The following is a 109,959-nucleotide window of genomic DNA, read 5'->3' on the forward strand; positions in this document are numbered from 1 at the left end:
GGGCGGGGGTGCGGGCCGTTGCGGCGAAGTTCGGCGAGCCATTCCGGGGGATTGGCCTGGAGTTCGGCGAATTCGTCACGGGTAATGGACGAATCCTGGAACTCTTGGGGTGTAGCGGGCAGGTAGATGCCGAGTTTCTTGGCAACTGTTGCCGGCTTCATGGACTGGGAGTTCGAGGACGTCATGCTTCAAGGGTATCTGGCCGGTACTGTGAGTGTGTGCCAGACGCTGAAGAATCCGCCGAAACAACCGGGCCCCTTGCCGGCCTCCGCTTCGCCTATGTTGCGGGTGTGACCCCTGGGAAATGGATCCGGCGGTGGGAAGAGCGCATGCCCAACTTTCCGTTGCACTCGTTCATGTCCGACGACGACGCCCAGGTTTCGGTGTTGCATGACGGTTCCGCCGACCTGAGCTTCGTTCGGTTGCCCCTGGACCGGGAGGGCCTGAACGTCATCCCCCTGTATGAAGAGCAGCCAGTGGTGGTTGCTCCCAAGGGGCACGAGATCTCCGTGTTCGAAGAGGTGGCCCTCGATGATCTTTCCGAGGAGAACTTCCTCGACATCGAGGAAATGGGCGGGCCGGACATGGCCCTCCAAGTTGTCGCGTCCGGTGCTGGGTTGGCGATCCTGCCGATGTCAGTTGCGCGGCACTTGAACGCCAAAGACACTGTCATGCGCCGCCTGACCGGCGCTCCCGGGACGCAGATCGGCCTGGCTTGGCTGGTTGGAACCGACAGCCCCGTGATCGAGGAGTTCATTGGAATTGTGCGTGGGCGGACCGCGCAGAGTTCACGCCAACCCTCGGCCCAGCAGGAGAAGCCCAAGAAGGAACCCAAGCCCGACCGCCGCGGGGGAGGCCCCAGGAAGCCTGCGGTCGCGCAACGTTACGCCCCGAATCCTGACAAGGGCCGGGGTAAAGGTTCCCGCAAGAAGGGCAAACGCTAGCTACGCGCCGTGGATAGCGGTTTGTTGCTGCTCTGAACGGTTGAGGTAGGCCAGAAGAAGGTCGCCGGCCCGTTCGAGCTCACCCGCCTCCAGCGCTGAACAGATGCGCTCGTTTTCCGTGAGCCAGTCGCTGTAGAAGTGCGCATTCAAGGTGGCCTTGTGGAAGTACAGGCGCATCTCGGCCAAAATCTGGGCCATGATCGTGTTCAACCGGTTGCTCTCGGCGAGGGCAACGATCGCGCCGTGAAAGTGCTGGTTGGCGCTGCCCAGTCCTTCGTTGTCGTTGGCCTCTGCGGCCCGCTTCCCCTCCTCGACGGCGGCCCTGACGGCGGCTATGCGCTCGGGAGAACCACCCGCACGGATGGAACTGACCTCGATTGCGCGGCGAACCGTGTAAACGTCGTGGATGTCGCCTGCTTCAAGGGTGGCAACAAAGACACCCTTATTGGGCTGGCGGAGGAGTAGCCGTTCACCGGCCAGCTCAGCGAAGGCTTCGCGGACCGTGTTCCGCGAGACGCCCAGGTCCTCAGCGATGGTTGCTTCAGTCAGCTTGGAACCAGGAACCAGGAAACCCTCGGCCAGTTGGTAGCGCAGTTCTTCGGCGACTCTCTCGGCAACGGATGGGACTCTCATCCGGACCCGGGCCCGAGCGCTATTGAGGCCAGCGGGTTCGTCTATTTCCTGATCTGCACTGGCCATGACACCAAAAATACACGATTGCCAAAAACTAGGATCGCTGGATCGTTGAACAATCCAGCAGATTAAGGCATCCTAGATGTAACGCACATCACGAGGCAGGGATCACATCATGGCAATCATCGATATGAACAGCGACGTCGGAGAGTCTTTCGGGCGCTGGACACTGGGTGACGACGCAGCCATGTTCGAGTCGGTCTCCAGTGCCAACGTCGCTTGTGGATTCCATGCTGGGGACCCCAGTGTCATCCGCAGCACCTGCGAAAAGGCGGCGAAGGCCGGCGTCGTTATTGGCGCCCATGTTGGCTACCGCGACCTCGCTGGATTCGGTCGCCGTTTCATGGACATCGACCCCAGGGAACTGGCAGATGACGTGGTGTACCAGATCGGTGCCCTGCAGGCTCTGGCGGCCACCGCCGGTGCGCGCGTCCAGTACGTGAAGCCCCATGGTGGTCTCTACAACGCGATCGTGAAGCACACGGCGCAGGCCCGTGCTGTCGTCGAAGCTGTGAAGTCGGTGGACCCCAACCTCCCGATTCTCGGCCTCCCGGGCTCCGAAGTACTGCGTCTCGCTGAAGAAGCAGGTCTTCGAGGCGTTGCCGAGGCTTTTGCGGACCGCGCCTACAACCCGGATGGAACGCTGGTTTCCCGCTCACAGGCGGGCGCCGTTCTCCATGATCCGGCCCAAGTGGCTGAGCACGTCCTGCGTATGGCCACCGAACAATCCGTCAGAACCACTGATGGTTCCATCCTGAAAATCCGCGCAGAGAGCATTTGCGTGCATGGTGACTCACCGGGGGCCGTTGCAATGGCCTCCGCAGTGAAGTCCGCTTTGGGCGAGGCCGGCGTCACCGTCGGCTCGTTCCTCTAACCCGTTCCATTCAGGCCCAGCACCACATCCCTCACCCCCGGAGGAAACCATGACCAGCACCAACAAGGCAGCCAAGGCCGTGACAAGGAAGCCACCGGCCGGCGCCATCAAGGCGTACGTCGCCAGCCTCACCGGCACCTCGCTTGAGTACTACGACTTCGCCATCTACTCGGTGGCTTCGGCCCTCGTGTTCCCCAAGATCTTCTTCCCCGGCAATGACGAATTTGTGGCGTTGCTGCTCTCCTTCTCGGCCTTCGCAGTTGGCTACTTGGCCCGACCAATCGGCGGGGTCATCTTCGGTCGATTGGGCGACAAGATCGGCCGCAAGTACGTCCTGGTCTTCACGCTCGTCCTGATCGGCGTCGCCACTGTCCTCATCGGTGCATTGCCTGACTACTCGGTGATCGGCGTCGCGGCTCCCACCATCCTTGTGTTGCTGCGCCTGGCCCAGGGCATCGGCGTTGGCGGCGAGTGGGGCGGTGCCGTGCTGCTTTCCAGCGAATTCGGCGATCCCAACAAGCGCGGTTTCTGGTCCTCCGCAGCACAGATCGGCCCGCCCGCCGGTAACCTCATGGCCAACGGTGTCCTCGCCATCCTTGCCGCCTCGCTCAGCGATGAAGCCTTCCTTTCCTGGGGCTGGCGCGTAGCCTTCCTGGCTTCCGCCTTCTTGGTGGTCTTCGGCCTGATCATCCGCCTCAAGCTTGAAGAAACCCCGGTCTTCAAGGCCATCCAGGCCCACGGCGATCGTCCCAAGGCTCCCATCAAGGAAGTCTTCACCACGCAGCCCAAGGCACTGGTCGCCGCAGCGCTGTCCCGGGTTTGCCCGGACATCCTTTACGCGCTGTTCACGGTGTTCGTCGCCGTTTACGCCACCAAGGAACTGGGCATGACAACGGGCAACGTCTTGTCCGCCATCCTGATCGGCTCCGCCTTCCAGCTCTTCCTGATCCCGTTGGCCGGTGCGTTGACGGACCGTTTCAACCGTCGCTGGGTCTACGGAATCGCTGCAGCTGCTACCGCCGCCTATATCCCGCTCTTCTTCCTGATGATCCAGGGCAAGTCCGTAGCCATGCTGACCGTAGGTACCGTCATCGGCCTGGCCCTGCACGCCTTCATGTACGGACCCCAGGCGGCCTTCATCACCGAACAGTTCCCGGCACGGCTCCGGTACGCCGGAAGCTCACTGGCCTACACCTTGGCCGGTGTCATCGGTGGGGCCGTTGCACCCATCATCTTCACCGCTCTCTACGGCGCGGCAGGTGGCGGCTGGTACCTGATTGCTGTGTACATCCTCGTCGCTTCTGTCGTGACGATCGTGGGCATGCTCCTTGGCCGCGACCCCAAGCCGGAAGAAGACGTCCGTTTGATGCAGGGGACGCACGCTCAGCCGGCGGCGTAGCGAAAAATGGAAACCGTGATGCACACAGCCACCGCAAAAAGGGTTCGCTCTGTCAGGCCCGTCGGCACCCGTGCCGTGCTGGCTGAACTGGACGGGCTGCAGGACGTCTTGGCCCTGCAGGACATGCTCAACAAGTCACCGCTGCCGGGACAAGTAGACGTTCTTGCCGCCGCCGAAACTGTCATGGTCGTGGGAGAGTCCGCAGCGGCCACCCGCGCCATCGGCGCCCGGTTGCTCGAGCTGGAACTCACCGCTTCGGAAGCCACCGACTCCGGGCTGGTGGTCATCGAGACCGTATACGACGGCGACGACCTCGCCGATGTCGCGGAGCTCACCGGCCTGAGCGTGGACGGCGTCATAGCCGCCCACACCAGCCAGATCTGGACCGTTGCCTTCGCGGGCTTCGCCCCCGGGTTCGGCTACATGGTGGGCGAGAACGAGGCCCTCACGGTTCCGCGCCGCCCCTCCCCGCGGACAGCTGTTCCCGCTGGGTCTGTTGCCCTCGGCGGCCAGTACTCGGCTGTCTATCCCCGCAGTTCACCGGGCGGTTGGCAGCTGATTGGCCGGACCGGGGCACGGATGTGGGACCTTGACCGTGCCCAGCCTGCTTTGGTTCGACCCGGTGACCGTGTGCAGTACAAGGCCGTCCGCGAGGTTGTGACGGCCAGCCCCTCCTCGGCAGGGAATGCCTCAGCCGGAGACTCCTCGGCCGGCGACTCCGACAAGGAGCGCCACACCGAGTCCGGTCTTCGGATCCTGAACCCTGGGGCGCAAAGCCTCATCCAGGACCTCGGCCGCCGGGGCTACGGTCCGCTGGGGGTGTCTGCTGCCGGGGCTTTGGACCGGGCATCGCTGCGCCGCGCCAATCGGCTGGTGGGGAATGCTTCGTCGGCTGCAGCCATTGAGAGCGTCAACGGCGGACTCACGGTGGAAGCAATCGGCGACCAAGTGATTGCCGTGGCGGGTGCACCGACGACGCTGACCATCGAGTCGCCGTCGTGGATTGATTCTGAAGGATCCGACGACGGCTACGTCCAGTCCGGCGCTCAGCGGACCGTCCCCATGGCCGCGCCCTTCGCGCTGCTCGACGGCGAAGTGCTCACCGTCGGGGCTCCCCAGTCGGGTTTCCGAAACTATGTGGCGATCCGTGGCGGCGTTGATGCCCCTGAGGTTCTGGGCAGCCAGTCCGCTGACACGATGTCCGGGATTGGTCCCGCGCCTCTGGCAATTGGCCAGGAGCTCCCGGCCGGTCAAGCCACCGCATCCACAGCAGTGGAAAGCCCGGAGCTCCAACCGGATTTCCCCGGCCTCCCCGGCCAGGGCGTCACGGTACTCGACGTCGTTCCCGGACCACGTGCCGACTGGTTCGACCAGGAAGCCCTTGATTCCCTCTGCGGCCAGGAGTGGCTGGTCACGCCGCAGTCCAACCGTGTGGGCATGCGCCTGGACGGAACCCCGTTGCGGCGCACCCGCGAGGGCGAACTCCCCAGCGAGGGCACCATGGCCGGCGCCCTTCAGATTCCACCCGCGGGGCTGCCCGTCCTGTTCCTGGCGGACCACCCCATCACAGGCGGCTATCCGGTGATTGGCGTGGTGCGCGACGAACACCTTGACCTCGCTGCCCAGGTCCCCATCGGTGGACGGATCCGGTTCCGCCTCGTTCCGGATGCGCCGGACTTCACCACGACGTTTACCAAGAACCCAGAGAATTGAGTATTTGATGCGCAAGGTCCTGATCGCGAACCGCGGCGAAATCGCAGTCCGCGTCGCCCGAGCCTGCGACGACGCCGGCATCCAGTCAGTCGCCGTTTATGCAGACATCGACGCCGATGCCATGCACGTTGGCGCTGCCGACGAAGCCTACAGCCTGGGCGGCAACTCGCCGGCTGATACCTACCTGAATATTGGGAAACTCCTCAACGTTGCCGAGGAGTCCGGCGCTGACGCCGTGCATCCCGGATACGGATTCCTGTCCGAGAACGCTGACTTTGCGCAAGCAGTGCTCGACGCCGGACTTGAGTGGATCGGCCCCTCACCGGAGTCGATTCGCCAGCTGGGCAACAAGATCACGGCCCGCGATATCGCCGTCCGCGCCGGCGCACCTTTGGTGGCCGGCAGCGACGGCCCGGTTTCGTCCGCGGCAGAGGCCCGGGCTTTCGCCGAAGAACACGGACTCCCACTTGCGATCAAGGCGGCCTTCGGCGGCGGTGGCCGCGGCCTGAAAGTGGTTCGTGAGCTCGCCGAAGTAGAGGAAGCCTTCGACTCCGCAGTGCGTGAAGCAGTGGCTGCGTTCGGTCGCGGCGAGTGCTTCGTGGAGCAGTACCTCGACCGGCCCCGGCATGTGGAGGCGCAGGTCATCGCGGACATCCACGGCAACGTGGTGGTGGTGGGAACCCGCGACTGCTCCCTGCAGCGCCGCCACCAAAAGCTCGTGGAAGAAGCTCCGGCGCCTTTCTTGAGCGACGAACAGCGGAAGCAAATCTACGAGGGCTCCAAGGCCATTGTCCGCGAAGCAGGCTACTACGGTGCCGGGACAGTGGAATTCCTCGTCTCAGCCGACGGTGCCGTGGCCTTCCTGGAGGTTAACACCCGGCTTCAGGTGGAGCACCCCATCACGGAGGAAACCGCGGGGATTGACCTTGTCCAGGAGCAATTCCGCATTGCTGCCGGTCTGCCGCTGAGCATCAAGGAGGACCCCGTTGCCCGTGGACACTCCTTCGAGTTCCGCATCAACGCAGAGGATGTCGGCCGCGGATTCCTTCCCTCGCCGGGCACCGTTGGGTTGTTCGAAGCACCGACGGGACCAGGCATCCGACTGGATACCGGTGTCCGGTCCGGTTCCTTCGTGGCGCCCCAGTTCGACTCCCTGCTGGCCAAGTTGATCGTGAGCGGAGCTGATCGCCAGCAGGCACTCCGCCGTGCACGCCGGGCCCTCGCTGAAATCAACATCACCGGACTCGCCACTGTTCTGCCGTTCCACCGAGCGGTTCTGGAATCCGACGACTTCACGTCCATTGCCGAAATGCGGGTCCACACCCGGTGGATCGAAACCGACTTTGCGGACCAGATCCCGGTGGATCCCGAATACAACGTGGTGGCCCCCGGAGGTGAGCGCAGAACCATCACCATCGATGTGGACGGAAAACGCCTCGCCGTGGGACTTCCCGCCGACCTGCTGGACGGCTGGGCCCGATCAGGGCAAGGCCTCCCGGCGGCTTCAGACGTGACGGGCCTGCCGGGCTCCGGCGCCGAAGACTCCCCAGCCGAATCCGCGCTCGTCTCCAGCATGGCCGGCACGGTGGTCAAGTGGCTCGTTGAACCTGGCGCTGACGTAGCGGCCGGCGATCCCTTGGTGGTCCTCGAAGCCATGAAAATGGAAACCCAAGTTCCCGCCCACCGGGCAGGCACGCTCTCCGAAGTCCTGTCCGCACCGGGCGGAGTGGTCACCGCCGGCGCCGTACTGGCTCACATCCAGTAGCTCCGCTAGGCGTGTGCTGCCGCTGAAATGCCCAGCACGCTGTCCAGCAAGCCGTTGCGGAACTTGCCTGTGGGGTCGTTCGCCTGGACCAAGGCGCGGAAGTCTTTGAACCGCGGGTAGAGCGCGGCGAAGTCGTACTGCCCGGGCGTGAAGAGTTTGCCCCAGTGCGGGCGTGCCCCGAACGGACGCAGAGCTTCCTCAAGCTCCGGGAGCACTGCTTCCACGTCGGACTGAAGGGGCTTCCAGGTGAAGTGCAGCGCCACGCTTTGCTGCTGGTAGAACGGGCTGAGCCAGAACTCGTCAGCAGCAATGGTGCGGATTTCCGAGATGAACAAGAGCGGCGCCAGCTTGCCTGCAAGCGCGCGGACTGCCTGCAAGGCAGCGGGCGCCTGGTCCAGCGGCAGAAGGAACTCGCTCTGCAGCTCCTCTCCGTTGCTCGGTGTGAATTCGTGGCGGAAGTGCGGCAGGCGGTCCAGCCATTTTCCAGCGATATCCAGCTGCTCGGTGCAGTTTTCAGCCGACATGTCCGGCAGCGGGTGCATGGCCGCGGTGGCTGCAGTTGCTCCGAAGAGGTCCGGCAGGGGAGCCTCGGAGTCGAGTGCTTTGAGCCAGACCTGCGGGATGGTGGTTCCGGTGTAATTCGTGAAGAAGCTGACGCTGTAGGCGCTGGATGCGATGGCTTGGAAGTTTGCCAAGACACGCTCCCACGACAACCCGGTGAGCACACGTTGGCGGACTTCGTAGCTCGGACGGACCGCCAGCTCAAGTCCCGTGACAATGCCAAGGGCTCCCACGCCCACCACACTGGCGAGGAATTCGTCGTCGTCCGCTGTCAGTGTCACCAGCTCGCCGGAGGCGCGCACCAGGTCAACACCCACGACGGCGGCAGCGAGGGAGGGATTGTTGACGCCACTGCCGTGCGTGCCGGTTTGGATGGCACCGGCGACTGAGATGTGGGGGAGCGAAGCAAGATTGTGGATGGCGTAGCCCTGCTCCTCGAGCGCGCGTCCGAGGGCGCCGTAGCTGATGCCGCCGCCGACTTTGACCGTGCTCTTTGCCGTGTCCAAGAGAATTTCCTGGGGGAGCGCGTCGAGGAGGATGTGGGTCCCGTCCGTGTCGGCGACTGTGTTGAAGGAGTGCCTGGAGCCGAGGGCCTTGATCTTGGTTGCGTTCGCCACGAGCTCCTGCAGTTCGGCCACCGAAGCGGGGCGGTGGACTTCCGCGGAGGAGTATTCGAGGTTTCCTGCCCAGTTCTTCATTGAATGATCTTCCCATCTGGCGTTTACGGACTCCCATAAATTGTTAACGTTCACAACTATTTGCGTCAAGGAGTGTCCAACCCTTGCCGATAGAGTTCAAGGAAACCCGCTGTCTACCAGGAGCTGCACGTGAGCCAGGGATCCAAGCCCACCATCCGCGACGTTGCGAAAGCGGCTGACGTATCGCTGACCACGGTGTCCTACGTGCTTTCCGGCCGTCACGGAGGGACCACACGGATCAGCCAGCCCACGCAGGACCGCGTGTTGGCGGCCGTGAAGGAGCTCGGCTATGTGCCCAACCAGGCGGCCAGGGGCATGCGTCGGGGCAAGACGGACGTGGTGGCCGTGGCTATCGGAAACCTTGACTGGCCCTGGGACCGTGCCCTCGCCACGGCGGCGGCCCGGATCCTCCCGGAGCACGGGTACCAGCCGGTGATCCTGCTGGGCGACGATTGGCGAAAGTTCATGATGTCCGGGGGTGCCGATGGCGTCATCATCGGCTATTTCCCCGAGGCCAAGGCAGACGACGAAACCGTCACTGAGCTGGCTCGCCGCGGCGTCGCGCAAGTGGTGATCTCCGGAACCATGAAGCCCGCGGGGTTTGATGTCCTGGCTCCCGAGTCCGATGAAGGGCTCGCGGAGTGCATGGAATTCCTCACCGCATCCCACCGCAGAATCGCGTGCATCCGCAGGGCAGACCCGGCGGGCCGGCCCAAGAGCCGTTTTGCCGCTTATGCTGCCGGGTTGGAGAAGGCGGGCACACCTCTGGATGAATCCTTGGTCAGGACGTCGCAGCACCACCCTGCCACCGCTTACCAGTCGGCGTTGGAGTTGCTCCAGCTGCCGGACCGACCCACGGCCATCTTCTGCACGGACGACATGGAAGCGCTGCAGGCCATCCGTGCCGCGTATCGCCTGGGCCTGCGGGTCCCTGAGGATATCCAGATTGTTGGCGTAGGAAACTCCACCGAGGGCCAGGAGTATGACCCGGCGCTTACTACCGTTGGGCCGGACCCGATTTTTGAACTGGTGGTCCGGATGCTGCTTGATCGCTTGGCGGGAACAACGCCGGCCGAGGGCATCCGGGTTGCCTCGCCGTGGAAGTTGCACCACCGAGGCACCACGCAGCCCTAGGAGCTAGTCCTTCAGTGGGCGGCGCGCCAGCCAGGCAGCCACAATTGCGCCCGAGATGTTGTGCCACAGCGAGAACACGGCCGACGGCAGTGCGGCCAGGGGGCTGAAGTGCGCTGTGGCCAGAGTGGCGGCCAGGCCGGAGTTCTGCATTCCAACTTCAAACGCGAGGGCTCGGCGTGCCTTGTCGTCCAGCCGGCCGAGCTTGCCCGCCAAATAGCCCAAGCCCAGACCAAAACCGTTGTGGAGAACGACGGCCAGGAAGACGATCGCGCCTGCAGCCACGATCTTGCTGGCACTTCCCGCGACGACGATGGCTACGATCAGCGAAATCACGACGGCGGACGCCCACGGAAGTGCGGGAAGAACCTTTGCGACGAGCTTCGACAGGAAGAGGCGGGCCAACAGACCTGCGATTACCGGCAGCAGCACGGTCTTCACGATGTCCATCACCATGGCGCCGGCATCGATGTGCAGGAATGAGCCGGCCAGGAAGAGTGTCAGGGCGGGGGTCACGATGGGCGCGATCAGCGTGGAAACCGAGGCGACGGCCACGGACAGGGCGACATCGCCCTTGGCCAGGAACGCCATGACGTTCGAGGCTGTGCCGGAAGGTGCGCAACCCACCAGGATCAGTCCGACGGCCAGTTCCGGCGGCAACTGCAGGAGGACAGCGATGAGCCATCCGGCGCCGGGCATGATGACGTAGTGCGCCACGATGCCAAGGGCAACGGCCCAAGGGCGGCGCGCCACCGAGGCAAAGTCCGGCGGGGTGAGCGTGAGGCCCATGCAGAACATGATGACGCCCAGCAGGTAGGGAACCGCGACGCCCATGGGTTTGAACAGATCCGGAATCAGGAATCCGAGGACCCCTGCAACAACCACCAGGAGCGGGAACACTGTGACGGCGATGCGCGCAATCTTGGCTTCAGCGGCAAGGGCGGCGTTCACGGGCGCAGCGGGTTGTTCTGTTTTCGACGGGGTATTGGTTGCCTCAAGCATTCATCCATGCTCACACTCGGCGCCCAAACCGAACGACTTCTTTACATCCATGCAGGGGAATATGTCAGACAACCGCAGTTGGGAGGGGTGGTGTCAGGAGTTGAGTTTTCCGGCCAGCCGCTCGCGCATACGGATGCTGGCCTCGTTGAGCCCGATAAACTCCACCTCGCGCCCGTGGTTCCGGTACTTTTCGGTCACGGAGTCCAGCACGGCAACAGTCGATGCATCCCAGATATGTGATCCGTGAAGATCGATGATCACGCGATCTATTCCTTCTGAGGAATCCTTTGAATAGTCGAACTGCGTGTACAGATCATTGGACGAAGCAAAGAAGAGTTCGCCGTCCACGGTGTATGTCGCAACAACTTCGCCGTTGAGTTCGAGTTCCGTCCGCTCCACCGTTGCGAAGTGGGCCACCCGCCGCGCGAACAGCACCATGGCGGTCAGGACGCCGACGCCGACACCCACCGCGAGGTTGTGCGTCGCCACTACAGCGGCAACCGTAATCAGCATGACGGCGGTCTCCGACTTGGGCAGCCGCTTGAGCGTGGACAAACGAATCGAGTGCCAGTCGAAGGTGATCAGCGAAACGAAAATCATCACGGCAACCAACGCCGCCATGGGAATCATGCCCACGACGTCGCCGAGGACCACTACCAGCACCAGCAGGAACACACCGGCCAGGAACGTCGAGAGCCGGCTCCTGGCGCCAGATCCCTTGACGTTGATCATGGTCTGACCAATCACCGCGCAACCACCCAGGCCACCAAGGAATCCTGTGACAATGTTGGCGGCACCCTGCCCCCAGGAGACGCGGGTCTTGTTGGATCGGGTGTCCGTGATGTCGTCCACCAGCTTGGCAGTCATCAGGGATTCCAGCAGGCCCACCAACGCCATGGACAGTGCGAAGGGCGCAATGATCTGGAAAGTTTCCAGGTTCAGGGGAACGTTGGGCAGGAAGAAACCCGGCAGGCTGTCCGGGAGTTCACCCTTGTCGCTGACAGTGGGCACGTCGATGCCACCAAGGACAGTCACCAACGTGATGGCAACAATAGCCACCAGAGGAGCCGGGATCGCTGTGGTCAGGCGGGGCAGCCCGAACACAATGACCAGGCCAACAACGACAATCGGGTAGACCATCCACGGCACGTTGAAGAGCTCGGGCATCTGGGACATGAACACCAGGATGGCCAGCGCATTCACAAAGCCGATCATCACGGACCGCGGGATGAAACGCATCAGTTTGGTGACGCCCAGCACCGCCAGGATGATCTGGAAAACACCTGCCAGGATGATCGTCGCGATCAGGTAGTCGAGCCCGTGCTCCTTCATCACCGGGGCAATTACCAAGGCAACAGCACCGGTGGCTGCGGAAATCATGGCAGGCCGGCCACCCACCAAAGCCGTCACAACGCCCATGGTGAAGGAAGCGAACAGACCGATGCGGGGATCAACCCCAGCAATCACCGAGAACGCGATGGCCTCGGGGATCAAAGCCAACGCCACCACGAGTCCCGCGAGGGATTCCGTCAGCAGGCGGCGGGGCGAACGGAAGGTCGCCCGCAGTGACATGAGTTGCTCGGGAGTCATGGGTCCTTAGAGTGCAGTTGTCCTAGAGCGCAGTCTGGCGGTAGCGCTCAATCTGCTTAAGGCGCCGCAGGAGGCTGTCGCGCCGCGGGTGCGGAACGACGTCGGGCGCCTCAGCGGTGAGATCAAGGTGTTCGGTTCCGTACTGCCACAGCAGGAGGTCATCCAGGAGGCGGTCCGGGCCGGGGGAGTAGCGGTGGTCCAGGGCCTTGCGGACCTCGGTGATCCGGTTGGCGCTGAGCAGTCCGGCAAGCTCCACGGTCTTGGTGAGTCCGTGGGCGGCGAGCAGCTCGGCAGCCCATCCCCAGTCATCATCAACTTTACGGTCAACGTGCGGCAGCAGCGTACGCCAGACGTCACGGACCCGGTTGGGCGTCAGGGGCATGCCGCCATCGCCCTCAAGATCCCAGTAACCGCGAACTTCCTCGTACCGCTCGTGAAGATCGGCGAAGGCACTCTCCACTGTCTCCAACATGGCAGCCGTTGCAGTGAACTGGCGGTCAAAGTGGGGTGTCCACGCACGCGGATCTTCGGCCTTGAACCGGATGTCGTGCTCGATCTCGCTCCAAGCGTGGGCAAAAACGGTGCGGATCTGGCATTCGAAGAAGTAGCTGCCGTTGGCGGGCATGTCTGGGTTGAAGGCCTGCTGGTATTCCTTGACTGCCTCGTTCTGGATGGTGCGCAGAATGAGGTGCCGGCTGGAGTATCCGTAGGTTCCTGACTCGATGGAGCCGATGTCCTTCTCGCGGTCACCGCGGCAATCGAAGAGCTGCCGCTGCCGCTTGATGATGTTGGCTACTGCAGCATTCTCGGCCGGAAGCTTGGTGATGACACGGATGCCCACCATGTCATTCAACGTGCGGAAGGGATCCGGAAACTTCAACAACCGGGGCCCGCCCGGCTCCAGGGGATCATCGGTGCGGGAAATTTTTTCCCGGAAGGACTCCACTGTTTTGGTCCGCCCGGTGACAAACAAGGGAGTGACCTCGGCGTCATTCAGCATGTCCCTCAAGGTGAGCAGGACATCACGTGTGACCCGCTTCAGGGCAGGGCGGACACGCTCATAGAGCGCCACGTTTGCTTCTACTGCGTCGCGCTGATCCTGGTCCAGGCTGTCCCAATTGCTTGCCATGCCCCCAGCTTACGGGGCGGGTCCGACACTGAACCGAGCCACTCGCCGTCGGGGTGCCTCTAGCCAAACTAGTGAATCGTCACGATAGGCTCAGTACAAAGGAGGGCGCAATGTTGCGGCACAAGTACAGCTACGGCGAACACCCCAGCCAGTGGGGCGAACTCTTCATACCTGAACCGTCCAACGGAAACCATCGCGGCGCGTCTGCGCTGGCCGGTGGAATCGCTGTTGTGATCCATGGCGGTTACTGGCGGTCACAGTACGGCGCGGAGCTTGGCGAGCCTCTTGCTCGGGACCTCGCAGCGCACGGCATCACCGCCTGGAACCTCGAGTACCGGCGGGCCGGCAACGGCGGTGGTTGGCCCCATACTTTCGAGGACATCCTGGCCGGCATCGACCACCTGTCCACCATTGCCGGCGATCACGATCTCCAGCTCGGCAAAGTAGTAGCCTTGGGCCACTCGGCCGGCGGCCATTTGGCTGTCTGGGCTGCGGGACGGCAGCGGCTCTCGGACATCGGAACGCCCGACGCCGACCGCCAGCTCCAGCGCAGCCCGGAAGACAACGCCGTGCACCTGACCGGCGTCGTCAGCCAGTCCGGCCTCCTGAACCTCGCGGCCGCGGAGAAGTTGAACCTCAGCAACGGAGCCGTCTGCAACCTCATGGGCGGGGATTCCCATAGATTCCCCAAGCGGCATAAGTATGCAGACCCTATGAGTTCGCTGCCGCTGGATGTTCCCGTATATGCCGTCCACGCCACGGATGATGAGGACGTCCCATCCAGCCAGTCCGAGGCATACGTCGCTGCAGCCACGGCGGCCGGAAGCGCCGCCCAGTTACTGCGTGTCCCCGGTGACCATTTCGACCTGATCGACCCCAAGGCCGTCGCCTACAAGAAGTGCCGCGAACTGGTCCAGCGACTGCTCTCGTAATCTCTGGTTCGCGTGGGCTTGCCTCTGGCAGAGTTGTCCCATGCTGACAGTCATTGGTGAGGCCCTGGTTGATGTGGTTCAACGCTCCTCCGGAATCGAGGCGCACGTTGGGGGCAGCCCGCTCAACGTAGCCGTCGGTCTGGCGCGCCTGGACCACCCGGTGCAGTTCATCGGGCGCTATGGCCGGGACGCCTACGGCGACTCCGTGGCGGCGCACCTCCGCTCAAGCTCCGTGATGGTGCCGCTTCCGCCGGACGAGAAGCCCACCAGCGTGGCCACCGCGCAAATCGACGACGACGGTGCCGCCACCTACGTTTTTGACCTCGCCTGGGAATTGCCCGGACTCGCCGCAAGGTTGCCGCTGATGCTGCAGGGCGCCACCTTGCTGCACACAGGTTCCATAGCCACCGCACTGGAGCCGGGCGCCGCAGAGGTGCTTGCCGCCGTCGAACATGCCCACCCGGGCAGCACCATCAGCTTCGATCCCAACTGCCGTCCGAGCATCATTACCGACGTTGACTACGCACGGACGCAAGCCGAACGCTTCGTGGCGCTGTCCGACGTCGTCAAGGCCTCCGACGAGGACCTTGAGTGGCTGTATCCCGGTGTTGATCCGGTGGAATCCGCGCGCCGTTGGCTGACGTTGGGCGGCGCCGGAGGCCCGGCCCTGGTGGTGGTGACGCGTGGTTCACGTGGTCCGTGGGGCATCACCAGGGCAGGCGAGACCCAGATTCCGGCACCATCCGTGAATTTGGTGGACACCGTGGGCGCAGGGGATTCGTTCATGGCGGGGCTGTTGTCCGCCATTGTGGACCATGGTCTGGATGGCGCTCAGAACCGTGACGCCTTGAGGGCCATGCCGGCTGAGACCTTGGCAGCCATCATGGATCACGCAACACGTGCGGCTGCCGTGACGGTGTCACGGGCCGGCGCGAATCCGCCCACGAGGGCCGAGCTCAATCACGGCGTGGAATAACCGCCGCGTGGCATAAACCCCGGCGCGTAGCGCAGGTGTCTAACCGGCCCCGTGACCGGCGGCCACTTCCTCGCCGGCCTTCACCGGTCCTGGCGGGGTGCCCTCCCCGAACGGACTTCCGCCCAGGGATTCCCGTCCGTGGGGACTCAGCCAGCCGGACAGATCTGGTCCCGCAGGAACGATCTGCGTGGGATTGATGTCCTCGTGCACTATGTAGTAGTGCTGTTTGATTTGCACGAAGTCGGTGGTGTCTCCGAAGCCCGGCGTCTGGAACAAGTCCCGGGCGTAGCCCCAAAGCGCCGGTATTTCGCTGAGCTTGTTGCGGTTGCACTTGAAGTGTCCGTGATAGACGGCGTCGAAGCGTGCCAGAGTGGTGAAGAGCCGGACGTCGGCTTCGGTGATGGAATCGCCCACGAGGTACCGTTGGCCGGTCAACCGTTCCTCCAGCCAGTCCAACGCGTTCCACAGACGGGCATAGGCGGAATCGTAGGCTTCCTGGGACCCGGCGAAGCCGCACCTGTAGACGCCGTTGTTGACCTCGGTGAAGACTCTCTTGTTGACGGTGTCGATTTCCTCGCGCAGGTGCTCCGGATACAGCTGCGGCGCGCCCGGACGATGGAACTCCGTCCACTCCGTGGAGAAGTCCAGGGTGATCTGGGGGAAGTTGTTGGTCACCACTTGCCCGCTGGGGACGTCCACCAGAGCCGGAACTGTGATGCCGCGGGGGTAGTCCGGGAAGCGTCGGAAGAATGCCTCCTGCAGGCGTTCGATGCCGAGTACCGGGTCCTTGCCGTCCGGATCCAGATCGAAGGTCCAGGACCGGGCGTCGTGCGTGGGGCCGGGCTGGCCAAGGCTGATGACGTCCTCAAGTCCCAGCAGCCTGCGCACAATGACGGCGCGGTTGGCCCACGGACAAGCCCGCGCAGCAATCAACCGGTAGCGTCCCGGCTCCACGGGCCAGCCGGGCTCGCCGTCCGCTCCGGGAGTGCCGTCCCGGGTGATGCGGTCCTCGATGTAATTCGTGTCCCGGGTGAACTCACTGCCAGTGACATAGGCCCCGCGGGTGCTGTGTTCGTCGACTTCTCTGGTCTTCTCACTCATGACTTCAGCCTAAGCCGGGTTCCCTGAACCCCGCGACCTTGTGGGCCGTTGTGCCCACGTAGACTGGCATGATGCGGCTCGTAGCAAGCGATATTGACGGCACCATCCTCGGTCACGACGGCAAAATCAGTGACCGGACCATCAAGGCATTCCAGGCATGCCGCGACGCAGGGGTGGAACTCGTCTTCGTCACGGGTCGCCCGCCGCGCTGGTTGTACCCGCTGCAGGAGCAGTTGGGACACAGCGGAATCGTCATCTGTTCCAACGGCGCCGTGGTGTGGGACCTCGAAACCGAGAAAGCACTGTCCTCAAGTGCCTTGGACGCGGGATCTGTGTTCGAGGCCCGCCGTATCATCAAGTCGCTCCGGCCCGATGCCCTCTTCGCCGTTGAGACCCTCACGGGTTTCCAGCTTGAGCCGGGCTTCATCGAGAACGAAACCAGCGAGCTTCTAGCCGAATTCACCCCGCAACCGCTGGCTGAGACGCTCACGGCGGATGACGCCGTCGTGAAGTTCCTGGCGATCACCCGCAAAGGTACGCCGGACGAATTCCTGGCCGAAGTTCAGCCGGCCGTCGCGCACTTGGTGAGCACCACGCACTCGGCACCCCGGACGGCGATGCTGGAAATGTCCGTCCCCGGAATCAACAAGGCCGTCACGCTGGCCAAGTACGCCGAGTCCTTGGGTATCGAAGCCGCTGATGTAGTGGCGTTCGGGGACATGCCCAATGACATCGAGATGCTTCGCTGGGCCGGCCACGGTTACGCGATGGCCAGTGGTCACCCGGAAGCCATCCTGGCGGCCGGCCAGCAGGCGCCGCACTTCGACGACGACGGCGTGGCCCAGATCCTCGAGGCGAAGTTGACGGAGCAGCGGGTCTAGTTTGGTCCTGCGCTGGTGATGTCCGATTCCTGCCAGACATCCACCGCAATCGCTGGTGGAATGAACCCATGAATACGGAACAGAACCGAACAGCAGCCCATTTCAGGTCTCTCCACACCAGCCAAAAGCCCTTGGCACTCAGCAACGCCTGGGACGTCGCCAGCGCCGTCATTACGGAGGCAGCGGGCGCGCCCGCTGTAGCTACCACCAGCGCCGGAGTTGCTTGGTCCTTGGGTATGCCCGACGGCGACCGACTGGACAGGGAGCGTGCTGTGGCCGTTATCGCCAGCATCGTTAGGGCGGTCAACGTGCCCGTGACGGCTGACATAGAGGGCGGCTATTCGGAAACGCTGGAAGGAATCGCCGGGACGGTCGCCGATATTCTTGCGGCCGGCGCCGTGGGGATCAACCTGGAAGATGGCTCGCGGGATCCGGACGAATTCTGCGCAAGGATCTCAGCCGCACGGGATGCCGCACAGCACGCGGGCAAGGACTTGTTCATCAATGCACGCACCGACGTGTTCCTTGCCGGGGGCGGCACCGTCCAGCAGCAAATTGCCGAGGCCCTGGCCAGAGCCGAAAAGTATGTGGAAGCAGGCGCCGACGGCATCTTTGTTCCGGGAGCATCGGATGCAGATACGATTGCCGCGTTGACCGCTGGGATCTCTGTCCCCGTCAACGTGATGGTGGGGGCAGGCTCGCTGAGTGTCACCGAACTCGGAAGGCTTGGCGTCTCCAGGGTCAGCCTCGGATCCAGCGTCGCCCAAGCCGCCTATGCCGTAGCCCAGCGCGCCGCGGCAGAGCTCAACACCGCTGGCACCTATACCGCCGTGAACGAAGCCATCGACTACGGCTCCCTGAACGGGCTGTTCGCCGGCTCCAACTAGTTCCCGGGCTGGTGGGAGGCGTGCGGCTTCACGGGTGCCTTACGCCCTCGCCGGCCAGCAGCGCGCGGTAGCCCTCTTCGAACGTCGGATAGGTGAGATCAAAACCGGTCGCCCTGAGCCGTGCGTTGCTGCAGCGCTTGTCGCCCGGGCCGGCGTCGGAGGCGTCGCCGGGTGCCGCCGTCGTGGGTTCCGGGCCTTCCATCTCAGAGGCGAGGAACCGCATGACGTCGCCCATCTCCGCCGCGTAGTCATCAACACCGACGTACACCCTGTCCGGGTCCTGGCTCATGGTGGTGAGGTGGACAATCATGGCCGCGGCGTCGTCCCTGTGGACGCGGTTGGTGTGCCGTGGCTGCGCCGGAATGACGGCCTTGCCGCTACGGACTTGATCGATCAATCGCGTGCGACCAGGCCCGTAAATGCCGCCTAGTCTGAGCGAGATGGGCTGGGTGTTGGTCCCGAGTGTCCGGGCGAACAGCAGCTCTTCGGCCTCCACCAGGACTTTGCCGCTGAACCGCGTGGGCTCCGTGGGGGTCGACTCGTCCACCACAGCCCCGCCGGAGTCTTTGTACACCGCCGTGGAGGAGACGAACAGAACGCGCCGCGGTTGAATGGACTGCCGCTCCAACGCGTCCAGGACGCTCCTGACTCCGCTCACGTATGCAGCGCGGTAGGCCTCTTCAGTGGAGGAGTCGGCCGCAACGGCCACCACCACGATCTCCACGTCCGACGGCAGGTCCGGCAGCTCAGTGGAGAGGTCCGCGTACAGGCCGCGGATTTCGGCAGGCAACTTCTCGGGGGACCGGCGCAAGCCCAACACGTCATGGCCCGCAGCGGCGAAGCGGAGTCCGGCTTCGGTCCCAAGGTCGCCGCATCCGGCAATCAACACAGTCATGCCCTTTAGTTTGCCAGTCCCGCGGTGTCACCCAGTTCCCAGCTTCCATACAACCGGCGTTCAACTTGGCTCCGTAGGCTTCCAGCCAAGGACCCGTTCGCACGGTCAAAATCGTCTCGTTGAATGTGTAGGGGGAATCATGGCCAAGCGTCGGATCAACAACGTCAATACTGCGCCGTTGCGGCGGATCGAACCGGACCATCACTGGCGGTCGCTGCGCCAGGGCGATCGGGTCAGCGTCACCCTGACGCCGGGCTACGAATCGTCCGGGGTGGTGGACGCAGTCACCGGCGATGCCACCGCGGTGTGGGTAGAGCTCGACGACGGTCGCGGCCGGACGCTGGTGCACGTCAGCGACGGCGTGGCGATCGTTCCACAAAGGACGACGGCGGCAGTCCCGCAGGAGTCCTAGGCGCACCTTGGCGATGGGCTACGCTACGGGTGTGACGCTGCCCTATTTCCTCCGCAAGGATGGTTCAGTGGGCCCTCTGGCCTTCGCCCACCGGGGATTCTCCTTGGACGGCCTGGAGAATTCCATGGCAGCGTTCAGGGCTGCGGTGGAGCTGGGTACAGTGCACCTCGAGACGGACGTCCACACCACATCGGACGGGGTGCTGCTGGTTTTCCATGACTCGTCCTTGGACAGGGTGACTGATTCCGTGGGGAAAGTGTCCGAGCTGACGGCGGCGGAAGTTGCTCCGGCGAGGATCGGTGGCGTGGAACCGGTGCCAACTTTTGACGAGCTGGTCACGTCGTTGCCCGGAGCCCGGCTCAACCTGGACGTCAAAGACTGGAACTCCGTGGACTCGATGGCTGCGGCCATTGAGAAGCACCGCATCCACGACCGCGTTTTGGTCACCAGCTTCTCGGATAAGCGACGCCGCGCAGTCCTTGCCAAGCTGTCACGGCGGGTGGCATCCTCGGCAGGCAGCTCCCTGACAGCGCTTTTCGTCCTTCTAGGCCCCGTGCTGCCGGCCCCTTTGGCGCGCAAGCTGCTCTCCGGCGTCGACGTCTTCCAGGTTCCTGTCCGCTATGGGCGGTTGCCGGTGGTGACGCCGGGATTCATTCGTCGCGCGCATCGGCTTGGCAGGCAGGTGCATGTGTGGACCATCAACGATCCCTTGGAGATGGAGCGTCTGCTGGATCTGGGCGTTGACGGATTGGTCTCGGACCGCCTGGATCTGCTGAAGGAAGTCCTGGTGCGCAGGGGCGAGTGGGTTTAACCCCCGCAGCACAGCCCCGCGAGATGACACTTAATGACAATCCCAGGCCCTCACATTGTCATTAAATGGCACCTCGGCGGGGTTAGTCCTGGGTTTCGATCGCCGCCGGCCGGATTTGGCTTGCGCGGATTCTCGCCAGGTCGAATTTGTTGCTGCGGTCGAAGGTGAAGATGCCGTTTTTCTCCTGGAAGACGTCCGTCAGTTGGGTGTAGCAGTACCCGAACATGTCCGGGTTCTCCAGCAGCACGGAGCAGAGTCCGTCGAACCGGGTGTAGAACTCTTCCTCTGAACCGACCCGCTGGCCGTAGCCCCATGATGTGGCGACGTCGCTTCCCTCCACAGCCTGGCGGGCCTCCACCTCGTTCCACCAGATTCCGCCGAATTCCGAGACGAAGTAGGGCTGGCCGGCGTACGGCACCGAGTATTCCTCGCCGTCGCCCTTGCGGTTGATGTAGGGCTTCCCCTCTGCCAGGCCCTGCTGCTCGATGCGGAAGCGGTCCGGGTCCTGCTCATAGGAGTGGGAATCGTAGATGTCCGTATCGCGGATCCGGTGCGCGTAACCGGAGGCGTCGATGACCGGACGTGTCGGATCAGCCAGTTTGGTGGCCTGGAACATGGCCTCTGTGACGTCATCCAGAACTGTGAGGCGATCGTGGAGAACCTGGTGCGTCTCATTAAGGGGGCACCAGCCGATGATGGACGGGTGGTTGTAGTCCCTTTTCAAGACTTCCAGCCACTGGGCAACGAAACTCGCCGTGGGCTGCTGGTTGTGTCCTATGGTGCCGCCGCCCGAGACGCCCCAGTCGCCGAACTCGCCCCACACCAGGTACCCGAGCCGGTCGGCGTGGTAGAGGAAACGCTCCTCAAAGACCTTTTGGTGCAGGCGGGCGCCGTTAAATCCTGCGGCCATGGAAAGTTCGATGTCCTTGATCAGCGCTTCCTCGTCCGGTGACGTCATGAGGGAATCGGGCCAATAGCCCTGGTCCAGGACCAGCCGCTGGAATACGGGCTTGCCATTGAGACGGACCACCTTTCCGTCCAGGGCAATTGAGCGGATGGCCGCGTAGCTGCTGACTTCATCGACGACGGCTCCGGAAGCGTCGCGGACGCTCACTACGAGGTCATAAAGGAACGGATCCTCGATGGACCAGGGGCGCAGGGATCCGGCGGGAATTTCGAATCGAAGGGAGGGAGTGAGGTCCAGATCAGCTTTGGCCGAAGCCTCAATCCTCAGGCCCGATTTGTCAGTCAGCACCGCAGCAACCACATGCCCGCTCCGGTTCTGGCTGACGGGTACCTCCAGAGTGATGCTGGAGTCCGCGAGATTTGGGGTCATCCGGAGGCGTTTGATGTGCACCTCGGGCACGGCTTCCATCCACACGGTCTGCCAGATGCCAGTGGTTCGCGTGTACTGGCAGTGGGTGTTGTTGTACCACGTTGCCTGCTTGCCGCGGGCCTGCATTTCGTGCCGTGAATCCCTGGCGCGCACAACGATCACCGCGTCCGAACCGGGCTCCGTGACACCCCCGAGATCTGCGGTGAAGGGTGTGAAGCCGCCTCGATGCCGGGCAACTTCAACCCCGTTGACCCATACGGTGGCGTCATGGTCCACGGCGCCGAAGTGCAGCAGCACATTCTGTCCGGCCCATTCCTGCGGGATGGTCACGGTTCGCCGATACCAAACGGCTTCCATGAAGTCCACGTGTTCAATCCCCGAAAGCGCAGATTCCGGTGCGAACGGAACCAGGATCTCGCTGTTGAGCTCGCGGGTGGTGAGCCCGCGCTCCAAACCGGAGTCACCGGCGTCGATCTCAAAACCCCAGGGTCCGTTGAGGTTCATCCACTTCTTGCGAACCAGTTGCGGGCGGGGGTGCTCGGGCTTGGGCATGGCGGAGGTCACATTTTGGGTCACACTCAAAAACCTAACGCGAGATGGGGTTGAGTACCACCGGCCGCCGCGCGAGGATGGGTGACGTGACCCGATTCCGTTTAGCCATCCTGGACGATTACCAGCAGGTCTCCGGCGATTACGCCCCGTGGGACTCATTGCTCGACGACGGCGTGAAAGTGAGCGTCTTCAGCGCACCTTTCGTGTCGGAAGAGCAGGCCGTGGCCGCCTTGGCGCCGTTCGACATCATTGTGGCGATGCGCGAACGCACTCGCTTCCCCCAGGACGTTTTGGAATCCCTGCCCAATCTGAAGCTGCTGGTGACCACTGGAATGGCGAACGCAGCCATTGACTTGGAAGCGGCTGCAGAGCGGGGCATCGTGGTGTGTGGGACAGGTGGCTCACCGGCCGCCGCGCCCGAGCTGACGTGGGCCTTGCTCATGGCCTTTGCCCGGAATCTGACCGTGGAGGAGACCTCCTTGCGCGCTGGCGACTGGCAGACCGGCGTCGGGTTTGAACTCGAAGGCAAGACGCTGGGAATCGTTGGCCTGGGCAAGATCGGCAAGCGAATGGCAGGCTACGCCAAAGCGTTTGGGATGGACGTCCTGGCTTGGAGCCAGAACCTCACGGCCGAGGCTGCGCAGGATGCCGGTGCCCGGAAAGTCAGCAAAGAAGAGTTGTTCAGGGAGTCCGACATCGTGACGCTGCATCTCCGCTTGTCTGAGCGGACAGAGGGGATCGTCGGTCCAAAGGAGTTGCGTCTACTGGGACCGGAAGGCGTGCTGATCAATACCGCGCGGGGACCGCTGGTGGATGAAGCTGCACTGATCCAGGCGCTGGAGGAGGGGTGGATCCGGGGTGCTGCGCTGGATGTGTTCGACGAAGAACCCCTTCCGTCCGGGCATGCGCTGCTGCACTCTTCGCGGACCGTGCTCTCACCGCATGTCGGCTACGTGACCCACGAGAGTTACCGGCAGTTCTATGGCGGGGCTTTCGAGGACGTCAAGGGGTGGCTGGATGGGGCTCCTGTCCGGGTGATCACGGGCTAATCAGCCGCTACGTTACGCTCGGGCAAGCGCTTTCCGAGCGAAGCTGGCAAGATGGAGCCATGCGTATCCTCATCGCCCCGGACAAGTTCAAGGGATCACTGACCGCCGCCGAAGCCGCGTCAGCCATGGCCGAAGGCGCCCTCCGTGTCTACCCCGATGCCGTCACCACCCAGTTCCCGGTGGCCGATGGCGGCGAAGGCACACTGGATGCCGCGATCGCCGCTGGGTACGAGGAACGGAACAACGCCGTCGTTGGCCCGATCCTCAAGCCTGTCGGAGCCTCCTGGGCGATTCGCAAAGATGCTTTTGGTGGAGCCAGCGCGGTCATCGAAACCGCGATGGCTTCCGGCCTGGCGCACATGGAGCCGACACCTGAGAATTCGCTGCGCGCCCACAGCTACGGCTGCGGCCAGCTGATCGCCGCCGCCCTCGACGCCGGAGCCACCGAGATCGTGCTTGGCCTGGGCGGCTCGGCAATGTCCGACGCCGGCAGTGGCGCCTTGCGTGCCCTGGGGCTCAAGCCCCTTGATGCGGCCGGGAACGTAGTGCCGCTCGGCGGAGGTTCCTTGGCCGACGTCGTCGCCGTCGACGTCTCCGAGCTGGATCCGCGGCTGTCCGCCGTGAAGTTCCGCATCGCCGTCGACGTCCAAAACCCGCTCTATGGGCCGGAGGGTGCCGCCCATGTTTTCGGTCCGCAGAAGGGCGCGGATGAGGACGCTGTTGAAAGGCTCGACGCCGGTCTCCGCAACTGGGCGTCGCTCCTTCGGGAAGCTACGGGCCGCGACGTGAACGTTCCGGGAGCTGGAGCGGCGGGCGGGTTCCCGGCGTCGTTCCTGGCTTTCACCGATGCTGCGCTGGAAGGCGGCTTCGCGCTGGTCGCCGGTCTCACAGGCCTCGCGCAGCATCTGGGCGAGGCCGACCTGGTGATCACCGGCGAAGGTTCCATGGACGAGCAGTCGCTCACAGGCAAGGCGCCGATCGCGCTGGCTGATGCCGCGAGCATGCACGGAATTCCCGTTATCGCCGTCGCAGGGCGAATTACGGTAACGCCAGAAGACCTCGCGAAGCACGGCATTGTGGCCGCGGCCCAGTTGCTGGACGTAGCGCAGCGCAAAGATGGCGTTCCTGACGTCGCCGACGCCGTGGCCAATGCCGCCAAATACCTCGCGTGGGCTACCAGCCAGGTGCTCGAGGGAGCCTGATTACTGCCGGTAGCCCTCGACTTCGCTGACGGGCCGCGGTTCGGCGTCGTCGGGGTTCCCGCCTGCATCCTTCTTGGCGCGGCGTTGGCGCAGCAAGTCCCAGCATTGGTCCAGTTGCGCCTCCAGTTGGGCGAGGCGGGCGGCGTCGTTTTCCGACCCTTCGGAGTCGCGCAAGCGATGCTCCTCTTCGACCAGCGACTGGATGCGTTCCAAGAGATCTTGGTTGTCCACGGGTGTCTCCTTTGGTGAGGATTGCGGTTATTTCGAAAGTAGTCCTGTAGGTGCGGTGCGTCTACCAATGGCCAACGGCATACTTGGGACATGAAATTCACAACCACCATCGTTGGCGATGGCAACAAGGCCGGCATCGAAGTTCCCGACGAGATCGTTGAAGGGTTTGGAGCCGGCAAACGGCCCCCTGTGGTGGTGACCATCAACGGGCAGAGCTACCGCAGCAGCATCGCGGTGATGGGCGGGAAGTACATGGTGGGCGTCAGCTCGGCCAACCGGGAGCTCACGGGCGCTTCGGCTGGAGACACAGTTGAGGTTGGCCTTGCAGTGGACACCCAGCCGCGCGTGATCGAGGTGCCCGAGGATTTGGCCGCCGCGCTGGATGCCGAACCTGAGGCAAAGGCCTTCTACGGGACCCTGAATTACAGCAGCCAGCGACGCTATGTTGAGCCGATCGGTGATGCCAAGACCGAGGAAACCCGTGTGCGGCGGATCGCCAAGGTGGTGGCGGACCTGAAGGCGGGGAAGAAGTAGCCTCCTGCCGGAAGCCCTACTCCGGTTTTTCCGTCAGCACGCTTCGACAAGCCAGCTGCAGAGCCAACCGCGCTTCCGGGTCCTCCAGGTTGATGGCAATGAGTGATTGTATTCGCTTGATGCGGTCGCTCACGGTGTTGCGGTGGACGTTGAGGATAGCTGCCGTCTCGGTCAACGAGGATTCGCAGTCCAGGAAAGTGGTGAGTGTCTGCAGGAGCTCGGGGCCGGCTTTGAGAAGCGGGGCAAGGAGTTCCCGTGCTGCTGGGCGGAAGGTGTCCGTTCTAGTCCAAATCAGCAGTAGCTGGGCCATATCCAGCCTGTCCACGTGCACAAAGTATCCGGAGTTTTCCCTGGCACCCGCGATGCGGGCGGCGTCGTTGGCTTCCTCCAGCGAGCTGACGATCCCTTCGGGTTGCGCTTGCAGGCGTCCCACTCCGAATTGGGTGGCTACCGTAGCTGCGAGCTCCCGTTGAGCCCGACGAAGCGCACTGCTGACGCGGCTGACTTCCGCCGGCCCGGGCTTGGAGGGGAAGCTTAGCCAGCCGGACCAGCCGTCTGACTGTTCAACCGTTGAAGCCTCGATCTTCTCGCGCATCAGGGCCCGGTCCAGGTCCGGTTTCCGCGCCACAAGATCCACGGATTCGCGCGTGATGACGCGGAACGCAATGTGGAATCCGTCCAAGGTCCATCCCAGTTCCAGCGCCCGCGCCCTGAAGGACGGGGTGACATCTCCAGCGTTGTCGATGAGCTGACCCAGCAGGGCGATGCGGTGCCGCGCGTCGCGCTCCCGCTCCAGCCGTTGCCGGGACAGGAGCTCGGATACCGCTATGGCCGCGACTTCCAAGGCTGCGCGGATCGCGGACCGCTCTTGATCCAACGTGGGGCCGGGGACAACCCGGAGCCGCGGACTGTTCTCTTGTTCCCGATGGACCGGCGCAAGGATTTCCGTCGCTGCGCTTTGTGGGCCATCCGTCTCCGGTACAGACCCAGGGCCTAAAGGGTCAGCGGAGATCAGTTTCCCGGACGGATCCACGAGCGTCACTTCATGCCCGATCGCGGCTCCCAGCCGCTGGAGCAGATGGGCGAGGGTGCCGTAGGGCGTTCGGCACTCGGCCGCCACGCGGGAGATCAGCTGCCCCTGAAGATGCGCGGCGCCGGACATCAACTCTTGCGCCGCAACGCCGAATTGCCAGGTGTTATGGACGGCCAGTACCAGCAGCCCCAAGCGTTCGGCGAGCCTTCTCACGTTGGGCGGCAACGCGCCGTCGTCGTTCTGTAGTTTTACCGCAAGGGCCACGACGCCGGCCGCTGAAGACAGCGCCAACAGCGCCTCCACGTCCCACGATACGCGCGACGGCAACGGCTCGAGGGGGATCAAAATGCAGTTGTGGAGAGTGAGGGGGTCGCCGTCGAGGGTCCGTTGTTCGCGGACCTGGCGATTGACCTCGGCGAGGGATCCGGACAAGGCAACCAGCGACGAAACCGTTGCGCTGCGCGGCTCCCCGACACTCTCCATCACGCCCGCCGTTGAGTGGTTCGTGACAGACCACAGCGGGATCGGGGGAATCATTCTGCTGCTCCGGTTCTCCTCGACGGCTATGCTCCCAATGATGCCACCGCCGCGCCGCCAACAGACGTTGGAGGCGCGGCAGCAAGGCCATGTTCGACGGCGGTCAGGCGCGGTAGCGCTCGATCGACTCGGTGTGCTCTTCCGGCGTTCCGTCCCACCTGTGGGAAGGGACGCCGTACCCGAAGTACCCCGGTCCGGCCAGTTCGAGGCCCTCCGTGGTGTGCCAGCGGGGATCACTGGGCGCGGTCAGGATGCAGACGCGTTGCCCGTATCGCAGGTTTTCGGTGGTGACCGGTTCTGCGGATTCTGCGTCCACCACAATGATCAGGTCCGGGGTAGTGGTCACCACGGTTCCGTCCTTGGTGGCCAGCAAATGTTCGTTCTGGAAGTGCAGTGAAAGAACGGAGCCAGTGTCGGCGGCCATGCCCTCGATCAAGGCCTGGCCCTTGGCGAAGCCCCCCGTTGTCTGGCGCTGCAAGTCGGCAACTTTTCCGAGGTGGATCACCCGGCCCCCGAGAGTTTCCGCCAACACGTCGCAGGGGTTCAGGTTGTTGTGCTGTGCCTCTGCAACGGCATCGCCGATGGTGATGGCGAACGACATGGAGCCGGCTACGAAGCTCTCGCGGGCTTGGGCGCCGGTCATGGCATAGGTGCTGTTGAAGGCGTTGCACCCCATTTCGATGGAGGCCTGGCGGGCAAAGCGCTCGGCCCAGAACGAGTCAATGGCTTCGATGACAAGAGTGTTGCCTTTTTCGTCAGCCAGGGCCATGGGAGTGGCATGGATTCCGTACAGCGGCGCCATTCCCATTTGTATTTCCGGGAACGCCCGTCCGATCAGGTCGCCGTCGATCAGCGGAATCCCCAACTGCGCGGCCGCTACGATCGGCAGCATCGAGTTGGATCCCCCGATCTCCAGGCAGGCGGTGTGGGTCGCGGTCCTGTTCAAGGACGCCGCCAACTTCTGGATGGTCAGGTGCAGGTTCTCCACGGTGTCGAGCTTCTCAACGGACACCGTGGGGGCGCCGATCGCCGCAATGGGAACGATGAAGGCATCATCGGGAAGGTCTTCGAGTGAGACGAGTTCAACGGGACCAAACTCGTGGATGGCCTGTTTCGCGAGGAGGGCTCCGATATAGGGATCGCCGCCTCCGCCTGTTCCCAGGATGGCCGCCCCGCGCGCCAGGGAATCGATGTCCTCCACGGTGATCTTCTTGAGCTTGCGGCCCTGCGTCACTTCAAGGGTCATGTCACTTTCCTAACGTGAGGTTGCCGGCTGCTTTGACCCGGACGCGCATGGCGTTTCCCGGCAGGTAAGGAATGGGTATGGCTTCCTGCTCAACAATCGTCACAGTGTCCGGGTTGGCGCCGGCGGCTACGGCGCGGTCAACGGCTTCCTGCCGGGCGGATTCCATGGCGCGCTTTTGATCGCCGTCCGCGATGGAGGACACGCGGTCCACCTCGCCACTGATCTGGGCGATTGCGGCCCCGTACGCGTTGGCGACGTCGAAATTCCCGGGGCGGTGGATGGTGCCCAGACCATCCAGTTTGTCTGCCAGCAGGATGGATCCACCCCCGACGGCGACAACCGGCAAGGCTGCCGACGAGGTCCGGATCCGGTCCGCGATATCGGCGATGGTGCGGTCGATCTGTTCCAGGGCTGACCTGACCACAGTGTCACTGATATGGCTCACCAAAGATGCGTCTCCGACGTCGGCCCTTCCGCTGCGGACGGCGATGTCAGTTGCCGTCAGGACGGAACCGCCAAAGACAAGCGACTCGTCGGTGAGGCGGTAGCCTACCGAGTCCGGGCCCACGGTTCCTTGGTCGGTCCTGACCCGGGAACCTCCTCCCAGTCCTGCCGATAGCACGTCCGGCATGCGGAAGTTGGTGCGGAGCCCGGCCAGCCGAACGTGGGTGCTGGACTCGCGGGGGAACCCGTTCACCAGGACGCCGACGTCTGTAGTGGTGCCGCCGATGTCCACAATCAGGCAGTCGGCGAACCCGGACAGTGCCGCTGCTCCGCGCATGGAGTTGGTGGGTCCTGAGGCGAAGGTGGCAACCGGGTAACGACGGGTGTACTCGATGTCCATGAGCGTGCCGTCGTTCTGGCTGACGTAGAGCGGAGCCGTGATGCCCTGCTCCAGCACGGCTTTTGCGAGGCCATCAACAATCCGGTTGGCCATCTCGGCGAGGGAAGCGTTGACGATAGTGGCGTTTTCGCGCTCCAGGAGGCCCACCCGGCCGATTTCGTGCGAGAGGGAGACGGGGAATTCCGGGCCGAGCTCTTCGTGCAGGATGGCCAGGGTGCGCTGCTCGAATTCATCGTTGACGGGCGAGAAGACGCTGGAGACCGCCACGGAACGGATGCCGTGGGCTGCGATGTCGGCAGCGTGGCGCCTTATTTCGTCGGGGTCGAAGGGGCTGATGGCACGGCCGTCGAACTCGTGACCGCCGGGGGCCATATACGCTCGGCCACTGACGGCGTTGATGAGAGTATCGGGCCAGTCAGTGAATGGTGGCAGGGAAGCGGTGGCCGGAAGACCCAGCCGGATCGCAGCTGTGGGGCAGAGGTCCCGCGCTTCAATAAGGGCGTTGATGAAGTGCGTGGTTCCGATCATCACGCCTCGGATGTGGTCCGGGCTGAAGCCATTCAGTTCCTTCAGCGCGGTGAGCACCTGCGTGATGCCGCTGGTGACGTCCTTGGTGGTGGGGACTTTAGTAGAGGCGAGCACCTGCGTGCCGTCCAGCAGTACAGCGTCCGTGTTGGTGCCGCCGACGTCAATGCCGATTCTCAGGCTGCTCATGGTGCGGTTACCGGTTCTTCCTTTGTGGTGTTTGGGGTGCTTGGTTGGTTGTCGCCGTAGGACCGCAGGAGATTCAGCTTGCCGGCGACGATGTAGAGGATGAAGGCGGCGGCCAGCGAGGTGAAGGCCGGAAGCCCGAAGGTGACGAAGTAGCCCAGCGTTGCGGAGATCGCCCAGATGACGAACGTGGCGGGGATCCAGTTGGGTGACTCAGCTGGTGGGAGCCCGGAGTCGCGGCTTGCTTCCAGGAGTGGCCGCCACTTCTTGACTACGAAGTATTCGGCCATGATGATGCCGGCTACAGGTGGGAACACGACGCCCAGGACCATGAGGATGTCGATGAACTTGTCCAGGATGCCTGCGGCTGCCAGCACCGTTCCGACGACGCCCAGCAGCAACGTCACGTGTCCCCGGTTCAGGCGTTTGTTCATGGCGCTGTTGAAGAAGGACACGACGCCGAGGCCGGCACTGTAGAGATTCCAGTCATTGATCTTGGATGTTCCCAGGACGATGATCAGGATGCCCACCCAGCCCACGGAGGAGAAGATGATTTGGGTGACGTCTGCCGTTTTCACGGCGTGGGCCAGCAGGACGCCGATCATGCCGATGCTGTAGTTGCCGAGCGTCATCCCGACGACGGTCTGCTTGACGACGTCGCTGGCGCTCCTGTTGTAGCGGGTCATGTCGGGCGTAATGACTGCCCCGAGAACAGCGCTTCCAGCAACGATGGTGGTGGCGGTGACGAAATCCAGTTGCGGCCCGGGAGGGGCATCGTTCATGAGCTGGCTGATGGAGTGATTGCTGAGCTCGGCCCAGGCTGCCCAGGCGATCAGGATCATGAACAGCGGCACAGTGATGTTGGCCAACCACTGCATTGATTCAAAGCCGCGGACCACAATCAGTGTGACCACCAGGCCAAAGACCAGCGACCAAGCCCAGGTGGGAATCTCGGGGACAATCTGGTTCAGCCCCGCGCCGGAAATCCCTGACTGGATACCGAACCATCCGATTAGGCTGATGCAGATGGCCAGTCCGAGAACCGAAGCACCCCCGCGGCCAAAGCCCGTCCAGCGGGCAAGCATGGATGTTGTGAGGCCTTGGCGCATGCCGGCGATGCCGACGAAGATCATGAGGGCTTCGACGATTAATGCGCCCACCGTGAACGCCCAGAAGGCATCCCAGAAGGTCATTCCAAAGCCAAACGTTGCCCCGAGAAGAAACTGGCTCAGGTCAGAAGTCTGACCGAAGCGTTGGACCGCGATGCCGAACCAGTGCTTCCGCTTCGTTGCGGGAACCCTGGTGATGGGGTAGTCATCGTGCCCTGTGTCGGAGGTGGACATGACATGCATTCCTTTCGAGTGATTCACTTCACAGTATCTGCGCGTCGTGCCAAGGTCATTGGGCAATGTGCAGTGCCCGATGCGGTCAACTGTGCACATCGCATGAGGGCAGTCTCTTGTTTCACGGCTGGACTACGATGAGTCGATGCCCTTCCACTATGGGCTGCGCTGCCGACCCCTTGGAGGACTCAATGCAGGGTTGCGGAACGCGAACGCACGACGTGCCGGTGTCTTCACAGTGACGGATGGCAGCGGGGAACAGTCATCGGGCTGGGTCAACGTTCCTCATGCACGGATCTACTGGGAATCGACGGGTAATCCCCATGGCGTGCCCGTCCTCTACCTCCATGGTGGGCCGGGCGGCTCGCTGGGGTTGGGAGGCTACCGAAAGCGGCACGACCCCAGCCGCTTCAGGACCATAGGCCTGGATCAACGCGGGTGCGGGAAGAGCACGCCTACTGCTCAAGATGACCTCGCACATCTATCGGTCAACACCACGCGGACCTTGATTGAAGACATTGAGGCGGTCCGCACTGAGTTAGGGATTGAGCGGTGGATCGTCACTGGAGTTTCATGGGGCAGCACTCTTGCGATCGCCTATGCACTGCAGCACCCAAGCCGAGTATTGGGCATTGCTCTCGTGGCCGTAACCACCAGCAGTCGCGCCGAGATCCAGTGGATCACGGAGGACGTTGGCCGCGTCTTCCCGGAGGAATGGAGTCGGTTCCAGCGCGACTCCAGTGAAATGTCAGGAGAGCGCCTTGTGGAGGCCTACGCCCGGCGGTTGGCTGGGGATGACCGGGAGGACGCGCGCCGGGCCGCCCTGGCTTGGGACCGGTGGGAATCCACGCACATATCCTTGGACCCCAACTGGACCCCGGGGCAGATGTTCGACGACGATCGGCAGCGGATGACTTTCGCCCTGTTAGTGGCGCACTATTGGGCCAACGACGGTTTCCTCACGCAGGAGAACGAGATCATCCCCCGCATCCATCAGCTCGACGGAATTCCCGGCTATCTGATTCATGGCAGGCGGGACATCAGCGGCCCCGTTGCTACTGCGTGGCAACTGCACCAGCGATGGCGGACGAGTCAGCTGCTGGTCATCGAGGATGAGGGCCACGGAGGCCCAGCCAGTATGGCGGCGCTCACGCAGGCCGTGGAAGAAATCGCAGCCAGGTTCGTGTGATGATCAGGAATGGCTTGACGAATTGATGTGAGGGGGACTGACCGTGGTCTACGACCGGGAACGTGAGCGGCGCGACGATGCTGTGTATGCGGAACATAAGGAAGCTGCTGCACGGGGCGAGAAGCGTGTCCTTCGCCGGACCAGCACGGGTGAGCTGCACAGCTATCCCGCAGCCGAGATCGGGTTTACGCCGGGACGGGGGCAGGCGCAGGTCAGTACGTGGTGGGGCATGGCAGTGTTGGCTGCTTTTGGGGCGGTGGGGTTCCTTGCCACGGTGGTGCTGTTCATCATGCCTGCTTTCCAAGGAGGCGGGCCCTCATGGGGTGCCCTGTGGCCCATGGGCATTGCGGGCTTCCTGGCTTGGTACGGGTTCAGCCTGTCCAGGGACGAATATCGGGCGAGGCAATTACGCAAAGAACGGGGATCCCCGAAGCCTGGCACGGGAAACGTCGACGTGAATCTGCTGGAGCTGGGTAGCCGTCAGTAGCCCGGTTCGAGGATGCTAACGAAGGACCCTTACCCTCGGCGTGGACGTGCGCTATCTCGGGCACCGGCTTCCTTGGCAGGAAGTGACCGGCAGCCACTGACGTTTTGCCAGAACGTTTGCCCGATAATCAACAGCTGCCTCCTGTGGCCGAACCTGCTGGGAGGCGGCTGTTGGCATGTGGCCGCCGCCTTAGGCGAGTGCCGTCGTCGTGCGTATTAGTCTTTACGGAGGCTGTACGTGCTGATCACGTTGCCCTTGCTGGTGGCGTACTGGTCCTCCAACACGAGCCGGTGGAGTGGGTCGCCGTCCTCAAAGAGCCGCCGCCCGCTGCCGGCCACCACAGGATGCGTCATGAGGGTCAGTTCGTCCAGAATGCCCGCGAAAAACAGCTGGCGGACCAGGGAGATGCTGCCGCAGACGGCAATCTCGCCGCCGTCACGCGACTTCAGCTCGGTGACGAACTTCTCCACATCGCCCTCGATCAGGTGCGAGTTCTCCCATTCAAGAGGCTCTGTGAGGGTGCGCGATGCCACGAACTTTTCCACGGGATTGATGAAGGCGGCAAAGTCCTCGTCCCGCGGGGCGTTGGGCCAATATCCGGCCCATTCCTGGTAACTGACCCGCCCCAGGACGACGGTGTCCACGGAATTGATCATCTTTGTGAGTCCCGTGCCCAGCTCGTCGTCGAAGCTGTCGAACTGGAACTTGAACGGATCCTGAACTACGCCGTCTACGGAGTGGAACAGGCCAGCGGTGACTTTGCGCAATTGTTTCTCCTGGTAGGCGGTGGCTATGACGACGATGTTAGGCGGCGCGGCTGGTGGTTTGGAGGCCTCGGGACGGAAGGGCGGTCACATTGTTGTGGTCCGGGCTGAGGCGCACGGGCACTTCGTGGAGTTCGGCGTAGACCTGCAGTTGTTTCAGCGCATCCTCATCAATGGTCGCTTGGGACAGGTCCATCTCAATTCCGAGACCGCCGCCAAGACCCTTGGTGCGTTGGACCACGGGATAGAGACCCTGAAGGCTCAGAGCGGTCACGCGACCGATTGCTGCGATCTGAATTTGTTCGCCGTCCACGTCGACGCGAACAACAACTGAGAGCTTCTCGCTGGCCAATTCACTGCCTTTCATCCTTGCTGCCACGCTGCAGCGCCCCCAGCGTATGTGCGATGTGTGACCTGCGCAACATTACGACGGCGATGACTGGCATGGCAGCTGCGGCTGAAGAGTACTCGAAGGCGTCTGAGGGAGTGTCCAAAGGCCTCACAACATGCCCATGAGTGGACTCTCCTTCGTGGTGGGCTCAGTTCCGACAGCCCGCCACGCCCCGGCCATCAAATTGGGGTGCTCCCTCTTGAGCACGTCCTTGATCTTTTCGTCGGCCTGCTATGCCCAGGATTGATCCCGGTTGATGCATGCGCCTTCTATCTGAATTGAGCTAACCCGGTTCTTCATGCCCATTGAAGCCAAGTTGACGCGTTCTCCACCGTAGGTAGCCCATGCCTCACCAGTGCAGTTGGGTCCGTCATAGATGTTGGCTCCGCTTGGGGTGTTGTTGATGAGTGATGCCGCGTTGTTGTTGACTTGGACTCCCCAGCCGTTCGCGCCAGCTGGGCCGTCGGTGAAGAGCTCGTTGCCCAGGCCGGCATCACTGTATGCGAAGTCAGCCCGTGCCCCTTCAAAGTTGCTGTTGAAGTACAGGCACACACGGTTTACCGGGCAGGCTTTGCCCGTACCCGAGGCATTAGCCGCAGGCGCTCCCGCTAGCAGTGACGTTGCAGCGAGTCCCAGCAGAGCGCCGGCGCTTGCGATCTTTGAGGCGAGTTTCATGGTTCTTACTCCTTTATCGGGGGTGTAGGTGGCCGTCCGGTTTCACCGAAGCGTGTTTGCGTATCCTCGCGCACGGCTGAGGTGTTCGCGATGGGGTGAACTACCCACAGCCCGACGCATCGCCATCATGGGCACTCCTGCCCATTTTGTCCCCTGGTTTGCACTGATAGTTTGCCCATATTCATTCAGGCCTATATGGGGAGAGACCATGAAGCATCAGAAGACCATTGCCCGTGTTGTTGCAGCGATCGCACTTGCCGCCGGAGGCCTCGCGGTTGCGGCGCCCGCACAGGCTGCGGGTTACACCTACCTGTACCCGACGGACTTCAGTACACAGTCCTCATGCAACACGAAGCGCCTCACGATGAACTCTTCCTGGACCCGTGCGAGTCAGTGCTTCATCATGACCGACACCGGGAAAGTCGTGTGGAAGTTCTCCGTCACTGTGCGTGGATAGTCCCGCTGCCAATAGGTGAGGTCAGCGAAACGCCAAGTGCCGCCGTCGTACTTCTTGTGAAAGTACGACGGCGGCACTTGCCGTATGTGGGTCGGTGACCGCTAGGCGGTCTGGCCGGCGTGCTGGCCCTCGGAGATCTCCTCGACCACCTTGGCGTTGAAGGCGGGGAGGTCGTCCGGGGTGCGGCTGGTGACCAGGCCTTGGTCGCACACCACTTCCTCGTCGGTCCAGTTGGCGCCCGCATTCCTCAGGTCCGTCTGGAGGGTGTGGTAGGAGGTGACGTTGCGGCCCTTGATAACGCCGGCATCGATGAGGATCCACGGTCCGTGGCAGATTGAAGCCACCGGCTTGTGCTGCTCAAAGAACGCCCGCGTGAAGTTCTGTGCGTCTTTGTCTACACGGAGATGGTCTGCGTTCACGACGCCGCCGGGAAGGACAAGGGCGTCGAAGTCGGAGGCGTCCGCGTCGGCCACGGCGAGGTCGACGTTGAAGGTGTCACCCTTCTCCACACCATTGAAGCCTTGGAGCTTTTCCTTGGACAGAGCCACAAGGGTTGGCTCGCCACCCGCGTCCTTGACCGCCTGCCATGGGCTGGTGAGTTCCACCTGCTCCACGCCGTCCGTCAACAGGAATGCGACCTTCTTGCCTGCGATGTTGTGTTCTGACATTGTTCCTCCTCCATTGCGCGGCGGAGTGCTTTTGAGCGTGGTCCGCCGCTGTGAGAGTTGTTTGTCTGACCTGTTCAAGCCTAGGGAAAGTGCTTTTAGTAAGCAAGCTGACTATCAGGGAAAACCGTAACTGCAGTTGCCCAACTATCGAATATCGATAGAATCAGGTTGTTGTTCGATAAAGGAGTTCTCGATGGGAAAGCTGACGATCCTCGCCTTGCGGGTTGTGATTGCCCTGGTGCTGGCGGGTTCATTGTTCGTGCAGGTGCGGATGGTGCCACTGCTTTCAACCGACCTGATGGAGGCAGGCGCCCCGGATGGGCCGCGGATTGCGCTGCTGGCCATCGTGGTCTTGGGAATTCTGTGTGTCCAGGTGGTTGCGGTCTGCGTGTGGCGTTTGCTGACCATGGTCCGCCGCGGGACGGTGTTCTCCCACCGGGCTTTCCGATTTGTGGACGTCATCTTCGGAGCCATCGCTTTTGCGGCGGTACTGATGTTTGCCATCGCAGTGATCCTGGCGCCCGGCGAGACAGCCCCTGGCATCGTTTTGCTGATTTGTGGTGCTGCGTTGATGATCGGGGGAGTGGCGCTGGTTGTGCTGGTCATGCGAACCCTGCTCGCCCAGGCCGTGGCGCGGGACGTCGAAGCCGCTGGTCTGAGGGCCGAGCTGGACGAGGTCATCTGATGCCGATCATCGTGGACATCGACGTTATGCTGGCCAAGCGCAAAATGCCCGTCGGAGTGCTCGCCGAGAAGGTCGGCATCACCCCGGCGAACCTGGCCGTACTCAAGAACGGGCGTGCGAAAGCCGTCAGGTTTACTACGCTCGAAGCCCTGTGCGAGGTGTTGGAGTGCCAACCAGGGGATCTGCTGCGATGGCAATCCGAGGATCGCTCCTAGACGGAATCGCGTATCACGATCGACGTTGGCATCCTGGTGACTCGTTCCGCCGGCTTGCCCTCGATCAGGTGAACGAGGGTCTCGGCCATTTTCTTGCCGAGTTCAACGATCGGGTGATGCACGGTGGTGAGGGCGGGCGTGACAGACGTAGCGAAGGAATCGTCGTCAAAACCGACGACGGCGATGTCTTCCGGAATGCGCAGACCCCGCCCTTGGATGGCGGTGTAGGCGCCGGCGGCCATCTGGTCGTTCGCTGCGAAAACGGCGTCAATGGGCACGCCGCGATCCAGCAAACGGTGCATTGCTTTGGCGCCGGAAGCCAAGGTGAAGTCGCCCTCCTCCACCAAACTTTCCCCAAGACCCGCCTCCCGCATGGCAGTCCTCCACCCAGCCAAGCGGTCGAGGCCCGGTGGCATGTCTTGAGGCCCCGCAACGGTGGCTACGTTTGTCCGGCCGCTCCCGGTCAATAACATGGTGACTTCGTAGGCCGCCTGCTCATTGGCGACATCCACGTAATAGCTCTCTTTGCCGCCCACCAAGGGGCGTCCGGCGAACACCATCGGTAGGGACCCCGAAAGGTGCGTCCACGAGTTGTCGCCACTGTGGTGCGACACCACCAGGACTCCGTCAACGTTGCCTCCGAGCAGGAAGCTGCGGGTTTTCTCCGGCTTGGATTCCGAGGAGATCACCATATTCAGCGTGTACTCGGTATCGGTGAGATACAGGGCAATGCCCTGCACTACCGAGGCGAAGAAGGGATCGGCGAAGACCTTGGACGTCGACTCCGGAACGATCAGCGTGACCGCATTTGCCCGGCGTTTGGCGAGCGAACGGGCTGCGCGGTTGGGCGTGTAGTCCAGTGCGAGGATGGCTTTCCGCACGGACTGCGCCATTTCAGGGTCAACGCTCGGGCTGTCGTTGACCACGCGGGACACGGTGGCCCGCGACACCCCGGCCAAGGCAGCCACCATCTCTAGGGTGGGTACCGGCCGGGGGCCGCTGGTGTCCTGCGTCATCGTTATCTCCGGAACGTAAAGAAAAGTATGCCTCTGAAGGCTACTTTAGGCGTTCACAGTGGCGTCGGCTGATGCCTTGGCCGAGGCGATGACCCGCGAATATGCCAGTCCGCTGTCCTTCACGGTCCGCTCATAGGTGTCGTAATCCACGCGAACCACCCCAAAGCGCTTGCCGTAACCCCAAGACCATTCAAAGTTGTCCAGGAGTGACCACACAAAGTAGCCGCGCACATCGGCGCCTTGGTCGAGTGCCTCGCCGACGGCGGTGATGTGGTCGAGGACAAACTGGGTTCGCTCGGCGTCGTGGACTGCGCCGTCTGGACTGACGACGTCGTCGTAGGCAGCGCCGTTTTCCGTGATGTACAGCGGCGGCAGCGTGGGGTATTCCTCGCCAAGGCGCACCAGGAGCTTCCGCAGTCCGTCGGGGTTGACCTCCCAGTTCATTGCTGTTCGCGGCAGGCCTCGGCTCGGGAACGCGATGTCCTCCGAACCGATCCAGCACGACGACGTCGGGCGGGTTGCGCCGCCCGAGTGGCCGTCGCCGTGTTCCGCGGTGGGGTGACCGCTGATGAGGTCATCGTGATAGTGGTTGACGCCCAGGAAATCGATGGGAGCACCGATGACTTCGAGGTCGCCGGGCTTGATGACGTCCCGGATGCCGAACTGCTCAAGGTCGCTGAGCGTGTCCTCGGGGTAAGCGCCGCGGAGGATCGGATCCAGGAAGATCCTGTTCTGCAGCGAATCGAACCGGCGCGCGGCATCGAGGTCCACGGGATCGGAAGGATCCCGCGGGATGGAGTTGCTGAGGTTGAGCGTGATCCCCAACTGCTGGGCGCCGCGGCTCCGCAGCTCGTTGACCACCAGGCCGTGGGCGAGGTGCTGGTGGTGGATCGCCGCGACGGCTGCTTCCGGCTCCTGACGGCCGGGAGCGTGCACGCCCGCCGCATAGCCAAGGAGCGAGGAGCAGAACGGTTCGTTGAACGTGGTCCAGTGCTGAACACGGTCACCGAGGGCCGAATAGACGTCGTTCGCGTAGTCGACGAAGCGGTAGGCGGTGTCGCGGTTTGCCCAGCCGCCCTTCTCCTCCAGCGCCTGCGGCAGGTCCCAATGGTAAAGGGTCAACCAAGGGAGGATGTCGGCGTCGAGCAGTTCATCGACCAAGCGGGAGTAGAAGTCCAGGCCTTCGGCGTTCGCTGTACGGCCGCCCGGCCGGACGCGTGACCAGCTGGTGGAGAAGCGGTAGGAATCGAGGCCCAGCTCCTTCATGATCCTGACGTCCTGGGGCATGCGATGGTAGTGCTGCACCGCGTCCTTCAGCGTCTCACCGTTGGCGATGGCACCCGGAACGCGGGCGAACGCGTCCCACACGGAGTCTTCCTTGCCGCCCTCGTGGCTGGCGCCTTCCACCTGGGCTGCGGCGGTAGCCGAGCCCCACAGGAAGCCCTCGGGCCACACCCTGTTAAAGGGGGTGATCGCTGGGTGGGTTGTTGCTTCGAATGGCATTAGCCCTTCACTGCTCCTTGCATGATTCCGGAAATAAGTTGACGGCCCGCCAGGACGAAAAGTGCCAGCAGCGGAAGTGTTGCCATGACGGCGCCGGCCAGGACGATCGAGTAGTCCACGTACCGGGCCGACTGCAGTTGGCTGAGCGCCGTCTGCAAAGTGGGGTTGCCGGCGTCGAGCACCAGCAGGGGCCACAGGAAATCAGTCCATGCCGTCATGAACGTGAAGAGGCCCAGGATTGCCATGGCCGGGCGCGCGGCCGGCAGTGCCACATGCCAGAACGTGGAGATCATGGACGCGCCATCCATGCGTGCGGACTCGATGAGCTCGTCCGGGATCACGTCCACCAAATACTGCCGCATGAAGAAGACACCGAACGCTGTTACCAGCGTAGGGATCACGACGGCGCCGATCTCACCCGTCCAGCCGAGCGTTCGCATCAGCATGAACAGCGGGATGATGCCGAGCTGCGTGGGGATGGCCATGGTGGCAATCACCGCGACCATCAGCCAGTTGCGGCCGCGGAAGCGCAGCTTGGCGAACGCGTATCCGGCCAGGGTGGAGAAGCCCACCACCGAAATGGTGATGATGCCGGAGATCAGGACGCTGTTGCCGAGTGCCAGCCAGAACGGGACGGTGTTGAAAACCTCCCCGACGTTGGTCCAGAAGTTGCCGCCCGGGAACAGCGGCGGCCAGGTTTCGCCGAGAGCTTCGTTGGAGCGGCTGCCGATGATCACGGACCACCACAGCGGGTAGGCGGAGGCCAGGAAGAAGGCGAGCAGCAACCCATAAGTGAGGAAACCGGGTCGCCGGCCGTTGCCGAAAAGTGCTTTTCGAGTGGCCAGGGATCGGGAGGCTCGCTGAGGGGCCGGTGCTGGTGGCCGGTTTTGCGTGAGGGTCATTTCCCGCTCCTCGGGGTTGAGTCTGGTGCCGCGCCCGGTGCCGCTGCCGCCTGGGCGGTGAGGCCGGCGTCGTCCGCTTTTGTGGTCGCAGCGGAAGAACGCTGACGACGGCGGCGGCTGGCTGCGCCGCGATCGTCGCCGTTGGTGGCGATGCGGCGTGAGATCAGCCAGTTCACGATGCCGAAGAGCAGGATGATCAGGAACAGGAGCCAGGCGATGGTGGAGGCCTTGCCGAAGTTCTGCCGCTGGAAGGCCATCTCCCACAGGTACAGCACGGTGGTCTGGAACTGTCGTGCCGTTCCGCCGGCTGCTACGGGATCGAAGAGGCGGGGCTCGGTGAAGATCTGCAGCCCGCCGATGGTCGCAGTGACAATGACGAACACCATGGTGGGCCGGATGCTCGGCAGTGTGATGCTGAAGAAGCGGCGGACGGAACCGGCGCCGTCGATTGCTGCGGACTCGTAGATATCGCGGGGCACCGACTGCATGGCGGCCAGGAGGATCAGCGCGTTGTAGCCGGTCCAGCGCCAGTTCACCATGGTGGCGATGGCGATGTGGCTGGGAAGGGTGTCGTTCTTCCACATCACCGGGTCGATCCCGAAGCTCGACAGGATGTTGTTGATGAGCCCGTACTGCTCGCCGAACATGTTGGTGAAGATCATGGCGACAGCCACGGGAGTGACAACGTAGGGGAGCAGGATGCTCATGCGCCAGAACGTCTTGGCGCGGAGGTTCTGATCCAGGACCGCGGCGATGATGGTGGCCATGATCAGCTGGGGGATGGTGGAGATCAGGAAGATGCTGACGGTGTTGAACAGGGAGTTCCAGAAGAACCTGTCCTGAAGAACCTCAGCGAAGTTCTGGAATCCAACAAACTCGCCCTGGCCTTTGAGCAGGTGCCAGTCGAAGAGGGAGACGAAGAAGGTGTAGCCCAGGGGAAAGAGGCCCACCAGGGCGAACAGGATGAAGAACGGGGCGATGTAAAAGTACGGGGACGCCTTCATGTCGAAGACGTTGAGGCGTTGGCGGAACGTCGGTTTCGGTTTGGTGGCGGCCGTTCTGCCGGCCGCCGGGCGGTTCAAGGTGGTGGTCATGGTCGGGTCTCAGACTCTGTGAGGGGGCCTCCGGTTTCCCGGAGGCCCCACGGCCGGGTGCTGCTAGTTGTTGACCACGAGGTCGTTGAGGAGCTTGACGGCTTCATTCCAGGCTTCATCTGCGGTGCCCTTGCCCGAGTCGAGCATCTTGAGGGCCGGGCCGAACACATTCTCCTGGATCACGGAGTCATCCGGACCCTTGAACTGGGCGATGACACCCTCAGCGCGGGACTCAAAGATGGCGCCGTAGGGAGCGTTGTTGAACAGTTCGTTCGGCTTTGCTGCTTCCACGATCTTTGCCTGTGCTTCAAGGGTGCTCGGGAAATTGTTCGCTGCAGCGGACTGCTTGATCTGCTGCTCAGGTGCGGTCAGCCATGCTGCCAGCTTGGCTGCTTCAGCGGGGTGCTTGGAGCTCTTGGGAACCGAAAGGAATGCGCCGCCCCAGTTGGAAGCACCGCCGGGGAAGACATCGGCTACGTCCCAACCGCTGGCTGCCCCGCCGCCTGCTGACTCGAGCTGGCCCTTGATGGTGCCGAGCATCCATGCCGGGCAAACGTGCGTGGCGAAGGAGCCGTCGACGAATGCCTTGCCGTTACCCCAGTCGAACTGGGTCTGGTTGGAGGACAGGCCATCGGCAGTGCCGGCCGCGAGCATGTCGAACTTTGCCCGCATGTCCTTATTGCCCTCGACGTTGAGCTTGCCGTCCTTGGTGTAGTAACCCTCGTCCATCTGGTTGACCATGGAGTTCCAGACGAAGCCGGACTGGTCATACCAGGCCTTGCCCGTAGCCTCTTTGTACTGGCGGCCCAGCTTGAAGTACGTGTCCCAGCTTGCGTCCTTGCCGCCGAACAATTCCGCGACCTTCTCACGGTCGCTCGGCAGGCCTGCTGCTTCAAAGAGCTTGCCGTTGTAGCACAGGGCCTGCGGTCCGATGTCCGTTCCGTAACCGATCACGCGGCCGTTGGGGTCGGTACCCTGCTTGAACTTCCAGTCCACCCAGTTGCCCTTGATGTCGTCGGCGCCGTGCTCCTTGAGGTCCACGAACTGGTCCGAAACCTCCATGATGGAGCCGAGCCAGCCTTCCTCGATTGCCGTGACATCGCTGAGTCCGGAGCCGGCGGCCAGCTTGGTGAACGCATCGGTCCTGGCGTTGGAACCACGGTCGATGTTGGTGGCCTCGATGGTGACGCCGGGGTTCTGCTTCTCGTATTCGGCATACAGGTTGTCGTATCCGAAGGTACCGAACGTTGTCACGGTCAGTGTGACGGGGTTGTCGCCGCTCGCCGCTTTGTCGCCTCCGCCGCTGCAGCCTGCCGCCACGAGGGCAAGAGAGGCTACGCCCGCCAGGGCAGTGAATTTCCTTAGTCGCGAAAACTCCACGATCACTCCTTTGTGTGTTCGAGAGACCGTACGCCTGTGGCGAGAGAGCGCTCTCTGGGATGTGGGACCAATGTATGTGCTGCAAGTCACGTACGTCAAGAGAGCGCTCTCTCACGGTGGCTCTGTGTCTTCGTAAGTCGGCCCGCCGAGGGGTTAGCTCTCAAGTTGCCGAGGGGTTGGCTCTCGGGGGTATGGAGGGCTCTTTCTGCCGAGAGCTCGCCCCTCGATGGGCGCTCTCCACCAACTATCCCGAAGGGTCGCATTGGTGCCGGCAAAGGTGATGGTGTTGCCAGAAACGATTTCTGACAGGCGCGTCCAGCGCGCCCGGCGATAGCAGCAAATCGCGTATAATAAGAAGCGATTCGGGAGGCCTGATGCAACTGCAAAACCCCTTGAGGGCGATATGTCCGACGCTTGAGGCGGATGTCCTTATGGCACTGGCGGACGGGCGTCCAAGTACACCCGGGCATTTGGTTCGGGACCGTGGCATCCATGCCTCGGTGTCTGGCACTCGGCGATGCTTGGAGCGACTTCAAGACAGCGGCATTGTCATGGGCGTACAGGTCGGCAACCGAACCGAGTACACCCTGAATTCGTCTCACATGCTCGCCGGCGTCATCGCTGAAGCCTCCCAGGGCAGGGAACGCTTCACGCGTTTCGTATCCCGCGCAATATTGAGATGGCCTGAACGCCCCCTGCAGGTAACTCTTTTTGGTTCTGCCGCACGCGGGGACATGCGCAACGACTCTGATATCGACTTGCTGTTCATCGTTCATGACGGCACCGGCGATGAACTCTATGAGCAGATCGGGGATCTGGCCCTAGACGTCTACCGTCTCACCGGCAATGACGTTCGCCCGATGATCTACGAAGCGTCCGAAGTTCGGAAGGCGCCCATATTCGACTCGATTATGAGAGAAGGCGTTCACCTTCAAGGTGATCGCCATTGGTTGTCGCGCCACCTCCGTGCTTCGAGGTCGCGGGTCTGACTCGGGCAAGGCCGGCCACATGCGGTCCCAGTCAGTTGCCACCGGTGTTAGCGTTCGAGGGTGCATTCTGTTGACTATGGGGCGGGGACCCCAATCCTGATCATTCACGGATTCTGCGTTGATCATCGCCTTTTGTTGGGGCTCGACCCCGTATTCGATGCTCACGGTCAGTGGCGGCGGGTCTACGTGGACTTGCCGGGCATGGGCCAATCCGCGGCAGGACCCGAGATCGATAGCGCGGATGCCGTGGCCAAAGCAGTTGTCTCCTTTGCCCGAAAGACCTTCGGTGCAGAAAGGTTCGCGATCCTCGGAAACTCCTTCGGTGGCATGATCGCCCGTCACCTGGTGGCCGAATTCGGGGAACAGGTACTGGGCCTGGCGCTCCTTTGCCCAGTGGTCGTTGCGGATCACGGTTCCCGGACCCTTCCTGCCAAGACAGTGCTCCAAACAGACCCGACCTTGTTGGCGGCCTTGGAACCCGCGGATGCGGCCGACTATGAGGCCATGGCCGTGGTCCAATCCCCCGAGAATTGGTTTCGTTTCCGAGATGCGGCCCTGCCTGGGTTAAGAGTCTTCGATCAAGCAGCGGTCCAGCGGATTTCGAGCAGCTACGCACTCCGTGCCGAGCCGGAAGATCGCTTGGCCAACTTTCGGGGACCCACGCTGATTCTCGCTGGGCGCCAGGACCATGTAGTGGGGTTTGAGGATCAGACCGAGCTCGCGCGCAGCTACGCACAATCCACCACCGCCGTTCTTGATCGAGCCGGTCACAACGCGCACCTGGATCAACCGGAGCTAACGGCTGCCCTCGTCGGGGACTGGCTTGGCCAGGTGGAAAGGTCCATGGGACGCGAGGCCGCGGACTGACGCGTTTTGCCTGAACCACGACGGCGGTCCTCGCCTTAGTCTGAGGCGAGGGTTATCCGGAACGCGTGACATTCCTGCCGGTGCCACCCCCCTACTTCCCCTTCTTCCCGCCCCGCTTAGCCGCAGCGTTCATCGCCGACTTCACCGCAGGCGGCAGCCCCGCCGTCTCGGTTTCCGGCTCAGCGACGGTCCCGCGCCAGCGAGCCAGCCCCTTCATGCCGTGGTAGATCACCAAGGCAGCAGCGGAGCCCAGAGCGATGCCGGTGAACTTCAGTTCGCCAATCGTCCACGTGTAGTCAGCGATGCCGATAATCAGAGCCACGGCAGCTGTGGTCAGGTTGATCGGGTTGGAGAAGTTGACCTTGTTCTGCACCCAGATCTTCACGCCGAGCACGCCGATCATGCCGTAGAGCATCGTTGCAGCGCCGCCCAGGACACCTGCCGGGACGGTCGCGATCAGTTCGCCGAATTTGGGGGAGAAGCTCAGCAGGATGGCGAAGATACCGGCCACCCAGTAGGCCGCCGTCGAGTAGACCTTGGTGGCTGCCATAACGCCGATGTTTTCCGCATACGTCGTGGTACCGGAACCGCCACCGAACCCGGCAAGTACGGTCGCGGCGCCGTCGGCCATCAGCGCGCGGCCGGAGACGCCGTCGAGGTTCTGGCCGGTCATCGCGGCCACAGACTTCACGTGCCCCACGTTCTCAGCCACGAGCACCAGCACTACCGGCACGAACAGCCCCACCACACCGATGTGGAACTCGGGGGTCTGGAACAGGGGGAGGCCAATCCACGCGGCGGCGTCCATCTTTTCGTAGGAAACCTCGCCGCGCATCATCGCAACGAGGTACCCCACGACAACGCCCACCAGGATGCTCAGTCGCCCCAGAATTCCCCGGAATAGAACGGAAACCAGGATGATCGTGACAAGCGTGATGAGGGCGGTAACCGGCGCGAGGTCGAAGTTCGCCTTTGCGGCCGGCGCCAGGTTGAGACCAATCAGCGCCACAATGGCACCGGTGACGATCGGCGGCATCAGCCGGTTGATCCATTCGGCGCCAAACTTCTGGACCACCGCACCAATAAGCGCCAGTACGACGCCGGCCAGCACCACGCCGCCCAAGGCGCCACTGACGCCGTACTGCTGCTGGGACGCCATGATCGGGGCGATGAACGCGAAGCTCGAACCAAGGTAGCTGGGCACGCGGCCCTTGGTGATCACCAGAAACAGCAGGGTGCCGATGCCGGAGAAGAGCAGGGTGGTGGCCGGCGGCATGCCCGTGATGATGGGCACCAGGAACGTCGCTCCGAACATGGCCACCACGTGCTGCATGCCGATGCCGATGGTCAGGGGCCAAGCCAGCCGCTCGTCGGGCGCCACCACGTGGCCGGGGCGAATGGACTTGCCGTTGCCGTGGAGCTTCCATTTGATGCCGAGCATGCTCATGGCGGGCCTTCCTCAGAAGAGTGTTGGGATTCGGTGCAACATTACCGCCATTGCGGGGCCCGCTCTACGCGCCTCGCGCGCCGAATGAAGCGCAAAGCGGGCCTCACAACGCAAGGAAACGACACGCGGAGTCACGCTGTGTGCCCAACGTCACGGGCCGTCACGGGAAGAGGACAACGGAAGTTGAAGTTGCAACCATGGAAAGCAGAAGTGCCCGGCCGGTTCAGGGCCAGGGCCCAGCGAAAGGTTTACGAATGACGATCGCCCACGAAGAAGCAGTCATTGACGCCGCAGCAGTCGACGCCATTTTTGCCGAAGCCCGTACCGCCAACAGCTTTGCCGGTGAGGTCACCGACGAGCAGGCCCGCGCCATCTACGAGCTGACCAAGTTCGGCCCCACCGCCTTCAACTCCCAGCCACTCCGCGTGACCTACGTCCGCTCGGACGAGGCCCGCGCCAAGCTGGTGGACACCCTTTCCAACGGCAACAAGGCCAAGACCGCCTCCGCCCCGCTGGTCGCCATCCTCTCCTACGACACCGACTGGCAGGGGCAGTGGGACAAGTTCCTGCCCGCCTACGGCGCGCCCAAGGCAATGTACGACGCCGATCCCGCTTTCGCCGCTGCTACGGGCAATAACAACGCTCACTTGCAGGCCGGGTATTTCATCCTGGCCGTACGCTCACTCGGTTTCGCCGCGGGCCCGATGACCGGTGCCGACTTCTCCGCCATCGACGCCGAGTTCTTCCCGGCCGGCGACCAGAAGAGCTTCCTGGTGGTCAACATCGGCCAGCCCGGCCCGGAAGCCTGGGGCGAAGCCAAGCCGAAGTTCGCTTACGACGACGTTGTTCGCACCGTCTAAGTTTCTAGGCAGCAAAAACGCCCGCTCACAGGAATGTGGGCGGGCGTTTTGCGTTGCGCGGGCCCTGACCGGGCCGATCCCATAGATCGCTCGCTCACATCCCTCGGGCTTGAGCCCAACGCTCGCTCAGGTCCCTCGGGCTTGGGCCCGACGCTCGATCAGGTCCCTCGGGCTTGGGCCCGACGCTCGATCAGGTCCCTCGGGTTTGGGGCCCGACGCTCTCGCAGATCTCTCGGGTTTTGAGCCCGACGCTCTGTCACTCCCGCTCGGGTCGATTGCCCCGATCACGATGATCTGCCGCTCGGATGACCCAGCGGACGAGTAGGGTCGCCGCCACGATCACCACGGCGGCCACCACCAGCAGTATGAATAAAACCATTACGTGCCAGGCCTCGAGCCTCATCGTTCCCCCCGGGTTGCATGTCCTTCCCACGACTCTAGGGCAGGTGAGAGATGGTTGGCTGGAAGCCCGCGGGAGGTGAGAGATGGTTGGCTGGAAGGCCGTGGGAGGTGAGAGATGGTTGGAGTTAGGCGATAACCCCGTCCACCAGCGCCTTGGCCTCTTCCTGCACCTGCTTCAAGTGGTCCGCGCCCTTGAAGGACTCGGCGTAGATCTTGTAGACGTCCTCGGTGCCGGAGGGGCGGGCCGCGAACCAGGCATTCTCCGTGACAACTTTCAGGCCGCCGATCGATGCGCCGTTGCCCGGAGCCTCGGTGAGCTTGGCCGTGATCTCTTCGCCGGCAAGGGACGTCGCGGTGACGTCGGCGGCGGAGAGCTTGCCCAGTTTGGACTTCTGCTCACGCGTGGCGGCGGCGTCGATGCGGGCGTAAACGGGCGCGCCGAACTGGTCCGTCAGGCCCTTGTACAGCTGCGAAGGGGAGGACCCCGTGACGGCGGTGATCTCCGAGGCCAGGAGGGCCAGCAGGATGCCGTCCTTGTCCGTGGTCCACACGCTGCCGTCGAGCTTGTTGAAGGAAGCGCCGGCCGATTCCTCGCCACCGAATGCGCCTTCGCCGGACAGCAGCCCGGGCACGAACCACTTGAAGCCCACGGGAACCTCAACCAGCTTCCGGCCGAGCCCGCCCGCAACGCGGTCAATGATCGAGGAGGACACCAGGGTCTTGCCAACAACGGACTCCGGGTTCCATCCGCCGCGGTTCCGGTACAGGTAATCGATGGCGACAGCCAGATAGTGGTTCGGGTTCATCAAACCACCGTCCGGTGTCACGATGCCGTGGCGATCGGCGTCGGCGTCGTTACCGGTTGCCACGCCGTAGGCGGCGGTGCCGTCGGCGCCAGCGGCCATGCGCTGAATGAGGGACGCCATGGCCGACGGCGACGAGCAATCCATGCGGATTTTCTCGTCCCAGTCGAGGGTCATAAACGCCCACTGCGGATCGACGGTGGGGTTTACAACGGTGAGGTTGAGTTGGTGACGCTCGCCGATTTCGCCCCAGTAATCCACGGAGGCGCCGCCCATGGGGTCGGCTCCGATCCGGACACCTGCGTTGCGGATGGCGTCGAGGTTGAGCACCGAGGGAAGATCGTCAACGTAGCTGCTGAGGAAGTCGAACTTGCCGGTGGTGTCAGCGCTCAGGGCATCGTTCAACGGGATGCGCTTGACGCCGCGGAGACCGTTCTCGAGGAGCTGATTGGCGCGGTCGGCGATCCATCCGGTGGCATCAGTGTCGGCCGGGCCGCCGTGCGGAGGGTTGTACTTGAAGCCACCGTCGCCGGGAGGGTTGTGGCTGGGGGTGACCACGATGCCGTCGGCCTGGGGGGCGCCCGGCGCGGCTTCGCGGTTGTACTTCAGGATCGCGTGGCTCAAGGCCGGCGTGGGAGTGTAGCCGTGGCGGGCGTCCACCAGGACGGTCACGCCGTTGGCGGCCAGCACTTCCAAGGCGGAATTCTGCGCCGGCTCGCTGAGGGCATGGGTGTCGCGTCCAATGAACAGCGGGCCGGTGATGCCCTGGCGTCCACGGTATTCGACGATTGCTTGCGTGATCGCGAGGATGTGAGGTTCGTTGAACGATGCCTTCAAGCTGGATCCGCGGTGTCCCGACGTTCCAAACGCCACGCGCTGCGCGGGATCACCCAAGTCCGGAGCTACGTCGAAATACGCGTCCAGCAGGGCTGTGATGTCAACAAGGTCCTGGGGAAGGGCAACTGTGCCCGCTCGGCTAGCCATGGGGTCCAGCATGCCAGACCTTGGCGTCAGCTGACACGAAATGTCCGGGATCCGGCCCCTGTGACGCCGAAAGGCGGTGTTACGGCAGGACAAAAACCGCCAAGCCAGCAAAGATTCATTCCCCGTTCAGACCGCACCCGGGTGCACCCGTTCCCGCTTGGCGCACCTCTCGTAGCCCGGGGGCGCACCCTTTCGCGCGGTTCGCTCCAGAGGTTACGGGTGCGATCGGGGGTAACGGTAGCGATGCCCCACCCGTAAACCCCGGGAACCCGCTTTCGTTCGCGGTGCAGCTCTTTCCGCCGGGTGCATCCGTTCCCGCCTGGCGCGCCACTCGTAGCCCGGGGGCGCACCCTTTCGCGCGGTTCGCTCCAGAGGTTACGGGTGCGATCGGGGGTAACGGTAGCGATGCCCCACCCTTACCCCCGCCGGAGCGCTTCAAAACCAGTGCTAGACGGCCGTGTAACCACCATCGACCAGGACGTAGGAGCCCGTCATGAAGCTGGCCTTGTCGGAAAGGAGGAACGTGGTCACGTTCGCGATTTCATCGGCCGTACCCAAACGACCCAGCGGGTGCTTGGCCTCGAGACCGCTAATGACTTCCTTCGGGGCAGCGGCCAGCAAGGGAGTGTCGATGTAGCCCGGGCCGATGGCGTTGACGCGGAGACCCTGCGCGCCGTATTCGGCAGCAGCGTTCTTGGTCAGGCCCACCACGGCGTGCTTGGCAGCGGTGTAGGCGGCGTTGCCGGGAGCTGCGACGGCACCATGGATCGAAGCCATGTTCACAATGGCGCCTTCGGAAGCGCCCGCGGCGAGGATGGCCGGGATCTGATAGCGCAGGCCGTACAGGACGCCGCTCAAGTTGATGGCGATGACCTTGTCCCAGTCCTCGATGTCGACGTCGCCCACAGGAGCGCTGGCGCCGCCGATGCCGGCGTTGTTCACGGCGTAGTTGAGGGCGCCGTACGTTTCCACGGCGAAGTCGACGGCCTTCTTGCTGTCTTCAGCCACCGCAGTGTTGGCCTGGAACGGAACCGCAGTGCCGCCGTCGGCCGTGATTTGGTTGGCCACGCGGGTGGCGGCGTCGAGGTTGACGTCAGTAATTACTACCTTGACGCCGTTCTTGGCGAGGTCCTTGCTGATGGCTTCCCCAAGCCCTGAGCCGCCGCCGGTGACGAGCGCGGTCTTGCCTTCGAAGTTACCCATGATTCCTCCTTCGCGGGACGGATCCCGCCGATTTCTTTGGTGAGCGCTGCTTAAGTCGCTATTCCTATAAACCGAGTTTGACTCGAAAATATTCCATGCTTATGCATGAATCTTTCGGGATGGGTTGTTGTGCCCATGCCATCAGTGCGCGTTACCTTATGCGGCGCGCCGGACGGCGGTAGTGTTGGGAGCAAAGACCACTTTCAGGGGGATTCCATGTCAGATCAGCCATCCAAGGGCAACGAGGACAAGCCGGCGGGCTACGAACCGCCGCAGTACGTCCCGCCCGCACAGTTCAGCGCGCCCGAGTCGAGCGCACCCGGCCAGAGCGCACCGCACGAGGGCGCACCGCACGAGGGCGCACCGCACCAGGGCGCCGCAGACCAGGGCGCATCAAGCGAGGGCGCCAACGCCACGCAGCCCCTCCCGCCCTATGGGCAGAGCGCACACGGGCAGGACTCTCACGCGCAGGACGCGTACACGCAAAATGCCCAGGGCCAGAACGATTTCTACGCCCAGCCGCAGCCGCCTGCCAGCGCTTACACGCCGGGTGACTACAGCCAGCAGCCGCCGTCGCCGTACGGCCAGCCGCCCAGCCCGTACCAGCAGCAGCAGACATTCGGTCAGCAGCCCTATGGCCAGCAGCCTTACGGCCAGCCGCAGTCACCGTACGGCCAGCCTGCGTACTACGCCATGCAGGCCGAGCCCAAGGGTCTGAGTATTGCCAGCATGTGCTGCGGCATCGCCATTTTTGTTGGCTTCGGATTCTTCATCCTTCCGCAGATCGCCGCCGTGATCCTGGGCCACCTCGGCCTCAAGCGCGAGCCTGCAGGCAAGGGCATGGCAATCGCCGGCCTGGTGATGGGTTACATCGGCATCGCGCTGACGGTGATCTTCGGCATCATCTTCTTCGCTGCGATCGGCGCCTCCAGCAGCGGCCGCTACAACTACTAAACAAACGCGTACGACGGCGGCCCTTGCGTCAGGTGGGAATCCCACCGAACGCAAGGGCCGCCGTCGTCGTTTAACGTCAGTCCGTTACTGCTGTTACCGCACGCCGCCCATCAGCTTTTTGATCGCGGGCGATGCTGCAGCCAAACCGACAGCCAGGACCACTGCCACGCTGCCGATGCCCAGGAAGTACGGCAGTTCGTCCTCCGGGTTGTAGAGGCCGGCGAGGATGCCCGCCAGCGTGGTGCCGAGCGAGACGGACAGGAAGAACAGCGCCACCATCTGGGTATGGAAGGCCTGCGGGGCGAGCTTGGTGCTCACGGACAGGCCGATGGGGGAGAGGAACAGTTCCGCCAGGGTGAACATGAACAGGATGCCCACCAGTGCCAGCAACGGGGTCTTGCCTTCGCCGGCCAGCGGGATGAACGCAAGGAACGCCAGGCCCATGATGAACAGGCCGGCGGAGAACTTCAGCGGCGAACTCGGCTGCTTGGAACCCAGCTTGGTCCACAGGGCAGCCATGACGCCGGCGAAGATGATGATGAACACCGGGTTGATGGACTGGACCCAGGCCGCCGGCATTTCCCAACCGAACAGGTTGCGGTCCAGCTTCTCCTGCGAGTATACAGCGATGAACGTGAACTGCTGCTGGAAGAGCGCCCAGAATCCGGCCGATGCAATGAACAGGGGGATGAAGGCGATCACGCGCTTGCGCTCCACGGCGGTGACCAGCGGGCTGCGGAAGATCAGGAACAGGTAGACCACCGCGGCACCGATTGCGGCGTAGGCCATGCTCCGGGCCAGGTTGTTGGCGTTGACGATCCCGGTGCCGAGCAACACGCCAATGACGATCAGGATGCCCAGGAAGATCAGGCCGTACTTAGTGCGGTCCTTCGCCGGGAGGGGGTTGGGAACACGGTGTGCTTCCTCAGGGAGCCTCTTGCGGCCCAGCGAGTAGACCACCAGGCCGATCGCCATGCCCACGGCCGCGGCGCCGAAGCCGACGTGGAAGCCGTAGCTCGTCTGAAGCCAGCCGGTGACCAACGGGCCGATGAGCCCACCGATATTGATGCCCATGTAGAAGATGGAGAAGCCGGCGTCACGGCGCTCGTCCTTTTCGCCGTAGAGGCTGCCGACCAGCGCAGTAGCGTTGGCTTTCAGGCCACCGGAGCCGATGCCCACCAGCACCAGGCCGGCGATCAAGCCGGGGATGCCCGGCAGGAGGGCCAGTGCGATGTGGCCGGCCATGATCATGATGGCTGAGCCGAAAAGGACTTTTTCGGAGCCGAAGAGACGGTCGGCGAGCCATGCGCCGAGGATCGTCGACAGGTAAACGCCACCACCGTACGCGCCCACCAAACCAGCGGCAAGGCCCTGGTCAATGGAGAGTCCGCCCTGCTCGGCGGTGAAGTACATGTAGTAAAGCAGGATTCCCTGCATGCCGTAGAAGGAGAATCGCTCCCACATTTCCACGGAGAAGAGGCTGGCCAACATCTTTGGGTGGCCGAAGAATGACGTATCGCCCGCTGGCTTTGCGGACTCAGCCGTGGTTTGAGGTGTGCTCATTTTCTCAATGCTGGCACTGACTGCGGGCATTGTCACATCGATATATGCCCGGGGCAACCACTTTCCATATGTTAGACGCGCGACTCAGGCGGGCGTAAGAGGACCTCTGCGGCCTTAGTGGCTCTCAAGGACGGCCGCGAGCTGGAGGAGCACCAGTTCAGATCCCGGCCGGCCAATCAGCTGGATCCCCATGGGCAGTCCGCCCTGCGTCGTGTGCACCGGAACGCTGATCGCCGGGAGCCCGCACACATTCACCATGGAGGACCACGGCGCGTACTCGCATTGCCGTTTGTAATCCTCGTCTGCGTCACCGGCCCACTCGCTCGGCCAGAGTTCGCCACTGTGGCCGCCACCGGTAAACCAACCGATCGGCCGCGGTGTCTGCGCCAGCGACGGCATGAGCATCAGGTCCCAGTCCGAGTACTGCGTGATGGTGTCGTGCTCGAACTGACGCAGGAAACTCAAGGCCTCGTTGACCTTTAACGCGCTCCGCTGTTGTGCCCGACGCCGGAACGTCCGGGTCAGCGGGGTCAGCAACGCCTCACGCTGGGGTGCTATCCGGGCACTCCCGACGCCGGCGGTCCAGGCCGTGGTGAAGGCTTCGGGATAGCGGTTGTCGTAGCGGATTTCGGCTTCGGCAACGCTGTGGCCTGCCTTTTCCAGCAGCCTGATCCCCAGCGAGAGGGCGTCCATCGCTTCCTGCTCGATCTGGAACGGGTAGATGCCGGCCCACGGGCTATCCAGGGTCACGCCGATTCTCAGGGGCTCCGGCGCCCGCCCCACGTTGGCGAGGTATCCGCCGTCGGGCGCTTGATCCCGGGGGACCAGCGCGTCCATCAGCAGCGCTGCATCCCCAGCGGTTTTTGCCAGCGGTCCGGCCACCACCAACTTGGCGGCGTCTCCCGCGCTCGCACCCGATGGCACTACACCCCGCCCCGGCTTCAACCCAACCAGGCCGCACGCGCCGGCCGGGATACGGATGGACCCGCCGCCATCGGTCCCCGGAGCGAACGGAACCAGGCCCGCGGCCACCGCGGCAGCGCTGCCACCCGACGAGCCGCCAGAGCTTCGAGCCAGGGAATGTGGATTGCGCGACGGCGGTGCGATGCGGTTTTCGCTGTAAGCCGTCAGTCCGAACTCTGGAACCTGCGTCTTGCCCAGTGAGATGACTCCATGGGCCTTCAGGGTTGCTGCGAGGGCACCATCTTCCGGTGCGGGCTTGTGCTCAAGGGCCGCGCAGCCGTGGGTGGTGGGAACGCCGGCAACATCGGTGAGGTCCTTAAAAGCGGTCGGCATGCCATGAAGCAGGGGGAGCTCTTCCGGACGACCCTCCCGGACAAGCCTGGAGTGCAGGTGATCCGCGGCAGCGGCGTCCCTCAGGGCTTGTTCGGTGGTGATAGTGACAAAGGCGCCCAGGTTCTTGTTCCGGGACTCGATTGCCGAGGCGAAATGCGAGGTGGCTTCACGGGCAGAGACTTCGCCCGACGCCAGGGCATCACGCAGCTCAACAGCCGTCATTCGCGATATGTCATGCACGTAAGGATCAGCCAAGGAAACGCGACTCCAACCGTTCCTCCACAGCAACAGCATCCACGCTCTCGCCCGCTCCGGCGGTCACCCGGAAGGCAGCCTTGTTCTTCACCTCGGACACCACTTCCACAAGTTCCGTGCCCCGGTAAACCAGCCCGACGCCGTCGTCCGTGCAGTGCGTCTCGCCCAGAGTTCCGTTGGCCACCAGCTGGTGAATGGCAGGCGCGCGGCGCAGCTCTGAGTCATAGTGGACCCCGTTGCCGTAGGGGAGGAAGCCCAAGGCGTTGGTGACGGGTTTGAGTTCCGGCCCAAAGGAATCGGTCACGCCGCCTTGGTACCAACAGATGGAGCCGGCGGAAACCCCGGCCAGGACCACACCGCTTTCCCACGCTTTCCGCAAAATTCCGTCCAGGCCGTGCGCGCGCCAGACGGCCAGCAGGTTCACCACCGACCCGCCATTGACCCACACCACGTCCTGCTCCAGGAGATGGGCCTCCGGGTCCTCGATGTTGGGCATGGTGAAAAGGTTGAGGTGGCTGAAATCGAACCCTGCGATGCGGGCGGCCTGGTCCATTTCCGCGGCCCACCATCGCTGGTCGCCGGACGCAGTACCGATATGTGTGACGCGCGGCGCCCGGCCCGTGACGCCGGACAGCTCCACGGCGTAATGCATCAGGTGGTTGAACTCGAGCCTCGTCCGGTCACCGGGCTTATAGCCGCCGGATGTCGCCAGAATGGTGGGGTGCCCAGCGGCCATGGGGTACTCCTAACGCGCGAGTGTTGGGGGAGTGCTTGGGTCCCAGTCTTAGCGTCCCGGCGTCGGGAAGCAAGCGCGGACCGCCTGGGAAGTTACGGTGCCACGCGGCGGGGACTAGGCTGGATCCTGGACTTAATCGATGGGAAGGGACCGCCATGAGCGACTTCGATACCGTGCCTGTGGGCGACATTCCGGCAGACGCCAGCATTCTGGACGTCCGCGAAGACTACGAGTGGGTGGCCGGTCATGCCGAAGGTGCGCGCCACATCCCCATGGACCAGCTTCCGGCACGCCTGGATGAGCTTGATCCGGACGACGACCTCTTTGTCATCTGCCGCACCGGTGGTCGTTCTTTCCGCGCCGTGCAGTGGCTCGTAGGGCAGGGCTACTCGGCCGTCAACGTAGCCGGCGGCATGGATATGTGGTTCGAAGCCGGCAATCCCATGGTGTCGGACAACGGACTGAAGCCGGTCGTTCTCTAGCCTGCGTATATAACCAGCAAGGAATATCTCTTGACGTCACCAGTTACCTACACGTTCCTCGGCCCTGAGGGCACCTTCACCGAGGCTGCCCTCCTGCAGGTGCCGGGTGCTGCTGACGCCACACGGATTCCCTGCACCAACGTCAACACAGCCCTGGATCGGGTCCGTGCCGGCGAGGCTGACGCAGCCATGGTCCCCATCGAGAACTCGGTGGAAGGCGGGGTCACTGCCACCTTGGACGCGATCGCCACAGGCCAGGAGCTCCGGATCATCCGTGAGGCCCTGGTACCCATCACCTTCGTGCTCGTGGCGAGGCCCGGCGTCGAACTTTCCGACATCAAGCGGATCTCGACGCACGGCCACGCCTGGGCGCAGTGCCGCCTATGGGTGGATGAACACCTTCCGAACGTGGATTACGTTCCGGGGTCCTCGACGGCGGCCTCCGCCATGGGTCTGCTGGAGGATGATGCGCCGTATGAAGCCGCCATATGCGCCCCGTTGGTCGCCGCGGAACAACCCGGCCTGAATGTTCTGGCGGAGGACATCGGCGACAACCCCGAGGCGGTCACGCGGTTCATCCTGGTGAGCCGGCCCGGTGTTCTTCCGGACCGAACCGGAGCTGACAAGACCACCGTTGTTGTCCCGCTGCCCGAGGACCACCCCGGGGCGCTCATGGAGATCCTGGACCAGTTCGCCTCCCGCGGAGTGAACCTCAGCCGCATCGAATCCCGGCCCACCGGACAGTACCTGGGCCACTACTTCTTCAGCATCGACGCCGACGGCCACGCCACGGATTCACGGGTAGCAGACGCCCTTGCAGGCCTTCACCGCATCAGCCCGGCCACGCGGTTCCTGGGCTCCTACGCCCGCGCTGACAAACAGCCGGCCGTGGTGGCCCCGCATACTTCAGACGCCGCCTTTGCCTCGGCGCACGCGTGGGTTGATTCGATCCTCAAGGGCTCGTAGGCCCTGTCTGCAGCCTGAAATGCATGCCCTTTCGCAGTCATGCTTCTGTGCGTATGCTTGCCTGATCCATAAACGATGGATGAATGCCAAACGAAGGGAGCGGTCATGACTGTCCACAGCGATGACAAAGACGGCCAGGGCATGATCGTCAATCCCAAGCCCTCAAGTGAAAACAAAGATGACTGGGACGGCGACGACGCTGATCGTGCGGATCGCCTGCGCTTCGAAGAGGAGCAGGCCATGATCAAGGAGCAGTCCGAGGCCCGGGCCGCAGCCAAGGCAGCGGCTGAAGAAGCCGGGAAGAGCGCAGCACAACCCGAAAAGGGCGCTGTTTAAGCGTTTTTGGCTTTTGGCACGCGCACCAGCAGGGATCCTGGCGCCACCTGGACGGTGACCGTAGTAGCTTCACCCGAGGGGTCGCCGTCGAGCTGTGTTGCCATGGGTTCCTGGCTGCGGATGACCACCTTGCCGGATCGGTAGAAGCTCATCATCGGCAGGTTTGCGTTGTGCTTGAAGAGGACCTTGGTGTACATGGCGAGCCAGCCGAAAGCGCTGCGCGGACTCATGACCACAATGTCCAGCATGCCGTCGTCCACCATGGCCTGGGGGATGAAATCGATGCCGCCGGGGATCAAACCACAGTTGGCGAACAGCACGCTGCGGATCTTCCGGGCCTGCTCGGGCTGGTCATCCATGGTGATGGTGACGCGTTTGCGGCGGCCAGGCAGGTGCCGGACGCCGGCTTCGGTGTAGGCCAGCCAGCCAACGCTTTTCTTGAGGTTGTCCCTGGTGTCGCCAACAACCTCAGCATCCAGGCCCATGCCGGCGATGACCAGGAAGGTGTGTTCGGCGGACTCTCCGGTGATGTCGTTCTCCACGCCCATGGTGGCGGTATCGATGTAGCGCTGATGGCCGAACAGCGCGATCTGGATGCAGTCCGCAAGGTCCGTGACATCCAAATCCACGTTGCGCGCCAGCAGGTTTCCGGTGCCCAGGGGGATGAGGCCCATGGCAACGTTCTTGTGCGCCAGTGACTCAGCCACCACGCGCACTGTACCGTCGCCGCCGCACGCCAGAACGACGTCGGCCCCGTAGGCCAGGGCCTCCCGGGACTGACTGTAGCCGGGATCATCCACGGTGGTTTCGTAGAATTTGGGGGCGTCCCATCCCGCGAGGTCGCAGGCGTCGATGATGGCCTGCCGGGCCACATCCGCGTTGTTCTTGACGGGGTTGAGGATGACGGCCACACGCTGGTCCCCGGCGCCGGGCTTGTGCGTATCCTCCCGAACAGCGCTTCTGGTGTGCCGGGCTTTCAATCGGCGCACACCCCACCAACTGGAGACGGCAAAGGCCACGCCCCCAGCGAGAATCACGTACAGGATCCAGTCGCTCATGGTGCTCCAACACTATCCTCTGGGCAGGTCCCTCCTTGCCGCGCGTCCGGGCCGGGCGCCCTTTACCCGCTGCGGACCGGAAATCCGCGGCGGATTCGATACTCTTGTCAGGTGATCGACGTAAAAGACCTCAGCGAAAATCCGGACAAGTTCCGTGCCAGCCAGCGCGCCCGTGGCGCCGACGAGTCCGTTGTGGACGCGATCATCTCCGCTGACTCCGATCGCCGTGCCGCGCTGATCCGCCACGAGACGCTCCGCGCCGAGCAAAACGCTTTCGGCAAGAAGGTGGCGCAGGCCAAGGGCGAGGAAAAGCAGGCGCTGCTGGCCGAGGTCAAGGAACTGGCCAACTCGGTCAAAGCCGCAGCCGCTGAAGCCTCAGCCGCGCAGGCAAAGCAGGAAGAACTGCTCCGGGTGATCCCCAACCTCGTGGTGGACGGTGTCCCCGAGGGTGGCGAGGATGACTACGTTGTGGTCAAGACCGTTGGTACTCCGCGCGAATTCACGGACTTCGAGCCGAAAGACCACCTGGAAATCGGTGAACTGATTGGCGCGATCGACATGGAACGCGGCGCCAAGGTTTCCGGCTCGCGTTTCTACTTCCTCCGCGACGTGGGCGCCCGGCTGGAAATGGCTTTGCTGCAGATGGCCATGGAGCAGGCCATCGACGCCGGCTTCGTCCCCATGATCACCCCCACTTTGGTGCGCCCGGAAACCATGCAGGGCACCGGTTTTGATGTCAAGCACGACGCCGAGATTTACCGTCTCGCTGAAGACGACCTTTACCTTGTGGGAACCTCTGAGGTGGCCCTCGCCGGCTACCACGCAGACGAGATCCTGGACCTCTCCGCAGGCCCCATCCGCTTCGCGGGCCAGAGCTCGTGCTACCGCCGCGAGGCCGGTTCGCACGGCAAGGACACCCGCGGCATCATCCGCGTGCACCAGTTCAACAAGGTGGAGATGTTCATCTACACCACGGTTGAAGAAGCAGCTGCCGAACACGAGCGTCTGCTCGCGTGGGAAGAGGAAATGCTGGCCAAGTGCGAGCTCCCCTACCGCGTGATCGACACCGCCGCCGGCGACCTCGGCATGTCCGCTGCCCGCAAGTTCGACTGTGAAGCGTGGGTTCCCACCCAAAACGCCTACCGCGAGCTCACCTCGACGTCCAACTGCACCACGTTCCAGGCGCGCCGCCTCAACATCCGCGAACGCGTGATCAATGACGAAGGTGTTGCCAAGGGAACCCGTGCCGTTGCCACGCTGAACGGCACCTTGGCCACCACGCGCTGGATCGTTGCCATCCTGGAGCACCACCAGAACCCGGACGGTTCCGTCAACGTTCCCAAGGCGCTGCAGAAGTACCTTGGCGGGCTTGAGGTTCTGCCGGTTCTCTAGTTCTTTGGCGGCTAATCAGCTTTGTGCGAAGACCTTTCAATATGTGTGGCTGCAGGTATGCGGGTACAGGATGTTTCTGTCGGGGCTCCTATCGAGTTTGGAGAAGCCCGGTGCGCTGCAGCCATGACTCGACCGCAGCGCCAGCGTCTCGGACCTCTTCGCCTTTGACCGCAAGGCCTTCGCCAATGGTTGCCCCGGGGCAGGATTGCCCGTAATCACTAATGGTGTTGCCAAGCCCGCTCATGGCATGGGTGGTAACCGGGTACACGGTCTTGCCGGCGAATTCGTAGTCTTCGGTGAAGGTGGTCATGATCATTGGCGCTCTGACGTTCCATATGCCGCTGGCCAGGATCACCGTGTCGTATTGCTCTATGGAGGGCAGCGGGTTGCTGATCGCCGGACGTGCGTCCTCGTCCTGTTCGCGGACGTTTCGGGCGACGGTGGCGTCATAGCTGTCCGGGTAGGGTTCAGCGGCTTCGATGCGATGCACCTGGCACGGGATCAGTGTGCTGATCATTCCGGCGAGTACCTCGGTGTTGCCGACTTCCAGGTTGGTTCGGTCGCCGTAGTAGTAGTTTTCACCTGCCCGCGAGAAATAGGCGAGCAATACCCGTTGACCGCTCTGGTCAGGTCCTGCGGTGTTTGGTGAGGGCGTGGTGTCTGTTGAGGGCACGGTGGGTGTTCCTTGGGGCGTGCAGGCTGTTGATGTTGCGGCCAGCAGGGCGCCGGTCAGACCGGCGGCCGCCCCGCGAAGGGCGGACCGCCTGCTGACGTTCAAAGGGTTGATGGCCACGAGGATAGCCGCCGCTTTAGTTGTACCGGCGGCCGCCGAGCCAGCTGACCATGGCGGGGTCGCGGTGGTCGAAGAAGAGACTGGCGCCGGTATCCAGGGTGGTGATCGTGGTCATTTGCTCTTCGGTGAGGGTGAAGCCGAAGACGTCCAGGTTCTGGGCCATCCGCTCGGGCCGGACCGACTTGGGAATGACGACGACGTCGCGCTGAATGAGCCAGCGGAGCACCACCTGGGCGACGGACTTGCCATGGGCGTCAGCAATGGTGCTGAGGACCGGATCGGTGAAGAGGTTGTTCTTGCCCTCGGCGAACGGTCCCCAGGATTCAATCTGGACGCCGCGTTCGCGCATCAGTTCCTGATCCGCCGCACGCTGATGGAAGGGATGCGTTTCGATCTGGTTGACCGCCGGGACGATTTCGTTGTGGTCAATGAGGTCAACCAGACGGTCCGGGTGGAAGTTTGAGACGCCGATGGCCCGGGCAAGCCCTTCTTTGTTCAGGTCCTGCATGGCTCGCCATTCGCTGTAGTAGTCCCCGAGCGGCTGGTGGATCAGGTAGAGGTCAAGGTAGTCCAGTCCGAGGCGGTTGAGGGAATTCTGGAATGAGCGTTTGGTGTCGTCGTAGACGCTGCCCGTGGGTGCGTGCTGGATCCAGAGTTTTGTGGTGATGAACAGATCGTTCCGGTTGATCCCGCTGGCTTTGATGGCTGCACCGACGGCGTTTTCGTTGACGTAAGAGGCCGCTGTGTCCAGGTGTCGGTAGCCGGTGGCCAGTGCTGCCTCGACGGCGGCTTGGGTTTCTTCTTCGGGGATTTGGAACACACCGAAGCCGAGGATGGGCATTTCGATGCCGTTGTTGAGGGTGACGTTTTTCATGGGTTCGTCCTAACGGTCGTTTTGTTGAGGTTTAGGCGTGGGTGGCGGTGTGGGCGGCCTGGTAGTCGTGCTCGCTGACCGGTTCGAGCCACGTCGCGGTGTGTCCGTTGTCGTGTTCGACCAGGGCCAGGTGGCACATCAAGCTCTCCTGTGTGGCGCCGTGCCAGTGTTCTTCCCCTGGCGGGGTGTAGACGGCGTCTCCGGCGCGCATGAGGATGACGTTCCCGTCGCGGGTGGCTACCAGTCCCATCCCGTCGGTGCAGTGCAGTGTCTGGCCCAGGGGGTGGGAGTGCCAGTGGGTGCGTGCGGCGGGGCTGAAGCGGACCATGGCAGAGTTCAGCCGGGAGGGATCTTCACCGGACTGCAGCGCGTTCAGATACACGTCCCCGGTGAATTTTTCGGTGGGCCCCTTGGAGGTAGGACCCGGAATTGCGAGACGCATTGAAGTTCCTTTCGAGAGACTGGGTTGGATCAGTTCCTGGCTGATTGCGAACGACGCTGTAGCGCCAGAGATACGACGACAAGGATGACGAGCACTGCCGCAGTCGCACCGAGACTGGCGCGTAGCCCTGACATGAACTCGCCACTGGCCAGGACAGCACCGAAGATGGCCACACCCAGGGACCCGCCGACCTGACGGGCGGTGTTGACCACCCCGCTGGCTGTGCCGGCCCGTTCGGCGGTGACGTTGTCCATGACCTGGGCAATGATCGGCGGGACAGTTAACGAACCACCAAGGCCGACCGGGATCATGAAAGCTGCGACGAGCAGGACCGGTGCATCCCCAGGAAGCAGACACAAGCCGGCGAGTCCGACGGCCATGATCAGCTGGCCCGCGGCGATCATCGCCACGTGCCCGTATCTGGCCATCAGACGTGCCACCCACGGGTTCAGGACGGCAACAAGAGCCGTCATCGGCAGGAACAACAAACCGGTTGCCAGAGCAGAGGATCCGCGTTCCTGCTGGAAATAGAGGCTTTGGACGAACACGATGCCGTAGAAAGCAGCCATCGTCACCACAGCGATGATCAGCGCGGTGGACACTGCCCGGGACCGGAACAGATCCAACGGGATCATCGGGTGCCGGCCTTTTGATTGGGTGATGATGAACGCCGCGATCGAGATCGCACTGATGCCGAACAGTGTCAGGATGGCAGGGCTGCCATATCCTGCCTCAGCGCCTTCGATGATGCCGTACGTCAGTGCCGCCAGTCCGGTGACTGCGGTGACCTGACCGGCCCAGTCGAAAGGCGCGGGACGGCGGGCCGAAGGAGCCACTCGGGAAAGGGCCATCATTGCTGCGGCACCGACGGGCAGGTTGACGAAGAAAATCAACCGCCAGTCGAGTTGCGTCAGCAGCCCGCCCAGGACCGGGCCGGCAGCGGCGGCCACAGAGCCGCCCAGTCCCCAATACACAATTGCCCGACCCCGGGCGGCCGGGTCGTGATAGGCCTCCAGGATCAGGGCCAAGGAAGCAGGAGTGATCATCGCCGCTCCAATGCCCTGCAGGATCCGCGCAGCGATAAGGGCCGGCAGCGTCGGGCTCAACGCGCATGCAGCAGAGGCCACGATGAAGACCAGCATGCCCAGCCCATAGGCTTGTCGGGCACCGGCGCGGTCAGAGAGCGTGCCGGCGAACAGCTGGAGGGCAGAAAACATCAACGTGTACCCGGTCACCACCCACTGCAGCCCGGATAGGCCACCGCCGAGGTCACTCCGGATATCCGGGAGGGCGACGTTGACGATCTGAGCGTCCAAGGCGACCACGAAGAATCCCAGCATGGCCACGATCAGGGACGCCCTGGGTCGGACAACAACAGCTGGGCGGCTGATGGTAGGCACAGACATGGCGTCCTTTCGAAACACAGAAACGATCTTCTTCAAGAAAACCAGCCCCTTTACGGGCGCGGGAGTGCCTGTTGTGCGGTGTACTGGCAGTTCCTGTTAGGCCATTCCTGTATCGCCGTAGCCTAGAAGGCATGGACAACACCAAGGACGTCCGCGACTTCCTCATGAGCCGGCGGGCACGCATCACCCCGACCCAGGCAGGGCTGCCCGCCTACGGCGGAGCCAGGAGAGTGAGCGGCCTCAAACGTGAAGAAGTAGCCATGCTCACGGGCGTGAGCACCGAGTACTACGCCCGGCTCGAACGAGGAAACCTGCGAGGCGTGTCCGAGTCCGTTCTCGACTCGTTGGCCCGTGCCCTGCAGCTGGATGAAGCCGAACGCGCGCACCTGTATGACCTCGCCAAAGCGGCCGGGCCCACCCCGGCATCCGCCGCGCGGCGTGCCCGTGCAGACGTGCGGCCCAGCATCGAAAGAGTCTTGGCGGGGATGACCGGGACACCCGCCTACGTCCGGAACGCCCGCATGGACGTCGTGGCCGCCAACAGCCTGTGTTTCGCTCTCTACACCGACATCCTCAGCCCCGAAAAGCTTCCGCTGAACCTTGCCCGGTTCATGTTCCTGGATCCCCGGTCCAAGGACTTTTTCGTCGATTGGGATACCCTCGCCGATGACTTTGCCGCGGCGATGCGCACAGAATCCGGACAGAACCCCCGGGACCGCGCCCTGAACAGCCTCATCGGTGACCTCGCCGCTGGCAGCACCGAATTCTCCACACGGTGGGCACGGCATAACGTGCGCTTCCACCGCAGCGCCCGCAAAACAATGCGCAACCAACTCGTCGGCGACATCGAACTCACCGGCGACGCCCTGGAACTGCCCGGCGAGGGACTCACCCTGATCGCGTACTCAGCCGAACCCGGAAGCCACGCCCAAGATCAACTCGACTTCCTCGCCAGCTGGAGCGCCAACAACAAAAGCCCCCTTCAACCCGCACCACTCAACCCGCCGACTGCCTAGTTTGCAGCGACCTGCTGACGCGGCCGGCAATGCAAGCTTCATGGCAGGCAAACTCGGAACTGGCGTTGTCACTGCCAGGGCGGGAATCTATGCGGGCTTGTGCGCAATCACGATCAGTTCGCCCTGTCCGCTTCCCACGTCCTCGCCTGCCCAGCCGCCGTAGAGGTGGTTCACAGTGAAGCCCGCCGAGTTTAGATCGTGGCGGAGCTGATCTTCCGTGCGGAAGGCCAGGACGGAGGTCTCCGTTTCCTCGGTGCTCCCGTTACAGAGTCGGTGCTCGGTCAGGGCAACGAGCCCACCGGTTTCTGCGGCGCATTCGATCCAGGCTTCCACCATGGAGCCGTCGGGAAGAGTGTGTACGCGCCGCGTCTTGGCCGGAGTCCAGTGTTCCCACGCCCTGGCTGCAGGGTCGCGGGAATCAAAGACAAGCATGCCTCCGGGGACCAATGCGCGGTGGATGTCGGCAAGCGTTCGGGACCAGCCGCCGTCGTCGTTAATCGCCTGGGCCACGTGCGCTGTCATGATTGCCACATCAAAAGTGGCTTCTTGGGGGATCGCCGCCGACGTACCGTCAATCCACGTGACGGCTTCTGCCCCGCGCTTCCTTTGGGCGGCCGCAAGGGAGTCAGGGTTTGGGTCGATGCCAACAACGGAGTGGCCTGCCGCAGCAACCGCCAGAGTCATTCGGCCGGTGCCGCAACCAAGGTCCAACACCCGGCTGTTCGGCCGCTCACTAACGAAGGCCAGAAAGAAGTCGTCATCCTCGGCCCATTGATTCCCGGCGTCGTAGAGGGCTGATAGCTGAGCTCCGGTCATTCCTGAAGGCATCCGACTACCCTAGCCCGCGCCCCTCAAACTCGCTGCTGTTCGGGACGTTCGGCGTTGTGCGGCGGGGATTTCGAACAAGGGCGGAAAGGGCACGAAAAAGGAAGGGAATGATCCCTTCCATACTCAATTTATAACGCACCCCGGGGCTTGCGGCAAGGCCCCCCACGTGCCGAACAATTGATCCACGAACCCCATCACCCAGAGGAAAGGGAGTCGTGCCATGCCCGAAATCAGCCCAGCAAGAACCAGTGCTTTCGTATTGTCTGAGCACCTTGCGCGCAAGGCCGATCCGAAGCTGATCAGCACCGACGAGCAGCAGTTCGAAGCCATCGCCACCAGCCTGACGGAACAAATCGCGGAGTTGTCAGCACGGCTTGATGCCACGCGAAAGCAGCCCGGCGGCCGGGGCCAGGCGGCCTTGGACCGGGACCAGGAAATCCACCGAATCACTGCGCGACTGAGGGCTCTGAGGCGCTTCGGTCTGGACCTTTGCTTGGGCAGGATGGTCACCGCGGAAAGCGCGGAGCCCCTTTATGTTGGCAGGCTGGGCTTGACCGACAGCAACGGACGCCGGCTCCTGGTCGATTGGCGCTCGCCGGCCGCCGAGCCCTTCTTCGGGGCAACACACGCAACCCCGATGGGCTTGGTAAGCCGCCGCCGCTACCGTTGGACGAGGGGGCGAATCAGCGATTATTGGGACGAAGTATTCACTGCTGACGGCTTGGAAAGCAATGTTGCCCTGGATGACCAATCCGCCTTCATCGCCAGTTTGGGCAGCAGCCGCTCGCTTCGGATGCGGGACGTGCTGGGGACCATCCAAGCTGACCAGGACCAGATCATCCGCGCCGGCTCCCGCGGTGCCTTGGTCGTTGACGGCGGCCCCGGCACCGGTAAGACCGTGGTCGCCTTGCACCGCACGGCATACCTGCTCTACTCGGATCCCCGCCTGAGTCATCGCGGTAACCATCGAAGGAGCGATGTCCTGTTCATCGGCCCGCACCAGCCCTACCTCACCTATGTCGCCGATGTCCTTCCGAGCTTGGGTGAAGAAGGGGTGCAGACGTGCACACTGGGGGACCTGGTCCCGGAAGGTGCCACGGCCGTCGTCGAAAGTGATCCCGAAGTTGCCCGGATGAAGTCGTCCGTGGAGATGGTGAAAGCGATTGAGTCCGCGGTGAAGTTCTACGAGGCACCGCCGGCTGAAGGCAGGAGGTTGAGACGCCCTACGCCGACGTCTGGGTCAGCAGCGAGGACTGGGCCGAGGCGTTTGATGCCGCGGAACCCGGCACCCCGCACAACGAGGCCCGCGATGAGGTGTGGGAGGCACTGCTCACCATCCTCGTGGACAAGCTGGACCAGCATGACATTCCCGAAAGCTTGCTTCGCCGAGCGCTTAGCCGTAACGCGGAGCTAAGGGCAGCATTCACCAAGGCGTGGCCCCTCTTGGATTACTCGGCGTTGGTGGAGGACTTGTGGCGGGTGCCGGCTTATCTGAAGTTGTGTGCGCCATGGCTGCAGCCCGATGAAAGGGCGAGGCTGCGGCGTCAAGACCCGGAAGCATGGACGACGGCGGATCTGCCGCTTTTGGACGCAGCCCGCCAACGCTTGGGCGACCCTGAGGCCTCACGACGCAGAAGGGCCCGGAACGCAGCACTGGCCGTTGAGCGGGAGCTCATGGGCCAGGTGGTGGATGATCTGATAGCCGCTGACGACTCCGAAAACCTGGAGATGTTCATGCTGCGCGGTGACGACATGCGGGACAAGCTCGTGGAGGGGGGGCGCCTTGGAGTCAGCCGATCCCGATGTTCTTGCGGGACCGTTCGCGCACATCGTGGTGGATGAAGCCCAGGAGCTGACTGACGCAGAGTGGAGGATGTTGTTGCTGCGATGCCCCTCGCGGAGTTTCACGGTGGTGGGGGACCGGGCCCAAGCCAGGCACGGGTTCACGGAATCATGGGAAGAACGTCTGGAACGTGTTGGCCTGGGCGCCGTCAACGTGGCCAGTCTCAGCATCAACTACCGCACACCGGAGGAGGTCATGGCCGAAGCTGAGCCGGTTATCCGCCAGGCACTCCCGGATGCCAACGTGCCTACTTCGGTCCGCAGCGCCGGCCTTCCAGTGCGCCACGGAACAGTGCGGGAACTACAGCCGGTCCTGGACTCCTGGCTTGCTGAAAACCCGGAGGGAACGGCCTGCGTCGTGGGCCTGCCGGACGCCATGACCACGGCTGCGGCCAACCGTGTCCGCGTCAGCCGGCTCACTCCTGAGCTGGCAAAGGGCCTGGAGTTCGACCTCGTGGTCCTCATCGATCCGGAGGGCTTCGGCCAGGGTATTGAAGGCGCCGTAGACCGCTACGTGGCCATGACGAGGGCCACCCGGCAACTCGTGATCCTCGAGAGTCCCAAGTGATCGGCCATCAACGGCCAGCACCTAACCGGGCCACTGATCAGGCGCCACAGAATGACTATTCACACTCCGTTAATCCACAGCTGTGGCGCCGGTCCTAGTTCAGTGTCGGGGGTGTCTGCTCTACTGTAAGCATGACTATTTTGACTGATACTCCAGTTGCTGGCATCGATGACCAGCCAAATAACACCAACAAGTACATGGTCGCATTGGACGTGGACGGCACACTCGTGGACCACGATGGCCACATGTCGGAGGGAGTTCGCTCCGCCGCCCAGGCTGTGGTCGCAAGCGGCCACGACGTCATGATCGCTACGGGTCGCTCGCTCAACGCGACGCTTCCCATCATCCAGAAGATCGGCCTCGAGCGAGGCTACGCGGTCTGCTGCAATGGCGGCGTGACACTTCGACTGGATCCCTCGCTGGACAAGGGTTACGAGATCATCCACAAGGCAACTTTCGATCCCGCTCCGGCTCTGAAGGCCCTGCGGGAACGGCTGCCCAACGCCAAATACGCGCTGGAGGACGAGGACGGAAACTTCCTCTCTACCGAGCGCTTCCAGGACGCCAGTTTCGGTGTTGAGTCCATCGGCGTCGACTTCCAGACCATGCTGGATGCCACGGCAGTCCGCGTAGTGGTCTTCAGCAGCGAGAACACTTCGGACGAGTTCAATGAGGCCATCAGGCACATCGGACTTTCCGGCGTGACGTACTCGGTGGGATGGACTGCCTGGCTGGACATCGCTGCCGAGGGCGTCACCAAGGCCAGCGCCTTGGAGGTTCTGCGCCACAAGCTCGGAACGGACCAGGCCAACACGGTTGCCGTGGGCGATGGCCGCAACGACATCGAAATGCTCACGTGGGCCGGCCGCGGCGTTGCCATGGGCCAGGCGCCCGACGAGGTAATCGCCGTCGCGGATGAGGTCACCGCTTCAGTGCTCGACGACGGCGCGGCGCAGGTTTTGCGCGGCCTCCTGTAACTGCGCACTAACGGTCGGCGGGATGCCTAGACTGGGGCTGTGTTCTACGAAGAGTGCCCCGCGCCGCCCGGACTGCAGCCGTTCGTTACCCAGTTGTGGTTTGTCCGTGCCCAGCCGCAAGCCCGTTACGAGAAGATCCTCCCCGGACCTTCGGCGCACCTGATTCTGAATCTGTCTGACCCATACCGGTTGATCACCCCGCCTGAGGGTGGAACAGCCGCGACCCTGTCGGAAGCCGGTGGAACCGAAGTTTCCACGGGCTTCTACGCGGGACTGCAACGCAGTTATGTCATCAGTGAAAACCCGAATCAGCTCTTCAACGTTGGTGCCCGCCTGACTCCCTATGGCCTGGCAGCGTTCACCAACCGGCCGCCGTCGGAATTCCAGAACCGGGTGGTGGACGCTGAAAGCATTTTTCCGGGCTTTTCGGAACTCCGCACCCAGCTGATCAGTGCAAGGCCTGAACAGGCCTTCACTGCCCTGGCAACTTTCCTGGAAGCTCAGCTCAGGCCGGGGTACACGGTCGACCCCCGGACAAGGCAAGCTGTGGAAACTCTGGCCAAGGGCGATGTTGAAATCGGCGTGTTGGCTGCGGAATTGGGAATCAGCGCGTCCACACTGGAGCGCATCATGATGCGGGACTGTGGAACCACAGCCAAGGCGTATTCGGACGTCTGCCGGTTCAACAGGCTCGTCAACCAGGCGGCGGCCCTGCCCATGGGCTCAATCCCGGGCCGGGAACTCCTTCACCTGGCCGACTACTACGACCAGCCCCATCTGATCCGTTCCTTCCGGCGCTTCAGTGGTTTCACGCCCACTGAGTACCTTCAGGTGGTGCAGAGCTACGGCGCGGAGTACGCCACGTTTGTCCCGCTGGAGGAAGTCGTCGGGTAGCCTGCGGGGTTTTTACAAGACCGCGGGCTTGACCGGGCGTACTGTCCATTCAGGAAGTCACCTTGGAGAGGACACTGATGGACGTTCAGATCAATTGGCTCGCTGTGCTGCTGGCCGCGTTGGCCACGTTCGTCGTGGGTGGGCTCTGGTATTCGCTGCTGTTCGCCAAACCGTGGCAGAAAGCAGCGGGCGTCAGTGATGAGCAGCTCAAATCCGGAACGGCCCGCGTCTTTGTGGGCTCGTTCCTTCTGGCCGTGGTGATGGCCGTTTTCCTGGCAGCGTTCATCGGCCGGGGTGGGTTCGCGTTCGGAACCTTTGCCGGGCTGGCCGCAGGCTTGGGATGGGTAGCAACAGCGCTGGGCGTGAATTACCTGTTCGAGCGCCGAAGCCTGACACTTTTCGCCATCAACGGCAGCTACAACGTGGTGACTTTCACGGCCATGGGCGCCATCATCGGCGCGATGCAGGGCTGAACGCCCCCGGTGTCGGACCTCCGGTACCGGAAGAGACCTACTTGAACACTGTATGGACCGGCCCTCCGCCGGCCGACTCCACAATGGCCTGGGCAACCACCCGCAGCTTGACGTTCCGGTTGCTTGAGGCTTTTTTGATGAGCTCGATTGCCTCCTCCTGGGTGCAGCGGTTTTGGGCGATGATGATGCCGGTGGCGATGTCGATCACGGTCCGCGACTCCATGGCGGCGCGCAGGTTGGCGGCGGTTTGGCTGTGCTGGGCAATCAAAACAGCCAGTTGGAGACCTTTTGAGGCCTGCTCAACGTAGTCGTTGGCGCGCTGTACGGCCGCTTGGTCGAAGGCATTGGGGCGGTCGGAATACAGGTTGAGGCCTGCCCGGGAAGTGTCGTCCGGAAGCGGGAAGGGTACCGCCAGCACGGAGCGAAGCCCATGGCCGGTGATGGCCTCGTTGTAGTCGGGCCAGGTGTTGTCTTTTTCGAAGTCAAGGACGTGGACCTGGGCGCCTTCGCGGCAGGCGTGGAGGCAAGGCCCGTCGGCAAACGCGTATTGGACCTCGTCCAGTTGCCTTGCTCGTTCGCTGCTGCTGGCTACGGTGCCGGCTGTCCGGTGACGCATGAGGGTGATGCCGCAGTAGACCTCGTGGTCAGGATTGCTGAACATACTGGCCGAGTGCCGGGCCAACTCCTCAAGGAACGCCTCGACGTCAGGCGTGCTCAGCAGCAAGTCCTGGACATCGGCCAGCACGGTTGTCTCGGCGACTTGTGGGTCTTCCATGTGGATCTCCGATCCGTGGATTTGGCTACCTTTCGAGACTAACTCCCGGTACCCGTTGAAAGCTAATAGTAAGTGTGCTTCTCTTTTTAAGGAGTCTTGCCGTGGGCTCACATTCAGCCGGTCAGAGGATTGAAGCCCCATGGGACAGACCCAACAACTTGGCCTCCGCAACATGACGTCCGCAGGTAAACCTGAGGGGAGCATTCGGCAGAGCTTCCAGGACAGCCTGGTCCTGGACCACCTCAATCTGGCCAAGTCCATCGCCGCAAGATACTCAGCGCACACCCACGACCTCGACGACGTCAGGCAAGTGGCGTATATGGGCCTCATCAAAGCCGCACGCGGTTACGACGAGTCCAAGGGCGTCAGTTTCCCTGCCTACGCCGCACCCACCATCGCCGGGGAGGTCAAACGATATCTCCGCGACCATTGCTGGGTTGTCCGTCCGCCGCGGACCATCCAGGACGTCCGGCGCCAGGTGCTGGCGCGGACGGAGGAATTGACCCAAACCCTGCAGCGGACGCCCTCCCCGGAGGAAGTAGCCGAGGATCTGAGTCTGGAGCCATGCCAGGTACGCGAGGCGCTGATGGCCGGAACCAGCAAGCGCCCGGATTCCCTGGACGCCCCGGCATCCGATGGTCGGGACGGCCTTCAAGGCACCCTGTCAGCTTTCGGCTGTCCCACTGACCGGCTCGAGGACGTGCTGGCCCTGCGCAACGCCATCCGGGGACTGAGCCCGGAGGACCGACACCTCCTGTACCGGCGCTATTACCGCGAGGAGACGCAGTCCACCATCGCCGAGGCCCTGGGCATGTCGCAAATGCAGGTATCGCGCAAGCTGTCCAAAATCCTGGTGTCACTCCAAACGCAGTTGTTGGACGAAGAAGCCCATCTTCAGGACGGGACGGCTCCCTGAGAAGGGAGCGGCAAAGACCCAGCTAGCAGCCCAACCGCTCCACTGCGTCCATAACGTCCCGGACGCTGACGGCCAGAAGGGCCGGATCCGGATCGGCAGCGAACACGTCACCGCGGCGGAGTTCGACGGCGGTGAGCACCACGTGCGGTCCCGGCGGCGGACCCCACTCTTCGACGGGCGCCGGTCCGAACAGCACCACCGACGGACGTCCGTAGGCGGATGCCAGATGTGCCGCGCCGGTGTCGGCCGAGACCACCAGCCGGGCATCGGCGATGGTTGCCGCGAATTCGGCGAGTCCCTGCCGCCCGGCCAGCAGGCCGTCGTCGAGGGTTGCTCCTTTGAGCTTCGCCAAAGCGGCAGTCTCCTCCGCCCGGGCGCGCTCGGAGGTGCCTCCCGTGAGGACAACCTCATGCCCCGCCGCAGCGAGCTGGACGGCGACGTCCGCGAACCGCTCAACGGGCCACAACCTGCTGCCATAAGCCGCGCCCACGTGGATCACGGTGGCACCCGGCCGCGGCGACCGAACAGCTGGACGGTTCAACCGGTAGTCCAGCGGATCGGCGTCGATGCCGTGCCAGTTCAGCAGCCGGGTCCAGCGCTCGCGTTCGGGGATCCCGGTGATCCACTCAGGGCCGTCAGCGTCAGCGGAAGCATGCGCAACCACCCTGTTGGCCTGCAACTCCTCGATCCGACGCCGGCTCTCAGGGCCATTTCCGTGCAGGTTGACCGCAATGTCCACGGTTGCCCGGGGGACGGTCAAAGGATCATCCAGCCCAGGAGTGGGCAGGTGATGGATGCCACCCACCAGCTCCAGGGCGCCGGCAATCCATGCCGGCGCCGCGTACAGGATCCGGTGTTCGGGAAAGGCCCTGTGCAGGCCACGGAGCGCCGGAACTGCGACCAGGAGATCGCCGAGCTTTAGCGCGCGCAGGGCAAGCAACAGGGGTTGATCGGTGTGTTCAGCTGTGGTCATGGTGGCCTCCCGCTAGGAGTCTAGCGGCACCGAACTTCTCACCGTTTCACTGTTTAGCGTTCGGAGAACTGGGGAACGTTGCGGGTATGGGAGGAACCGGAACGTTGAAGGCGGTCCTGTTTGACCGCGATGGAACACTGGTTGTTGACGTGCCCTACAACGGCGATCCGCAGCTGGTGCGGCCCATGGACGGTGCCTTGTCTGCCCTCGAAAAAGTTCGCCGGGCTGGACTGGCCACCGGTGTGGTGACCAACCAGTCGGGCGTGGCGCGTGGGCTGCTGACGCTGGAGCAAATGCACTCCGTCAACCAACGGGTGGAGCAGATGCTGGGTCCGTTCGACGTGTGGGAAGTGTGCCCGCACGGACCGGAGGACGGCTGCGTTTGCCGCAAACCTGAGCCTGGAATGATCTTGGGAGCGTGCAGCACTTTGGGTATCACTCCGGGGCAGGTTGCCTTCATTGGGGACATTGGTGCCGACATGGAGGCCGCTGCTGCCGCCGGTGCCAGGGCCGTGTTGGTACCAACGGACATCACCCGGCGTGAGGAGATCGAGGCTGCCGCCGTCGTGGCCCAGGACCTGGGCCATGCCGTGGAGCTCCTGCTCTCCGGGGCCCTGGACGAACAGGATGCCCCTGTATGAGCCGCGTTCTGGTAGCCCGCTTGGACAGCATGGGAGACGTCCTCCTGTCAGGACCAGCCTTGCGCGCCGTGGCCAATGGGAGCCGGTCCGACGGCAGCCGTCCCAATGATGTGGTGCTGCTCTGCGGCCCCGAGGGATCCAGCGCGGCGGAGATGCTTCCCGGAGTGACCCAAGTGCACACGTGGGCCTGCCCGTGGATAGTGAACCCGGCGCCCCCTGTCACCGAAGAGATGACCCGCGGACTGATCGACTTTGTCCGCAGTTCCCGGATTCAGGAAGCGGTGATCCTCACCTCTTTCCATCAGTCTCCTCTTCCGCTGGCGATGCTCCTTCGCCTGGCCGGCGTCGAAAAGATCACAGGTGCTTCCACGGACTACGCAGGCTCCCTGCTGGATGTCCGGCTCAAGCCGGGGGAAGACTTTCCGGAGGACCAGCCGGAAGTGGTCCGGGCGCTCACCATCGCGGGGGCCGGCGGCTACGAGCTGCCCAACGGCGACGACGGAAAGCTGCGCATCACCACCGGCCCGGATCCGGAAGGGGTAGCCGAGCAACTGGCCGATGAAGGACCGTACATTGTGGTCCACCCCGGATCCGCTGCCCCGGCAAGGGCCTGGCCCGCGTTGCACCACGCAGCAACCGTGGAACTCCTGGAGGCGTATGGCCACCGGGTGGTGGTCACGGGCGGCCCGGGCGAAACCTCACTGACAGCAACAGTGGCCGGCCCCTCTGCCCGGAACCTCGGCGGCGGAACGAACCTCCGAACGCTTGCAGCGGTACTGGCGGGGGCCGCCGTCGTGGTCACCGGCAATACCGGCCCCGCCCATCTGGCGGCAGCGGTGGGAACGCCCGTGGTGTGCCTGTTCGCCCCGGTGGTTCCGGCCATCCGATGGGCGCCCTACGGCGTTCCGCTGGAACTGCTGGGAGACCAGGAGGCGCACTGCAAGAACTCCCGGGCCCGCCTCTGCCCGGTTCCCGGCCATCCCTGTCTGAGCTCGGTAACCCCGGAGCAGGTTGTCGAAGCTGTTGAAAGGCTCCTGGGGGGCGTGTCCTCCCTGTCCACCCGACGAAAGGTTTGGAAGCCATGAGGATCCTGGTGTGGCATGTCCACGGCGGATGGACGGAGGCATTCGTCCGTGGCCAGCATGAGTACTTGTTGCCGGCATCGTCCGACGGCGGCGCGTGGGGTTTGGGGCGCGGCGGCCGTCAGTGGCCTGCCGCCGCGCAGGAAGTGGACCTGGAGACGTTGGACCCTGACGCCGTTGACGCAGTTGTCCTGCAGAGGCCCGAGGAGATCGCGGCAGTGGCCCGTTCCCTGGGCCGCCGCCCGGGCATTGACCTGCCCGCCGTCTACCTGGAGCACAACACCCCCAAGGGCGACGTCCCGTTTACGTTGCACCCGTTGGCGGACCAGAGCACCATCCCGGTGGTCCATGTGACCCATTTCAACCAGCTCTTCTGGGACACGGGGACGGCAACCACCACCGTGATCGAGCACGGCATCCCCGACCCCGGGCACCTGTACACCGGCGAACAGGAAGAGATGGGGGTGGTTGTCAACGAACCCGTCCGGCGTGGCCGCGTCACGGGAACCGATCTTCTGCCCGGGTTCGCCGGGGTGGGGCCGCTGCGGGTCTTCGGTATGGGCACGGAAGCGCTGCCCGGAGCACTGAATCTCAAGGGCTACGGGCTGAGCGAGGTCCGGCTGCATATCGCCGGCGACGTGCAGGCGCCCCAACTCCACCAAGAGCTGGCCCGCTGCCGCCTCTACCTCCACCCACTCCGCTGGACCTCGCTGGGCTTGGCATTGCTGGAAGCCATGCACCTTGGCATGCCCGTCCTGGCTCTGGCCACCACTGAGGCGAGCCGCGCCATTCCGCACGGGGCAGGCTTGGTCTCCAACGACGTCGACGAGCTCCAAAAGTTCGCCAGGCGGCTACTGGACGACCCCGACGACGCCTACGCCATGGGCATGAGGGCCCGCGAGGCCGCGCTGCAACGCTATGGGCTGAACAAGTTCCTTCGGGCCTGGGACGAACTCCTGGCCGAACTCCCCCAGGGCATGCGCCGGGGAGCCCATCCGCAATCCGGACCGGCTTTCACCCGCCAGGACCACAAGGCCAGCCAAGACACAAACGGCAGCCATGACATAGAGAGGACGCACCCATGAAAATCTCCATGGTCTCCGAACACGCCAGTCCGCTGGCCGTCTTGGGAGGCGTTGACGCCGGAGGACAGAACGTCCACGTGGCGGCACTTTCATCAGCCCTGGCAGATCGCGGCCATCAGGTCACGGTGTACACGCGGCGGGACGACCCCCAACTCCCCGCAAAGGTGCAGGTTGGGCCGGGACTCACCGTGGTTCACGTTGACGCCGGCCCGCCCAGGCACATCCCCAAGGACGAACTCCTGCCCTACATGGGGGAGCTGGCCGACGGGATCTGCGCCGACTGGGGAGACCAGATCCCCGACGTCGTCCACGCCCACTTCTGGATGTCCGGACTCGCTGCAGTCCAAGCGTCACGACGGACTGGGGCAGCCGATCCCGTTCCCGTGGTGCAGACCTTCCATGCCCTTGGCTCGGTGAAACGCCGCCACCAAGGCGCTGCCGACACCAGTCCGCCCGGCAGGGAATGGCTGGAACCCTGGGTTGGGCGCGCTGCGGACTGGGTCATCGCCACGTGCCCGGACGAGGTCTTTGAGCTCAAGGCCCTGGGCATCAGCCAATCCAAAATTTCCATTGCCCCCTGTGGCGTGGACTTCACGCTGTTCCCGGGAACGTCCGACGCCGAATCCAGGTCCCGCACGCATCGGATCCTGAGCGTGGGACGCCTTGTGCAACGCAAGGGCGTGGACCTGATCATCCAGGCCCTGCCCCTTCTGGCGGAGGCGGGCTTCAACGACGTCGAACTCTTGATTGTCGGCGGTTCCGGTGACGCGCTGACCCTCGAGGAAGACCCGGAGGCCCAACGGCTCCACTCCCTGACGAAAGAGCTGGGCGTCGAGGACAAGGTGACCATGCGGGGCCAAGTTCCCCGCGACGCCATGCCCGGCATCTTCCGGAGTGYGGACGCCGTAGTCTGTGCACCCTGGTACGAGCCGTTCGGCATTGTGCCCCTTGAAGCCATGGCGTGCGGCGTCCCGGTGGTGGCGGCAGCCGTGGGCGGCCTGCGGGAAACGGTGGTGGACCAAAAAACCGGGCTGCACGTCCCGCCACGTGATCCCGAAGCCCTGGCCGGGGCGCTCGGAAAGCTGTTGGGCGATCCGGACTTGCGGGCGGACATGGGTCGCGCCGGAGCACTCCGGGCACGCTCCCGCTACTCGTGGGAACGGATCGCAGCGGACACCGAGAAAGCCTACCGATCCGTCCTGGCTGCCGGGCTGTCGCGGCAAGCCGACGAAGGGTTGGAACCACTGGAAGGAACGGCACAGTGAACATCAAAGTCCCTGACACGTTGCCGAGCCGTTGGGCCCCGGACACCAGTAATTCCACCCACCACGCCGAGGTCACCAAACACCTGGACAACGTCCTGCCCGCGCTGGAGTCGCTGCGCTCGCAGTCGGGGCTATTAGCCGAGTGGGGAACGGAGCTGGCCAAGCGGCTGCTGGCCGGGCAACGCCTGCTGGCGGCCGGCAACGGCGGTTCGGCGGCTGAGGCGCAGCACCTGACGGCCGAGCTCGTGGGCAGGTTCGATGACGAACGCGCCCCCTTCTCCGCCATCTCCCTCCACGCCGAGTCCTCAGCTGTCACGGCGCTCTCCAACGACTACGGCTATGAGGAAGTCTTCGCCCGCCAGGTCAGGGCCCATGGCCGTTCGGGCGATGTCCTCCTCCTGCTCTCCACCAGCGGACGCAGCCCCAACCTGCTCAAAGCCGTCCGTTCAGCCAAGGAACGCGGCATCACCACGTGGGCACTCACCGGCGCCGGGCCCAACCCGCTGGCCGACTCCTGCGATCAAGCCATCACCGTTGACGCCCTCTCTGCAAATGCGCAGGAAGGCCATCTCATCGCCATCCATGCCGTGTGCCGGGCCTTTGATGCCGAGGTCGCCAAGCGGGCAGGCTCGGGCCCATACTCCTTCGGAGCGCGGCAGCCATGAGGATCACAGTGGTAGGCGACGTCCTCCTGGACGTCGACATCAACGGGACCGCCACCCGGCTCAGCCCCGACGCGCCGGTGCCCGTGGTGGACGTCGCCGACGTCCGGCGTCGTGCTGGTGGCGCTGGACTGGTGGCTACCGTGCTCGCGCAGGACGGCCACAGCGTTTCGCTGGTCACCGCCCTGTCCAACGACGACGGCGCCAGCCACCTCAGGCGCGCACTGTCCGGTGTCTCGGTGCTCGCCGGCGTCCCGCTCGCCCCAACGCCCACCAAGACGCGGGTGAGGATCGGTGCTCATCCCATGGTCAGGTTCGACCAAGGGTGCGCCCAGGCCCCTGTTCCCGCCAGCACGGGGGAGATGCTTGCAGCCATCGCGTCGGCAGAGGCCATTGTGGTGGCCGACTACGGCCGGGGAATCACCGCCAACACGGAGATCCGTGCAGCGCTCGCCCTGGCCGTACGTCGCGTCCCCGTGGTGTGGGACCCGCATCCTGCCGGTTCCGAGCCGGTGGCGGGGGTCGCCGTCGTGACGCCGAACCTTGCCGAGGCCATGGCGGCGGCGAAAACCGCCGGGATCGAATCGCCCACAGGTGCCGAAGAAGCAGGCCGGTACCTCCTCGAAAAGTGGGGAAGTGGTGCGGTTCTGGTGACCACAGGCGAAGCCGGGGCGCTCTTGCTGTCAGCTGGTGCGGCGCTGGGTATCCCCGCCCCCAGAACCAATGTCAGTGACCCCTGCGGAGCCGGCGACCGACTGGCCGGCAGCCTTGCCGTGCACTTGGGGCTTGGGTTGGACCTCGAGCAGGCCGCCGCGCGGGCAGTGGAGGATGCGTCCGCATTCCTGGCAGCGGGCGGAGCGGCATCGCTGACGGTGGTGACCGAAGCGGCGGCATCGGATGAAGCGCCTGAGGTGAGTCCCGTCGTCGAACCCGGTCCCGTCGTCGAACTGAAGGGCCTGGAACTGGTGGGCGCCGGCGACCTTGACCCGGACGGCGTCCAACTGGCTCGGGCCGTGCGGTCCAGGGGCGGCACGGTGGTGGCAACCGGCGGCTGCTTCGACCTTCTCCATGCCGGCCACGCCCGCACCTTGGCTGCCGCGCGCAGCATGGGTGATTGCCTGATCGTGTGCCTGAATTCCGATGAATCGGTCAGGCGGATCAAGGGCGCGCACCGGCCAATCGTCAGCGCGGAGGACCGCGCGGAGTTGTTGCTGGCTCTCGAATGCGTTGACGCCGTGATGGTCTTCGACGAGGACACCCCCGAGGCCTGCCTCACGGAAATACGGCCCGATATCTGGGTCAAGGGAGGCGACTACACCCCCGAAGAATTGCCGGAAGCCCGCTTGGTGGCAGGTTGGGGAGGGCGCTGCGTCACTGTGCCCTTCCATCCGGCACGCTCCACCAGCGGCCTGGCTGCAGCACTGGCCAAAGTCAGCTGACAACGTCACCCAAGCCAACCGAGCACGATCAACCAAGCACGATCAACCGAGAGGAACCGCATGAACACGCAAACACCTGGTCGCGTCATCGTCACTGGAGGCGGCTCCGGCCTTGGCGCTGCGATCGTGGAGGCCATCCGCGACGCCGGGGGCACGCCCTTCGTCTTCGACCGCGATGTCAGCAACGTGACCGGGGCCAAAGCACTGGAAGTAGATGTCTCCAACCGTGAAGCAGTGGAAGCTGCCGTCAAGGAGGCTGCCGAAACTATGGGCGGCCTGGACGGAGTGGTCACTGCCGCCGGCATTGATCGCTGCGGCAAGTTGGGGGACGTCCCGGCGGAAGAATGGGAAAAGGTCATTGGAGTGAACCTCCTGGGCACGGTTTCCGTGGTCCGTGCGGCGTTGCCGTACCTGAAGGGATCCCGCGGACGGGCCGTCACCATCGCCTCCACGCTGGGACTTCGGGCGCTGCCGGATGCCACGGCGTACTGCGCCTCGAAGTTCGGTGTCATTGGCTTCAGCCGTGCCTTGGCCGCCGAAACCGGGGGAGTCATCGGCGTCACCACCATAATCCCCGGTGGCATGAAGACCCACTTCTTTGACGACCGCGACGAACAATACAAGCCGCAGGACGACTCCAAGCTCAACGATCCCGCCAACGTGGCGCAAGCAGTGGTGTTCGCCCTCTCCCAGCCGTTCGGCAGCGAGGTCCGCGAACTCCTTATCTGCCCCGCAGAAGAAGGCTCGTGGCCGTAAGGTCCAGCACGTCCTGAACAACGTCGGCCACGGCGATGCCCCTGATGAGGGTGTCGTCGTGGCCGCAGTACGGCGCGGTCCATCCCACCTGGGTGATGTCAGCTCCGCATGTGGGGCACTCCGTAGCCCACGACATCCGGACGCGGTGCAGACTCCTGCCACGAGGCCCCGCATTGAGCACGTTTCCCACCCAGAAGATCCCCACCGTGGGTGTCCCCAACGCCTGTGCCAAGTGCCGGGGACCGCTGTCGCTGGCGAGCATCACCGTTGCCTCCCACAGCAGCGCAGCCAAATCTCCAATGTCCAGCTCGCCGGCCACGGACCGGACGGCGTTCCTGCCACCCCCAGGAAGTTGGCGAACCGCCGCGTCCGCTACTTCCTGCGCCAACGCCTTCTCGGTGTGGTCGCCCACGATCAGCACCTGGGCGCCTTCCCGCGCCAATCCCGCCGCGGCTTCAGCAAAATACGACGCCGGCCATCGCCTCCGGGGATCGGTGGCACCCGGGTGGACCACTACCAGCGATGTTCGCTGCGGATCCCGCAATCCCGCCATGTTCTGCCGATGCTCAGGCCTGGGGCACAAGGGAGGGGAGAAGATGCCCGGAGCTCCGGCGAGACCCGCAACCTCCAGCCAGCGGTCCGGTTCATTCTGGTAGTAGACGTAATCAAGGTTCCGCTCCAACGGCTCCGCGTCCTTGGTGCGTGTGCCCACGGTGTGCCGCGCACCTAGACGAAGCAGGAACGGGTTGGAAAATCGTCCGCCACCGTGCATTTGAAACGCAACATCGAATTTCCTGGACCGCATCGCGTCGAAGAACGCCTCCTGCGCCGCGAGGTCCTCAGCATCGTCCTCAAAGCGCTCGCCGTTGCGGGGACCGTCGTGGACGCCGCGTGCCACGGGCAGCATCTCGACGGCGTCAACCGGACCTTCCGCCGCAGCCACCACTGCCGCGTGGATCGGCGTGCCCAGAAGCGTGATGGTGGCGTCGGGGTACGCGTTCTTCACGGCGTGAAGGGCCGGGTAGAGGTACATCAGGTCGCCCAGGCCACCGCCCCTGAGGACCGCAATCCGCTTGACGTCGCTGAACTTCTCCAGGACTGGACCCACCCCGGGGCTTGGAATCGTCAGCGGTTTCTCCATGGATGATTCCTTTCGCGGGCAAGACGGCGGGCTGGTTCTCCGGGCACTTCGATTCCGAGCAGAAACTCCCGGGCGGAATCTCCCTGGTCCGGCGTGTGAAGCCCGCGGCTCGGGGTACCTGAGGGGAACAGGAAACTGTAAGCCCCAATCGGAAGGTACCCCATGGCACGCCTATCCAATCAAGAGGGTCGGCCCAATCAAGACGGCAAGGTAAATCAAAAGGGCCTGGCGAATCAAGAGGGCCTGGCTGACTGGTTGCCAGGCCGTTTGGCTGAGTCCCGTCCTGTTGTAACGGTCATCGGCGACTCGATCCTCGACGGCTGGTGGGATGGCACCATTGAGCGGTTCTGCCGTGAAGCCCCGGCGCCTGTGGTTCAGGTCCAACGCCGTGACTTCGCTCCCGGAGGTGCGGCAAATACTGCGATGAACCTCGCCGCGATGGGGGCGAACGTTCGTTTCGTGTCAATCGTGGGAGAGGACTCAGGAGGCCGCACGCTCCTTGAGCAGCTCAAGTCCGCAGGAGTGGACGTCTCGCATGTCGTGTCCCATGCGGACATGACCACCACCACCAAATTCCGTGTGAGCAGTGGCGGGCAGGTGATGCTGCGCCTGGACGACGCCGCGGACGAGGTCCCCGCAGTTGGCCTCCGACAGGTGGCCGCAGCCATCCCCGAAGCACTCCGCGGCTCGTCAGCTGTAGTGCTCTGCGACTACGGGGCAGGGGCAATGGAAGGTGAGGTGCGGGACGCAATTTTTGAGCACTTGGGTCCTCGGAGCCACACGACGGATCCCGCGGAAGCCGGAGCTGCCACTGCCCGGCAGGACACCCTAGTGGTGGTGGATGCCCATTATCCGGGACGCTGGGCAAGCCTCCAGCCTGACCTCGCCACACCAAATGCGCAGGAAGCGGCCAGGCTGTTGGGGACAGAGTTTCCCGGGGGTGCTGCCAGGTGCCCCTTCGTGGAAGCCCACGCGGACCAGCTCCTCCGCACCTCAGGTGCGGCCGCCGTCGTCGTGACGTTGGACCGGGAGGGGACCCTGACCATCCGGCCCACCGGCGATTCCCCAAAGCCGGCCACCCACCGGACATGGGCGCGGCCGCAAGCAGAAAAGCAGGCTTCTGGCGCCGGCGATACGTTCGTGGCGGCTTTGACCATTGCCCGGGCGGCCGGACTGCCGCTGACCACCAGCGTGGATCTGGCCCAAGCCGCGGCCGATGTCGTGGTGCACCGGCCAGGTACTTCCGTCTGCACCACTGACGAGCTGGCCAAACACCTCCAAGGGTTCGCTGATACAGCACTAACGGACGCGGAGTTGGCGAGGCAGGTGGAGGAGCATCGCCGGGAGGGTAAGCGGATTGTGCTGACCAATGGGTGCTTCGATGTCCTTCACCGCGGCCACACCCGCTACCTCAACCAGGCCAAGCAGTTGGGCGACGTGTTGGTGGTGGCGCTGAACAGCGATTCGTCCGTGCGAAAGCTCAAAGGTCCGGACCGGCCGGTCAACCACGAGGCCGACCGCGCAGCAGTCATCGCCGCACTGAGCTGCGTGGACCATGTCACCGTGTTCGAGACCCCTACGCCCATACCGCTCATCGAACTCCTGCGGCCGGACGTTTATGCCAAAGGCGGCGACTATACGCCGGAAATGCTGCAGGAAACCGAAGCCGTGGAGCGGTACGGCGGCATCGTGACAATCCTGGATTACGTGCCGGAGCACTCCACCACAGCAGTCCTGGAACGCATCCGTTCCACGGGCGAAACCCCGCAGGCCTAAGGAATCATCATGCGTATTGTGATCATCGGTGCAACAGGGCACGGCGGCACGGAACTGCTGAAGCGGCTCCAGAAAGCACGGTCTGAAGAAGGCGCGGACCTGGAACTCGTGGGTGTCGTCCGCCGGCAACCGGATCCGGACGCAGCTCCCTATCACGGTGTGGAGTGGCACACCTTGGACATCAGCGCCGCCGGGGATCAGCCCGCGCTGGAAGCAGCTTTGGCAGGAGCGGATGCCGTGGTTCATCTGGCCTGGCTCATCCAACCGAACCACAACCGGGAGATGCTTCGTCGGACCAACGTGGCCGGGACTGCCCACGTGCTGGCAGCCGCGCGCAACGCCGGAGTTGGACACGTCGTGTGCGCATCGTCCGTGGGCGCGTATTCGCCTGCACCCAAAGACCAACGGACCAAGGAAGACTGGCCCACAGACGGGATCAGCAGCTCGCATTACAGCGCTGACAAGGCAGCGCAGGAAAGGCTCCTGGACGGTTTTGCCAAGGAGAACCCGGACGTAGTGGTGGCACGGCTCCGTCCGGCGCTGATGTTCAGTGCCGGTGGCGGCAGCGAGGTTGGCCGCTACTTCCTGGGCCGGGTTCTGCCCCGGCTGGTTCCGCGTAAGCCTTGGCTGCCGTTCCTCCCCATCCCCAAGGAGATGGTGTTCCAAGCCGCCCACACGGCCGACGTCGCTGATGCCTACTGGCGAGTGCTGGAGCGCAAGGCGGAAGGTGCTTTCAACATCGCCGCCGAGCCGGTCATCGACCCCAACGCCTTGGCGTGGATTCTCAACGCCCGGCGGGTCATGCCGTTTCCGCTGCCGGTGCTCCGCGCCGTCGTCGAGGTCAGTTGGAGGCTCCGGCTGCAGGTGACCGACGGCGGATGGGTGGACATGGCGGCCAACGCCCCCATCATGGATACGGCCCGGGCGCACGCTCTGTTGGGCTGGTCTCCCAAGCACTCCTCGCTGGAGTCCCTGGCGGAAATGCTGGACGGGATCGGTGCAGGAAAGGGCCGGAAGGGCTCGCCTCCGCTGGAACCGCGCTAGCCGTTATTCGGAGGACAACACCACGGTCAGGATCCGTCGCAGGCTCATGGCCACCGAGGCCGGAGCGTTCACAGGGGATTGGTCAGCGGCGGCCTCGGCCACGGCGTCGCTGAGGGCGCCGATGCTGTCCTTGGCGCGCGCCAATCGGTTGGCCAGCTCACCATTCTCGGCGTCCCGCCAGTGGTCCACTACGGCCGCCACGGATTCCAGGGCTTCCGAGACCGGGGCCACCACGGCGTCCGGGATGACCGTCCCCGCGCCCTCCTCCCAAATGGCGCTGGCCAGGACGTCGGTGATGTCCTGGACGTGGAATGTGAGCCGTTCAAGGGTTCGCAGCCCGGCGAGGTCGCTGGGCAGGCGGGTTGCACGACGACGGGACCTGGGGTTCGCTTTGGCGCTCAGTTCAGCTTGGTGCACCGCAGTCCGCACGGCGGCTGCTGTGAGCGAGAGTTCGTCGCTGCGGCTGGCCCAGGCCTCGTGGTTGGGCGGCCAGGACTCTTCCATGGCCTTGGCCATGTCCTTGAGTTGGCGGGACAAAGCGCCTTGGTGTCCGGCGATGGCGGGATCGATGTCGTCCAGGTGCAGGGGCGGGAAGATCAGCCAGTTCACCGCGAATCCAACGGTGACGCCCAAGGCCATTTGGAGGACGTAGGCGAAGGAGAACCCCTCCGCGTTGGAGTCGCCCAGCACCAGGACGAACAACGCCGCCATGGGAATCCATTCGGACGCAGTGCCAAGCCGGGGAAGGCCGCCGATGAGCACGCCAAGACCCACCACCACGGCAACAGCCAGGGCAGTAGGAGCGGCGACAGTGGTGATGGCGAAGGCCATGCCGATGCCCAATACCAGCCCCACCAGGCTCTGGAGCCCATGTTTGGCGGAGTCGGCCACGGTGGGGTGCATGCTGACCAAGGCGCCCAGCGGCGCATAGTACGGATACGCAGCTGCAGGGCCGGGCATGAAGGGAGCGAGGTACCAAGCGAGGCCTGCTGCAACGGCCGTTTTGGCAGCAAACAGGAGTCGGTGGCGGGTGACAGTTTTTCGAAGCGCGGGAATCAGCCGTCGCCTCGTGGGCAGTTGGCTCATCACCCCAACATTCGCAGGTATGGTCCCGGCTGTCGAGCGGAAAGTGCAGAACGTGAGCAGGGACATCAATTCGTTCGATGGGGTGATTAGAACCGCAGCAAGCGGGTACACACCCATTGATAGTAACGATACTTACTATCCCGGCTGCTGTCCGCAGCCTGCCAACTGTGGAAAGAGAGCGATAATGACTGAGAGCAAATCGCCGCAGGACGGAAGCTTCGCGGCGCCAAACACCGGTGCCCATGCAGGCACCGAACCGTTCACGGGAAACTACTTGGACTCGGCCGACGTTGAGACCCAAACTGCTGGAACCACGGGAATCAGTGGAACCCCCGCTGGCTCGGGAACCGGTTCCGACTATTCCGGCACTTCAGGCACGTCCGGCACTTCTGGCACGTCCGGCAAGGTGGATGCTGCCAAGGAGGAAGCTGCGGGAGTGGCAGGCGCCGTCAGCGACGCCGCCGGCGGAGTCGTGGACACCGCCAAGTCCGAGGCCGGACACGTGGCCCACGAAGTCAAAGTCAATGCCCGCCAACTGTTGACGCAGACCAAGGGTGAACTGACTGACCAAGCCCAGGTCCAGCAGCAGCGTGTTGCCGAAGGCTTGCGTTCCATCTCCGATGAACTGTCCACCATGGCAAATTCGAGCCAAAACGGTGGCGTCGCTACGGATCTGGTCCAGCAGGCAGCACAACGCTCCTCCGCCGTTGCCCAGTGGTTGGAAGGCCGCGATCCCGGCTCGCTGCTGGATGAAGTCAAGGGTTTCGCACGTCGTAAGCCCGGAGCCTTCCTCCTGCTGGCAGCTGGAGCCGGTGTCCTCGCCGGTCGCCTCGGCCGAGGCATGGCAGGCAACGCCTCCGACGAAGCCTCCGCAAGCGGCACGCCGGCCACCACGGAGACGCCCCGTGCCGTTTACTACCCAACTCAGGGCGGCGCGGTAACACCTCCAGCAGTGGACCTCCCTGGACCGACGGCAACCACTGCAGGATATGGTTCGGCCACCACCACCGGGGTAGCTGCAGGAGGCGCAGCTACGGGCTATGACGCCGGAACCACCGGTGGGTACGACGGATCCACGCTCCCTTACCCCGAAGTCGACGCAGGTGGGGTCAAGGCCCAGGGTGATCCGTTGGCAGGACCGATTGACCCGGAGAGCCCCCTTGATCCGGACGACCCCCAGTATGGAGGTCACCGATGAGCAGTCCCACCGATCTGCCGCCCACAGAAGCCCACGTGAAGGCGGAGACCCTTCCCCTTGGTGAGCTCCTGAGCGACCTGACGCGTGATGTGTCCACGTTGATGCGCCAGGAAGTGGAACTGGCCAAGGTGGAACTCAAAGAGTCCGCCACCAAGGCCGGCAAGGGGGCCGGAATGCTGGCCGGGGCCGCATGGGCCGGCCATATCACCGTGCTGTTCCTCTCCATCGCACTCTGGTGGGCTTTGGGGCAGCTGGTCGGCCTCGGCTGGTCCGCAGTGATTGTTGCGGTCATCTGGGGAATCATCGCGGCGATCCTGGCCACGATTGGCCGCAAGGAGCTGAACGCCATCAAGGGCATGCCGCGGACCGCTGAGACCGTCAAGGAAATACCCCCCGCTCTGAAACCAAATACTGAGGAGACACGATGACGCAGAACCCCGACGCACTGCGCGCCGATATCGAAGAAACCCGCAGGCGGCTCAGCACCAACGTGGACGCTGTAGCGGACAAAGTCACGCCGTCGCACATCGTCAATCGCAGGGTAGACAAGATCAAGACGGCAGTCTTCGGCGCCCGTGACGACGTGCAGGACAGGGCCGGAAACGCAGCCCACCATGCACAGGATGCCGTTTCGGGAATTGCTTCGGACATCGGCGATGCCCCGCAGGTGATCACACGGAAGGCCCAGGGCAGCCCGATCGCTGCCGGTCTGATGGCGTTCGGCGCAGGCTTGCTGGTGTCCTCGCTGTTTCCGGCCTCGGACAAGGAGCGCGAAGCCGCCCAAGCCGTCAAGGAAGCGGCCCAGCCCCTGACCGACGAACTGAGCCACGCGGCCCAGGAAGTCGCCGAGCACCTGCGCGAGCCTGCCCAGGACGCCATGCAGAACGTCAAGGACAGCGCCACGGAAGCCGCCGCCAACGTCAAGGACGAAGGCCAGGCAGCGGCAGCTGATGTCCAGGACCGCGCCGGCACAGCCAAGGACAACATCAGCAACCAGTAAGTTCCCCCGCTGACCCAACTGAGTCGCAGCAGATGCCTTTTGAGCCCTCAAAACGGCGTTAACTGCGACTCAGTTGGGTCAGTCCTGCGTCTGGGCAGGAGTAGGAGGGTACTCACCCTTGATGACAAAGTAGGAGCCCCGGATCACTCCGGCGAGCTTTGATTTTTGCCGGGCAAACTTGAACTTTGCTTCCAACTCGGCAGGGATCTCCATCCCGTCGGACAGCTTGAACCCCACTGCCCTTTTCCCGTCCTCGAGGCTGTACATCACGTTGACGGACAGTCCTGACTCATAGAAGACGTAGGCCATGTGGAGGTCTTCAACCTGGAACGCCGTGGCCTCCAGCGGGCGGGACTCAATGACGATGTCGCGTTCTTCGCGCAGGATCCGGCTCACTCGATCCACCACTGCCGGAAGCTCTTCTGCCGGGCTCACGGTGAAGACGTGCTTGTACTTGTTGCGGAAATAGCGGGCCTCGTTGGCGCGCAATCCTGCGGCAGCCTCGGCCATGGGGGACGATTCCAAACCGAAGGTAGAGACATTCTCGAAGTCAACGGTGTACGGCATAGGCCCTCCTGGTCAGGCACGCGGCTGAACGCTGTCAGACGTGGTGGGACCTATGCTAGCGCGGCCCAAGGCCCCGCCGGTGATGAACCTATCAGCGCACTTCCAGGATCAGGTGCAGAAGCCGGGCTGCGGCGGGCCGGGCGGCGTGTTCCTCGGACCACTGCGCACGGGCCAGGGCCTTGCTGACCGCCTGCGTGGTGATGCCCAGCTCCTGGGCCACGGCCTTTTGCTGGCCTCGGACCCCCGGTGTGAGCAGGTCGAGGACCCGCCATTCCGCTGCGCTGCGGTGTTGGACGATATGTCCAAGGAGCCGCAGGACTGCCTCGGCCTCTGCAGCCAACGCGCTCAATGGTCCGTCCACGGCCACGGGGATCCGCTCTTTGCCGTTGCGCAGCCTGTCGACGGCCCGGCGCGCGTACACCAAGCCGTGGCCTGACGCGTCCTTCACCAGGTTGGGCAGCGGCTCATTGATGGGTCCTACGCCGATTCCTACATACCACTGGCTGGACCGGAGCGCGATCAGGGCAGTCTCCACGGCCTGGTGGCCCGATTCGACGATGCCCTGCACCTCATCTTCAACCGAGCGGTCAAAGTCGAGCCGCGCAGGAATGTGCCGCAGGTCCTTGAGCAGCTGCGGCACAAGGTCGCCGTCGCGGCGGCTGTCGCGTTGGTTGATGGTGAGAGTGAACATAGTGGATCACATGCTACCGGCTGGTAGACGGTCTGCAAGGGCAAATTTCGCCCATTGTTCAGTCAGGCCGGTCAGTCCAGCGCCATCCGCCCGGTAAGTACGACGGCGGGCAGCGCACCTGCCGCTGCCCGCGCGGCGCCGGGTATTCCTGCATCATTCATGGCCCCGTGGATGGCCAGGACCAACGGGGCGGGATCCTGGTTCGAGGCGAAGACCCAGAACGTGTCGCGGGCCTGGAAAACCACGGCGCTCCGGCCTCCGGCTCCCAGGGAAATCTTCCGGCGTGCCACCAATCGGCGGTCCGGATCAGTGCCGTCGGCCGTGGTCACGGCTTTGATGGTTCCGGGCGTGATGTCGGCCCAGGGAATCACCACGAGGGTCTGTTTCTGCGTGTACTTGGCGACCATTCCGCCGTCGAACACCAGCAGTTTCCGGAAGCTGCCCAGAAGCGTCATGGACCACAGCACCAGACCCGTCAGGATGCTGGTCAGCACAAAGAACGCGGGATCGTTGAAGTGCCCGGCTTCCCGGGTGGACCGGATGGGGCTGACAAACTCTGCGATGGCCCCAAAAATGAACCCCACCACGAGGCAAGGGATGAGGACCTTCCAGTAGATGTGCCGGGAGGACGCTACACAGCGGAGCTGTCCCAGTTCAGGGGCGAGCTTGCGCTCAACACGGCGGACCAGCCAGTTACGGCCGTGCATCCGGGCGCTGGCCATAGAGGTTGGGCAGGTTCTGCTGATCAGCCGCAGCGGCTTGTTCGGCGGCAGCGACCTTGGGGTCCGGAACGGGCGGCTGGCCCTGCGCAATGCCGGAGCGGCGATCGATAGCGGCGAACTTCGGATCCCAGGTGTCGTCTCCGCCACCACTGACGGCGGAGGCGATGAGCATCACCACGAAGAACGGAAAGAAGGACCAGCAGATGGCGCGCCATCCACCCAACCAGGCGCCCGCCGTCGTGCCGTTCTTGATCCGCACCGAGCGCATGCCCGCAGCGGCGTCGCCCACGCTGCCCACGGTTCCCCAGATCATTCCGTAGACAAACAGGCCCACGAACCACAGGACAACGTAGAGGGTCAGCCACAAACCGTCGTTGTAACCCAGCGCCGAGCCGCTGTTCAGCATGGACTCACGGATCACCGCGGCAACCGCCGCCAGGATCGCGTAGCCCACAAGGAAGACGACTGCATCCAGGACACGACCCCAGAAGTGGGCACTGCCCGAAGCCTTGACGAAGTACGCGCCGGTGTCAGGATGGCGTCGAACGGGGCGGCCGTTGACAGGGTCAAGCATCCCAGTGAGGGTGATGGACTTCGAAGTGCTCATGAGGGACTTTCAGCTCGACGGCGGTGTGCGGCTTGGGTGCAGAGAATCAGGCCAGCCCGGCGAGTCCGCCCAGGACGCGGGCCAACGATGCCGCGGAGGTTTCCTGCAGCTCGAACGTTACGGATTCTGCCTGCTCCGGGCCGGATTCAGGCGAGCCCTCCACGCGCGGGGTGAGCACGTGGACGCCGGACGGGCCGGTGTAAACGGTGACCGTGGGGAATTCGTTGGTTGTGGAGTTGAAGGCCACTACGTTGCTTGCGGCCTGGGTGTCGGCCAAGGCGGTGGCGGCGTGCGCCTCGAACTGGGCTTCCGTGTAAAGGGCAGGTTCGGTGTCGCGGGCGGCAGCCTGCTGGGGGTCCACGAATTCCGCCAGGCGCGGAACCAGTTGGTCGCGGGTGACCACGGTGAAGCCGTGCAAGCCGCTTTCGTCCACTTCCTCGAGCAGGACACCTTCGTCATGAAGGTAGCCGTAGAGCCAACGCTTGCCGGTGGACACGGTGCGTTCCACCGAGACAACGCTGCTGCCGCTGCGGCGCAGGGTGAGGGCGCCGGTGATTTCTTCCGTGGCGTGCAGGCGGGACGGTTCGGTCTCGCCCTCGAAGACCACCGGATACACGATTTCCTTGGCGAGCAGGCCACGCAAGGCGATGGCGCACATCAGTTCCTTGCTGGCGTCCTGGGCCGAAAGCCACGGCAGGGCCACCAGCTGTTCGTGCTGAACGCCGTCCAGGGCTACAACTTCTTCATCGGTCAGCGTAGGCAAGGGCGCGCCTACTGCGCTGGCCGAGGCCAGGACTTTGGCTGCGGCCTCGATGTCCCGCTGGGTCCATTTCATGGTGCTGGTGGTCATCCGAATATCCCTCCGACAAAGTTTCCGACTGACTTGGCGGCGTCACTGACCCCGTCTGCCACCTTACTGCCTACGTCCTTGGCGAAGCCCGCCACCTCCTTGGCACCATCGGCGATGTAGCTGCCAGGGTTGCGTGCGAAGTTGCTGATGGAGTCCCAGTTGTCAGCTACGAGGTTGCCCAGCGCCCAAGCGCCGGCGACGATGCCCGCACCGATCACGATCGGAGCGCCGATGGGCCCCAGCAGGGCCGCGCCGCCTGCTGTCATGAGCATGATGCTGCCTACGCCACCCACCACGGACAGGCCACCGGCAACGCGGTCGCCAGTGCCGCGCCAGCCATCGTGCTGGGGGTTGATCATGTCGCTGATTCCGCCCACGATGTTCAGCGGTGCCGCCAGCGCTCCGGCCACGCGGAGGCCCTTGGAGAACTTGCTGGCATCCTGGAACGCCTGGCTGTAAGGGATGTTGGCTTTGAGGTCGGTGAGGACGTCAGTGACTTTCTCACCGTTCCGCAGCGCGGTCATGGCGTCGCGGACAACCGTTCCGCCGGCCCGCCAGTTGGTCAGGACCTCGCGGGTCTTCACCCATTCCGCATTGCCAAGCTTGAGGTATTTGTAGGCAGTCCACAACGGGGCGGCCAACCCCTTGACGCCCATCGCGGTGTCATAGACGTCCTTGAGGACACCCACCGACGAGCCCGAACCATCATTGTGGCTGGCGAACTCCTGCTGGTTGGCGTGCTTCTTGAGCTGGCTGGCATTCTCGCGCAGCATATTGGCGGCCTTGACCAGGCTCTGCCGATGCTGGGAGTTCCAATCGCCCTTGAACACCGTTGCGTCCCGGCCCTGCCAAGCTGTTGTGGAATTGATGGCATTGGACAACTGCGTGCTTTGCAGGCTGATGGCGTCGGCAGCTTTGCCCATCACGCCGGCCAGACTGCGAAGCTGCGTGATGTCCGCGCCGTAGAACCCAGCCATATGAACCCCCTGTGTAAGGCATCGAAAAGTCTCGTCCCAGCCTAAGCGGACCCGTGGGTTACCGCGATGGGGAGACATGCCCATGTGCACAACGCGGGCAGAAGACGTTAAAGAACGACGGCGGCCGGTGCGGTTCGCGGGGAACCGTACCAGCCGCCGTCGGGACCCAACTGAGTCGCACCAGTGCGCGTTTTGAGCGGTCAAACGCGCTTAACCGCGACTCAGTAGGGGGAGGACTAGTGTGCTGCCGGAACGTAGCGCTTGATGGAGGCTTCCAGCTCGGCTTCGGCAGCGGCGCGGTCGCCCCAGCCCTCGGCCTTGACCCACTTGCCGGGCTCCAGGTCCTTGTAGCGCGTGAAGAAGTGCTCGATTTCCTTGATCAGGAATTCGCTGACGTCGCTGACTTCCTGGATGTGGTCGAAGCGTGCGTCAACGGGGACGCAGAGGACCTTGGCATCTCCGCCGCCGTCGTCGGTCATGTTGAAGACGCCGATGGGGCGGGATTCAACAATGACGCCCGGGTGGAGGTCGAAGTCCTGCAGGAGCACCAGTGCGTCCAGCGGATCGCCGTCTTCGCCCAGGGTGTTCTCGAAGAAACCGTAGTGCGTGGGGTACTGCATGGAGGTGAACAGGACGCGGTCCAGGCGGACACGGCCGGTTTCGTGGTCAACTTCGTACTTGACGCGCGATCCCTTGGGGATCTCGATGGTCACGTCGTGCTTCATGGAATGCTCCTTGACGGGTGTGGGTGGGGCGTCGCTCCGCCGAAGCGGCCGTCACGGGTGACGGTGCCTCAGGCAGGCTGCTCAGCCCGGGGCTGGCGGCAGGCAAAAGGACAGCCGGTGCCGCCGACTACTATTGAGGATATAGCGAGAGGCCCGGGTTTCTTGAACCGGCGGGGACATTTCAGGACTGACAGGACCAAGCAACTTACATGATGGGCGTTAAAAACGGGGGTGCCCGCTGGGTATCTTCGGCGTGGGGGCGCTTGAAATGGCCGGTGCTGTTGGCCGGAGTCCTGCTGTGCCTCGGTGCCGTGGTGGTGGCCGGTATGGTGCCGGGTCTGCTGGCCATGCCCAAGCCGCCACCCCCGGTGCCCGCCTGGCAGCAGGAGCCAGATCGCTTGGCTGACGTCAGCGGAGTGCTTCCCCTGAATCCCGATGCTCCCCTTCCAATCCCCGCTGAAGTTGCCCGGCAGCTTGATGCCACGCTGAAACCGGTCGGCGGAGGCAGTATCAGTGGCATGGTGATGGACGCTTCCACCGGCAAGGTCCTCTTTGACCGCGACGCCGACGCCAACCGGATCCCTGCCTCCAATATGAAGTTGCTGACCGCCGTGGCTGCGCTGAAAGCCCTCGGTCCGGAGTCCCGCTTCACCACGCGGGTGCTCGCTTCCGAGGACCCCTCAACAGTGGTATTGACCGGGGGAGGGGACGTCCTGCTGGGTGCTTCATCATCGGATCCGGCTGCTGTTCTTGGGCGCGCCGGTCTCGCTTCGCTGGCCTCGGATACTGCGGCGGCTTTGGCTGCGGCCGGCATCAAGGGACCGGTCACCGTGCAAGTGGACGATTCACTCTTCGCCGGCGCGCCCCTTAACCCTGCGTGGAGCCTGGACGACGTCGCCGCCGGCGAGACGGCACCGTTGTTTTCCCTCGCGTTGAACTCAGGCCGCTACGCTCCGGATGTCTTGACAGGTCCGCGCCCTCAGGATTCCGCCGTCACTACCGCCCAGGCGTTCGCCGAACAGCTGGCGGCTGCCGGCGTTGCGGTGAGTCCCGGCGTCGAACGCGGCAAGGGTCTCCCCGCCAAGGTGCTGGCGGCCGCGGAATCGGCCACAGTCAGCGAGCAGGTGGACCTCATGCTCGAGTCCTCGGACAACTTCCTCGCCGAGGCGCTGGGGCGGATGACCGCCTTGGCTTCCAGTCAAAAGGCCACGTACGACGGCGCCACTGCGGCCGTGCGGCAACGGCTGGGGGAGTTGGGGATCGCCACCGGTTCGATGCAGTTGGCCGACGCCTCCGGACTGGCGTTGGAAAACCAGGTCAGTGCCCGCCAGTTCGCCGAGGTGGTCCGTGCGATCACCAGCGGACCGGACCTCTCTCTGCGCACCGCGCTTGACGGGTTCCCGGTGGCCGGGCTGACCGGAACCCTGGACGACAGGTATGTGGACGCCACTACCGCGGAGGGCGCCGGTCTGGTCCGGGCCAAGACGGGGACGCTTAATACGGTGATCGCTTTGAGCGGTTACGTGGTGGACGCCGACGGGCGTTTGTTGGTGTTCTCCTTCATCGGCAACGACCTTGAACCGGGGGCTGCTGCCAACAAGGTGGCCATGGACCGGTCGGCGTCGGCGTTGGCCTCGTGCGGTTGCCGGGGCTGAATGCTCCGCGCGGAGCGAACTTAAGAGCCCGCTGTCAGCCTCGTGTGGTGTGATGGTCCGTATGGTGTCATCTGCCCGCGATTCGTCAGCAGGGGCCCCGTCCCTGATCAATTGGGACCTGGCCGCCTCTACGGCTGCCCGGCTTGCCCCTCCCGGTCCGGAGATTAGTGCCGGGGAGATTGGCAAGGCGGTGGAGAACCTGCGCTTCAACGCGGATATCTCCGTCCCGCACGTCCACGACATCACCGGTCTGGAGGCCGCCAGGGACCTGCGTGACTCGCACGTCCTGGTGGTGGACCGGGCCTCGTGGTCCAAAGCCAATACCCAGAGCTTCGCGGTGATGCTCCAGCCCGCGCTGAAGACGATGCTGGACAGCCGCAACGGTGTGGCCATGACTCCCGCCGCGGCCGCTGCCAGCGGAGCCATCACCGGCACCCAGCTTGGCGCCGTACTCGCATTCCTTTCCAGCAAGGTTCTTGGCCAGTACGATCCCTTCGCGGCACTGGCCCCCGATTCCAACGCTCCCGCGGGTGGCCGGCTCCTGCTCGTGGCGCCGAACATCATTTCCGTGGAGCGCGAACTCAACGTCCACCCGGACGACTTCCGCCTTTGGGTCTGCCTGCATGAACAAACCCACCGCGTGCAGTTCGCGGCCGCGCCCTGGCTCCGGCACCACATGCTCGACGAAATTGAGAAGCTCAGCGGCAACCTCCTGGGCAATATGGACTCCCTGGTGGAGCGTGCTGGTGCGGTGGCCAAGTCCCTGCGCGACCGCACTCCCTCAGACAAGACTCCGGGCCGCGGCGCCATCCTGGACCTTCTCCAGAACCCTGAGGAAAAGGCGTCCCTGTCCCACATCACAGCCGTCATGAGCCTCCTCGAGGGCCATGCCAACGTGGTGATGGATGCCGTTGATTCGAGCATCGTTCCCTCGGTGAAGACCATCCGCCAGCGCTTCAACGAGCGCGGCAAGGACCGCGGCGTAGTGGAGAAGTTCATCCGCAACCTCCTCGGCCTGGATGCGAAGATGCGCCAGTACACCGATGGCGCCAAGTTCGTGCGCGAAGTGGTTGCCGTGGCAGGCATGGAAGGCTTCAACCGGGTGTGGGAATCCGCCGAGTATCTCCCCACCGAGGAAGAGATCCACAACTCCAAGCTGTGGCTTGAGCGGATGGGGCTTTGAGCGTTCCTTCCGGTTCTGCCGTCGGTTCCGGCGTCGATTCCGCTGCCGGTCCCGGCGGTAAGGGTCGACGGCGGCCCGGGCGTCTTGCGCCGGTCGTCGGCAAGGCGCGGAAACAGTTGCAGAACGCCTTGGCCTCCGCGGGTTACCCCCAGCGGGTGCTCGTTGCGTGCAGCGGTGGGCCGGATTCGCTGGCCTTGGCAGCCATTGCCGCGTACTTTGGCCGGCGTGGCCACGTCGATGGACATCCGGTAGCTGTTGCCGGTGTGGTGGTGGATCATCAGTTGCAGCCGGGTTCTGCAGAGGTCGCCTCCCGGACTGCCACGGTGCTGCGCGAGCTGGGTCTGTCTCCGGTGGAAGTGCGCACCGTAGAAGTCGCGGCCACTGGGTTCGGGCCCGAGGCTGCGGCCAGGGACGCCCGGCATGCTGCGTTGGAATCTGCTGCTGAGGACCTGGCGTGTGATGCGATCCTTCTCGGCCACACCCTGGACGACCAGGCTGAGCAGGTGTTGCTGGGCTTGGCCCGTGGTTCGGGGACTCGGTCTTTGGCGGGGATGAGGCCTGCCCGTGGTCGCCTTCTCCGCCCCTTCCTGGGCCTTCGTCGAGACGAGACCCTGGAAATCTGCGAGGTCGAGGAACTTTCCCCCTGGCACGATCCCAGCAACGCCGACCCCGCCTTTGCCAGATCCCGGACCCGCGTGGAAGTCATGCCTGTCCTGGAAGAGAAGCTGGGGCCGGGGGTCGCCGAGTCGCTTGCCCGGACCGCCGCCATCCTGCAGCAGGACGCCGATTTCCTCGAAGATCTGGCCAACGAGACCTATCTCTCACTTGTCCGGCGTGAAGGCGGCGACGCATGGCTTCCAGAAGACGCCGTACGTGGGCTGCCGGCAGCGCTGAGGTTCCGTGTCATCGCGAAGGCTGCCGCCGACGTCGGGGGTCAACAACCCGGCTACGGGCGCCTCCAAGCTGCGGAAGCGCTGCTTCGACGCCAAGGGTCAGCCGGGCCCGTGGAACTTCCCGGCCACGTCAGTGTCTACCGGTTGTCCCTCAGCGATTTGGAGCAGGAGCGTTCGGTTTCCGCCGGTGCTCCGGCTGCCAGTAGTGCGCGTGATTCGGCCGACGGCGGTCCCCGCGAAGCCGCGCGCTGTGGGAAGCTAGTATTCCGGCATCAGAAACCGTCCCAACAGTAGCCGCACCCGAGCATCAAAACAGGAGCCATTGGTGGATTCAAACGACGTCCAGGCAGATCTCAAGCACGTTCTTTACACCAAAGAGCAGATCCAAACGCGCATCGCGGAACTCGCGGCGCAGATTGACAAGGACTACGAGGGCCGCGACATCTTGGTCGTCGGTGTCCTCAAGGGTGCGGTCATGGTCATGGCTGACCTGGCGCGCGCACTGCACAGCCACGTCAGCATGGACTGGATGGCTGTCTCGTCCTACGGTTCCGGTACCCAGTCTTCCGGCGTTGTCCGGATCCTCAAGGACCTTGACACCGACCTCATGGGCAAGGATGTCCTGATTGTTGAGGACATCATCGATTCCGGACTGACCCTTTCCTGGCTCAAGTCCAACCTCGAGTCCCGTGGCACGGCCAGCGTCGAGATCTGCACGGCCTTCCGCAAGCCGACCGCCGCCAAGGTGGAGATCGACGTCAAGTACGTTGGCTACGACATCCCCAACGAATTCGTGGTGGGCTACGGCCTCGACTACGCCGAAAAGTACCGCAACCTGGACTTCGTGGGCACCTTGGCCCCGCACGTCTACGAGTAAGCGCACTTCTTCTCTTCACGCCGCCGCGCCCTTTTCCGCCGTTCGCGCCTGTAACCTCTGGTGCGTGTAGCGGGTGTGGGTGCGGTGTTTGTGCTTAAGGGGTGCGAGGGGCGGTAGCGGGCGCAGATGGCGTGAATGGGTGCAGCCGGCGGCTTTTTTTGGGTCGCGCCCTTTTCCGCCGTTCGCACCCGTAACCTCTGGTGCGTGTGGCGGGTGTGGGTGCGGTGTTTGTGCTTAAGGGGTGCGAGGGCGGTAGCGGGCGCAGATATCGAATTCCTGAGCCTGCCGCCGCGACAACCCCTCGCGCTAGACTGGACCATGACCGGTGCTCCTGCCCGTCTTCTGGCGTGGCTCGCCGTCATGGCGACTCTCCTCACGGCCTGCACTCCTGCGGTCGATCTCACTGAGCCCGGTTCCGGTCAACCAATCACATCCGCGTCTGCTGCGCCAGCGACGGGTGACCTTGAACCGGCCCCGTTGCCGAGCGCCACACAGACTCCTGTGCCCCCGCAGCCCCCACCTCCACCCGCGCCGCCGGCTGTGCCTCAGGCTTTTGCCCTGAACCTCTACCAAGACGGGGATTTCGTCCCTCAGTACACCTTTGACTGGTGTGTGGCCGCGAGCATCCAAATGGCACACAACCTCATCGATGACACCGGAGGCGGAACCTGGGCATCCTCGGCACAGCAAAGCGAGCTGTGGGAGATGGCACGTGCGAGGTCATCGAATTCATTCAACGGCGCCAACCCCCGGGGCTGGGCGCAGGTGTTGACTGAGGTCGGAATGGGCCCATACGCGGTAGTCAGCATCGCGAATTATGAGGACACGTTGCAGACGGCGGCGCGTGCCATCGCCGAGACCGGCAGGCCGGTGGGGTTGGTTATGTGGAGCGGGCGACATGCTTGGGTCATGAGCGGCTTTGAATCCATGGGTGATCCCGCCCAGTTTCCGGAATTCCAAGTAACGGGGATTCGAGTCCTGGATCCGCTCTATCCTCACGGCAGCGGGCAGTGGGGTCCCTCGCCGGAGCCCAACAGTCTGCTTACTCCTGGGCAGTTGGCCACACAGTTCGTGGTCCGTGAGCCCCGGCGGTGGAGCACAGACCTGCCCGCCGGTTACTTGCTGGTGCTTCCGGTCGCGGCTTGACGCAACCCGGTGCCTGACGCCGCACGCAAGGAACGAAGCCCACCGTCGTTCAAAATACGCGCAAACACGCGGGGGTTCATCATGTCGGACCAGCCCCAGCGCACAACAGTGAGGCCTAGGGCCCGCAGCCCATTCTCGCGGGTCTTCTCTGCCATGACTACCTGCTGGATGGTCTGGTTTCCCCGCAACTTTTTTCTCAGATACTTTCCGTGTCCATCGAATTCCCCCACTAGATCGAGTTCGGGCCACCAGAAATCAGTTCGGGCCGTTCTCCCGTTTCCCAGCGTAAAAGAACCTTGAATGTTGGGCATGGGGAAGTTGAGCAAGATCATTTGTGCCCGGCTCATGGATTCCCCCACTGATTCGGATTTGTCTGAGGATAGATCCAGAATCGATGCGGCCCGTCGTTTTCTTGAAGAGCTCGTGAGAGCGGAGACAGCGTCAGCCAGTTCGTCGACGCGCGCCGGAGGACCCCACGCTTTGTCCTTGTTCCAGTTGTCGACCTCTGAATCGTCGCCCAACTCATGGTTTCGTCGACTGGAGTCCACAACGGCCAAGGCCTCAGCAAAATTCAGGGCGGCGGCAAGCTCCATGGTGGTGCGGACCTTGCCAGTGACCCGGAAGTCGCCAAGTTGGGCGACCCCGGCGTCAAAGGACCCCAAGCTTCTCCGGATCCCGTGCTTGGACCTGCCGCCTCTTGGGTCTCCAGTGACGGTGCATAAGCCCTTCGGCACACCCACAACGCCGAGCCCCCAAAGGAGTGCGGCTGTCTGCAGGTTGAACAAGGGCGCGGTTTTGGTCGTATTCACCAGCGCGGCTGCTTGGAGTCCGTGCCGCTGACGCTCGTTCAGTTCCGCCCAATATGCCGAGCGTGTATAAGCGCCCCGTCGGACCCGGACCAGCTCGCCACGCTTGGCCTGCTTCGCGAGGTGGCGCGCGTCCTGCCCGATACGTGTCGCATCTGAAGCAAGTATGAGTTCTGGAATGGCCATGGGTTCCACGCTCCACTTTCTTGAGCGAAGGCGAAAGCACTGGTCAGAGCTATGTGGAAAAGCAGCATCGAGACCACGCCGAAGAAACCAAGGAGGTGACCTGCCAGCAACACTCAGCGAGGCAACGCAGCCCTCAGAACCGCACCCGTTTCCGCCGAGCGCGCCCGCTCCTCAACATGCCCGCACCCACTTCCGCCATCCGCACCAGTGGTTGCGGGTGCGGATGGCGCTAGTGGGTGCGGCGGTGGTGGTGGGTCTGCGGGTGCGGATGGCGCTAGTGGGTGCGCCGGCGGCGGTGGTGGTGCTGCGGGTGCGGATGGCGCCAACGGGTGCGTATGGAGGAAGTGGGTGCGCCGGCCTGCCGCGCCGGGTGGTGCCGCGCCGGGTGGTGCTGCGGGTGCGGATGGCCCCAACGGGTGCGTCGGAAACCGAGGCACGAGAGAACCCGCCCGCCGAGCAAGCGCAAAACCCCTGTTCCAGCGCCCCCGACGCGAGTATCCTGTGTACGCCCAGAGGGAACTTTTGGACTTTCCGGTGCGTGAATTACTGGGAACGGTGTATAGCTTGAAACTGAAGCAGCACCACTCGCGCGCAGAAGTTGCGCCTTGCAGCACTACCAGGAGGGACGGGGCAAAACCCCGATCAGATGAAAGCTAAGAGTTTCTTCAAGGGCCCGGGCATCTGGATTGTTGTCGTCGTTGGCTTGCTCCTGGTGGCATTCGCAACACTGGCTCCGGGCGGTTCAACGCGCATTGACACCAAGGAAGGCCTGGAACTCCTTTCCCAAAGCGGGAAGGTTGAGCAGGCCAAGATTTTCGACGCCGAGAACCGCGTTGACCTGGTGCTCAAGGACAACCTGAACCTGGACGGCCAGGACAAGGGCAAGAATGTTCAGTTCTTCTACGTCACGGACCGTGGTCCGGATGTGGTGAAGGCAGTCACCAACGCCAACCCGGAAAAGGGCTTCACGGACCAGCCGATCGAGAACAACTGGTTCTCCGGCCTGTTCTCGCTGCTCATCCCAGTGTTGCTGCTCGGTGTCCTGTTCTGGTTCCTGCTTTCCCGTATGCAGGGTGGCGGCTCCAAGGTCATGCAGTTCGGCAAGTCCAAGGCCAAGCTGGTCAACAAGGATATGCCGCAGGTGACCTTCTCCGACGTTGCCGGTGCTGACGAGGCTGTGGAAGAGCTCCAGGAAATCAAGGAGTTCCTCCAGGAACCGGCCAAGTTCCAGGCTGTTGGCGCCAAGATCCCCAAGGGCGTGCTGCTTTACGGCCCTCCAGGTACCGGTAAGACGCTGCTTGCCCGCGCTGTTGCCGGTGAGGCAGGCGTTCCCTTCTTCTCCATCTCCGGCTCGGACTTTGTCGAAATGTTCGTCGGTGTTGGTGCTTCCCGCGTCCGTGACCTGTTTGAACAGGCCAAGGCCAGCTCTCCCGCCATCATCTTCGTGGACGAGATCGACGCCGTTGGACGTCACCGTGGTGCCGGGATCGGCGGCGGCAACGACGAACGTGAGCAGACGCTGAACCAGCTCCTCGTGGAGATGGATGGCTTCGACGTCAAGACCAACGTCATCCTCATCGCTGCCACCAACCGCCCGGACGTCCTGGACCCCGCGTTGCTTCGCCCGGGCCGCTTCGACCGCCAGATCACCGTGGAAGCCCCTGACATGATCGGCCGCGAGCAGATCCTGAACGTTCACGCCAAGGGCAAGCCCATGGCGCAGGGTATCGACCTCAAGGCTGTTGCCAAGAAGACCCCGGGTTACACGGGTGCCGACCTGGCCAACGTCCTGAACGAAGCCGCACTTCTTACCGCGCGTTCCAACGCCAACCTGATTGACGACCGCGCACTGGATGAGGCAATCGACCGTGTCATGGCCGGCCCGCAGAAGCGCAGCCGCGTCATGAAGGAACTTGAACGCAAGATCACCGCGTACCACGAAGGTGGGCACGCTTTGGTTGCCGCTGCCCTGCGCAACTCGGCGCCGGTCACCAAGATCACCATCCTTCCCCGTGGCCGCGCACTCGGCTACACCATGGTGATTCCTGAGGACGACAAGTACTCGATCACCCGTAATGAACTGCTGGACCAGATGGCCTACGCCATGGGCGGCCGCGTCGCTGAGGAAATCGTGTTCCACGACCCCTCCACCGGTGCTTCCAATGACATCGAGAAGGCAACCTCCACTGCCCGCAAGATGGTCACGCAGTACGGTATGAGCGAACGCGTTGGCGCTGTGAAGCTGGGCCAGGGCGGCGGCGAGCCGTTCCTCGGCCGCGACGCCGCACAGGAACGTAATTTCTCCGACCAGATCGCCTACGTGGTGGACGAAGAAGTGCGTCGCCTCATTGACCAGGCCCACGACGAGGCCTATGCCATCCTCACGGAAAACCGGGACGTCCTGGACCGGCTGGCACTGGAACTCCTTGAGCGCGAAACCTTGAACCAGGCTGAGATTGCCGAGATCTTCCATGACATCCGGAAGCGCGATTTCCGCGAGATCTGGCTGTCCAAGGAATCCCGCCCGGTCCAGTCGATCCCGCCGGTGGAAAGCCGCGCAGAAAAGGCTGAACGCGAAGCCCAGGAGGAAGCCAAGAAAGCCCGTCTGGACGAGCCGCTGGACGTCGTCGCTCCGCATGCCCAGGGGGTCAGCAGCCAGGACTCTTTCCAGGCACCGCGACCCGACGGCGGCAACGACTCCCCGCATCACGGCTAAGCTATCTGCCGTGACTCATTTCGACGACGACGACGACCTCGCCGCCGCCCACGGTTCCGCCGCGGGCTCCACGCACTCCCACAAAGTGGACCGTCCGCGCATCGAAGCGGCGGTCCGCGAGATCCTCCTGGCTATTGGTGAAGACCCTGAGCGTGGCGGCCTCCAGGACACGCCCAAGCGCGTGGCCAAGGCGTACGCCGAGGTTTTTGCGGGGCTCCACCAGCACCCGGCGGATGTCCTTTCCACCACGTTCGATCTCGATCATGAAGAGCTTGTCCTGGTAAAGGACATTCCCTTCTACTCGACGTGTGAGCACCACCTTGTGCCGTTCCACGGAGTGGCACATGTCGGTTATATTCCGTCACATGACGGGAAGGTGACCGGCCTCAGCAAATTGGCGCGGCTGGTCGACATCTACGCACGCCGGCCGCAGGTGCAGGAACGCCTCACCACTCAGATCGTTGAGGCGCTGGTGAAGCACCTCAACCCGCGTGGTGCGATTGTGGTCGTCGAATGTGAACACATGTGTATGTCCATGCGCGGCATTCGCAAGCCCGGCGCAAAGACCGTCACCAGTGCGGTGCGCGGTCAACTCCATGACCCGGCCACCCGCGCCGAGGCCATGAGCCTCATACTCGGAAGGTAAGCACTATGGACTCCCTCGCTGCAGCACCCGGAACCGGCCCGGCCACAAGCCCGTTGCCGATTCTCCGCAAACCGCGCCCCGCGGCCAGGTTCGAGGACCTGCCAACGGACCGCACGCTCGTCATGGGAATCCTCAATGTCACCCCGGATTCCTTTAGCGACGGCGGCACCCACCGGACGCCGGATACGGCCATCGCGCTCGGGTTGCGTATGTTCTACGCCGGCGCGGACATCATCGACGTCGGCGGCGAGTCGACGCGCTCGGGCGCCGAGCCGGTTTCCCCTGAAGAAGAACAGCGCCGTGTCATTCCGGTGATTCAGGCCTTGGTCAAGGCTGGCGCGCTGGTCAGCATCGACACGATGCACACGTCCACTGCTGACGCGGCCGTGGAGGCTGGCGCGGCCATCATCAACGACGTCTCGGGCCTGACCATCGAGCCCGGTATGCCTGAGCTCGTGGCCCGGACCAAGGTCCCGTACATCCTCACGCACCGCCGCGGCGACGCCATCACCATGGACAGCCTGACGGACTACAACAACGTGACCGAGGACGTGGTGGCTGAACTCAGCGGCGTCCGCGACAAGTTGTACGCAGCGGGCGTTGCCCCGGAGCAGATCATCATTGATCCCGGAGTCGGTTTCTCCAAGAACGAGGACCAGAACTGGGAAATCCTCAAGAACCTTGATCAGCTCTTCGGGCTGGGCCACAAGGTGATGGTGGCTGCTTCCCGCAAACGGTTCCTCGGTTCGTTGCTCACGGTTGCGGGCAAGTCGGCTGCTCCGCTGGAACGCGATGCCGCCACCGCTGCAATCACCGCTTTGAGCGCCACGAAGGGCGCCTGGGCTGTCCGGGTCCACGACGTCGGCCCCAGCCTTGACGCCGTCAAGGTCGCCGCCCGCGTCGCCCGCTGATAGGAAACGCTGTGGACAGGATCACGCTGACCGGCGTCACCGCCGTCGGTTATCACGGAGTGTTCGACTTCGAGCGCCGTGACGGCCAGCCTTTCGTGGTGGATGCCGTGCTCCATACAGATTTCACCAAGGCTGCTGAGACAGATGACCTCCAGGACACAGCTCACTATGGTGAAGTTGCCGAGCTGATCACCCGGCACATCGAGGGCGAGCCCTTGAACCTGATTGAGGGCCTGGCCGTCAGGATCGCGGAGGGCATCCTCGCGAACTACAGCGTGGCCGCCGTCGACGTCACCGTCCACAAGCCCAAGGCCCCCATTGAGGTGCCGTTTGGCGACGTTACTGTCAGTGTGCACCGGGAGCGAACATGACATCCGGCTACACCAAGGCCATCTTGGCCCTCGGCAGCAACCTGGGGGAGCGCAACGACACCCTTTCCACTGCGGTTGCGGCCCTGGTGGATCCGCCGGAGGTGCGGCTCCTTGGTGTTTCCCCGGTGGTGCAGACCAAGGCAGTCGGCGGTCCGGAAGGGCAGCCGGACTTCCTGAACATGGTCATGGCCGTCGAAACCACGTTGACCCCGTTGGAGCTCCTGAAGCATTGCCACGAGGTTGAACAGCAACATCACCGCACCCGTGAGGTGCGCTGGGGTCCCAGGACCCTGGACGTAGACATTATTGTGTTCGGCGACACCGTCAGCGACGATCCCGTCCTCACGATTCCCCATCCGCGGGCAGCCGAACGCGCTTTCGTGCTCTATCCGTGGTCGCTGTTGGATCCGCACGCTCAGTTGAACGGGCGCAGTGTTGCTGAGTTGTCCGCCGTCGCCGCTGACATGCCGGATATCCGGCGTTTCGATGGTTATGGCGACATCGCCGGCGTGCCTGCGACGGGAGCGGTGGAGCAGTCATGAAAGCAATGCGCCCGGTAGTTCTGGTGCTCATCGCCGTCATTGCTGCGGTCATTGGGTGGTTGGCAACAGCCACCACCAACCGTCTCAGCATGCCCACCCCGGTCCTGCCGGTATCCGCGCTGGTGACCATGGCCGTCATCGCCGGTCTCACGCTCATCATGGGCATTCGTGTCCTGCGCTGGCGCAACGGCAAAAAGAAGAACTTGCTCAATCCGATTCTGGCGGCCAGGACGCTGATCCTTGCCCAGGCCTGCGCCTATGCGGGAACCCTGCTCCTTGGCTGGCATGCCGGAATTTCGATGGACCTTCTCCGCATCGACAGTTTGCGGGGCGGCGAAGGAATACTCTGGAATGCCCTGCTGATGGGCGGCGGTGGCGTGGCGATGGTGGTGGTTGGGCTCGTAGTGGAGCGTTTCTGCCGGATCCCGCCCGAGGATCTTGAAGGTGGCACTGCCGGACCGGGGACCCGTCGCGGCGAAACCAAGGGTGAAGGCGAGTATGCATACCGAGGCGATTGATCCTCCCGGCGTCCAGTGGATGCGGGTTTCCCCGAAGTACGTCACCGTGCGCTTGGTTGAGTGGGCCATCGGCAACGTGCTGATGCTGGCGGTCCTCAGTTTGCCGCTCATTTTCGTGCTGCTCGGGTGGTGGCGCTGGCCTCCGTTGTGGCTCGCCATCACTGTTCCCGCGGTGATGTTCGTCCTGGCGCTGTGGCGGCTGGTATTGATTCCCCGCCAAGTGCGCGCCATCGGCTACGCAGAACGCGACGACGACCTCCTCATCCGCCGCGGCATCTTTTTCCAGCGCACCATGGTGGTTCCCTACGGCAGGATGCAGTACGTGGACGTCGCGGTTGGGCCGGTTGAACGCAGTTTGGGACTGTGCACGCTCAAACTCCACACGGCATCAACCGGAACCAACGCGCACCTGCCAGGACTTCCTGCCGAGGAAGGCGCACGGTTGCGCGAACAGCTCTCGGCCCGTGGAGAAGCCAGGCTGGCCGGGCTGTGAGCCCGGAAGACAGTGCGGCGGTGAGCCTGCCGGATCAACCGGAAGCAAAGGTCGACGGCGACTGGAACCGCGTCCACCCGGCGTCACCTTTTGTTCGCGGCTGGGTGGCGCTTGCCGCCGTCGGGTTCTTCTTTGGCCGTGACGCTTTTGAGCGCATGTTGCAGGGCAGGGATTTTCTGGATCCGAACCTGAGCGGCCGGGTGCCGTGGCTTTTGGCCGGCGGAGCCGTGGTGCTGTTGTTGACGGTGGGCAGTTTCATCCTGAGCTGGTATTTCACGCGGTATCAGGTGGCCGAAGGGTACGTGCGGGTCAACACCGGTTTCCTGTTCAAGCAGCAGCGGCAGGCCAGATTGGACCGTGTCCAGGCCATTGACATTGTTCAGCCGCTTTTGGCGCGGATCTTCGGCCTCGCTGAACTCAAGTTTGAAGTGGCCGACGCCGGCGAGTCAGCGGTGCGGCTCGCTTACCTTCCGCTCGCTCAGGCGAAGCAACTGCGCGCCACCATCCTTGCGCGGGCCGCCGGCGTTGTCAGCGAGCCCGGCAAGGAAGAGGAAATTCCTGAGGCGCCGGAGCATGTGGTGCTGTCCGTGCCCCCGGCGCGGCTCATCGGGTCGTTGGTGCTGAGCGAGCAAACCGTCGGCATCCTGATCGGTGCCGCCGTGGTGGTTGCCGTCTCCGTTTTCACGGAGAACCAGACGCTGTTCCTGGCGCTCATCCCCGGCATCCTGGGCATCGGTGCCGCGTACTGGAACTCCTTCAACAAGGGCTATAACTTCACGGCAGCGATTTCGCCGGACGGTATCCGCCTTCGATACGGTCTCCTGGATACCCAGGCGCAGACCCTGCCTCCCGGACGCATTCAGGCAGTGATGGTGACGCAGCCGCCCCTCTGGAGGATTTTCGGTTGGTATCGGATGCACGTCAATGTGGCCGGTTATGGGGTGTCGGGCAGTACCGAGGGTGCCGCCCGCACCATGCTGCTGCCCGTCGGCATGAGGCCCGATGTCCTGCGGATGATGTCTTTGGTGCTGCCGGACCCGGGGGTCGAGGACCCGGAGCGCGTCTTCACGGCCGGACTGGATGGGCTGGCTCCGGCCGGGCCCGACGCCGCCCCGACGGATGAATTTGTCACCACACCCCGCCGCGCACGGTTGCTGGCTCCGCTTGGCCGGCGCCGCAACGGATTCCTTGCCACGCGAACGGCCCTGTTGATCCGGTCCGGCCGTTGGTGGCACACGCTGGTCCTTGTGCCGCATCAGAGGACGCAGTCCATGGCGCTCCATCAGGGGCCGTTGGCCCGCCGCTTCGGAGTGGCCGATCTGGTCCTTCACACCACCGCCGGACCTGTTTCTCCCCGGGTCTTCCAAGCTGATGCCGGGCAGGCCGTGGAACTCTTCGACCAACAGGCTGCCCGCGCCCGCGAAGCCCGGAAACGGCAGACGAGCGAGCAGTGGCTGGCGCAGGTGGCACCGCAGGCTCCGGAGGTTGCAGCCGCAGCGGAAGTTGCCCCCACAGCGGAACAGCCGCCCCAGCCGGCACAATCCGCGCAGCAGGCCCGGCCAATCCAGCAGGAACACCCCCACACTTCACCGCAACAGGAGGACCGCCACGATGGCTAGGCCAGGACGACTCGGAGTCGGAATCATCGGCGCCGGCAAGGTGGGTGCCGTGTTGGGTGCCGCTTTGCGCGCGGCCGAGCACGCCGTCGTCGGGGTTTCCGCTGTGTCGGAGGCGAGCCGTGAGCGTGCCGAAAACCTGCTGCCCGGTGTTCCGGTCCTGGAGATCCAGGACATCGTGGAGCGCTCGGAACTGGTGCTGCTGGCCGTTCCGGACGATGCCCTCGGGGAGTTGGTGGCGGGGCTCGCCAAGCTGGGCGCCTGGCAGCCCGGCCAACTGGTGGCACACACGTCCGGCCGGTTCGGCGTAGGCATCCTCAACCCTGTCCGAGCGGTGGGCGCGATTCCGCTGGCGCTGCACCCGGCCATGACTTTCACGGGCATGAGCCTGGACCTGACCCGGCTCATGGATTGCACCTTTGGCGTTACCGCGGATGCGGCCATGCTGCCGATCGCACAAGCCCTCGTGGTGGAGATGGGTGCCGAGCCGGTGGCCATTGCCGAAGCCGACCGCACCCTCTACCACGCGTCCCTCGCGCACAGCTCGAACCACATGGTCACGTTGGTGGCCCAGGCATCCCAGATGCTGCGGGAGATCGGCGTCGAAAACCCTGAGTCCATGCTGGGTCCGCTGTTGCGCGCCACGCTGGAGAATGCCCTTGCCTCCGGCGAATCTGCACTGACGGGTCCCGTGGCGCGTGGGGATGTGGGTACCGTTTCGGCGCACGCCCAGGCACTGAAAGAGTACGACGGCGGTGCGGGCGGCGATGTTCTCGCGGCCTACCAGGCCATGGCGCGGGCCACCGCACGCCGGGCGGAAAACCGCGGGCTCCTGCGGCCCGAACAACTGAATGAGATCGACGATGCCTTGGGTGCCGACCCCAAGTCGCCGGAAGGACACTGAACAGCATGGCCATCAAACTCGTGACTACCGCGGCGGAACTGCGTGCCGAAAGCGCACGCTTGCTGGCATCGAAGGGCGGCAATTCTCAGGGATTGGTCCCCACCATGGGTGCCCTGCACTCAGGCCACGCAGCGCTGGCCCGGACGGCTGCGGCCGAGAACGACGTCGTGGTGGCCACCATCTTCGTCAACCCGCTGCAGTTCGGTGACGCCGTGGACCTGGACCGCTACCCGCGCACGCTTGACGCCGACATGGCCCTGTTGGATGCCGAAGGCGTGGATCTCGTCTTCGCCCCGTCCGTTGATGAGGTGTATCCCGGCGGCCAGCCCCTGGTGCGGGTTACCTCCGGACCGCTGGGCGAAAAGTGGGAAGGCGCTTCGCGCCCCGGCCACTTTGACGGCGCTCTCACCGTGGTGGCCAAGCTGCTGCATTATGGACTTCCTGGAGGTGCTGGCGTTGACGGCACGACGGCGGCTTACCGGGCTTACTTTGGCCAGAAAGACGCGCAGCAGCTGGCTTTGGTGAAGCGGATGGTCTCGGACCTGAACTTCCCGGTGGAGATCGTTCCTGTGCCGATCGTTCGCAGTGAGGACGGACTGGCCCTTTCGAGCCGAAACAGGTTCCTTTCCGATGAGGAACGAGAAGCCGCTCTTGTGCTGTCGCGTGCTTTGCACCTTATTGAGTCCCGCGCGAACGCGCATGAACCACTGGACCTGGACTCCGCCGTCGCACTTGTTGAATCCCAACCGTTGGTGGAACTGGACTATTTCGACGTCGTCGACCCCATGACGCTGGAGCCGCTCGCCGAGAACTGCAAGGAGACGCCGTTCCGCGGGGAAGGGCTGGCGATCATCGCGGCCAAGGTGGGGCCGGTGCGGCTCATCGACAACGCTCCTTTGCTCTCCTAGCGTTTGTTCTCCTGGCGTTAGGAATTTTTCTACTGACGGGAATTGGATACGCGCTTAGACTGTTCTAGTCTTCACCGGCATCGATCGCCGGACACCAAATCCAACCCTTGGGGAACCCTCATGTCTACCGACGTCACGTCCGACGCCAACGGCAAGCCTGAATCCGGAGCATCCGGTTCGGTCGCCTCTGCAGAGGCAACGCCTTCCCAGGCCCCGCAGATTCCGGCGTCCCCAGGGCCGACGTCACCAGGACCGGCGTCGCAGGCGCCGGTGTCCGGGAAGATGTCACGTGAATCCGTGACGGTCATTGTCACCCTTCTGGTGGCAACCTTCGTGGTGATCCTCAATGAGACCATCATGAACGTCGCCCTCCAGCGGCTCATGACGGACCTCCAGGTGAGTGCGTCCACTGTGCAGTGGTTGGCTACCGGCTTCATGCTGACCATGGCCGTTGTCATTCCGACAACAGGGTTCATCCTTCAGCGGATGAGCACCCGCGGGGCGTTCATGCTGGCCATGGGACTCTTCAGCGGCGGAACGCTGCTGGCCGCCTTGGCGCCGGGTTTCCTGGTGCTTTTGCTGGCGCGCATCGTTCAAGCCGGCGGTACTGCCATCATGCTGCCGCTGCTGATGACCACCATCCTGACGCTGGTACCCATGTCCAAACGCGGTGCCGTCATGGGCAATGTCAGCATTGCCATCTCGGTTGCTCCGGCCATGGGCCCCACCGTTTCCGGCATCATCCTGGACAACTTCTCCTGGCGCTTCATGTTCGTGTTCGTGCTGCCTGTTGCCTTGGCGGCTTTCGCGATAGGTGCCAAGTACCTCACCAACGTGGGGGAGCGCGAGAAGACCACGCTGGACGTGCCTTCCGTCATCCTCACTGTTCCCGCGTTTGGTGGACTGGTTTACGGCCTGAGCCAGATTGGTGGCGCCGAGGCCGGCGTTGTGCCCGTGATCGCGCTGGTAGTTGGAGTCGTCTGCTTGGCGCTGTTCGTCTTCCGGCAGCTCAAGCTCCAGAAGTCCGACGCCCCGCTGCTGGATCTTCGAGCCTTCAAGTTCCGCATGTTCACAGTGTCCACGCTGCTGATGGTCGTCGCCATGATGGCACTGTTCGGTGGTGTGATTCTGTTGCCGCTGTACCTGCAGAACACCCTGCACCTGGAGCCGTTGGAGACTGGCCTGGCACTGCTGCCGGGCGGTTTGGCCATGGGCCTCCTGGGTCCGGTCATTGGACGGATTTTCGACAAGGTGGGCCCCCTGCCGCTCACCGTCTCCGGCTCGGTGCTCATGGTCCTGACGCTGTGGCAGTTCTCCCGCCTGGATGAGGGAAGTTCCCTCGGCTGGGTTATTGCCCTGCACGTCACCCTGAGCCTCGGCCTTGCCCTGCTCTTTACGCCCGCGTTCACCACGGGCCTGAACCCGCTGCCGCCGCACCTCTACTCTCACGGATCGGCGATCATCAGCACCGCGCAGCAGGTTTCCGGAGCAGCCGGGACGGCGCTGCTGGTGTCCATCTACGCGGTGGTCTCAGCGTCTTCGAACCAGGTCGCCGGCATGCAGGCGGCGTTCATGGCCGCCACTGTTATCGCTGTTGCTGCAGTGGTGCTTGGCGCCATGATGCGCAAGACCGAAGGCGCAGGAGGGCACGGGGGTCACTGACCCGCGGTTGCTACTACCGGTTTCCCCGCAAAGCTCTCCCACCTTGGTGGGGGAGCTTTGTCGGTTAAGGGGGTGGCGACGATCGGTGAGGGTGGCGGTGTTTGGCGAGTGGTGGTGCCGCCGGCGGCGGCGGTCATCCTCGGCGCGCTCGGTCGTGCCGCGTCCCCTTTCCGGCCCTCTCTCATGTCCCTCGGGCTTCAGGCCGATGCTCTCTCACATCCCTCGGGTTTCCGGCTGACGCTCTTTCATCTCCCTCGGGCTTCAGGCCGACGCTCGCTCATTTCCCTCGGGCTTCAGGCCGACGCTCGCTCACTTCCCTCGGGTGTGGTTGGGGGTTCGACGGCGGTGGTGGGGTTGTGTGATGGGCTTCACTTGGGCTGGTGTGGGGTGTGTTGGGGCGGTTTTGGGGTTGTTTACCCCGTGTTTGCGGGGTTTTTGGGTGGTGGTGGGGTGGATTTGGTGTGGGGGTGGGGCGCGTGTAAAGTTATTCGAGTCGCCGCCGCTGATGCGGAAAGTTAGCGACCGACTCCCTTCAAATTGCCGGTTTCGGTGGTGCTTTTGTGTGCCGCTGGTTGGTGTGGGGGGCCCGGGTTCTGGTTTGCTTTGTGCGGCTGGTTCGGGTAAGTTTGAAAAGTTGCTCCGGAGCGATCCTGGACCCTTGTGGGTGTGGGTGGTGCYGGTAGTGTCTGTTGTTTGAGAACTCAATAGTGTGCCAAGTTTGTTGATACCGATTGTTTTATCAATTGGTTGAAATTATGGCCAGTACTGTCGCGCACCCCCGTGTGTGGTGGTCTGGTTTTCAGC

General features: G+C 63.8%; 108 protein-coding genes and 1 pseudogene (1 of these 109 cut by a window edge). 62 read left to right on the forward strand and 47 right to left on the reverse strand.

What is annotated here, in order from left to right; all coding sequences use genetic code 11:
• On the reverse strand, positions 1 to 185 hold the start of the coding sequence (locus AB4Y77_RS20065; RefSeq protein WP_311212556.1) for a DUF5997 family protein. Its footprint begins 265 nt before the window's first position; only the first 185 of its 450 coding nucleotides appear in the window; the start codon lies at positions 183 to 185; its stop codon lies beyond the left edge, outside the window.
• Between the two features lie 33 nt (positions 186 to 218).
• On the opposite strand from AB4Y77_RS20065, the gene AB4Y77_RS20070 reads away from it, so the two are divergent.
• Positions 219 to 944, forward strand: a complete 726-nt coding sequence (locus AB4Y77_RS20070) for a LysR family transcriptional regulator substrate-binding protein (protein ID WP_442015106.1) — start codon at positions 219 to 221, stop codon at positions 942 to 944.
• Here AB4Y77_RS20070 and AB4Y77_RS20075 read toward each other — a convergent pair whose 3' ends face one another.
• Complete coding sequence (locus AB4Y77_RS20075; protein WP_442015107.1) at positions 945 to 1,643, reverse strand: GntR family transcriptional regulator; 699 nt, start codon at positions 1,641 to 1,643, stop codon at positions 945 to 947. It abuts the gene before it with no gap.
• 109 nt (positions 1,644 to 1,752) lie between these two features.
• On the opposite strand from AB4Y77_RS20075, the gene AB4Y77_RS20080 reads away from it, so the two are divergent.
• Genes AB4Y77_RS20080 through AB4Y77_RS20095 form a run of 4 tightly spaced genes read left to right on the forward strand, consistent with a single transcriptional unit; the run spans position 1,753 to position 7,388 of the window.
• On the forward strand, positions 1,753 to 2,511 hold the full coding sequence (locus AB4Y77_RS20080; protein WP_442015108.1) for a LamB/YcsF family protein: 759 nt from the start codon (positions 1,753 to 1,755) through the stop codon (positions 2,509 to 2,511).
• Between the two features lie 49 nt (positions 2,512 to 2,560).
• Positions 2,561 to 3,910 (forward strand): MFS transporter, encoded by a 1,350-nt coding sequence (locus AB4Y77_RS20085; protein ID WP_311212560.1) that lies wholly within the window; start codon positions 2,561 to 2,563, stop codon positions 3,908 to 3,910.
• 6 nt (positions 3,911 to 3,916) lie between these two features.
• A complete protein-coding gene (locus AB4Y77_RS20090; RefSeq protein WP_442015109.1) occupies positions 3,917 to 5,623 on the forward strand; it encodes a 5-oxoprolinase/urea amidolyase family protein in 1,707 nt (568 codons plus the stop codon).
• A gap of 7 nt (positions 5,624 to 5,630) precedes the next feature.
• Positions 5,631 to 7,388 (forward strand): acetyl/propionyl/methylcrotonyl-CoA carboxylase subunit alpha, encoded by a 1,758-nt coding sequence (locus AB4Y77_RS20095; protein ID WP_442015110.1) that lies wholly within the window; start codon positions 5,631 to 5,633, stop codon positions 7,386 to 7,388.
• 5 nt (positions 7,389 to 7,393) lie between these two features.
• Here the strand turns inward: AB4Y77_RS20095 and AB4Y77_RS20100 are convergent, their stop codons facing one another.
• On the reverse strand, positions 7,394 to 8,647 hold the full coding sequence (locus AB4Y77_RS20100) for a D-arabinono-1,4-lactone oxidase (RefSeq protein WP_442015111.1): 1,254 nt from the start codon (positions 8,645 to 8,647) through the stop codon (positions 7,394 to 7,396).
• 129 nt (positions 8,648 to 8,776) lie between these two features.
• Here AB4Y77_RS20100 and AB4Y77_RS20105 point away from each other — a divergent pair, with 129 nt between their 5' ends.
• Positions 8,777 to 9,781, forward strand: a complete 1,005-nt coding sequence (locus AB4Y77_RS20105; RefSeq protein ID WP_442015112.1) for a LacI family DNA-binding transcriptional regulator — start codon at positions 8,777 to 8,779, stop codon at positions 9,779 to 9,781.
• A 3-nt stretch (positions 9,782 to 9,784) separates the two neighbouring features.
• On the opposite strand, the gene AB4Y77_RS20110 is transcribed toward AB4Y77_RS20105, so the two are convergent.
• The 3 genes from AB4Y77_RS20110 to AB4Y77_RS20120 all read right to left on the reverse strand — a co-directional run bounded on the left by AB4Y77_RS20110 (position 9,785) and on the right by AB4Y77_RS20120 (position 13,499).
• Positions 9,785 to 10,780, reverse strand: coding sequence for a bile acid:sodium symporter family protein (locus AB4Y77_RS20110; RefSeq protein ID WP_442015113.1), 996 nt, complete (start codon positions 10,778 to 10,780; stop codon positions 9,785 to 9,787).
• A 93-nt stretch (positions 10,781 to 10,873) separates the two neighbouring features.
• A complete protein-coding gene (locus AB4Y77_RS20115) occupies positions 10,874 to 12,370 on the reverse strand; it encodes a SulP family inorganic anion transporter (RefSeq protein WP_442015114.1) in 1,497 nt (498 codons plus the stop codon).
• A gap of 22 nt (positions 12,371 to 12,392) precedes the next feature.
• Positions 12,393 to 13,499 (reverse strand): GTP pyrophosphokinase, encoded by a 1,107-nt coding sequence (locus AB4Y77_RS20120; RefSeq protein ID WP_311212567.1) that lies wholly within the window; start codon positions 13,497 to 13,499, stop codon positions 12,393 to 12,395.
• A gap of 110 nt (positions 13,500 to 13,609) precedes the next feature.
• Here AB4Y77_RS20120 and AB4Y77_RS20125 point away from each other — a divergent pair, with 110 nt between their 5' ends.
• Together AB4Y77_RS20125 and AB4Y77_RS20130 are read left to right on the forward strand one after the other, a co-directional pair.
• A complete protein-coding gene (locus AB4Y77_RS20125; RefSeq protein WP_442015115.1) occupies positions 13,610 to 14,431 on the forward strand; it encodes an alpha/beta hydrolase in 822 nt (273 codons plus the stop codon).
• A 40-nt stretch (positions 14,432 to 14,471) separates the two neighbouring features.
• Positions 14,472 to 15,407: a carbohydrate kinase family protein gene (locus AB4Y77_RS20130; protein ID WP_442015116.1), complete on the forward strand. Its 936-nt coding sequence runs from the start codon at positions 14,472 to 14,474 to the stop codon at positions 15,405 to 15,407.
• 39 nt (positions 15,408 to 15,446) lie between these two features.
• Here AB4Y77_RS20130 and AB4Y77_RS20135 read toward each other — a convergent pair whose 3' ends face one another.
• The gene (locus AB4Y77_RS20135) at positions 15,447 to 16,508 is read right to left on the reverse strand and encodes a glutathione S-transferase family protein (RefSeq protein WP_442015117.1); all 1,062 of its coding nucleotides are present in this window, start codon (positions 16,506 to 16,508) and stop codon (positions 15,447 to 15,449) included.
• 71 nt (positions 16,509 to 16,579) lie between these two features.
• Here AB4Y77_RS20135 and AB4Y77_RS20140 point away from each other — a divergent pair, with 71 nt between their 5' ends.
• Both AB4Y77_RS20140 and AB4Y77_RS20145 read left to right on the forward strand, forming a co-directional pair.
• The gene (locus AB4Y77_RS20140; protein ID WP_442015118.1) at positions 16,580 to 17,389 is read left to right on the forward strand and encodes an HAD family hydrolase; all 810 of its coding nucleotides are present in this window, start codon (positions 16,580 to 16,582) and stop codon (positions 17,387 to 17,389) included.
• A 68-nt stretch (positions 17,390 to 17,457) separates the two neighbouring features.
• The gene (locus tag AB4Y77_RS20145; protein WP_442015119.1) at positions 17,458 to 18,276 is read left to right on the forward strand and encodes an isocitrate lyase/PEP mutase family protein; all 819 of its coding nucleotides are present in this window, start codon (positions 17,458 to 17,460) and stop codon (positions 18,274 to 18,276) included.
• 28 nt (positions 18,277 to 18,304) lie between these two features.
• Here AB4Y77_RS20145 and AB4Y77_RS20150 read toward each other — a convergent pair whose 3' ends face one another.
• On the reverse strand, positions 18,305 to 19,171 hold the full coding sequence (locus AB4Y77_RS20150) for an NAD-dependent epimerase/dehydratase family protein (protein WP_442015120.1): 867 nt from the start codon (positions 19,169 to 19,171) through the stop codon (positions 18,305 to 18,307).
• A gap of 139 nt (positions 19,172 to 19,310) precedes the next feature.
• Between AB4Y77_RS20150 and AB4Y77_RS20155 the strand changes: the two genes are divergently transcribed.
• Both AB4Y77_RS20155 and AB4Y77_RS20160 read left to right on the forward strand, forming a co-directional pair.
• Positions 19,311 to 19,583: a hypothetical protein gene (locus AB4Y77_RS20155; protein WP_442015121.1), complete on the forward strand. Its 273-nt coding sequence runs from the start codon at positions 19,311 to 19,313 to the stop codon at positions 19,581 to 19,583.
• A 13-nt stretch (positions 19,584 to 19,596) separates the two neighbouring features.
• The gene (locus AB4Y77_RS20160) at positions 19,597 to 20,394 is read left to right on the forward strand and encodes a glycerophosphodiester phosphodiesterase (RefSeq protein WP_311212574.1); all 798 of its coding nucleotides are present in this window, start codon (positions 19,597 to 19,599) and stop codon (positions 20,392 to 20,394) included.
• 82 nt (positions 20,395 to 20,476) lie between these two features.
• Here AB4Y77_RS20160 and AB4Y77_RS20165 read toward each other — a convergent pair whose 3' ends face one another.
• Positions 20,477 to 22,294 carry a glycoside hydrolase family 2 protein gene (locus AB4Y77_RS20165; RefSeq protein ID WP_442015182.1) on the reverse strand — a complete coding sequence of 606 codons (1,818 nt, stop codon included), beginning with the start codon at positions 22,292 to 22,294 and terminating at the stop codon, positions 20,477 to 20,479.
• A 65-nt stretch (positions 22,295 to 22,359) separates the two neighbouring features.
• On the opposite strand from AB4Y77_RS20165, the gene AB4Y77_RS20170 reads away from it, so the two are divergent.
• Complete coding sequence (locus AB4Y77_RS20170) at positions 22,360 to 23,331, forward strand: D-2-hydroxyacid dehydrogenase family protein (protein WP_442015183.1); 972 nt, start codon at positions 22,360 to 22,362, stop codon at positions 23,329 to 23,331.
• Positions 23,332 to 23,390: 59 nt separating this feature from the next.
• On the forward strand, positions 23,391 to 24,533 hold the full coding sequence (locus AB4Y77_RS20175) for a glycerate kinase (protein WP_311212575.1): 1,143 nt from the start codon (positions 23,391 to 23,393) through the stop codon (positions 24,531 to 24,533).
• On the opposite strand, the gene AB4Y77_RS20180 is transcribed toward AB4Y77_RS20175, so the two are convergent.
• Positions 24,534 to 24,764, reverse strand: coding sequence for a DUF2630 family protein (locus AB4Y77_RS20180; RefSeq protein WP_442015122.1), 231 nt, complete (start codon positions 24,762 to 24,764; stop codon positions 24,534 to 24,536). It lies immediately after the preceding gene.
• Positions 24,765 to 24,854: 90 nt separating this feature from the next.
• Here AB4Y77_RS20180 and AB4Y77_RS20185 point away from each other — a divergent pair, with 90 nt between their 5' ends.
• A complete protein-coding gene (locus AB4Y77_RS20185) occupies positions 24,855 to 25,298 on the forward strand; it encodes a YdeI/OmpD-associated family protein (RefSeq protein ID WP_442015123.1) in 444 nt (147 codons plus the stop codon).
• Between the two features lie 16 nt (positions 25,299 to 25,314).
• Here AB4Y77_RS20185 and AB4Y77_RS20190 read toward each other — a convergent pair whose 3' ends face one another.
• The 4 genes from AB4Y77_RS20190 to AB4Y77_RS20205 all read right to left on the reverse strand — a co-directional run bounded on the left by AB4Y77_RS20190 (position 25,315) and on the right by AB4Y77_RS20205 (position 31,012).
• Complete coding sequence (locus tag AB4Y77_RS20190) at positions 25,315 to 26,868, reverse strand: PucR family transcriptional regulator (RefSeq protein ID WP_442015124.1); 1,554 nt, start codon at positions 26,866 to 26,868, stop codon at positions 25,315 to 25,317.
• 103 nt (positions 26,869 to 26,971) lie between these two features.
• The gene (locus AB4Y77_RS20195) at positions 26,972 to 28,114 is read right to left on the reverse strand and encodes a DUF917 domain-containing protein (RefSeq protein WP_442015125.1); all 1,143 of its coding nucleotides are present in this window, start codon (positions 28,112 to 28,114) and stop codon (positions 26,972 to 26,974) included.
• Position 28,115: 1 nt separating this feature from the next.
• Entirely contained in the window at positions 28,116 to 29,672 is a 1,557-nt protein-coding gene (locus AB4Y77_RS20200; RefSeq protein WP_442015126.1) for a hydantoinase/oxoprolinase N-terminal domain-containing protein, read from the reverse strand.
• Entirely contained in the window at positions 29,669 to 31,012 is a 1,344-nt protein-coding gene (locus AB4Y77_RS20205; RefSeq protein ID WP_442015127.1) for a purine-cytosine permease family protein, read from the reverse strand. The genes AB4Y77_RS20200 and AB4Y77_RS20205 overlap by 4 nt, the downstream gene beginning before the upstream one ends.
• A gap of 145 nt (positions 31,013 to 31,157) precedes the next feature.
• Between AB4Y77_RS20205 and pip the strand changes: the two genes are divergently transcribed.
• Together pip and AB4Y77_RS20215 are read left to right on the forward strand one after the other, a co-directional pair.
• Positions 31,158 to 32,201, forward strand: a complete 1,044-nt coding sequence (gene pip, locus AB4Y77_RS20210; RefSeq protein WP_442015128.1) for a prolyl aminopeptidase — start codon at positions 31,158 to 31,160, stop codon at positions 32,199 to 32,201.
• Between the two features lie 43 nt (positions 32,202 to 32,244).
• Positions 32,245 to 32,688 carry a hypothetical protein gene (locus AB4Y77_RS20215; RefSeq protein ID WP_442015129.1) on the forward strand — a complete coding sequence of 148 codons (444 nt, stop codon included), beginning with the start codon at positions 32,245 to 32,247 and terminating at the stop codon, positions 32,686 to 32,688.
• Positions 32,689 to 32,903: 215 nt separating this feature from the next.
• On the opposite strand, the gene AB4Y77_RS20220 is transcribed toward AB4Y77_RS20215, so the two are convergent.
• The 3 genes from AB4Y77_RS20220 to AB4Y77_RS20230 form a co-directional block, all read right to left on the reverse strand.
• Positions 32,904 to 33,455 carry a dihydrofolate reductase family protein gene (locus tag AB4Y77_RS20220; protein WP_442015130.1) on the reverse strand — a complete coding sequence of 184 codons (552 nt, stop codon included), beginning with the start codon at positions 33,453 to 33,455 and terminating at the stop codon, positions 32,904 to 32,906.
• A 37-nt stretch (positions 33,456 to 33,492) separates the two neighbouring features.
• On the reverse strand, positions 33,493 to 33,819 hold the full coding sequence (locus AB4Y77_RS20225) for a hypothetical protein (protein ID WP_442015131.1): 327 nt from the start codon (positions 33,817 to 33,819) through the stop codon (positions 33,493 to 33,495).
• A gap of 255 nt (positions 33,820 to 34,074) precedes the next feature.
• Entirely contained in the window at positions 34,075 to 34,518 is a 444-nt protein-coding gene (locus AB4Y77_RS20230) for a peptidase inhibitor family I36 protein (protein ID WP_442015132.1), read from the reverse strand.
• Between the two features lie 208 nt (positions 34,519 to 34,726).
• Between AB4Y77_RS20230 and AB4Y77_RS20235 the strand changes: the two genes are divergently transcribed.
• Entirely contained in the window at positions 34,727 to 34,975 is a 249-nt protein-coding gene (locus AB4Y77_RS20235) for a hypothetical protein (protein WP_311212590.1), read from the forward strand.
• A 101-nt stretch (positions 34,976 to 35,076) separates the two neighbouring features.
• Here the strand turns inward: AB4Y77_RS20235 and AB4Y77_RS20240 are convergent, their stop codons facing one another.
• On the reverse strand, positions 35,077 to 35,643 hold the full coding sequence (locus AB4Y77_RS20240; RefSeq protein WP_442015133.1) for a type 1 glutamine amidotransferase domain-containing protein: 567 nt from the start codon (positions 35,641 to 35,643) through the stop codon (positions 35,077 to 35,079).
• A gap of 193 nt (positions 35,644 to 35,836) precedes the next feature.
• On the opposite strand from AB4Y77_RS20240, the gene AB4Y77_RS20245 reads away from it, so the two are divergent.
• Positions 35,837 to 36,328, forward strand: coding sequence for a DUF2975 domain-containing protein (locus tag AB4Y77_RS20245; protein WP_442015134.1), 492 nt, complete (start codon positions 35,837 to 35,839; stop codon positions 36,326 to 36,328).
• Positions 36,328 to 36,543 carry a helix-turn-helix domain-containing protein gene (locus AB4Y77_RS20250; RefSeq protein ID WP_311212593.1) on the forward strand — a complete coding sequence of 72 codons (216 nt, stop codon included), beginning with the start codon at positions 36,328 to 36,330 and terminating at the stop codon, positions 36,541 to 36,543. The genes AB4Y77_RS20245 and AB4Y77_RS20250 overlap by 1 nt, the downstream gene beginning before the upstream one ends.
• Here AB4Y77_RS20250 and AB4Y77_RS20255 read toward each other — a convergent pair.
• From AB4Y77_RS20255 to AB4Y77_RS20275, 5 genes are all read right to left on the reverse strand, one after another.
• On the reverse strand, positions 36,540 to 37,559 hold the full coding sequence (locus tag AB4Y77_RS20255) for a LacI family DNA-binding transcriptional regulator (RefSeq protein ID WP_442015135.1): 1,020 nt from the start codon (positions 37,557 to 37,559) through the stop codon (positions 36,540 to 36,542). The two genes, AB4Y77_RS20250 and AB4Y77_RS20255, sit on opposite strands and share 4 nt — an antisense overlap.
• A 45-nt stretch (positions 37,560 to 37,604) precedes the next feature.
• Positions 37,605 to 39,062 carry a GH1 family beta-glucosidase gene (locus tag AB4Y77_RS20260; protein WP_442015136.1) on the reverse strand — a complete coding sequence of 486 codons (1,458 nt, stop codon included), beginning with the start codon at positions 39,060 to 39,062 and terminating at the stop codon, positions 37,605 to 37,607.
• Positions 39,062 to 39,964, reverse strand: coding sequence for a carbohydrate ABC transporter permease (locus AB4Y77_RS20265; protein ID WP_442015137.1), 903 nt, complete (start codon positions 39,962 to 39,964; stop codon positions 39,062 to 39,064). Before AB4Y77_RS20265 ends, AB4Y77_RS20260 begins: the two co-directional genes overlap by 1 nt.
• Positions 39,961 to 41,058, reverse strand: a complete 1,098-nt coding sequence (locus tag AB4Y77_RS20270; protein WP_442015138.1) for a carbohydrate ABC transporter permease — start codon at positions 41,056 to 41,058, stop codon at positions 39,961 to 39,963. Before AB4Y77_RS20270 ends, AB4Y77_RS20265 begins: the two co-directional genes overlap by 4 nt.
• A 63-nt stretch (positions 41,059 to 41,121) precedes the next feature.
• A complete protein-coding gene (locus AB4Y77_RS20275) occupies positions 41,122 to 42,438 on the reverse strand; it encodes an ABC transporter substrate-binding protein (RefSeq protein ID WP_442015139.1) in 1,317 nt (438 codons plus the stop codon).
• Positions 42,439 to 42,989: 551 nt separating this feature from the next.
• Between AB4Y77_RS20275 and AB4Y77_RS20280 the strand changes: the two genes are divergently transcribed.
• Positions 42,990 to 43,427 (forward strand): nucleotidyltransferase domain-containing protein, encoded by a 438-nt coding sequence (locus AB4Y77_RS20280; RefSeq protein ID WP_311212599.1) that lies wholly within the window; start codon positions 42,990 to 42,992, stop codon positions 43,425 to 43,427.
• Positions 43,428 to 43,487: 60 nt separating this feature from the next.
• The gene (locus AB4Y77_RS20285) at positions 43,488 to 44,294 is read left to right on the forward strand and encodes an alpha/beta fold hydrolase (protein WP_311212600.1); all 807 of its coding nucleotides are present in this window, start codon (positions 43,488 to 43,490) and stop codon (positions 44,292 to 44,294) included.
• A 91-nt stretch (positions 44,295 to 44,385) separates the two neighbouring features.
• Here AB4Y77_RS20285 and AB4Y77_RS20290 read toward each other — a convergent pair whose 3' ends face one another.
• A complete protein-coding gene (locus tag AB4Y77_RS20290; RefSeq protein ID WP_311212601.1) occupies positions 44,386 to 45,741 on the reverse strand; it encodes a uracil-xanthine permease family protein in 1,356 nt (451 codons plus the stop codon).
• A 254-nt stretch (positions 45,742 to 45,995) separates the two neighbouring features.
• On the opposite strand from AB4Y77_RS20290, the gene AB4Y77_RS20295 reads away from it, so the two are divergent.
• Positions 45,996 to 46,601: a malonic semialdehyde reductase gene (locus tag AB4Y77_RS20295; protein ID WP_311212602.1), complete on the forward strand. Its 606-nt coding sequence runs from the start codon at positions 45,996 to 45,998 to the stop codon at positions 46,599 to 46,601.
• A 527-nt stretch (positions 46,602 to 47,128) separates the two neighbouring features.
• Here the strand turns inward: AB4Y77_RS20295 and pgm are convergent.
• Complete coding sequence (pgm, locus tag AB4Y77_RS20300) at positions 47,129 to 48,790, reverse strand: phosphoglucomutase (alpha-D-glucose-1,6-bisphosphate-dependent) (RefSeq protein ID WP_442015140.1); 1,662 nt, start codon at positions 48,788 to 48,790, stop codon at positions 47,129 to 47,131.
• Positions 48,791 to 49,237: 447 nt separating this feature from the next.
• A complete protein-coding gene (locus tag AB4Y77_RS20305) occupies positions 49,238 to 49,993 on the reverse strand; it encodes an SDR family NAD(P)-dependent oxidoreductase (RefSeq protein WP_442015141.1) in 756 nt (251 codons plus the stop codon).
• 216 nt (positions 49,994 to 50,209) lie between these two features.
• On the opposite strand from AB4Y77_RS20305, the gene AB4Y77_RS20310 reads away from it, so the two are divergent.
• Positions 50,210 to 50,947 carry a DUF4190 domain-containing protein gene (locus tag AB4Y77_RS20310; RefSeq protein ID WP_442015142.1) on the forward strand — a complete coding sequence of 246 codons (738 nt, stop codon included), beginning with the start codon at positions 50,210 to 50,212 and terminating at the stop codon, positions 50,945 to 50,947.
• Positions 50,948 to 51,040: 93 nt separating this feature from the next.
• Here AB4Y77_RS20310 and AB4Y77_RS20315 read toward each other — a convergent pair whose 3' ends face one another.
• The 3 genes from AB4Y77_RS20315 to AB4Y77_RS20325 form a co-directional block, all read right to left on the reverse strand.
• Positions 51,041 to 52,540, reverse strand: a complete 1,500-nt coding sequence (locus AB4Y77_RS20315) for a peptide MFS transporter (RefSeq protein WP_311212606.1) — start codon at positions 52,538 to 52,540, stop codon at positions 51,041 to 51,043.
• Positions 52,541 to 52,624: 84 nt separating this feature from the next.
• On the reverse strand, positions 52,625 to 54,028 hold the full coding sequence (locus AB4Y77_RS20320) for an amidase (RefSeq protein WP_442015143.1): 1,404 nt from the start codon (positions 54,026 to 54,028) through the stop codon (positions 52,625 to 52,627).
• A gap of 25 nt (positions 54,029 to 54,053) precedes the next feature.
• The gene (locus AB4Y77_RS20325) at positions 54,054 to 54,797 is read right to left on the reverse strand and encodes a peptidase E (protein ID WP_311212608.1); all 744 of its coding nucleotides are present in this window, start codon (positions 54,795 to 54,797) and stop codon (positions 54,054 to 54,056) included.
• Between the two features lie 155 nt (positions 54,798 to 54,952).
• Here AB4Y77_RS20325 and AB4Y77_RS20330 point away from each other — a divergent pair, with 155 nt between their 5' ends.
• The 3 genes from AB4Y77_RS20330 to AB4Y77_RS20340 all read left to right on the forward strand — a co-directional run bounded on the left by AB4Y77_RS20330 (position 54,953) and on the right by AB4Y77_RS20340 (position 56,581).
• The gene (locus tag AB4Y77_RS20330) at positions 54,953 to 55,279 is read left to right on the forward strand and encodes a rhodanese-like domain-containing protein (RefSeq protein WP_261611902.1); all 327 of its coding nucleotides are present in this window, start codon (positions 54,953 to 54,955) and stop codon (positions 55,277 to 55,279) included.
• Positions 55,280 to 55,309: 30 nt separating this feature from the next.
• On the forward strand, positions 55,310 to 56,245 hold the full coding sequence (gene pheA / locus AB4Y77_RS20335) for a prephenate dehydratase (RefSeq protein ID WP_442015144.1): 936 nt from the start codon (positions 55,310 to 55,312) through the stop codon (positions 56,243 to 56,245).
• A 105-nt stretch (positions 56,246 to 56,350) separates the two neighbouring features.
• A complete protein-coding gene (locus AB4Y77_RS20340) occupies positions 56,351 to 56,581 on the forward strand; it encodes a hypothetical protein (protein WP_442015145.1) in 231 nt (76 codons plus the stop codon).
• On the opposite strand, the gene AB4Y77_RS20345 is transcribed toward AB4Y77_RS20340, so the two are convergent.
• A complete protein-coding gene (locus tag AB4Y77_RS20345) occupies positions 56,578 to 57,639 on the reverse strand; it encodes a diacylglycerol/lipid kinase family protein (protein ID WP_442015146.1) in 1,062 nt (353 codons plus the stop codon). The genes AB4Y77_RS20340 and AB4Y77_RS20345 overlap by 4 nt on opposite strands.
• 111 nt (positions 57,640 to 57,750) lie before the next feature.
• On the opposite strand from AB4Y77_RS20345, the gene serS reads away from it, so the two are divergent.
• A complete protein-coding gene (gene serS / locus AB4Y77_RS20350; protein WP_442015147.1) occupies positions 57,751 to 59,031 on the forward strand; it encodes a serine--tRNA ligase in 1,281 nt (426 codons plus the stop codon).
• 88 nt (positions 59,032 to 59,119) lie between these two features.
• Here serS and AB4Y77_RS20355 read toward each other — a convergent pair whose 3' ends face one another.
• Genes AB4Y77_RS20355 through AB4Y77_RS20370 form a run of 4 tightly spaced genes read right to left on the reverse strand, consistent with a single transcriptional unit; the run spans position 59,120 to position 62,546 of the window.
• Complete coding sequence (locus AB4Y77_RS20355) at positions 59,120 to 59,824, reverse strand: flavodoxin (protein ID WP_442015148.1); 705 nt, start codon at positions 59,822 to 59,824, stop codon at positions 59,120 to 59,122.
• 16 nt (positions 59,825 to 59,840) lie between these two features.
• Positions 59,841 to 60,698 (reverse strand): aldo/keto reductase, encoded by an 858-nt coding sequence (locus AB4Y77_RS20360; protein ID WP_442015149.1) that lies wholly within the window; start codon positions 60,696 to 60,698, stop codon positions 59,841 to 59,843.
• Between the two features lie 31 nt (positions 60,699 to 60,729).
• The gene (locus AB4Y77_RS20365; RefSeq protein WP_442015150.1) at positions 60,730 to 61,140 is read right to left on the reverse strand and encodes a (R)-mandelonitrile lyase; all 411 of its coding nucleotides are present in this window, start codon (positions 61,138 to 61,140) and stop codon (positions 60,730 to 60,732) included.
• Positions 61,141 to 61,169: 29 nt separating this feature from the next.
• Positions 61,170 to 62,546: an MFS transporter gene (locus AB4Y77_RS20370; protein WP_442015151.1), complete on the reverse strand. Its 1,377-nt coding sequence runs from the start codon at positions 62,544 to 62,546 to the stop codon at positions 61,170 to 61,172.
• Between the two features lie 131 nt (positions 62,547 to 62,677).
• Between AB4Y77_RS20370 and AB4Y77_RS20375 the strand changes: the two genes are divergently transcribed.
• Positions 62,678 to 63,562, forward strand: a complete 885-nt coding sequence (locus AB4Y77_RS20375) for a helix-turn-helix transcriptional regulator (protein ID WP_442015152.1) — start codon at positions 62,678 to 62,680, stop codon at positions 63,560 to 63,562.
• Between the two features lie 87 nt (positions 63,563 to 63,649).
• Here AB4Y77_RS20375 and AB4Y77_RS20380 read toward each other — a convergent pair whose 3' ends face one another.
• A complete protein-coding gene (locus AB4Y77_RS20380) occupies positions 63,650 to 64,390 on the reverse strand; it encodes a class I SAM-dependent methyltransferase (RefSeq protein ID WP_442015153.1) in 741 nt (246 codons plus the stop codon).
• A 220-nt stretch (positions 64,391 to 64,610) separates the two neighbouring features.
• Between AB4Y77_RS20380 and helR the strand changes: the two are divergent.
• The 4 genes and pseudogenes from helR to AB4Y77_RS20400 all read left to right on the forward strand — a co-directional run bounded on the left by helR (position 64,611) and on the right by AB4Y77_RS20400 (position 69,144).
• Positions 64,611 to 66,800 (forward strand): annotated as a pseudogene (helR, locus tag AB4Y77_RS20385) (RNA polymerase recycling motor ATPase HelR).
• A gap of 131 nt (positions 66,801 to 66,931) precedes the next feature.
• Complete coding sequence (locus tag AB4Y77_RS20390; protein WP_442015154.1) at positions 66,932 to 67,777, forward strand: HAD family hydrolase; 846 nt, start codon at positions 66,932 to 66,934, stop codon at positions 67,775 to 67,777.
• Between the two features lie 39 nt (positions 67,778 to 67,816).
• Entirely contained in the window at positions 67,817 to 68,671 is an 855-nt protein-coding gene (locus tag AB4Y77_RS20395) for a DUF6597 domain-containing transcriptional factor (RefSeq protein WP_442015155.1), read from the forward strand.
• Between the two features lie 77 nt (positions 68,672 to 68,748).
• Entirely contained in the window at positions 68,749 to 69,144 is a 396-nt protein-coding gene (locus AB4Y77_RS20400) for a DUF1761 domain-containing protein (RefSeq protein WP_442015156.1), read from the forward strand.
• Positions 69,145 to 69,181: 37 nt separating this feature from the next.
• Here the strand turns inward: AB4Y77_RS20400 and AB4Y77_RS20405 are convergent, their stop codons facing one another.
• Complete coding sequence (locus tag AB4Y77_RS20405; RefSeq protein WP_311212618.1) at positions 69,182 to 69,919, reverse strand: GAF and ANTAR domain-containing protein; 738 nt, start codon at positions 69,917 to 69,919, stop codon at positions 69,182 to 69,184.
• Between the two features lie 139 nt (positions 69,920 to 70,058).
• On the opposite strand from AB4Y77_RS20405, the gene AB4Y77_RS20410 reads away from it, so the two are divergent.
• On the forward strand, positions 70,059 to 70,835 hold the full coding sequence (locus AB4Y77_RS20410; RefSeq protein ID WP_442015157.1) for a sigma-70 family RNA polymerase sigma factor: 777 nt from the start codon (positions 70,059 to 70,061) through the stop codon (positions 70,833 to 70,835).
• Positions 70,836 to 70,857: 22 nt separating this feature from the next.
• Here AB4Y77_RS20410 and AB4Y77_RS20415 read toward each other — a convergent pair whose 3' ends face one another.
• Positions 70,858 to 71,808 (reverse strand): glycosyltransferase family 9 protein, encoded by a 951-nt coding sequence (locus tag AB4Y77_RS20415; RefSeq protein WP_442015158.1) that lies wholly within the window; start codon positions 71,806 to 71,808, stop codon positions 70,858 to 70,860.
• A gap of 86 nt (positions 71,809 to 71,894) precedes the next feature.
• Between AB4Y77_RS20415 and AB4Y77_RS20420 the strand changes: the two genes are divergently transcribed.
• From AB4Y77_RS20420 to AB4Y77_RS20450, 7 genes are read left to right on the forward strand one after another with little or no spacing between them, the layout of a single operon-like run.
• The gene (locus tag AB4Y77_RS20420) at positions 71,895 to 72,449 is read left to right on the forward strand and encodes a D-glycero-alpha-D-manno-heptose-1,7-bisphosphate 7-phosphatase (protein WP_311212621.1); all 555 of its coding nucleotides are present in this window, start codon (positions 71,895 to 71,897) and stop codon (positions 72,447 to 72,449) included.
• Positions 72,446 to 73,534: a glycosyltransferase family 9 protein gene (locus AB4Y77_RS20425; RefSeq protein ID WP_442015159.1), complete on the forward strand. Its 1,089-nt coding sequence runs from the start codon at positions 72,446 to 72,448 to the stop codon at positions 73,532 to 73,534. The genes AB4Y77_RS20420 and AB4Y77_RS20425 overlap by 4 nt, the downstream gene beginning before the upstream one ends.
• Complete coding sequence (locus AB4Y77_RS20430; protein WP_442015160.1) at positions 73,531 to 74,616, forward strand: glycosyltransferase; 1,086 nt, start codon at positions 73,531 to 73,533, stop codon at positions 74,614 to 74,616. The genes AB4Y77_RS20425 and AB4Y77_RS20430 overlap by 4 nt, the downstream gene beginning before the upstream one ends.
• Entirely contained in the window at positions 74,613 to 75,881 is a 1,269-nt protein-coding gene (locus tag AB4Y77_RS20435) for a glycosyltransferase (protein WP_442015161.1), read from the forward strand. The genes AB4Y77_RS20430 and AB4Y77_RS20435 overlap by 4 nt, the downstream gene beginning before the upstream one ends.
• Positions 75,882 to 75,901: 20 nt before the next feature.
• Positions 75,902 to 76,546 carry a D-sedoheptulose-7-phosphate isomerase gene (locus AB4Y77_RS20440; protein WP_442015184.1) on the forward strand — a complete coding sequence of 215 codons (645 nt, stop codon included), beginning with the start codon at positions 75,902 to 75,904 and terminating at the stop codon, positions 76,544 to 76,546.
• Positions 76,543 to 77,982, forward strand: a complete 1,440-nt coding sequence (locus AB4Y77_RS20445) for a PfkB family carbohydrate kinase (RefSeq protein ID WP_442015162.1) — start codon at positions 76,543 to 76,545, stop codon at positions 77,980 to 77,982. The genes AB4Y77_RS20440 and AB4Y77_RS20445 overlap by 4 nt, the downstream gene beginning before the upstream one ends.
• Before the next feature lie 60 nt (positions 77,983 to 78,042).
• Positions 78,043 to 78,738 (forward strand): SDR family oxidoreductase, encoded by a 696-nt coding sequence (locus tag AB4Y77_RS20450; protein WP_442015163.1) that lies wholly within the window; start codon positions 78,043 to 78,045, stop codon positions 78,736 to 78,738.
• Here the strand turns inward: AB4Y77_RS20450 and AB4Y77_RS20455 are convergent.
• Positions 78,704 to 79,879, reverse strand: a complete 1,176-nt coding sequence (locus AB4Y77_RS20455; protein ID WP_442015164.1) for a glycosyltransferase family 9 protein — start codon at positions 79,877 to 79,879, stop codon at positions 78,704 to 78,706. The genes AB4Y77_RS20450 and AB4Y77_RS20455 overlap by 35 nt on opposite strands.
• Before the next feature lie 162 nt (positions 79,880 to 80,041).
• On the opposite strand from AB4Y77_RS20455, the gene rfaE2 reads away from it, so the two are divergent.
• The gene (gene rfaE2 / locus AB4Y77_RS20460) at positions 80,042 to 81,655 is read left to right on the forward strand and encodes a D-glycero-beta-D-manno-heptose 1-phosphate adenylyltransferase (RefSeq protein ID WP_442015165.1); all 1,614 of its coding nucleotides are present in this window, start codon (positions 80,042 to 80,044) and stop codon (positions 81,653 to 81,655) included.
• A 9-nt stretch (positions 81,656 to 81,664) separates the two neighbouring features.
• Entirely contained in the window at positions 81,665 to 82,699 is a 1,035-nt protein-coding gene (locus AB4Y77_RS20465) for an NAD-dependent epimerase/dehydratase family protein (RefSeq protein WP_442015166.1), read from the forward strand.
• A 3-nt stretch (positions 82,700 to 82,702) separates the two neighbouring features.
• Here the strand turns inward: AB4Y77_RS20465 and AB4Y77_RS20470 are convergent, their stop codons facing one another.
• Complete coding sequence (locus AB4Y77_RS20470) at positions 82,703 to 83,785, reverse strand: FUSC family protein (RefSeq protein WP_442015167.1); 1,083 nt, start codon at positions 83,783 to 83,785, stop codon at positions 82,703 to 82,705.
• Positions 83,786 to 83,969: 184 nt separating this feature from the next.
• Here AB4Y77_RS20470 and AB4Y77_RS20475 point away from each other — a divergent pair, with 184 nt between their 5' ends.
• The 3 genes from AB4Y77_RS20475 to AB4Y77_RS20485 are packed head-to-tail and all read left to right on the forward strand — an operon-like array spanning position 83,970 to position 85,983.
• Positions 83,970 to 84,983 carry a hypothetical protein gene (locus tag AB4Y77_RS20475; protein WP_442015168.1) on the forward strand — a complete coding sequence of 338 codons (1,014 nt, stop codon included), beginning with the start codon at positions 83,970 to 83,972 and terminating at the stop codon, positions 84,981 to 84,983.
• Positions 84,980 to 85,411 (forward strand): phage holin family protein, encoded by a 432-nt coding sequence (locus AB4Y77_RS20480; RefSeq protein ID WP_311212632.1) that lies wholly within the window; start codon positions 84,980 to 84,982, stop codon positions 85,409 to 85,411. The genes AB4Y77_RS20475 and AB4Y77_RS20480 overlap by 4 nt, the downstream gene beginning before the upstream one ends.
• Positions 85,408 to 85,983 (forward strand): DUF3618 domain-containing protein, encoded by a 576-nt coding sequence (locus AB4Y77_RS20485; protein WP_311212633.1) that lies wholly within the window; start codon positions 85,408 to 85,410, stop codon positions 85,981 to 85,983. The genes AB4Y77_RS20480 and AB4Y77_RS20485 overlap by 4 nt, the downstream gene beginning before the upstream one ends.
• 78 nt (positions 85,984 to 86,061) lie before the next feature.
• On the opposite strand, the gene AB4Y77_RS20490 is transcribed toward AB4Y77_RS20485, so the two are convergent.
• The 7 genes from AB4Y77_RS20490 to AB4Y77_RS20520 form a co-directional block, all read right to left on the reverse strand.
• Complete coding sequence (locus tag AB4Y77_RS20490; RefSeq protein ID WP_442015169.1) at positions 86,062 to 86,550, reverse strand: phage tail protein; 489 nt, start codon at positions 86,548 to 86,550, stop codon at positions 86,062 to 86,064.
• Positions 86,551 to 86,641: 91 nt separating this feature from the next.
• Entirely contained in the window at positions 86,642 to 87,241 is a 600-nt protein-coding gene (locus AB4Y77_RS20495) for a hypothetical protein (protein WP_311212635.1), read from the reverse strand.
• A 71-nt stretch (positions 87,242 to 87,312) separates the two neighbouring features.
• Positions 87,313 to 87,963 carry a hypothetical protein gene (locus tag AB4Y77_RS20500; protein ID WP_442015170.1) on the reverse strand — a complete coding sequence of 217 codons (651 nt, stop codon included), beginning with the start codon at positions 87,961 to 87,963 and terminating at the stop codon, positions 87,313 to 87,315.
• Positions 87,935 to 88,570, reverse strand: coding sequence for a hypothetical protein (locus AB4Y77_RS20505; protein WP_442015171.1), 636 nt, complete (start codon positions 88,568 to 88,570; stop codon positions 87,935 to 87,937). Before AB4Y77_RS20505 ends, AB4Y77_RS20500 begins: the two co-directional genes overlap by 29 nt.
• 46 nt (positions 88,571 to 88,616) lie before the next feature.
• Positions 88,617 to 89,420: a hypothetical protein gene (locus AB4Y77_RS20510; RefSeq protein ID WP_311212638.1), complete on the reverse strand. Its 804-nt coding sequence runs from the start codon at positions 89,418 to 89,420 to the stop codon at positions 88,617 to 88,619.
• Positions 89,417 to 90,397 (reverse strand): hypothetical protein, encoded by a 981-nt coding sequence (locus AB4Y77_RS20515; protein WP_311212639.1) that lies wholly within the window; start codon positions 90,395 to 90,397, stop codon positions 89,417 to 89,419. The genes AB4Y77_RS20510 and AB4Y77_RS20515 overlap by 4 nt, the downstream gene beginning before the upstream one ends.
• Before the next feature lie 236 nt (positions 90,398 to 90,633).
• Positions 90,634 to 91,122, reverse strand: coding sequence for an inorganic diphosphatase (locus AB4Y77_RS20520; protein ID WP_024818962.1), 489 nt, complete (start codon positions 91,120 to 91,122; stop codon positions 90,634 to 90,636).
• Positions 91,123 to 91,334: 212 nt separating this feature from the next.
• On the opposite strand from AB4Y77_RS20520, the gene dacB reads away from it, so the two are divergent.
• The 5 genes from dacB to AB4Y77_RS20545 all read left to right on the forward strand — a co-directional run bounded on the left by dacB (position 91,335) and on the right by AB4Y77_RS20545 (position 96,876).
• Positions 91,335 to 92,777 (forward strand): D-alanyl-D-alanine carboxypeptidase/D-alanyl-D-alanine endopeptidase, encoded by a 1,443-nt coding sequence (gene dacB / locus AB4Y77_RS20525; protein WP_442015185.1) that lies wholly within the window; start codon positions 91,335 to 91,337, stop codon positions 92,775 to 92,777.
• A 61-nt stretch (positions 92,778 to 92,838) separates the two neighbouring features.
• Complete coding sequence (locus AB4Y77_RS20530) at positions 92,839 to 93,960, forward strand: zinc-dependent metalloprotease (RefSeq protein WP_442015172.1); 1,122 nt, start codon at positions 92,839 to 92,841, stop codon at positions 93,958 to 93,960.
• Positions 93,961 to 94,076: 116 nt separating this feature from the next.
• On the forward strand, positions 94,077 to 95,147 hold the full coding sequence (gene tilS, locus AB4Y77_RS20535) for a tRNA lysidine(34) synthetase TilS (protein WP_442015186.1): 1,071 nt from the start codon (positions 94,077 to 94,079) through the stop codon (positions 95,145 to 95,147).
• 31 nt (positions 95,148 to 95,178) lie between these two features.
• The gene (hpt, locus tag AB4Y77_RS20540; protein ID WP_026540856.1) at positions 95,179 to 95,730 is read left to right on the forward strand and encodes a hypoxanthine phosphoribosyltransferase; all 552 of its coding nucleotides are present in this window, start codon (positions 95,179 to 95,181) and stop codon (positions 95,728 to 95,730) included.
• Positions 95,731 to 96,048: 318 nt separating this feature from the next.
• Positions 96,049 to 96,876 (forward strand): hypothetical protein, encoded by an 828-nt coding sequence (locus tag AB4Y77_RS20545; protein WP_442015173.1) that lies wholly within the window; start codon positions 96,049 to 96,051, stop codon positions 96,874 to 96,876.
• Here the strand turns inward: AB4Y77_RS20545 and AB4Y77_RS20550 are convergent.
• A complete protein-coding gene (locus AB4Y77_RS20550; protein ID WP_442015174.1) occupies positions 96,846 to 97,868 on the reverse strand; it encodes a hypothetical protein in 1,023 nt (340 codons plus the stop codon). The two genes, AB4Y77_RS20545 and AB4Y77_RS20550, sit on opposite strands and share 31 nt — an antisense overlap.
• 646 nt (positions 97,869 to 98,514) lie before the next feature.
• On the opposite strand from AB4Y77_RS20550, the gene ftsH reads away from it, so the two are divergent.
• From ftsH to AB4Y77_RS20605, 11 genes are all read left to right on the forward strand, one after another.
• Positions 98,515 to 100,584 carry an ATP-dependent zinc metalloprotease FtsH gene (gene ftsH / locus AB4Y77_RS20555; RefSeq protein ID WP_311215415.1) on the forward strand — a complete coding sequence of 690 codons (2,070 nt, stop codon included), beginning with the start codon at positions 98,515 to 98,517 and terminating at the stop codon, positions 100,582 to 100,584.
• Between the two features lie 10 nt (positions 100,585 to 100,594).
• Positions 100,595 to 101,230: a GTP cyclohydrolase I FolE gene (gene folE, locus AB4Y77_RS20560; RefSeq protein ID WP_311215416.1), complete on the forward strand. Its 636-nt coding sequence runs from the start codon at positions 100,595 to 100,597 to the stop codon at positions 101,228 to 101,230.
• Between the two features lie 5 nt (positions 101,231 to 101,235).
• A complete protein-coding gene (gene folP / locus AB4Y77_RS20565) occupies positions 101,236 to 102,141 on the forward strand; it encodes a dihydropteroate synthase (RefSeq protein ID WP_442015175.1) in 906 nt (301 codons plus the stop codon).
• Between the two features lie 11 nt (positions 102,142 to 102,152).
• Complete coding sequence (folB, locus tag AB4Y77_RS20570; protein ID WP_311215418.1) at positions 102,153 to 102,512, forward strand: dihydroneopterin aldolase; 360 nt, start codon at positions 102,153 to 102,155, stop codon at positions 102,510 to 102,512.
• Complete coding sequence (gene folK / locus AB4Y77_RS20575; protein WP_311215419.1) at positions 102,509 to 103,054, forward strand: 2-amino-4-hydroxy-6-hydroxymethyldihydropteridine diphosphokinase; 546 nt, start codon at positions 102,509 to 102,511, stop codon at positions 103,052 to 103,054. Before folB ends, folK begins: the two co-directional genes overlap by 4 nt.
• The gene (locus AB4Y77_RS20580; protein ID WP_442015176.1) at positions 103,051 to 103,572 is read left to right on the forward strand and encodes a DUF3180 domain-containing protein; all 522 of its coding nucleotides are present in this window, start codon (positions 103,051 to 103,053) and stop codon (positions 103,570 to 103,572) included. Before folK ends, AB4Y77_RS20580 begins: the two co-directional genes overlap by 4 nt.
• Positions 103,553 to 104,065 (forward strand): PH domain-containing protein, encoded by a 513-nt coding sequence (locus AB4Y77_RS20585; RefSeq protein ID WP_311215421.1) that lies wholly within the window; start codon positions 103,553 to 103,555, stop codon positions 104,063 to 104,065. Before AB4Y77_RS20580 ends, AB4Y77_RS20585 begins: the two co-directional genes overlap by 20 nt.
• Positions 104,062 to 105,684: a PH domain-containing protein gene (locus tag AB4Y77_RS20590; RefSeq protein ID WP_442015177.1), complete on the forward strand. Its 1,623-nt coding sequence runs from the start codon at positions 104,062 to 104,064 to the stop codon at positions 105,682 to 105,684. Before AB4Y77_RS20585 ends, AB4Y77_RS20590 begins: the two co-directional genes overlap by 4 nt.
• On the forward strand, positions 105,677 to 106,585 hold the full coding sequence (locus AB4Y77_RS20595) for a Rossmann-like and DUF2520 domain-containing protein (RefSeq protein WP_089593202.1): 909 nt from the start codon (positions 105,677 to 105,679) through the stop codon (positions 106,583 to 106,585). The genes AB4Y77_RS20590 and AB4Y77_RS20595 overlap by 8 nt, the downstream gene beginning before the upstream one ends.
• A gap of 5 nt (positions 106,586 to 106,590) precedes the next feature.
• Positions 106,591 to 107,493: a pantoate--beta-alanine ligase gene (gene panC, locus AB4Y77_RS20600; protein WP_442015178.1), complete on the forward strand. Its 903-nt coding sequence runs from the start codon at positions 106,591 to 106,593 to the stop codon at positions 107,491 to 107,493.
• A gap of 120 nt (positions 107,494 to 107,613) precedes the next feature.
• A complete protein-coding gene (locus tag AB4Y77_RS20605; RefSeq protein WP_442015179.1) occupies positions 107,614 to 109,155 on the forward strand; it encodes a DHA2 family efflux MFS transporter permease subunit in 1,542 nt (513 codons plus the stop codon).
• The last annotated feature ends 804 nt before the right edge of the window (positions 109,156 to 109,959 follow it).

Source organism: Paenarthrobacter sp. YAF11_1 (genome assembly GCF_052113445.1).
In the GTDB taxonomy this organism is placed as follows: domain Bacteria; phylum Actinomycetota; class Actinomycetes; order Actinomycetales; family Micrococcaceae; genus Arthrobacter.

Excerpts from the sequence above, each read along its gene's own strand:
- AB4Y77_RS20075 (WP_442015107.1), bottom strand. The coding sequence starts at position 1,643 with ATGGCCAGTGCAGATCAGGAAATAGACGAACCCGCTGGCCTCAATAGC.
- AB4Y77_RS20080 (WP_442015108.1), top strand. The coding sequence starts at position 1,753 with ATGGCAATCATCGATATGAACAGCGACGTCGGAGAGTCTTTCGGGCGC.
- AB4Y77_RS20085 (WP_311212560.1), top strand. The coding sequence starts at position 2,561 with ATGACCAGCACCAACAAGGCAGCCAAGGCCGTGACAAGGAAGCCACCG.
- AB4Y77_RS20090 (WP_442015109.1), top strand. The coding sequence starts at position 3,917 with ATGGAAACCGTGATGCACACAGCCACCGCAAAAAGGGTTCGCTCTGTC.
- AB4Y77_RS20095 (WP_442015110.1), top strand. The coding sequence starts at position 5,631 with ATGCGCAAGGTCCTGATCGCGAACCGCGGCGAAATCGCAGTCCGCGTC.
- AB4Y77_RS20100 (WP_442015111.1), bottom strand. The coding sequence starts at position 8,647 with ATGAAGAACTGGGCAGGAAACCTCGAATACTCCTCCGCGGAAGTCCAC.
- AB4Y77_RS20110 (WP_442015113.1), bottom strand. The coding sequence starts at position 10,780 with ATGCTTGAGGCAACCAATACCCCGTCGAAAACAGAACAACCCGCTGCG.
- AB4Y77_RS20115 (WP_442015114.1), bottom strand. The coding sequence starts at position 12,370 with ATGACTCCCGAGCAACTCATGTCACTGCGGGCGACCTTCCGTTCGCCC.
- AB4Y77_RS20120 (WP_311212567.1), bottom strand. The coding sequence starts at position 13,499 with ATGGCAAGCAATTGGGACAGCCTGGACCAGGATCAGCGCGACGCAGTA.
- AB4Y77_RS20125 (WP_442015115.1), top strand. The coding sequence starts at position 13,610 with ATGTTGCGGCACAAGTACAGCTACGGCGAACACCCCAGCCAGTGGGGC.
- AB4Y77_RS20130 (WP_442015116.1), top strand. The coding sequence starts at position 14,472 with ATGCTGACAGTCATTGGTGAGGCCCTGGTTGATGTGGTTCAACGCTCC.
- AB4Y77_RS20135 (WP_442015117.1), bottom strand. The coding sequence starts at position 16,508 with ATGAGTGAGAAGACCAGAGAAGTCGACGAACACAGCACCCGCGGGGCC.
- AB4Y77_RS20140 (WP_442015118.1), top strand. The coding sequence starts at position 16,580 with ATGCGGCTCGTAGCAAGCGATATTGACGGCACCATCCTCGGTCACGAC.
- AB4Y77_RS20145 (WP_442015119.1), top strand. The coding sequence starts at position 17,458 with ATGAATACGGAACAGAACCGAACAGCAGCCCATTTCAGGTCTCTCCAC.
- AB4Y77_RS20150 (WP_442015120.1), bottom strand. The coding sequence starts at position 19,171 with ATGACTGTGTTGATTGCCGGATGCGGCGACCTTGGGACCGAAGCCGGA.
- AB4Y77_RS20155 (WP_442015121.1), top strand. The coding sequence starts at position 19,311 with ATGGCCAAGCGTCGGATCAACAACGTCAATACTGCGCCGTTGCGGCGG.
- AB4Y77_RS20160 (WP_311212574.1), top strand. The coding sequence starts at position 19,597 with ATGGGCTACGCTACGGGTGTGACGCTGCCCTATTTCCTCCGCAAGGAT.
- AB4Y77_RS20170 (WP_442015183.1), top strand. The coding sequence starts at position 22,360 with ATGGGTGACGTGACCCGATTCCGTTTAGCCATCCTGGACGATTACCAG.
- AB4Y77_RS20175 (WP_311212575.1), top strand. The coding sequence starts at position 23,391 with ATGCGTATCCTCATCGCCCCGGACAAGTTCAAGGGATCACTGACCGCC.
- AB4Y77_RS20185 (WP_442015123.1), top strand. The coding sequence starts at position 24,855 with ATGAAATTCACAACCACCATCGTTGGCGATGGCAACAAGGCCGGCATC.
- AB4Y77_RS20190 (WP_442015124.1), bottom strand. The coding sequence starts at position 26,868 with ATGATTCCCCCGATCCCGCTGTGGTCTGTCACGAACCACTCAACGGCG.
- AB4Y77_RS20195 (WP_442015125.1), bottom strand. The coding sequence starts at position 28,114 with ATGACCCTTGAAGTGACGCAGGGCCGCAAGCTCAAGAAGATCACCGTG.
- AB4Y77_RS20200 (WP_442015126.1), bottom strand. The coding sequence starts at position 29,672 with ATGAGCAGCCTGAGAATCGGCATTGACGTCGGCGGCACCAACACGGAC.
- AB4Y77_RS20205 (WP_442015127.1), bottom strand. The coding sequence starts at position 31,012 with ATGTCCACCTCCGACACAGGGCACGATGACTACCCCATCACCAGGGTT.
- pip (WP_442015128.1), top strand. The coding sequence starts at position 31,158 with ATGCCCTTCCACTATGGGCTGCGCTGCCGACCCCTTGGAGGACTCAAT.
- AB4Y77_RS20225 (WP_442015131.1), bottom strand. The coding sequence starts at position 33,819 with ATGAAAGGCAGTGAATTGGCCAGCGAGAAGCTCTCAGTTGTTGTTCGC.
- AB4Y77_RS20230 (WP_442015132.1), bottom strand. The coding sequence starts at position 34,518 with ATGAAACTCGCCTCAAAGATCGCAAGCGCCGGCGCTCTGCTGGGACTC.
- AB4Y77_RS20235 (WP_311212590.1), top strand. The coding sequence starts at position 34,727 with ATGAAGCATCAGAAGACCATTGCCCGTGTTGTTGCAGCGATCGCACTT.
- AB4Y77_RS20240 (WP_442015133.1), bottom strand. The coding sequence starts at position 35,643 with ATGTCAGAACACAACATCGCAGGCAAGAAGGTCGCATTCCTGTTGACG.
- AB4Y77_RS20245 (WP_442015134.1), top strand. The coding sequence starts at position 35,837 with ATGGGAAAGCTGACGATCCTCGCCTTGCGGGTTGTGATTGCCCTGGTG.
- AB4Y77_RS20250 (WP_311212593.1), top strand. The coding sequence starts at position 36,328 with ATGCCGATCATCGTGGACATCGACGTTATGCTGGCCAAGCGCAAAATG.
- AB4Y77_RS20255 (WP_442015135.1), bottom strand. The coding sequence starts at position 37,559 with ATGACGCAGGACACCAGCGGCCCCCGGCCGGTACCCACCCTAGAGATG.
- AB4Y77_RS20260 (WP_442015136.1), bottom strand. The coding sequence starts at position 39,062 with ATGCCATTCGAAGCAACAACCCACCCAGCGATCACCCCCTTTAACAGG.
- AB4Y77_RS20265 (WP_442015137.1), bottom strand. The coding sequence starts at position 39,964 with ATGACCCTCACGCAAAACCGGCCACCAGCACCGGCCCCTCAGCGAGCC.
- AB4Y77_RS20270 (WP_442015138.1), bottom strand. The coding sequence starts at position 41,058 with ATGACCACCACCTTGAACCGCCCGGCGGCCGGCAGAACGGCCGCCACC.
- AB4Y77_RS20280 (WP_311212599.1), top strand. The coding sequence starts at position 42,990 with ATGGGCGTACAGGTCGGCAACCGAACCGAGTACACCCTGAATTCGTCT.
- AB4Y77_RS20290 (WP_311212601.1), bottom strand. The coding sequence starts at position 45,741 with ATGAGCATGCTCGGCATCAAATGGAAGCTCCACGGCAACGGCAAGTCC.
- AB4Y77_RS20295 (WP_311212602.1), top strand. The coding sequence starts at position 45,996 with ATGACGATCGCCCACGAAGAAGCAGTCATTGACGCCGCAGCAGTCGAC.
- pgm (WP_442015140.1), bottom strand. The coding sequence starts at position 48,790 with ATGGCTAGCCGAGCGGGCACAGTTGCCCTTCCCCAGGACCTTGTTGAC.
- AB4Y77_RS20305 (WP_442015141.1), bottom strand. The coding sequence starts at position 49,993 with ATGGGTAACTTCGAAGGCAAGACCGCGCTCGTCACCGGCGGCGGCTCA.
- AB4Y77_RS20310 (WP_442015142.1), top strand. The coding sequence starts at position 50,210 with ATGTCAGATCAGCCATCCAAGGGCAACGAGGACAAGCCGGCGGGCTAC.
- AB4Y77_RS20315 (WP_311212606.1), bottom strand. The coding sequence starts at position 52,540 with ATGCCCGCAGTCAGTGCCAGCATTGAGAAAATGAGCACACCTCAAACC.
- AB4Y77_RS20320 (WP_442015143.1), bottom strand. The coding sequence starts at position 54,028 with ATGACGGCTGTTGAGCTGCGTGATGCCCTGGCGTCGGGCGAAGTCTCT.
- AB4Y77_RS20325 (WP_311212608.1), bottom strand. The coding sequence starts at position 54,797 with ATGGCCGCTGGGCACCCCACCATTCTGGCGACATCCGGCGGCTATAAG.
- AB4Y77_RS20330 (WP_261611902.1), top strand. The coding sequence starts at position 54,953 with ATGAGCGACTTCGATACCGTGCCTGTGGGCGACATTCCGGCAGACGCC.
- AB4Y77_RS20340 (WP_442015145.1), top strand. The coding sequence starts at position 56,351 with ATGACTGTCCACAGCGATGACAAAGACGGCCAGGGCATGATCGTCAAT.
- AB4Y77_RS20345 (WP_442015146.1), bottom strand. The coding sequence starts at position 57,639 with ATGAGCGACTGGATCCTGTACGTGATTCTCGCTGGGGGCGTGGCCTTT.
- AB4Y77_RS20360 (WP_442015149.1), bottom strand. The coding sequence starts at position 60,698 with ATGAAAAACGTCACCCTCAACAACGGCATCGAAATGCCCATCCTCGGC.
- AB4Y77_RS20365 (WP_442015150.1), bottom strand. The coding sequence starts at position 61,140 with ATGCGTCTCGCAATTCCGGGTCCTACCTCCAAGGGGCCCACCGAAAAA.
- AB4Y77_RS20370 (WP_442015151.1), bottom strand. The coding sequence starts at position 62,546 with ATGTCTGTGCCTACCATCAGCCGCCCAGCTGTTGTTGTCCGACCCAGG.
- AB4Y77_RS20375 (WP_442015152.1), top strand. The coding sequence starts at position 62,678 with ATGGACAACACCAAGGACGTCCGCGACTTCCTCATGAGCCGGCGGGCA.
- AB4Y77_RS20380 (WP_442015153.1), bottom strand. The coding sequence starts at position 64,390 with ATGCCTTCAGGAATGACCGGAGCTCAGCTATCAGCCCTCTACGACGCC.
- AB4Y77_RS20390 (WP_442015154.1), top strand. The coding sequence starts at position 66,932 with ATGACTATTTTGACTGATACTCCAGTTGCTGGCATCGATGACCAGCCA.
- AB4Y77_RS20400 (WP_442015156.1), top strand. The coding sequence starts at position 68,749 with ATGGACGTTCAGATCAATTGGCTCGCTGTGCTGCTGGCCGCGTTGGCC.
- AB4Y77_RS20405 (WP_311212618.1), bottom strand. The coding sequence starts at position 69,919 with ATGGAAGACCCACAAGTCGCCGAGACAACCGTGCTGGCCGATGTCCAG.
- AB4Y77_RS20410 (WP_442015157.1), top strand. The coding sequence starts at position 70,059 with ATGGGACAGACCCAACAACTTGGCCTCCGCAACATGACGTCCGCAGGT.
- AB4Y77_RS20415 (WP_442015158.1), bottom strand. The coding sequence starts at position 71,808 with ATGACCACAGCTGAACACACCGATCAACCCCTGTTGCTTGCCCTGCGC.
- AB4Y77_RS20420 (WP_311212621.1), top strand. The coding sequence starts at position 71,895 with ATGGGAGGAACCGGAACGTTGAAGGCGGTCCTGTTTGACCGCGATGGA.
- AB4Y77_RS20425 (WP_442015159.1), top strand. The coding sequence starts at position 72,446 with ATGAGCCGCGTTCTGGTAGCCCGCTTGGACAGCATGGGAGACGTCCTC.
- AB4Y77_RS20430 (WP_442015160.1), top strand. The coding sequence starts at position 73,531 with ATGAGGATCCTGGTGTGGCATGTCCACGGCGGATGGACGGAGGCATTC.
- AB4Y77_RS20445 (WP_442015162.1), top strand. The coding sequence starts at position 76,543 with ATGAGGATCACAGTGGTAGGCGACGTCCTCCTGGACGTCGACATCAAC.
- AB4Y77_RS20450 (WP_442015163.1), top strand. The coding sequence starts at position 78,043 with ATGAACACGCAAACACCTGGTCGCGTCATCGTCACTGGAGGCGGCTCC.
- AB4Y77_RS20455 (WP_442015164.1), bottom strand. The coding sequence starts at position 79,879 with ATGGAGAAACCGCTGACGATTCCAAGCCCCGGGGTGGGTCCAGTCCTG.
- rfaE2 (WP_442015165.1), top strand. The coding sequence starts at position 80,042 with ATGGCACGCCTATCCAATCAAGAGGGTCGGCCCAATCAAGACGGCAAG.
- AB4Y77_RS20465 (WP_442015166.1), top strand. The coding sequence starts at position 81,665 with ATGCGTATTGTGATCATCGGTGCAACAGGGCACGGCGGCACGGAACTG.
- AB4Y77_RS20470 (WP_442015167.1), bottom strand. The coding sequence starts at position 83,785 with ATGAGCCAACTGCCCACGAGGCGACGGCTGATTCCCGCGCTTCGAAAA.
- AB4Y77_RS20475 (WP_442015168.1), top strand. The coding sequence starts at position 83,970 with ATGACTGAGAGCAAATCGCCGCAGGACGGAAGCTTCGCGGCGCCAAAC.
- AB4Y77_RS20480 (WP_311212632.1), top strand. The coding sequence starts at position 84,980 with ATGAGCAGTCCCACCGATCTGCCGCCCACAGAAGCCCACGTGAAGGCG.
- AB4Y77_RS20485 (WP_311212633.1), top strand. The coding sequence starts at position 85,408 with ATGACGCAGAACCCCGACGCACTGCGCGCCGATATCGAAGAAACCCGC.
- AB4Y77_RS20490 (WP_442015169.1), bottom strand. The coding sequence starts at position 86,550 with ATGCCGTACACCGTTGACTTCGAGAATGTCTCTACCTTCGGTTTGGAA.
- AB4Y77_RS20495 (WP_311212635.1), bottom strand. The coding sequence starts at position 87,241 with ATGTTCACTCTCACCATCAACCAACGCGACAGCCGCCGCGACGGCGAC.
- AB4Y77_RS20500 (WP_442015170.1), bottom strand. The coding sequence starts at position 87,963 with ATGGCCAGCGCCCGGATGCACGGCCGTAACTGGCTGGTCCGCCGTGTT.
- AB4Y77_RS20505 (WP_442015171.1), bottom strand. The coding sequence starts at position 88,570 with ATGAGCACTTCGAAGTCCATCACCCTCACTGGGATGCTTGACCCTGTC.
- AB4Y77_RS20510 (WP_311212638.1), bottom strand. The coding sequence starts at position 89,420 with ATGACCACCAGCACCATGAAATGGACCCAGCGGGACATCGAGGCCGCA.
- AB4Y77_RS20515 (WP_311212639.1), bottom strand. The coding sequence starts at position 90,397 with ATGGCTGGGTTCTACGGCGCGGACATCACGCAGCTTCGCAGTCTGGCC.
- AB4Y77_RS20520 (WP_024818962.1), bottom strand. The coding sequence starts at position 91,122 with ATGAAGCACGACGTGACCATCGAGATCCCCAAGGGATCGCGCGTCAAG.
- dacB (WP_442015185.1), top strand. The coding sequence starts at position 91,335 with ATGGGCGTTAAAAACGGGGGTGCCCGCTGGGTATCTTCGGCGTGGGGG.
- AB4Y77_RS20530 (WP_442015172.1), top strand. The coding sequence starts at position 92,839 with ATGGTGTCATCTGCCCGCGATTCGTCAGCAGGGGCCCCGTCCCTGATC.
- AB4Y77_RS20545 (WP_442015173.1), top strand. The coding sequence starts at position 96,049 with ATGACCGGTGCTCCTGCCCGTCTTCTGGCGTGGCTCGCCGTCATGGCG.
- AB4Y77_RS20550 (WP_442015174.1), bottom strand. The coding sequence starts at position 97,868 with ATGGCCATTCCAGAACTCATACTTGCTTCAGATGCGACACGTATCGGG.
- ftsH (WP_311215415.1), top strand. The coding sequence starts at position 98,515 with ATGAAAGCTAAGAGTTTCTTCAAGGGCCCGGGCATCTGGATTGTTGTC.
- folP (WP_442015175.1), top strand. The coding sequence starts at position 101,236 with ATGGACTCCCTCGCTGCAGCACCCGGAACCGGCCCGGCCACAAGCCCG.
- folK (WP_311215419.1), top strand. The coding sequence starts at position 102,509 with ATGACATCCGGCTACACCAAGGCCATCTTGGCCCTCGGCAGCAACCTG.
- AB4Y77_RS20580 (WP_442015176.1), top strand. The coding sequence starts at position 103,051 with ATGAAAGCAATGCGCCCGGTAGTTCTGGTGCTCATCGCCGTCATTGCT.
- AB4Y77_RS20585 (WP_311215421.1), top strand. The coding sequence starts at position 103,553 with ATGCATACCGAGGCGATTGATCCTCCCGGCGTCCAGTGGATGCGGGTT.
- AB4Y77_RS20595 (WP_089593202.1), top strand. The coding sequence starts at position 105,677 with ATGGCTAGGCCAGGACGACTCGGAGTCGGAATCATCGGCGCCGGCAAG.
- panC (WP_442015178.1), top strand. The coding sequence starts at position 106,591 with ATGGCCATCAAACTCGTGACTACCGCGGCGGAACTGCGTGCCGAAAGC.
- AB4Y77_RS20605 (WP_442015179.1), top strand. The coding sequence starts at position 107,614 with ATGTCTACCGACGTCACGTCCGACGCCAACGGCAAGCCTGAATCCGGA.